This is a genomic window from Comamonas sp. CMM02, from assembly GCF_014851485.1.
Classification (GTDB): domain Bacteria; phylum Pseudomonadota; class Gammaproteobacteria; order Burkholderiales; family Burkholderiaceae_C; genus Comamonas; species Comamonas avium.
This window is the reverse complement of sequence record NZ_JACUZW010000003.1, coordinates 228,573-343,915: the sequence shown is the minus strand read 5'-3', so window position 1 is coordinate 343,915 and position 115,343 is coordinate 228,573. Positions and strand designations below refer to the sequence as shown.

General features: G+C 55.8%; 103 protein-coding genes, 1 tRNA gene, 1 other RNA gene and 3 pseudogenes (2 of these 108 cut by a window edge). 54 read left to right on the top strand and 54 right to left on the bottom strand.

What is annotated here, in order from left to right; all coding sequences use genetic code 11:
• A protein-coding gene (locus IB213_RS11075) for an autotransporter domain-containing protein (RefSeq protein WP_225561076.1) crosses the window boundary here: on the top strand, positions 1–115 show its 3' portion. The gene continues 3,170 nt to the left of window position 1, outside the view; 115 of the gene's 3,285 nt are visible here — the last part of the coding sequence; the start codon falls outside the window, past its left edge; it ends in the stop codon at positions 113–115.
• Between the two features lie 154 nt (positions 116–269).
• Here the strand turns inward: IB213_RS11075 and IB213_RS11070 are convergent, their stop codons facing one another.
• Positions 270–446 (bottom strand): hypothetical protein, encoded by a 177-nt coding sequence (locus tag IB213_RS11070; RefSeq protein WP_192406517.1) that lies wholly within the window; start codon positions 444–446, stop codon positions 270–272.
• A 719-nt stretch (positions 447–1,165) separates the two neighbouring features.
• On the opposite strand from IB213_RS11070, the gene IB213_RS11065 reads away from it, so the two are divergent.
• From IB213_RS11065 to IB213_RS11050, 4 genes are all read left to right on the top strand, one after another.
• On the top strand, positions 1,166–1,342 hold the full coding sequence (locus IB213_RS11065; RefSeq protein ID WP_191724731.1) for a hypothetical protein: 177 nt from the start codon (positions 1,166–1,168) through the stop codon (positions 1,340–1,342).
• 50 nt (positions 1,343–1,392) lie between these two features.
• A complete protein-coding gene (locus IB213_RS11060; RefSeq protein WP_192406515.1) occupies positions 1,393–1,554 on the top strand; it encodes a hypothetical protein in 162 nt (53 codons plus the stop codon).
• A gap of 475 nt (positions 1,555–2,029) precedes the next feature.
• On the top strand, positions 2,030–2,422 hold the full coding sequence (locus IB213_RS11055; protein WP_225561075.1) for a hypothetical protein: 393 nt from the start codon (positions 2,030–2,032) through the stop codon (positions 2,420–2,422).
• A gap of 251 nt (positions 2,423–2,673) precedes the next feature.
• Positions 2,674–3,009 (top strand): hypothetical protein, encoded by a 336-nt coding sequence (locus tag IB213_RS11050; protein ID WP_191724733.1) that lies wholly within the window; start codon positions 2,674–2,676, stop codon positions 3,007–3,009.
• Positions 3,010–4,082: 1,073 nt separating this feature from the next.
• Here the strand turns inward: IB213_RS11050 and IB213_RS11045 are convergent.
• Complete coding sequence (locus IB213_RS11045) at positions 4,083–4,232, bottom strand: hypothetical protein (RefSeq protein ID WP_192406513.1); 150 nt, start codon at positions 4,230–4,232, stop codon at positions 4,083–4,085.
• Between the two features lie 122 nt (positions 4,233–4,354).
• On the opposite strand from IB213_RS11045, the gene IB213_RS11040 reads away from it, so the two are divergent.
• Positions 4,355–5,230: an SPFH domain-containing protein gene (locus IB213_RS11040; RefSeq protein WP_225561074.1), complete on the top strand. Its 876-nt coding sequence runs from the start codon at positions 4,355–4,357 to the stop codon at positions 5,228–5,230.
• Complete coding sequence (locus IB213_RS11035; protein WP_191724803.1) at positions 5,227–5,517, top strand: hypothetical protein; 291 nt, start codon at positions 5,227–5,229, stop codon at positions 5,515–5,517. The genes IB213_RS11040 and IB213_RS11035 overlap by 4 nt, the downstream gene beginning before the upstream one ends.
• A gap of 475 nt (positions 5,518–5,992) precedes the next feature.
• Here IB213_RS11035 and IB213_RS11030 read toward each other — a convergent pair whose 3' ends face one another.
• A complete protein-coding gene (locus tag IB213_RS11030) occupies positions 5,993–7,159 on the bottom strand; it encodes a diguanylate cyclase (protein WP_192406511.1) in 1,167 nt (388 codons plus the stop codon).
• A 272-nt stretch (positions 7,160–7,431) separates the two neighbouring features.
• On the opposite strand from IB213_RS11030, the gene IB213_RS11025 reads away from it, so the two are divergent.
• The 3 genes and pseudogenes from IB213_RS11025 to IB213_RS11020 all read left to right on the top strand — a co-directional run bounded on the left by IB213_RS11025 (position 7,432) and on the right by IB213_RS11020 (position 9,003).
• A complete protein-coding gene (locus IB213_RS11025) occupies positions 7,432–7,635 on the top strand; it encodes a hypothetical protein (RefSeq protein ID WP_192406508.1) in 204 nt (67 codons plus the stop codon).
• 10 nt (positions 7,636–7,645) lie between these two features.
• The gene (locus IB213_RS18245; RefSeq protein WP_255501871.1) at positions 7,646–7,780 is read left to right on the top strand and encodes a hypothetical protein; all 135 of its coding nucleotides are present in this window, start codon (positions 7,646–7,648) and stop codon (positions 7,778–7,780) included.
• A 219-nt stretch (positions 7,781–7,999) separates the two neighbouring features.
• Positions 8,000–9,003, top strand: a pseudogene (locus IB213_RS11020) (recombination-associated protein RdgC).
• Between the two features lie 83 nt (positions 9,004–9,086).
• On the opposite strand, the gene IB213_RS11015 reads toward IB213_RS11020, so the two are convergent.
• Entirely contained in the window at positions 9,087–9,296 is a 210-nt protein-coding gene (locus IB213_RS11015) for a hypothetical protein (RefSeq protein ID WP_191724806.1), read from the bottom strand.
• Between the two features lie 330 nt (positions 9,297–9,626).
• Positions 9,627–9,824: a 4-oxalocrotonate tautomerase family protein gene (locus IB213_RS11010; protein WP_191724807.1), complete on the bottom strand. Its 198-nt coding sequence runs from the start codon at positions 9,822–9,824 to the stop codon at positions 9,627–9,629.
• A gap of 138 nt (positions 9,825–9,962) precedes the next feature.
• On the opposite strand from IB213_RS11010, the gene IB213_RS11005 reads away from it, so the two are divergent.
• Both IB213_RS11005 and IB213_RS11000 read left to right on the top strand, forming a co-directional pair.
• On the top strand, positions 9,963–10,874 hold the full coding sequence (locus IB213_RS11005; RefSeq protein WP_192406506.1) for a LysR family transcriptional regulator: 912 nt from the start codon (positions 9,963–9,965) through the stop codon (positions 10,872–10,874).
• A gap of 94 nt (positions 10,875–10,968) precedes the next feature.
• Positions 10,969–11,106: a hypothetical protein gene (locus tag IB213_RS11000; protein ID WP_191724809.1), complete on the top strand. Its 138-nt coding sequence runs from the start codon at positions 10,969–10,971 to the stop codon at positions 11,104–11,106.
• 325 nt (positions 11,107–11,431) lie between these two features.
• On the opposite strand, the gene IB213_RS10995 is transcribed toward IB213_RS11000, so the two are convergent.
• Positions 11,432–11,950: a hypothetical protein gene (locus IB213_RS10995; RefSeq protein WP_191724810.1), complete on the bottom strand. Its 519-nt coding sequence runs from the start codon at positions 11,948–11,950 to the stop codon at positions 11,432–11,434.
• Positions 11,951–12,548: 598 nt separating this feature from the next.
• Here IB213_RS10995 and IB213_RS10990 point away from each other — a divergent pair.
• Together IB213_RS10990 and IB213_RS18100 are read left to right on the top strand one after the other, a co-directional pair.
• A pseudogene (locus tag IB213_RS10990) lies at positions 12,549–12,997 on the top strand (transposase); the annotation flags it as partial.
• A pseudogene (locus IB213_RS18100) lies at positions 12,996–13,195 on the top strand (tyrosine-type recombinase/integrase); the annotation flags it as partial. The pseudogenes IB213_RS10990 and IB213_RS18100, both read left to right, overlap by 2 nt.
• 134 nt (positions 13,196–13,329) lie before the next feature.
• Here IB213_RS18100 and ssrA read toward each other — a convergent pair.
• The 4 genes from ssrA to ompA all read right to left on the bottom strand — a co-directional run bounded on the left by ssrA (position 13,330) and on the right by ompA (position 15,815).
• Positions 13,330–13,708, bottom strand: a transfer-messenger RNA (tmRNA) gene (gene ssrA, locus IB213_RS10985).
• A 12-nt stretch (positions 13,709–13,720) separates the two neighbouring features.
• The gene (gene gph / locus IB213_RS10980; RefSeq protein ID WP_192406504.1) at positions 13,721–14,395 is read right to left on the bottom strand and encodes a phosphoglycolate phosphatase; all 675 of its coding nucleotides are present in this window, start codon (positions 14,393–14,395) and stop codon (positions 13,721–13,723) included.
• Positions 14,395–15,105 (bottom strand): bifunctional 2-polyprenyl-6-hydroxyphenol methylase/3-demethylubiquinol 3-O-methyltransferase UbiG, encoded by a 711-nt coding sequence (gene ubiG / locus IB213_RS10975; RefSeq protein ID WP_191724514.1) that lies wholly within the window; start codon positions 15,103–15,105, stop codon positions 14,395–14,397. Before ubiG ends, gph begins: the two co-directional genes overlap by 1 nt.
• Before the next feature lie 77 nt (positions 15,106–15,182).
• Positions 15,183–15,815 (bottom strand): outer membrane protein OmpA, encoded by a 633-nt coding sequence (gene ompA, locus IB213_RS10970; protein WP_192406502.1) that lies wholly within the window; start codon positions 15,813–15,815, stop codon positions 15,183–15,185.
• A 236-nt stretch (positions 15,816–16,051) separates the two neighbouring features.
• Here ompA and gyrA point away from each other — a divergent pair, with 236 nt between their 5' ends.
• From gyrA to IB213_RS10920, 10 genes are all read left to right on the top strand, one after another.
• A complete protein-coding gene (gene gyrA, locus IB213_RS10965; protein ID WP_192406500.1) occupies positions 16,052–18,733 on the top strand; it encodes a DNA gyrase subunit A in 2,682 nt (893 codons plus the stop codon).
• Positions 18,734–18,968: 235 nt separating this feature from the next.
• A complete protein-coding gene (serC, locus tag IB213_RS10960) occupies positions 18,969–20,075 on the top strand; it encodes a 3-phosphoserine/phosphohydroxythreonine transaminase (RefSeq protein ID WP_191724511.1) in 1,107 nt (368 codons plus the stop codon).
• A 123-nt stretch (positions 20,076–20,198) separates the two neighbouring features.
• Positions 20,199–21,299, top strand: coding sequence for a prephenate dehydratase (pheA, locus tag IB213_RS10955; RefSeq protein WP_191724510.1), 1,101 nt, complete (start codon positions 20,199–20,201; stop codon positions 21,297–21,299).
• Positions 21,300–21,311: 12 nt separating this feature from the next.
• Positions 21,312–22,196, top strand: a complete 885-nt coding sequence (locus tag IB213_RS10950) for a prephenate dehydrogenase/arogenate dehydrogenase family protein (protein ID WP_192406498.1) — start codon at positions 21,312–21,314, stop codon at positions 22,194–22,196.
• A gap of 36 nt (positions 22,197–22,232) precedes the next feature.
• A complete protein-coding gene (locus tag IB213_RS10945; RefSeq protein ID WP_192406496.1) occupies positions 22,233–24,266 on the top strand; it encodes a bifunctional 3-phosphoshikimate 1-carboxyvinyltransferase/cytidylate kinase in 2,034 nt (677 codons plus the stop codon).
• 161 nt (positions 24,267–24,427) lie between these two features.
• The gene (rpsA, locus tag IB213_RS10940; protein ID WP_191724507.1) at positions 24,428–26,110 is read left to right on the top strand and encodes a 30S ribosomal protein S1; all 1,683 of its coding nucleotides are present in this window, start codon (positions 24,428–24,430) and stop codon (positions 26,108–26,110) included.
• Positions 26,111–26,212: 102 nt separating this feature from the next.
• Positions 26,213–26,533 (top strand): integration host factor subunit beta, encoded by a 321-nt coding sequence (locus IB213_RS10935; RefSeq protein WP_191724506.1) that lies wholly within the window; start codon positions 26,213–26,215, stop codon positions 26,531–26,533.
• A gap of 79 nt (positions 26,534–26,612) precedes the next feature.
• Entirely contained in the window at positions 26,613–26,921 is a 309-nt protein-coding gene (locus IB213_RS10930; protein WP_192406494.1) for a lipopolysaccharide assembly LapA domain-containing protein, read from the top strand.
• Complete coding sequence (gene lapB, locus IB213_RS10925) at positions 26,911–28,071, top strand: lipopolysaccharide assembly protein LapB (RefSeq protein ID WP_191724504.1); 1,161 nt, start codon at positions 26,911–26,913, stop codon at positions 28,069–28,071. The genes IB213_RS10930 and lapB overlap by 11 nt, the downstream gene beginning before the upstream one ends.
• Before the next feature lie 132 nt (positions 28,072–28,203).
• Entirely contained in the window at positions 28,204–28,704 is a 501-nt protein-coding gene (locus tag IB213_RS10920; protein WP_191724503.1) for a flavodoxin family protein, read from the top strand.
• Between the two features lie 53 nt (positions 28,705–28,757).
• On the opposite strand, the gene IB213_RS10915 is transcribed toward IB213_RS10920, so the two are convergent.
• Entirely contained in the window at positions 28,758–29,969 is a 1,212-nt protein-coding gene (locus tag IB213_RS10915; RefSeq protein WP_192406492.1) for an MFS transporter, read from the bottom strand.
• A gap of 208 nt (positions 29,970–30,177) precedes the next feature.
• Between IB213_RS10915 and IB213_RS10910 the strand changes: the two genes are divergently transcribed.
• The 3 genes from IB213_RS10910 to IB213_RS10900 all read left to right on the top strand — a co-directional run bounded on the left by IB213_RS10910 (position 30,178) and on the right by IB213_RS10900 (position 33,313).
• Positions 30,178–31,098 carry a DMT family transporter gene (locus IB213_RS10910; RefSeq protein ID WP_225214279.1) on the top strand — a complete coding sequence of 307 codons (921 nt, stop codon included), beginning with the start codon at positions 30,178–30,180 and terminating at the stop codon, positions 31,096–31,098.
• Positions 31,099–31,224: 126 nt separating this feature from the next.
• The gene (locus IB213_RS10905) at positions 31,225–31,614 is read left to right on the top strand and encodes a GntR family transcriptional regulator (protein WP_192406490.1); all 390 of its coding nucleotides are present in this window, start codon (positions 31,225–31,227) and stop codon (positions 31,612–31,614) included.
• A gap of 235 nt (positions 31,615–31,849) precedes the next feature.
• A complete protein-coding gene (locus IB213_RS10900) occupies positions 31,850–33,313 on the top strand; it encodes a methyl-accepting chemotaxis protein (RefSeq protein WP_192406488.1) in 1,464 nt (487 codons plus the stop codon).
• A 78-nt stretch (positions 33,314–33,391) separates the two neighbouring features.
• On the opposite strand, the gene IB213_RS10895 is transcribed toward IB213_RS10900, so the two are convergent.
• Both IB213_RS10895 and IB213_RS10890 read right to left on the bottom strand, forming a co-directional pair.
• The gene (locus tag IB213_RS10895) at positions 33,392–34,246 is read right to left on the bottom strand and encodes a GNAT family N-acetyltransferase (RefSeq protein ID WP_191724499.1); all 855 of its coding nucleotides are present in this window, start codon (positions 34,244–34,246) and stop codon (positions 33,392–33,394) included.
• Between the two features lie 22 nt (positions 34,247–34,268).
• Positions 34,269–35,198 carry an alpha/beta hydrolase gene (locus IB213_RS10890; protein ID WP_192407145.1) on the bottom strand — a complete coding sequence of 310 codons (930 nt, stop codon included), beginning with the start codon at positions 35,196–35,198 and terminating at the stop codon, positions 34,269–34,271.
• Between the two features lie 226 nt (positions 35,199–35,424).
• Here IB213_RS10890 and IB213_RS10885 point away from each other — a divergent pair, with 226 nt between their 5' ends.
• Positions 35,425–36,561, top strand: coding sequence for an iron-containing alcohol dehydrogenase (locus IB213_RS10885; RefSeq protein WP_192406486.1), 1,137 nt, complete (start codon positions 35,425–35,427; stop codon positions 36,559–36,561).
• Positions 36,562–36,593: 32 nt separating this feature from the next.
• Here IB213_RS10885 and IB213_RS10880 read toward each other — a convergent pair whose 3' ends face one another.
• The 4 genes from IB213_RS10880 to IB213_RS10865 all read right to left on the bottom strand — a co-directional run bounded on the left by IB213_RS10880 (position 36,594) and on the right by IB213_RS10865 (position 41,643).
• Positions 36,594–39,083, bottom strand: coding sequence for an AI-2E family transporter (locus tag IB213_RS10880; protein WP_192406484.1), 2,490 nt, complete (start codon positions 39,081–39,083; stop codon positions 36,594–36,596).
• A gap of 137 nt (positions 39,084–39,220) precedes the next feature.
• Complete coding sequence (locus IB213_RS10875; protein ID WP_192406482.1) at positions 39,221–40,018, bottom strand: HDOD domain-containing protein; 798 nt, start codon at positions 40,016–40,018, stop codon at positions 39,221–39,223.
• A gap of 99 nt (positions 40,019–40,117) precedes the next feature.
• Positions 40,118–40,924, bottom strand: coding sequence for a sensor histidine kinase (locus IB213_RS10870; protein ID WP_192406480.1), 807 nt, complete (start codon positions 40,922–40,924; stop codon positions 40,118–40,120).
• Between the two features lie 38 nt (positions 40,925–40,962).
• Entirely contained in the window at positions 40,963–41,643 is a 681-nt protein-coding gene (locus IB213_RS10865) for a response regulator transcription factor (protein WP_225561073.1), read from the bottom strand.
• A gap of 354 nt (positions 41,644–41,997) precedes the next feature.
• On the opposite strand from IB213_RS10865, the gene IB213_RS10860 reads away from it, so the two are divergent.
• The 4 genes from IB213_RS10860 to IB213_RS10845 all read left to right on the top strand — a co-directional run bounded on the left by IB213_RS10860 (position 41,998) and on the right by IB213_RS10845 (position 45,773).
• Positions 41,998–42,480 carry a hypothetical protein gene (locus IB213_RS10860; protein ID WP_192406476.1) on the top strand — a complete coding sequence of 161 codons (483 nt, stop codon included), beginning with the start codon at positions 41,998–42,000 and terminating at the stop codon, positions 42,478–42,480.
• 90 nt (positions 42,481–42,570) lie between these two features.
• Entirely contained in the window at positions 42,571–42,972 is a 402-nt protein-coding gene (locus tag IB213_RS10855) for a hypothetical protein (RefSeq protein ID WP_192406474.1), read from the top strand.
• 43 nt (positions 42,973–43,015) lie between these two features.
• Positions 43,016–44,659 (top strand): DUF4384 domain-containing protein, encoded by a 1,644-nt coding sequence (locus IB213_RS10850; protein WP_192406472.1) that lies wholly within the window; start codon positions 43,016–43,018, stop codon positions 44,657–44,659.
• A 10-nt stretch (positions 44,660–44,669) separates the two neighbouring features.
• Complete coding sequence (locus IB213_RS10845) at positions 44,670–45,773, top strand: SEL1-like repeat protein (protein WP_192406470.1); 1,104 nt, start codon at positions 44,670–44,672, stop codon at positions 45,771–45,773.
• Positions 45,774–45,862: 89 nt separating this feature from the next.
• On the opposite strand, the gene IB213_RS10840 is transcribed toward IB213_RS10845, so the two are convergent.
• Complete coding sequence (locus IB213_RS10840; protein WP_192406468.1) at positions 45,863–48,238, bottom strand: Tex family protein; 2,376 nt, start codon at positions 48,236–48,238, stop codon at positions 45,863–45,865.
• 168 nt (positions 48,239–48,406) lie between these two features.
• Here IB213_RS10840 and IB213_RS10835 point away from each other — a divergent pair, with 168 nt between their 5' ends.
• The 6 genes from IB213_RS10835 (at position 48,407) to IB213_RS10810 (ending at position 57,129) form a co-directional block, all read left to right on the top strand.
• Positions 48,407–49,435 carry a DUF72 domain-containing protein gene (locus IB213_RS10835; RefSeq protein ID WP_192406466.1) on the top strand — a complete coding sequence of 343 codons (1,029 nt, stop codon included), beginning with the start codon at positions 48,407–48,409 and terminating at the stop codon, positions 49,433–49,435.
• Positions 49,436–49,664: 229 nt separating this feature from the next.
• The gene (locus IB213_RS10830) at positions 49,665–51,827 is read left to right on the top strand and encodes a FimV family protein (protein ID WP_192406464.1); all 2,163 of its coding nucleotides are present in this window, start codon (positions 49,665–49,667) and stop codon (positions 51,825–51,827) included.
• A 285-nt stretch (positions 51,828–52,112) separates the two neighbouring features.
• Positions 52,113–53,217 (top strand): peptide chain release factor 2 gene (prfB, locus tag IB213_RS10825; RefSeq protein WP_191724486.1). Its coding sequence is split into 2 segments (ribosomal slippage): positions 52,113–52,193 and positions 52,195–53,217, totalling 1,104 coding nucleotides; the frame shifts between segments, so codons are not numbered across the junction.
• An 11-nt stretch (positions 53,218–53,228) separates the two neighbouring features.
• Positions 53,229–55,925: an aminopeptidase N gene (gene pepN, locus IB213_RS10820; RefSeq protein ID WP_192406462.1), complete on the top strand. Its 2,697-nt coding sequence runs from the start codon at positions 53,229–53,231 to the stop codon at positions 55,923–55,925.
• A gap of 93 nt (positions 55,926–56,018) precedes the next feature.
• Positions 56,019–57,035, top strand: coding sequence for a class 1 fructose-bisphosphatase (locus tag IB213_RS10815; RefSeq protein ID WP_191724484.1), 1,017 nt, complete (start codon positions 56,019–56,021; stop codon positions 57,033–57,035).
• Positions 57,036–57,053: 18 nt separating this feature from the next.
• Positions 57,054–57,129: transfer RNA gene (locus IB213_RS10810), tRNA-Thr, on the top strand.
• A 449-nt stretch (positions 57,130–57,578) separates the two neighbouring features.
• On the opposite strand, the gene IB213_RS10805 is transcribed toward IB213_RS10810, so the two are convergent.
• The 10 genes from IB213_RS10805 to IB213_RS10760 all read right to left on the bottom strand — a co-directional run bounded on the left by IB213_RS10805 (position 57,579) and on the right by IB213_RS10760 (position 73,145).
• Positions 57,579–59,651 carry a DUF262 domain-containing protein gene (locus IB213_RS10805; protein ID WP_192406460.1) on the bottom strand — a complete coding sequence of 691 codons (2,073 nt, stop codon included), beginning with the start codon at positions 59,649–59,651 and terminating at the stop codon, positions 57,579–57,581.
• Positions 59,648–61,198 (bottom strand): DUF262 domain-containing protein, encoded by a 1,551-nt coding sequence (locus IB213_RS10800; RefSeq protein WP_192406457.1) that lies wholly within the window; start codon positions 61,196–61,198, stop codon positions 59,648–59,650. The genes IB213_RS10805 and IB213_RS10800 overlap by 4 nt, the downstream gene beginning before the upstream one ends.
• Before the next feature lie 178 nt (positions 61,199–61,376).
• Entirely contained in the window at positions 61,377–63,119 is a 1,743-nt protein-coding gene (locus IB213_RS10795; protein WP_192406455.1) for a restriction endonuclease subunit S, read from the bottom strand.
• Positions 63,120–63,161: 42 nt separating this feature from the next.
• Positions 63,162–64,652, bottom strand: a complete 1,491-nt coding sequence (locus tag IB213_RS10790; protein ID WP_192406453.1) for a class I SAM-dependent DNA methyltransferase — start codon at positions 64,650–64,652, stop codon at positions 63,162–63,164.
• An 80-nt stretch (positions 64,653–64,732) separates the two neighbouring features.
• Positions 64,733–67,327, bottom strand: coding sequence for an EcoAI/FtnUII family type I restriction enzme subunit R (gene hsdR, locus IB213_RS10785; RefSeq protein ID WP_192406451.1), 2,595 nt, complete (start codon positions 67,325–67,327; stop codon positions 64,733–64,735).
• Between the two features lie 127 nt (positions 67,328–67,454).
• Positions 67,455–69,542 (bottom strand): acetate--CoA ligase family protein, encoded by a 2,088-nt coding sequence (locus IB213_RS10780; RefSeq protein WP_192406449.1) that lies wholly within the window; start codon positions 69,540–69,542, stop codon positions 67,455–67,457.
• Between the two features lie 194 nt (positions 69,543–69,736).
• Positions 69,737–70,732 carry a tripartite tricarboxylate transporter substrate binding protein gene (locus tag IB213_RS10775; protein ID WP_192406447.1) on the bottom strand — a complete coding sequence of 332 codons (996 nt, stop codon included), beginning with the start codon at positions 70,730–70,732 and terminating at the stop codon, positions 69,737–69,739.
• A 36-nt stretch (positions 70,733–70,768) separates the two neighbouring features.
• Complete coding sequence (locus IB213_RS10770; RefSeq protein ID WP_191724479.1) at positions 70,769–71,134, bottom strand: Zn-ribbon domain-containing OB-fold protein; 366 nt, start codon at positions 71,132–71,134, stop codon at positions 70,769–70,771.
• Between the two features lie 5 nt (positions 71,135–71,139).
• Positions 71,140–72,291, bottom strand: a complete 1,152-nt coding sequence (locus IB213_RS10765; RefSeq protein ID WP_192406445.1) for a thiolase family protein — start codon at positions 72,289–72,291, stop codon at positions 71,140–71,142.
• Positions 72,288–73,145, bottom strand: a complete 858-nt coding sequence (locus IB213_RS10760) for an IclR family transcriptional regulator (RefSeq protein ID WP_191724477.1) — start codon at positions 73,143–73,145, stop codon at positions 72,288–72,290. Before IB213_RS10760 ends, IB213_RS10765 begins: the two co-directional genes overlap by 4 nt.
• Before the next feature lie 906 nt (positions 73,146–74,051).
• Here IB213_RS10760 and IB213_RS10755 point away from each other — a divergent pair.
• From IB213_RS10755 to IB213_RS10715, 9 genes are all read left to right on the top strand, one after another.
• Positions 74,052–75,140, top strand: coding sequence for a cyclase family protein (locus IB213_RS10755; RefSeq protein ID WP_192406443.1), 1,089 nt, complete (start codon positions 74,052–74,054; stop codon positions 75,138–75,140).
• A 33-nt stretch (positions 75,141–75,173) separates the two neighbouring features.
• The gene (locus IB213_RS10750) at positions 75,174–76,418 is read left to right on the top strand and encodes an ABC transporter substrate-binding protein (protein WP_191724475.1); all 1,245 of its coding nucleotides are present in this window, start codon (positions 75,174–75,176) and stop codon (positions 76,416–76,418) included.
• A complete protein-coding gene (locus tag IB213_RS10745) occupies positions 76,415–77,536 on the top strand; it encodes an SDR family oxidoreductase (protein WP_192406441.1) in 1,122 nt (373 codons plus the stop codon). The genes IB213_RS10750 and IB213_RS10745 overlap by 4 nt, the downstream gene beginning before the upstream one ends.
• Positions 77,537–77,864: 328 nt before the next feature.
• Positions 77,865–78,341, top strand: a complete 477-nt coding sequence (locus tag IB213_RS10740) for an NUDIX domain-containing protein (RefSeq protein ID WP_225214277.1) — start codon at positions 77,865–77,867, stop codon at positions 78,339–78,341.
• 230 nt (positions 78,342–78,571) lie between these two features.
• Entirely contained in the window at positions 78,572–79,099 is a 528-nt protein-coding gene (locus IB213_RS10735) for a hypothetical protein (protein ID WP_192406439.1), read from the top strand.
• A 39-nt stretch (positions 79,100–79,138) separates the two neighbouring features.
• A complete protein-coding gene (locus tag IB213_RS10730; protein WP_370551210.1) occupies positions 79,139–79,537 on the top strand; it encodes a DUF6678 family protein in 399 nt (132 codons plus the stop codon).
• Between the two features lie 414 nt (positions 79,538–79,951).
• Entirely contained in the window at positions 79,952–80,230 is a 279-nt protein-coding gene (locus tag IB213_RS10725) for a hypothetical protein (RefSeq protein WP_192406435.1), read from the top strand.
• Positions 80,231–80,754: 524 nt separating this feature from the next.
• On the top strand, positions 80,755–82,128 hold the full coding sequence (locus IB213_RS10720) for a diaminobutyrate--2-oxoglutarate transaminase (protein WP_192406434.1): 1,374 nt from the start codon (positions 80,755–80,757) through the stop codon (positions 82,126–82,128).
• Positions 82,129–82,131: 3 nt separating this feature from the next.
• Positions 82,132–83,664: an aspartate aminotransferase family protein gene (locus IB213_RS10715; protein ID WP_192406432.1), complete on the top strand. Its 1,533-nt coding sequence runs from the start codon at positions 82,132–82,134 to the stop codon at positions 83,662–83,664.
• Between the two features lie 121 nt (positions 83,665–83,785).
• Here IB213_RS10715 and IB213_RS10710 read toward each other — a convergent pair whose 3' ends face one another.
• The 5 genes from IB213_RS10710 to IB213_RS10690 all read right to left on the bottom strand — a co-directional run bounded on the left by IB213_RS10710 (position 83,786) and on the right by IB213_RS10690 (position 89,915).
• Positions 83,786–84,556, bottom strand: coding sequence for a hypothetical protein (locus tag IB213_RS10710; protein ID WP_192406430.1), 771 nt, complete (start codon positions 84,554–84,556; stop codon positions 83,786–83,788).
• A gap of 483 nt (positions 84,557–85,039) precedes the next feature.
• Entirely contained in the window at positions 85,040–86,449 is a 1,410-nt protein-coding gene (locus IB213_RS10705) for a hypothetical protein (RefSeq protein ID WP_225561072.1), read from the bottom strand.
• 343 nt (positions 86,450–86,792) lie between these two features.
• Positions 86,793–87,692 carry a hypothetical protein gene (locus IB213_RS10700; RefSeq protein ID WP_192406428.1) on the bottom strand — a complete coding sequence of 300 codons (900 nt, stop codon included), beginning with the start codon at positions 87,690–87,692 and terminating at the stop codon, positions 86,793–86,795.
• A gap of 250 nt (positions 87,693–87,942) precedes the next feature.
• A complete protein-coding gene (locus tag IB213_RS18415; RefSeq protein WP_225561111.1) occupies positions 87,943–88,326 on the bottom strand; it encodes an HNH endonuclease in 384 nt (127 codons plus the stop codon).
• Between the two features lie 932 nt (positions 88,327–89,258).
• Entirely contained in the window at positions 89,259–89,915 is a 657-nt protein-coding gene (locus IB213_RS10690; protein WP_192406424.1) for a hypothetical protein, read from the bottom strand.
• 376 nt (positions 89,916–90,291) lie between these two features.
• Here IB213_RS10690 and IB213_RS10685 point away from each other — a divergent pair, with 376 nt between their 5' ends.
• From IB213_RS10685 to IB213_RS10660, 6 genes are all read left to right on the top strand, one after another.
• On the top strand, positions 90,292–90,738 hold the full coding sequence (locus IB213_RS10685) for a LexA family transcriptional regulator (protein ID WP_225561071.1): 447 nt from the start codon (positions 90,292–90,294) through the stop codon (positions 90,736–90,738).
• Between the two features lie 8 nt (positions 90,739–90,746).
• Positions 90,747–91,598, top strand: a complete 852-nt coding sequence (cho, locus tag IB213_RS10680; RefSeq protein ID WP_225561070.1) for an excinuclease Cho — start codon at positions 90,747–90,749, stop codon at positions 91,596–91,598.
• Between the two features lie 290 nt (positions 91,599–91,888).
• Complete coding sequence (locus tag IB213_RS10675; protein ID WP_192407141.1) at positions 91,889–92,527, top strand: LysE family translocator; 639 nt, start codon at positions 91,889–91,891, stop codon at positions 92,525–92,527.
• A 178-nt stretch (positions 92,528–92,705) separates the two neighbouring features.
• Positions 92,706–93,242 (top strand): 50S ribosome-binding GTPase, encoded by a 537-nt coding sequence (locus tag IB213_RS10670; RefSeq protein ID WP_192406419.1) that lies wholly within the window; start codon positions 92,706–92,708, stop codon positions 93,240–93,242.
• Positions 93,243–93,445: 203 nt separating this feature from the next.
• Positions 93,446–93,832 (top strand): VOC family protein, encoded by a 387-nt coding sequence (locus IB213_RS10665; protein ID WP_192406412.1) that lies wholly within the window; start codon positions 93,446–93,448, stop codon positions 93,830–93,832.
• 116 nt (positions 93,833–93,948) lie between these two features.
• Complete coding sequence (locus IB213_RS10660) at positions 93,949–94,311, top strand: VOC family protein (protein WP_191724461.1); 363 nt, start codon at positions 93,949–93,951, stop codon at positions 94,309–94,311.
• 159 nt (positions 94,312–94,470) lie between these two features.
• On the opposite strand, the gene IB213_RS10655 is transcribed toward IB213_RS10660, so the two are convergent.
• The 18 genes from IB213_RS10655 to IB213_RS10570 form a co-directional block, all read right to left on the bottom strand.
• Positions 94,471–94,827 carry a hypothetical protein gene (locus IB213_RS10655; RefSeq protein WP_192406410.1) on the bottom strand — a complete coding sequence of 119 codons (357 nt, stop codon included), beginning with the start codon at positions 94,825–94,827 and terminating at the stop codon, positions 94,471–94,473.
• Positions 94,828–94,979: 152 nt separating this feature from the next.
• Entirely contained in the window at positions 94,980–95,351 is a 372-nt protein-coding gene (locus IB213_RS10650; protein ID WP_191724459.1) for a hypothetical protein, read from the bottom strand.
• A 374-nt stretch (positions 95,352–95,725) separates the two neighbouring features.
• On the bottom strand, positions 95,726–96,208 hold the full coding sequence (locus IB213_RS10645) for a hypothetical protein (RefSeq protein WP_192406408.1): 483 nt from the start codon (positions 96,206–96,208) through the stop codon (positions 95,726–95,728).
• Between the two features lie 337 nt (positions 96,209–96,545).
• Positions 96,546–96,917 (bottom strand): hypothetical protein, encoded by a 372-nt coding sequence (locus IB213_RS10640; RefSeq protein ID WP_192406406.1) that lies wholly within the window; start codon positions 96,915–96,917, stop codon positions 96,546–96,548.
• Positions 96,918–96,990: 73 nt separating this feature from the next.
• Positions 96,991–97,308, bottom strand: a complete 318-nt coding sequence (locus tag IB213_RS10635) for a hypothetical protein (RefSeq protein ID WP_191724451.1) — start codon at positions 97,306–97,308, stop codon at positions 96,991–96,993.
• Between the two features lie 74 nt (positions 97,309–97,382).
• Entirely contained in the window at positions 97,383–97,703 is a 321-nt protein-coding gene (locus IB213_RS10630; protein ID WP_192406404.1) for a hypothetical protein, read from the bottom strand.
• Positions 97,704–98,152: 449 nt separating this feature from the next.
• Entirely contained in the window at positions 98,153–98,509 is a 357-nt protein-coding gene (locus tag IB213_RS10625) for a hypothetical protein (RefSeq protein ID WP_192406402.1), read from the bottom strand.
• Positions 98,510–98,536: 27 nt separating this feature from the next.
• Positions 98,537–98,848, bottom strand: coding sequence for a hypothetical protein (locus IB213_RS10620; RefSeq protein WP_192406400.1), 312 nt, complete (start codon positions 98,846–98,848; stop codon positions 98,537–98,539).
• A gap of 73 nt (positions 98,849–98,921) precedes the next feature.
• Positions 98,922–99,236 (bottom strand): hypothetical protein, encoded by a 315-nt coding sequence (locus IB213_RS10615; RefSeq protein ID WP_192406398.1) that lies wholly within the window; start codon positions 99,234–99,236, stop codon positions 98,922–98,924.
• 187 nt (positions 99,237–99,423) lie between these two features.
• Positions 99,424–99,783 carry a hypothetical protein gene (locus IB213_RS10610; protein ID WP_192406396.1) on the bottom strand — a complete coding sequence of 120 codons (360 nt, stop codon included), beginning with the start codon at positions 99,781–99,783 and terminating at the stop codon, positions 99,424–99,426.
• Between the two features lie 391 nt (positions 99,784–100,174).
• The gene (locus IB213_RS10605; RefSeq protein WP_192406394.1) at positions 100,175–100,804 is read right to left on the bottom strand and encodes a hypothetical protein; all 630 of its coding nucleotides are present in this window, start codon (positions 100,802–100,804) and stop codon (positions 100,175–100,177) included.
• A gap of 343 nt (positions 100,805–101,147) precedes the next feature.
• A complete protein-coding gene (locus IB213_RS10600; RefSeq protein ID WP_192406393.1) occupies positions 101,148–101,510 on the bottom strand; it encodes a hypothetical protein in 363 nt (120 codons plus the stop codon).
• 73 nt (positions 101,511–101,583) lie between these two features.
• A complete protein-coding gene (locus tag IB213_RS10595; RefSeq protein ID WP_192406392.1) occupies positions 101,584–101,904 on the bottom strand; it encodes a hypothetical protein in 321 nt (106 codons plus the stop codon).
• A gap of 495 nt (positions 101,905–102,399) precedes the next feature.
• Positions 102,400–102,771, bottom strand: a complete 372-nt coding sequence (locus tag IB213_RS10590) for a hypothetical protein (RefSeq protein ID WP_192406391.1) — start codon at positions 102,769–102,771, stop codon at positions 102,400–102,402.
• 75 nt (positions 102,772–102,846) lie between these two features.
• A complete protein-coding gene (locus tag IB213_RS10585) occupies positions 102,847–103,209 on the bottom strand; it encodes a hypothetical protein (protein ID WP_192406390.1) in 363 nt (120 codons plus the stop codon).
• A gap of 187 nt (positions 103,210–103,396) precedes the next feature.
• On the bottom strand, positions 103,397–103,768 hold the full coding sequence (locus IB213_RS10580) for a hypothetical protein (protein WP_192406389.1): 372 nt from the start codon (positions 103,766–103,768) through the stop codon (positions 103,397–103,399).
• A complete protein-coding gene (locus IB213_RS10575; RefSeq protein WP_192406387.1) occupies positions 103,765–110,640 on the bottom strand; it encodes a hemagglutinin repeat-containing protein in 6,876 nt (2,291 codons plus the stop codon). The genes IB213_RS10580 and IB213_RS10575 overlap by 4 nt, the downstream gene beginning before the upstream one ends.
• A gap of 106 nt (positions 110,641–110,746) precedes the next feature.
• Complete coding sequence (locus IB213_RS10570; protein WP_225561069.1) at positions 110,747–112,279, bottom strand: ShlB/FhaC/HecB family hemolysin secretion/activation protein; 1,533 nt, start codon at positions 112,277–112,279, stop codon at positions 110,747–110,749.
• Between the two features lie 767 nt (positions 112,280–113,046).
• Between IB213_RS10570 and IB213_RS10565 the strand changes: the two genes are divergently transcribed.
• Positions 113,047–113,247 carry a hypothetical protein gene (locus tag IB213_RS10565; protein WP_192406385.1) on the top strand — a complete coding sequence of 67 codons (201 nt, stop codon included), beginning with the start codon at positions 113,047–113,049 and terminating at the stop codon, positions 113,245–113,247.
• A gap of 61 nt (positions 113,248–113,308) precedes the next feature.
• Here IB213_RS10565 and IB213_RS10560 read toward each other — a convergent pair whose 3' ends face one another.
• The 3 genes in view from IB213_RS10560 to cobN are tightly spaced (at most 35 nt apart) and all read right to left on the bottom strand, a layout consistent with a single transcriptional unit that may run on beyond the window.
• Positions 113,309–113,941: a VWA domain-containing protein gene (locus tag IB213_RS10560; RefSeq protein ID WP_192406383.1), complete on the bottom strand. Its 633-nt coding sequence runs from the start codon at positions 113,939–113,941 to the stop codon at positions 113,309–113,311.
• A 35-nt stretch (positions 113,942–113,976) separates the two neighbouring features.
• Positions 113,977–115,065: an AAA family ATPase gene (locus tag IB213_RS10555; RefSeq protein ID WP_192406381.1), complete on the bottom strand. Its 1,089-nt coding sequence runs from the start codon at positions 115,063–115,065 to the stop codon at positions 113,977–113,979.
• A protein-coding gene (cobN, locus tag IB213_RS10550; protein WP_192406379.1) for a cobaltochelatase subunit CobN crosses the window boundary here: on the bottom strand, positions 115,062–115,343 show its 3' portion. 3,528 nt of this gene lie beyond the right edge of the window; only the last 282 of its 3,810 coding nucleotides appear in the window; its start codon lies off the right edge, out of view; the stop codon is at positions 115,062–115,064. Before cobN ends, IB213_RS10555 begins: the two co-directional genes overlap by 4 nt.

Here is a 115,343-nt window from a genome sequence, read left to right as displayed (position 1 = left end):
GTTTGGTAGCAGACTGCAGTCACGGGTTGGTACGTTTGCGGCAGAAATGCAGTTCACACGCAGCAGCCACAGCTTTCAGCGTGGGCTGCGCCTGATGTACACCACACGCTGGTAACCGGGCTTAAGCCACCGCAATAGCTCTGCAAGCTAAACACAAAGCCCCTGCCAGCCAACGCCAGCAGGGGCTTTTTAACGCTTACAAAATTCAAGCAAAATTTTCCTCAACCGCTTACACAGCAAGCGGTAGGAGCTGTCAAATCAATCAATCTTCATTGCCTGTAGAGATTGATCTGTCCACCACCGTTTGAAGCGTCTGCCTTGGTTTTGATTTCGCGAAACAGGGCACGCTTGGTCAGTGACTGGGTGCAGGCGGTTGCAAGGGCGGCCAGTTGCGCATCGCAGGCGGCTACGTCGTGGTTGGTGATGTACTGGGTCAACTCGGCCAAGCATTGACAAGTCGGAAAGCTGCGACCACAAACCAAAGTTTTGTTACAGAAGGCTGCGGTTTGAACGCATGTGGGGCCTATCAGTTACGTACCTTCACCAATTTCATGTAACGCTGGCAGTCTTTGCCCAATAAAAGCGTACTGTGGTATTGGGAAGCCTAGAGTTACTGAAGACAGACCAGAATTGGAGGTCTATATGTCATGGTTAAAAAACTGCTGTCTAGCCTTGAGGGGACGCGCGAATGGATGCGGCGCCCAATCAAGCACAGCACCACCATCGCAGCCTGATAAGGCTCCCAGTGAAAAAGACAAAAACAACGACCAGCAACAGCAACAGTAGCAGCCGCAAAAAAAGCGAGGCCCACTGAGTGCTCTGCAGCAAGATTATTGATTGCAAGGGTCAAAGGTTTATGCCCGCTCACCGCGGGTTTTTTTCTGTCCCCGCTTCAGCACAGCCATCTGATGAAGGGCACCGCCGATGCAACAGTACCCGCAAGGGGAAACCACCCAAACTGCGCACAGATAGGTGCTGCCCTCTGAGCGCCATCAGAGGGGAACAGAGCCTTGTGACAGAGGGCTGCGGTTTGTAATTGAACGCAAGAGTTGCCCAGCTCTACAGGGGTGTGGTCCCGAGCCCCCCAAACATAGGGGCCGGACTCCTACACCTCCGATGAACGGCATGCATCACCCTGAAAGCTCAACCGTAAAGGAGTGCATACATGACAGCTGATCATCAAAAACCGACACCCACCGCATTCGACCCCAAGGATGCAAAGCCAGGCGCCAATCCCAACGTCCCCTCTGATCTCAATGATCCACGCAACCCTAAAAGCCCACACCCAGCTGAGCCAACGGAACAACAAAACCGCGTGATCAAACAGCCACGCAAGGAGTGAATGCAATGATTCAACCCAAAAAGCCCAGATCACTACCGGAGGATGAGGAAATGGATCCCGTGGGTCTGCCATACCCTGAGCAGCAAGACCCGACGTTGCCCAATGACGGTGACGATCCGCCCCACCCACCATTTTCTCCAGACAGAGAGCCTGACATCCCGGAGGATCCAGAATTCGAGAGAGTGGTTCAGCCCGAGCCGCCCAATGTCTAAGACACCAACCCCACCCGCCTAGAGCGGGTTTTTTATTACCCAAACCCAAGCAGCTTCCAACCGTGGACTGTTTTTGTTTGTCTAGGCAGAGCATCGTGTAAGTAGGCCAGCTGTAGGCCAGCCGCATAAGCACAAAACACCGCCGCCTGGCGTGTCTCCAGGGCTATCTGGTGAGTTGTTTGAAGCCCAAACATCTGACCTGATGGCAATCGTGACAGGGTTTTCGCGCACCACCTCAAGCTAGCTGATGCAGCTTCTTGCACTTACGAATGCGGGCCCGTGCGTTCGCGTTGGCCGGCGAGGTGTTGTGAACTGAATCATTCTCCCCAGTGCAATGCAGTAGCCGCACCACATCAAGCCAGTTTGCAACTTCGGTCGCGGCTAGCGCTTGCTGCATCTGCATTTCTAACTATATTTAGCAAATACACCAACCCTCAAGGTCTGCGCCTTGCGGGCTTTTTCTTTTGGAGAGTGAATGAGCACACCCATACCAAACATGCAAGCAGAGCCATTTCAACAGCGAGTGAACCGTTGGGTGGTCGAGTGCTTTGGCGAAACCATTGCCAACGACACGACCGAACGCAACCACCGTTTTCTGGAGGAAGCTTTAGAGCTGGTGCAGTCCTTGGGCTGCACACGCAGCGAAGTCATGCAACTGGTGGACTATGTTTTTGCACGCTCCGCTGGTGAGCCCAGTCAGGAAGTGGGTGGCGTGACAGTCACTCTGGCCTCGCTTTGTTCTGCCTCCAACCTTGATATGCAAAACGCCGCAGAAGTAGAGCTACACCGCATCAGTGATCCGGTCATCACCAACAAGATCAGGGCCAAGCATGCAGCCAAGCCCAAGTACGCTCCCCATGCAACCTAACAAGACTGCATACAGGGTCTGTTGCCGCTAGCCAGCCACCAGTGAAGGCTAAGCCCACCCCAAGCCCGCTCGGCACCAGTCGTGCGGGCTTTTTCTATGAAGCTAACCCCATGAGCACCACCAGCCCACCCGGAACATGACGCGCAGGTTTTTTCAGCTGCGATAAGCACACAACAAGATAAAACAAGCCCTTATCGGCATTGCAGAAATGGACATTTGCAATCATTGTCTCTCTCGGTTACACATTAACCATGAATTACCAAGCGACTTTCGAGCGCCGTTTCTACGCGCTGCTAAAAGCTGTTGATCCACAGCCTCGTTGTACAAGCCGCCAAGAAGCACATGATCTGCTCTTGAAACATTGGGTTCTGATTTGCGAAATGAACGGGCTGTCCAAAATACAGGTCGAACGGATGAAGTCACGCAGTTTGAGTACTGCGCATGGGTGGCACAACCTTGACCAGAACCCCTGCCACTGGGATTCCAAAACGTCACCCGGGGTGCGTATTTATCTGCATGACGATGGACTGATAGTGATGCAGCGCATCAATGATGGAGAGAAGCATGAGATTCTTTTCCTCAAATAAAAAGTTGCGCAAAAAAGAATCTGGCTGCCAAGGCCAAGAACCACTTCCCAGGTTGCAAAGCGCTCTAAGGCGGCGTCTGGCTAATTACCAAGGAACAAAAGCAATCAAAAGAATGACCACGATGAGCGCAACCGCAATCTGCACTGTGCGGTTAGTTGCATAACGGTTTTGGGAAGATGAGGTCGGAACCTGACCTTCTGAGTTTGGAGGTGGTGTAGTCATGAACCAACCATAAGCCCGCGCTTTTCCCCAGCATGTCGGACAACCTGCCGCTTGTCGCAGCCGCTTGTCTCTATCCAGCTGCCTTGAGCAGGTTTTTTGTTTTCAAGCACTCCATGAACACCCCGCCAGCTGCGCAGGAACAAAGCCCCAAGCTACACAAACGCTGCTATAGCTGCAGCGCGACGTCGCGCTAGATTTGAGTGGCAGAGGGACTTGGAGTCCAATGCCAACCGCCAAATAATCTGTGTCAATCTTGTGTGAATCCGGTGTGAATCCGGTGTGAATTTAACGACACCGCTGGACACTTCAAGGCAAAAGAAAACCGCCACACTCTGAGTGTTTTCAGTGTGTGGCGGTGTCGTGGATGGTGGAGCTGGCGAGAATTGAACCCGCGTCAAACCCAATAAACATGCGGCTTCCAAGGCGTCTGTGCTAAATCGGTGCTATCACCTAAATTTCACGACAGACCATCACAGACCCAGCGATTCAATTCAGCACTTCTCAATTGAACCAACGTCCGCAGTTAGCTACATAAGGCTGGCTTTATGCAACAAATTGCAACGAGAAAATCATTTTTTCTTCTGAATAAAGTTGTGCCTCTTGATGACTAAAGTTGAGCAATGATCGCCGCCGCCCTTCTCTGCCATGTCGTCGGCATCTCAGACGGCGACACCCTCCAATAAAAGCCCCCTGCCAGCATGCACCGGCAGGGGGTTTCTTTCAGTTCAGCAGTGGCGGTTAGAAAGCCCAGCGCACTGGCGTGCTGCACAAGGTCTTGGTAGAGCATGTCCTGGCACTGCTGGCGCGTGAACGTCTGCCCCATGCGCAGCTCTGGCCCGGTGTGGCCCGTGCTAGGCGGTGATGATGCCAATCGGGTCACGGTAGGTGCGCAGCACCGGGCCTTCGTACTTGGCAACCAAGGGCACCACAGGCGCGGCAGCACTGGCACCAATCGCAGCAATCAGTTTGGTTTGCCAAAAACAGCAAAGCCCGTCGCGCAAGCGATGGCAGGTCGGAAAGCTACGACCGCAAAACAGAGCTTTGTGACAGTGGGCTGCGGTTTGAAACATGTTCAAATCAACGAGCAACACCGCAAAGGAGGCGGTTAAAAAACATGCAACCAATGAAGTACAAAAATATTCTGGCAGCCATAACCACCGTTCTGGTGTTGGCAGCATGCGGACAAAAAGTCGAAGTTCCACCTGCACATGTCGGCAAAATAATGACCAAGGATGGCTACCAGGACAACCTGATCCCGACCTCCAAGTTCCGTCTTGGCAAGTGCTGGGCGTACTGTGATCGACTGGTTTTACTTGACGTATCCGATAAGGCCTATCAAGAGGCTATGACCATTTTCATTCCTGAAGACAAGTTGAACTTGGATGTGACCATCCGTGCAACGTTAAGCATCAACCCCAAGAAAACAGCCGAACTGTTCAATGCAATTGCTCCGACAGAAGTCTCTGGAGATATTTCGACCATTGCCAATGAGCAGGTGTACCGCACCTATGCAAGCCAGATCATTCAAGCCCAAGTGCGTGAGTATTTGAGCAAGCTTTCGATCAGTGAAATTGCTTCTAGCAACGAAAAAATCAACTCTGACTTGCGCATCCAGCTAGGCAATGCGATTGAGGCCTTGACCCCCTTCTCGGTGCGCTTTGTTGGCATTACCAATCTGAAGTACCCCAAGATCATTACTGACGCACAAGAGTCAGCCGCTGAGCGTCGCGAAGCCATTCAGAAAGAGGAAGCCCAGCTGGCCATCTCCAAAGCTCAGTTAGAGCGTGAGCTGCAAGAAGCCCGCCTGCAGCGCGCTATTGACAAGGAAAAGGCAGAGACTGAAGCCATGTCTCAAGCAGTGCTAGCCCAATCCGTGGACTCCCGAGTGCTGCAGCTACGCAAGCTGGAAAACGAGCGTGCTTGGATTGAGAAGTGGAATGGACAGCTGCCCACAACAACTCTGAGCGATGCGGTCCCCATGGTGAGCATCGGCAAATGATTCTTCTGATCAACCTCATACCGTTTTTGATTGCGGCCATTGGCTTTGGCTTGAGTTGGAAATTCAAGAAACTATGGATTGCGGCAGCAACCGTTGCTGCGCTGTTTCTGTACTTTCAAGCCCAACCCTCCTACATGCCAAAGGGTGAAATTGCCCGATCAGCGCCTCCTGTATTCGTTGAATCGGAAGCCGGCATCGAAGATCGCATCAGCAAGCCAGTTCCAGGCAATGTGCGTGATCAGCGTATGCAGGATGCGGTCAAGCAAGGCTTAGACTTCAAGCAGTAACAATCTCTGCACCAACCAAAAACGCCTCTCAGGGCGTTTTACTTTTCTTGTAGCCACCCCTGCACACGCTCGGCTGGCTTTATTGCTGGGGGAAACCAAAGCCTTGTGACAGAGGGCTGCAGTTTGAGACTCAAGCCTGTGTTACTTACGCATTGATACAACGTGGGTATTTCTTCAGGAGCATCGTGCAGACGTGAAGGCCCGTTTGGCTTTCTCTAACTTAAGGAGTTAGTCCAATGCAACACACATCCACTCTGGCCTGAACATCCTTGGTCAGAGACAAAGGTAAGAGCGACAAGCTGAGCGATCTTCGCCTGGTCTAAAGCAGCCAGGACAAACTCAGAACAAAAAGCAGTAAGACGATGCTTTCAAGCAGAGTGTGTTTATTTTCTGCATGTCGCTCTTCCGTCCACCAAGCCATCAGCCCGCATCGAGCGGGCTTTTTCATGCCCAAACTCTTAGGCTGTAGCTGAATTTAGCCAGTCACAGATTCAGCAACAGGATCGGTACAGATGCGATCGCGTCCAGCGCCTTTAGCTTGATATAAAAGCTTATCCGCCTGATCGATGGCTGCGGACAAGCTGCCACCAAGCGGCACAGCAGTAATCCCAAAGCTAATTGTCAGCGGCTTATCTTCTTGCATTGCATCGTTCGCCGATCTAACCTGCTCCCGGATGCGAGCAACAATTTCCCCAGCTCTTTTAATATCGGTATTCACCAGCAAGAGAACGAATTCTTCGCCACCGTAACGAGCCACCAGGTCTTGATCGCGCACTTGGCTGCGCATGGTGAGCGACACCTTTTTCAGCACCTGGTCACCACGTTCATGCCCCCAGCGGTCGTTGATGTATTTGAAGTGGTCAATATCTCCAACAGCCAGAGAGATAGGCTGCAGTCGACGGTCATTAATCAATGACTCAGCGGCCTCAAGGAATGCTCTTCGATTGAGTAGTTCGGTTAAGGGATCATGGTCGCGCTCATCACTTAATTTACTCACGGTCCTCTGGACGGCGCATGCAAGAAACAGGAATGTAAAAAGCATGCAGAAAGTCATTGAGCCAATCGTCGTGACCACCCAAAACTTAGACAGGACGAAGTTGTTTAGCTCTGCAGAGCCCATCGCGAGAACTATGGCTGGTCTGAGCATTGTGTAAATGCAGAACATTACATAGATCCAGTAAAGGACAACCTCAAGACGTTCACGTTTGCGCGGCAATTTGAAAATTGCAGGGGCTGGTAGTACTTGCATCAATCCCAACGCGATACCCAGCGCGTGGATCCGAAGCAGAAGATCCTCTTCAACCAAGCTGAAGAACGCAAGAATCGCCAGCGTTGTTAAGCCAATTGCGAGGCTAAGGCGTGGGTGTGATGGAACTCCATACTTGTCAGCCAGTGCACGGGCACCAAACCACGCTCCTAATAAATAGCCCAGCCCTGATACCGTACTCCAGGTGGCAATCTGGCTTCGATCAAGAAGCGTTTGGAATCCCAGTGAGACCCCTGTAAATGCCAGCGAACACCCTAATAACAGCAGGTACCGATGATCGCGCTTTAAATACCAAACCGTAAAAAGCGCAAGGCTCAGCATCACAATGGCCGACGGTGCCACCAGCAAATAGGCTTGGGCGTTGTTTATGGGCATGGTGAGCCTTTCGCAAGCAAAAGTGCTCACTAACAAAACGTGTTGAGATAAAACTAAACATGAGCAAGAGGTAAACCCACCTCTTCTTACTCAAAATTAATACTATCAAACCAATGCGTGTGTAAACACTTTTTTCGCTTATCCCGAGGCACTGAACTAGACTCGTTTTTGCCTGACTGAAGCTTCCTAAAGTTGGCAAGCATTAATCCACGCCCTTTATCAGCTACCCGCCCTGCACACGCTCGGCGGGTTTTTCATTTCTGGAGCCCGTTATGTCTCGCTACACCGCCTTACTCAATAAAGCGCGAAGGCGCGCTCACCCAGCTTTTAGCGCCCCCGCCGAAACGCTGGAGCAGCGCGAGACAAAGCGCCGCCTCAAAGCCGAAGACGAAGGCAGTCTTTACCTGCCATCCAAAGCGTGGCTGCTGGAGCCAGCCGCGCGCCAAACCAGCCCTCAACCACCAGTTGCCGAATAAGGAGAACCCGATGCGATTCATCTTCAAAGCCAACGGTCGCGCCAGTGCCGACACCTTCGCCAGCAGAGACGCTGCATACGCCGCCGGCCTGCTTTGCTCGGGTGGTGTGATTGCCGGGTCATCACTGCAGCAGCAGGAAATTTAGCATGACACCGCACCCCCAATTGCAGCGAATGCCCCGCTCTAAACCCCGCTTCAAGCCCACCACCAAGTGGGCTTTGTTGCTTCTGGTCGCCCTGTTTTTCTCAATCGCCTGGAGTGCTCTGTGCGCCTGATGTTCCACGCTTTCTTGCGGCTCTTCGTTTCATCCATTGCAGCAACTGCTGCGGCAGTGGTCACCCATATCTAAAGAGTTAATGAATTTATGTTCTCGAACCTGATCATCTATCGCACTGCCCAGCAATGGCAGGGCTCGCTGGAGCAAGTGGAAGAGGCTCTGCAAAAGACACCTTTCATGGCCTGCGGAGCAACCCAAGAGCATGCAGAGGGCTGGATTCCTCCGCGCGGCCACGAGCACGGCCTGCTGGCTGAAAGCGTTGGCGGCCAGTGGATCCTGCGCTTCATGAGTGAATCCAAAATGCTGCCCGCCAGCGTGCTCAATCGCAAGGTGCAAGAGAAGGCTGACGCGTGTGAAAAAGAGTTTGGCCGCAAGCCCGGCAAGAAAAAAAAGCGCGACCTGAAAGACGAGGCCAAGCTCTATTTGCTGCCCATGGCATTCACCAAGCAAAGCAGCATGTGGGTGTGGATCGATCCGCAATCGAAGTTTCTGGTGTTGGATACCGGCGCGCAAAGCAAGGCTGACGAAGTGGTCACGTTGCTGGTAGAAGGCCTCAAAGGATTTGGCTGTCCCTGCTGGACACACAAACCAGTGCCCAGGCGGCCATGGCCCATTGGCTGTTGACGCAGAAAGCACCCGTGGGCTTCAGCATTGACCGCGAGTGCGAACTGAAAGCAGCCGATGAATCCAAGTCCTTGGTGCGCTATGGCCGCCACCCTCTGGATATTGACGAGGTAAAGCAGCACGTAGAGCACGGAAAGCTGCCCACCAAGCTTGCTCTGACCTGGGATGACCGTGTGAGCTTCTTACTCACGGACAACCTTCAACTCAAGAAGCTGAACTTCACCGACACGGTGCTGGACCGGGCAGGTGATGAAGGCGGCTTTGACACAGAAGTGGCCATTGCTACGGGCGAGCTTGCAAAGCTGATCCCTGACTTGATTGAAGCCTTGGGTGGCGAAGGCCGTACAGAAATTGGCCTGCCATCACCCAGCGCCACCACCTTGGCAGTTCGCGTGTCTCGCGCAAGCGAAGTGACTGGGCCAGCCAGCGCGCCAGACGACACAGCAACGCGGGACGCTCCGTTCTAAACAAAAAACCCGCGTAATGCGGGTTTTGTTTTTGCCAGGTCAGGACTGAAATTCAGCAGAATGCCTGAATCAATTCTCAGAGCTTACTCGGGAAGCGCGACGCCAAGTTTTGCAAGCTTAGCGGCAGCTACATCGCGACGATGAGCTGCTTTCGATGCGGTTTCGCTCACCGACTTGAGTACGCCAGGGCCTTTAGATGACGAGGTCAGCACTACTGCTGCTTTTTTAGCGGCATCAGCAGCCAATTTTTTGTAGCTGGCGATGAGTTCGGCGTGTGCAATTGGTTGATTCACAAAGATTTCCGTATTTAAGATAAGTCCGATTGTTGCTCAAAACGCTCACAACATCTTCCCCTTCTGTTTTCACCTGTTTTTTTGCCTGGCAGAAGCACCAATCTGAATTGACTAGCATTTCGTGGTTTGAGAAGACAACCTCTAAACAGGCTGGGTGAAGCTGCACTGCGCGGCTGCCCTGACCACCACACCGACTAAGCACCAGAGGTATGAGCACGCGCCCTATTAGTCCTGTCCTGATTTCTCTGCATTCCAGGGCTGCAAGCGGCTAGGAGCAATCTTAAAAATGGCCTGCAAACAAAGAACCTCAGGTCTGCTTGCTCTTCATCTTCAGCTGGTTGCGTTGCTTCCTCCGAATAATTTGCCAGCACCGGCCCAATCGGATGCCTTGACGTCTTCAAAGATGATGTAGATGTAATTGGGATCGGTTCCGGTATGTTCGACGATGCTTTTAGTGATATCTGCCGCTACAGCAGCCTTTTGTTTGTGATCTTTTCCTTCGAACCAGCTCACACGGACAACGGGCATAAAAGTCTCTCCTGATAGTTGATGACAGCGCTGATAGCAATTACTTTGTTTTTGCTCTCAGCGTCACAGCAATCCTATAGTTGAAACTTAAATCTATATTCGAATACATTTCTCATATAAGAATCCCCGGAGGAAACATTGAACGAGCAAGATGTATTCGCAGATATCCCACTGTTCGTAACCGTCGCTCGAGCAGGAACTTTCACGAAGACTGCAGAGCAACTGGGTATAACTAAGTCAGCTGTTACCAAGGCAGTCACTCGTCTAGAGAATCGACTTGGCTTCAAGCTTTTTCACAGAACCACCCGGTTGATCCGATTAACTTCGGATGGAGAGGCCTATCTCAATGCTTGTCGGCATGCCCTGGATGAGGTGACCGCTGCACAAACTGCTCTTTCATCTAACAGCCAAGTTCTGTCTGGGCGTATCCATATCGACATGCCTGTTGCATTTGGACGAAAGGTTCTGCTACCAGCCTTAATGAACATCGTCCGACCACACCCTGGCATAAGCCTAACTTTGACTTTCACAGACGCGGTCAGCGATCTTTTGCGCGAGGATGTTGATCTCGCCATCCGATTCGGAGCTCTTGCAGATAGCAGCCACCTCATCGCACGTCGACTTACACAGCAAAGGCGTGTGATCTGTGCATCACCGGGCTACATCAAAGACTACGGTTTGCCGACCACCATCATTGAAGTTGCTGAGCACCGTTGTCTAGTGGGTACTCCAAATGGTCCACCAAGCTCCTGGGCTGTGATGGAGGCAGCCAACCAGCCGGCCACCTACGAGCCACCTAAGACTCATCAGTTCAGCGACGGTGACGCCATGGTTGATGCAGCAGTCGCTGGAATGGGGCTGCTGCAATTGCCTGAAACTATGGTGCGCGACAAAATCGCTAGCGGCCTTTTGCGTGAAATCCTCCCTGGTTTGTCTGGGCCAGATGTTGAGGTTCATGCAGTTTGGCCAAAGCGGGGACAACTCAGTCCACGACTTAGATACATTGTGGATAGGCTCTTAGAGCTTGGAGCCAAGGGTGAGTTGAACTGAATCTCTTGTCTCTCGTGACCTACCGAGCCAAGCTACCTTATTGAATTGCAGAGCCCGCCACTGAGCGAGCTTTTCTCATTCTGGAGATACCAGCATGCGATTCCTGATCAAAGTGGCCGGCACAAAGTTTGACCGCATCCCAAGCAACGATGCAGCACAGGCTGATGCCTTTGCCCGTTTTCCACTTGCCATGGCTGTAGTGATGTTGCGCATGGACGCTAACGGAGCATGAGTGAGCTGCCATCACCCAGCGCCACCGCCTTGGCAGTTCGCGTGTCTCGCGCGGGCGAAGTGACTGGGCCAGCCAGCGCACCAGACGGCACGGCAACGCAGGACGCTCCGTTCAGATGCACAAACTCACCTTCCCTAGGTTGAAAGATTACGCAATCGGCCTGCTATAGGACGAAAGGATTGAGTGCTCCATCATCGATGGCATACGCATATTTGCGGAGCAGCACGACTGGCCTGGTGCGGACCCGCATGCGAGGCAGAAAGGCTGGGGCAACTAACTGCTGCCCCTACCAATCAAAAAACAGCGGAAGTTACGGTGTTACGCCTTATTTTTTGCAGGAATCTTCTGGGTGTGAAAATTCAACCTTGGTGTTGGGTTCACTGAGAGAGACAACATTAGCGACACAGACTTTACGATCCATGCCAAAGAAGACCTCATAGTCTTTGTTTTTCTCGGGCACAAACGTGGCAGATACAGAGCAAGACAACCTGCTGTCAGGGCCTGTAAGCATGGCAAAAACAATGGGCTTATTGGCCGCAACATACATTTCTGCGGACGTGTGTTGCTTGCTCAGCGCCGACACTGGCATATCAATTTTGCGGTCTTTGTAGCCACTGGCTCCAACCATCCCGCCTATCACCGTGCCTGCCCCTGGTGCTGACCAGTCTAGGCAGTCTTGGCCAGGAATAGCTCGAACAAAAGCAGTTGCTGCGCGCACAACACGAACTCGTGCTTTGTCTCCTGAATCGGGTTCGGCAACTGTCGTGAATTGAGTACCTAAGCTACTGCACCCTACGACGGTTAGAGTGGTCATAAAAGCTGCCATGAGCTGGGTTATGCGCATTGAGTTTCCCTCTTCTTCGTTGATATTTAATGCGTGGTGGATTTTCGGATAACTGAGGACTGAACCAAGCCTCAGTTTTAAATGCCTGCGACATCAAAGCCTGCGAATTACAGCTTAGATGCACAACCACTCCGACGATTCGTGGACACTGCGCTGGTTTAATCTGGCCAGCTCACCATCTACGGTGGTCAAACCTGCCTGAGACTCCTGCTATCGGCCATGAGTCGCCATCGTGTCATTGGTCTTCTGTAATCACAAAAGACCTAGATCAAAAACTTTAGGCTTGTCTAAACACTGCAACATCTAATTTACCTACGTAGCCGCAGGCCAGTCAGAAGCCATCACGGACTAAGCCGATTGAATCCAAAGCGTTGACCAGAGCCGTCAGCCATCAGAGCAGATCTAAATCCTCTTCATAAATCGCATAGATTTCTATACAGATCAGTCTCATTTTTCTGGTGATCTACCCAAAAACCTACCTTAATAGATTTCACAGCCCGCCACGGAGCGGGCTTTTTTACGTCTGGAGCACCCGACGTCCCCCCGCTTTCAGTAGCAGTTGAGCTTGGAGTCCAATCCCAACGACAGGAGATTGGACATGAAGAAGCGATTCACGGAAGAACAGATCATTGGCTTCCTTCGGGAAGCTGAATCGGGCTTGCCGGTAGCTGAGCTTTGCCGACAGCACGGATTCTCCGAGGCCAGCTACTACCTATGGCGCAGCAAGTTTGGCGGCATGAGCGTGTCCGATGCCAAGCGCCTCAAGGAGCTGGAAACTGAGAACGGGCGCCTTAAACGGCTGCTGGCCGATGCACTGCTTGAGAACGAGGTGACGAAAGAAGCCTTGAGAAAAAAGTGGTGAGCGCACCGGCAAGGCGGGAGTTGGTGCGCCATATGAACTGCCAAGGGATAAGCGAGAAACGAGCACTGCGTGTCATTGGCATGAGTCCCAGTGCTTACCGTTATCAACCAGCAGCAGATCGCAATTGCGCCCTCAGACACAAGATCATCGCTTTGGCGCAGCGCCATCGACGTTACGGCGCCGGAGCGAGCGGGGATCAAGTATCGGAACCCGTATCAAATCCGGCACACCTACGCCTCAACCCTACCGACCGCAGGCGCCAATCCTTGGTCGTGGCTAGCCAGCTTGGGCATGAAGATGTAGAGATAGTCTTCAGAACCTATGACAAATTCATCCGTGAAGACTTCCAAAAACCCAAGCCAACTCTGCAATCCGCAAAGTGATCGGTGCGATTCACGTGCGAATTTCGATGTGATCCCTGTGTGAAATCGGTGTGAATACAACACCATAAAGCACAAGGAAACGGGCAAAAAATAACGCCACACGGTGATTTCTCACTGTGTGGCGTTGTCGTGGATGGTGGAGCTGGCGGGAATTGAACCCGCGTCCGCAAGCCTTCGTCAGGCAGATCTACATGTTTAGTGCTCTGATTTAAATCTCACCTCATCAACCGCGCAGGCACACGCTGCAGATAAGGCCAGCACCCTATGATCTTGCTTCATACCAAGGTGCACGGTACAAAGCCAGCTGATGAAAATTCCCTTGCAGCCTGGAGGTATTACTACCCCCTTGCCCAGCCCATCAGCGTGCTGTTGCAAGGCTCACCGGATTTAAGCGGCGAGTGCGAAACGTTCGTCGTTTGCAGTTAGTTTTTTTGAATCGAGATTTACGAGCGTAACTCAAGCTCGACATGCACCACGCTGATCCCGAACCCACGTCGAAACCAGGACAGCCCCATACACGCAATTCTAATCCAATCTGAGTAAGTGCGTGAGATCTATTGGAGATTTGATCACGGCACCGGGCTTCCACTCCTCAACCGACTCAGTTCCACCCAAATATCCATACGCAGCAGCTACGGACTGCATCCCGGCAGCATGAGCTGCCTGCATGTCTCGCTCATCATCGCCGACATAAATACAGCGCCCGGGCTCGACATTCATCTGTTTAGCTGCGTGCAGCAAAGGCAAAGGATGGGGCTTGGAGTGCTCCGTTGTGTCACCACAAATAACAGCGCCCGCAGTAGAAAACTCATCAATAGTGCGCGCAATCGGCAGGGCAAAACGCTCCGCCTTATTGGTCACAATCCCCCAGCGCAAGCCGTTGTGTTGAAGCTGCTGCAGCAACCTAGCTACGCCCTCAAACAATTGAGAATGCTGGCCCATGCAGCGCGCATAAGCTGCAAAGAACTCTTCCCTCAGAGCTTCAAAAGCCGAAGATTCCTGGGTCACTTCCAGCGCAATTCGAAGCATACCTCTCGCACCGGTGCCAACAAATGGTCGGTAATGGCTTAACGGCAAAGGCGCCAGACCCCGAACAAGGCGCAACTCATTGGCTGCAAAAGCAAGGTCCGGAGCGCTGTCGAGCAATGTTCCATCCAAATCAAAAAGGACGGCATCTATGTTTTTTCTACTCAGACTCATCACAAAGGGCGCTTTGCTGCCAGCATATAGTTCACGCTGCAGTCTTCATTGAGCCAGTAACGGCCTGTCAATGGATTGTGCTGCAAACCTTTGGCATCCGTTACAGCAAGCCCTGCCTGGCGGCAAAAGAGTGCAATTTCGCTGGGCTTCAGAAATTTCTCAAATTCATGCGTCCCTTTGGGCAACATATTGAGCACATATTCTGCCGCCACAATCGCTAAGCCATAGGCTTTTATGTTGCGGTTGATTGTGGAGAAAAACACCCATCCACCCGGTTTTACCAGTTCTCCGCATGCACGCACAATGGATGCGGGGTCCGGCACGTGCTCGAGCATCTCCATGCAAGTCACAACATCAAAGCTTGCCGGTCGTTCTGCCGCCAGCACTTCCACAGGAACTTCGCGGTATTGAATGTTGGGTGTCCCAGCTTCTAAAGCATGCAACTGCGCCACCCGTAAAGACTTGGTGGCCAGATCAATACCCATGACTGTGGCCCCCTTGCGAGCCATTGCATCGGCCAAAATACCGCCGCCGCAACCTACATCCAGTACGGTTTTTCCTTCAATCCCTACATGCTCATCAATCCAACCCAAACGAAGAGGGTTGATCATATGCAGTGGCTTGAACTCACTGTCCATATCCCACCAATGGTGAGCAAGATTAGAGAATTTTTCCAGCTCTGCTGGATCCACATTGATCGAGTCGGTCATGTTGATGATTGTGCAACGAGTTGAATGCTTAAAAAAAAAGCCCCGTCTCCGGGGCTTTTTTAGCAATCTACGAGAGATTACTTACGTGTACCGACCACTTCGATTTCGACGCGACGGTTTTGTGCGCGGCCAGCCTTGGTCTTGTTGTCAGCAACAGGCTGAGCTTCGCCCTTGCCTTCTGTGTACACACGGCTCTTGTCAATGCCCTTGGATTCCAAGTAAGCCTTCACAGCTTGAGCACGACGCTCGGACAGCTTCTGGTTGTAAGCAGCGGAGCCAACGGAGTCAGTGTGACCCACAGCAACAATTACTTCCAGGTTGATGCCCTGAACCTTAGAGGCCAGATCATCCAGCTTGGCCTTGCCTTCTGGCTTCAATACAGACTTGTCAAAGTCGAAGAAAGCATCAGCAGCAAAAGTCACCTTGGAAGCAGTAGCTGCAGGAACAGGAGCCACTGGTGCTGGAGCAACTGCAGCAGGAGCAGCAGCCTTCACCAGAGCACCGTCGCAGCCTTCAGCGGCAGTTGCAGGTGTCCAGTTGGCATCGCGCCAGCACAGTTCGTTGGTACCGTTCTTCCACACCAGCTCGCTGGTGCCGTTCTTCCAGTTATCGATAACCTGACCGCCATCGGCAGCCTTCACTTGAGCGCCGGCAGCAGTTGCCATAGCTGCGGTTGCAAACAGGATTGCTACTTTGTTCAGTTTCTTCATGGTTCTCCTCTTGGGGATTAGCCGCAGTCAAGCTGCGAAATTCATGGACGTCATTAGTGACCATCACCAAGAACGCTGGAAATGATTGTGCCATACGTAATATTCGAATGGATGGCTGGCACTACAGCTTGAGGTAGGACAAAAGCCTAATGGCTATGAGATGTTGCCAGCCAACAACATTGCATTACCTCTAAAATGATTCACTTCGTCGTCATTGCATAACTCAGCACAACTACATGACCCAGTTTGCCAAAGAAACTTTGCCTATCAGCCTAGAAGAGGAAATGCGCCGCAGCTACCTTGATTACGCTATGAGCGTGATTGTGGGCCGCGCCCTCCCTGATGCGCGCGATGGCTTAAAGCCAGTGCATCGTCGCGTGTTGTTTGCAATGCACGAACTCAACAACGATTGGAACCGCCCCTACAAAAAGTCGGCACGTATCGTTGGTGACGTGATCGGTAAATACCACCCTCACGGTGACAGCGCGGTGTACGACACCATTGTGCGCATGGCACAGGATTTTTCGCTGCGCCACATGCTGGTTGACGGGCAAGGCAACTTCGGCTCGGTGGACGGCGATAGCGCCGCCGCGATGCGTTACACGGAAATTCGCCTGTCCAAGATTGCCCACGAGATGCTGGGCGATATCGACAAAGAAACCGTTGATTTCGGCCCCAACTACGACGGCTCCGAGCAAGAGCCGCTGACGCTGCCAGCGCGCATTCCTAATTTGCTGGTGAACGGCTCTGCAGGTATTGCCGTAGGTATGGCAACCAACATCCCTCCACACAACTTGAATGAAGTGGTGGATGCCTGCCTGCATTTGCTGCGCAACCCAGACGCCAGCGTAGACGACCTGATGGAAATCGTGCCTGCGCCCGACTTCCCAACTGCCGGCATTATTTACGGCATCAATGGCGTCAAGGAAGGCTACCGCACAGGCCGTGGTCGCATCGTGATGCGTGCCAAGGTGCACTTTGAGGACATTGACCGTGGTCAGCGCCAGTCCATCATCGTGGATGAGTTGCCATACCAGGTGAATAAAAAGACGCTGCAAGAGCGCATGGCTGAACTGGTCCACGAAAAGAAGATCGAGGGCATCAGCCATATCCAGGACGAGTCGGACAAGTCCGGCATGCGCTTGGTGATTGAACTCAAGCGTGGCGAAGTGCCTGAAGTCGTACTCAACAATCTGTACAAGCAGACCCAGTTGCAGGACACCTTTGGCGTCAACATGGTGGCGCTGGTGGACGGCCAGCCCAAGCTGTGCAACCTGCTGGATCTGGTGAAGGTCTTCTTGCAGCACCGCCGCGAAGTGGTGACGCGCCGCACAGTGTTCGAGTTGCGCAAGGCGCGCGATCGTGGCCATGTGCTGGAAGGTCTGGCCGTGGCATTGGCCAATATTGATGACTTCATCGCCATCATCCGCAACGCCCCCACACCCCCCGTAGCCAAGGCTGCGTTGATGGAAAAGTCGTGGGACAGCAAGCTGGTGCGCGAGATGCTCACCCGCACCCGCGAAGATGGTGGCGTGATCAATGCCGATGACTACCGCCCCGAATCGCTAGAGCGCGAATTCGGTCTGGGCCAGGACGGCATGTACCACCTGTCGGACACGCAAGCGCAGGAAATTTTGCAGATGCGTCTGCAGCGCCTGACAGGGCTGGAGCAAGACAAGATCGTGGCCGAATACCGCGACATCATGTCTACCATCGAAGACCTGCTGGACATTCTGGCCAAGCCCGAGCGTGTATCCACCATCATTGGCGATGAGCTGATCGCCGTGAAGGCCGAGTTTGGCCAGTCCAAACTGGGCGCTCGCCGCTCCACCATCGAGTACAGCGCGCAAGACCTGTCGACCGAAGACCTGATCACGCCCACCGACATGGTGGTCACGCTCAGCCACACCGGCTACATCAAGAGCCAGCCTCTGTCCGAGTACCGCGCACAAAAACGTGGTGGCCGTGGCAAGCAGGCAACAGCAACGAAAGAAGATGACTGGATTGACCAGCTCTTTATTGCCAACACGCACGACTACCTGCTGTGCTTTTCCAACCGTGGGCGCATGTACTGGCTCAAGGTCTGGGAGGTGCCATCGGGCTCGCGCAACTCGCGTGGCCGCCCTATCGTGAACATGTTCCCGCTGCAAGAAGGCGAGAAAATCAACGTGGTGCTGCCTCTGACGGGCGACAACCGCACCTTCCCTGAAGATCATTACGTCTTCATGGCCACCAGCATGGGCACCGTTAAAAAGACGGCGCTGACCGAGTTCAGCAACCCGCGCAAGGCGGGCATCATTGCCGTGGGCCTGGACGAAGGTGACTTCCTGATTGGCGCAGCACTGACTGACGGCAAGCACGACGTCATGCTGTTTTCTGACGGTGGCAAGGCCGTGCGCTTTGATGAAAACGATGTGCGCCCCATGGGCCGCAATGCACGCGGTGTGCGCGGCATGAACATTGACGACACGCAAAGTGTGATCGCCATGCTGGTGGCCGAAGCCGATGACGGCACAGGCAACGTGGTCGAAGGCTCACAAAGTGTGCTCACCGCCACCGAAAACGGTTACGGCAAGCGCACGGCCATCAGCGAATACACCCGCCACGGCCGCGGCACCAAGGGCATGATTGCCATCCAGCAGTCCGAGCGCAACGGCAAGGTGGTGGCTGCCACCTTGGTGGCTGCAGAAGACGAGATCATGCTGATCACTGACAAGGGCGTACTGGTGCGCACCCGTGTGGCGGAAATCCGCGAAATGGGCCGCGCAACGCAAGGCGTCACTCTGATGGCGCTGGACGAAGGCGCCAAGCTGATTGGCCTGCAACGTATTGCCGAAAACGATGCCGCAGGTGCTGAAGCTGAGGAAGACACAGAAGCTGACAGTGGCCAAGCACCGGATACATCCACCGAGCAATAAAAGAACGACACCCCACTGCGCAAACTGTGGGGTGTTTTTTCACCTAAGATCATTTTTTTGATAGCTGCCAGCATCCACCGCAGCTAATTCAGGCCAGCAAGTTAAACATTGCACCGAATACGAGGGGCTCGATGTGGCGCAGTGCCCACAGCACTGCGCGAGATTGAGCAAGCGACGTATCAAGGATTGAGTTAGCCGCACTTGGTTGCACTGGCACGTGATTTGACTGCACACCATGAGCCGCCCTTTCAATTTTTCTGCTGGTCCCGCCGCAATCCCCGAAGAAGTCCTGCACCAAGCTGCCAATGAAATGCTCAACTGGGGCGGCTCGGGCATGGGCGTGATGGAGATGAGCCATCGCGGCAAAGAGTTCATCAGCATCTACGAAACCGCAGAAGCCGATTTGCGTGAACTGCTGGCTGTGCCCAGCAACTTTCACATCCTGTTCATGCAAGGCGGCGGCCTGGCCGAGAACGCCATCGTGCCGCTGAACCTGTCCAGGGGCGGGGCGGTCGATTTCGTCGTGACGGGCAGCTGGAGCCAAAAATCGCACAAAGAAGCGGGCAAGTACGCCAGCAACCGCCTGGCTGCCAGCGGTGCAGCATCCAACTTCACCAGCGTGCCTGATGCTGCCAGCTGGGAGCTGGGCAAGGATGCACAGTACGTGCACCTGTGCAGCAACGAAACCATCCACGGCGTGGAGTTTCAACAGCTGCCCGACCTGAAGGCGCTGGGCTGCGATGCTCCGCTGGTGATCGATTTTTCGTCCAACGTCGCCTCCCGTGCGCTGGACTGGAGCCGCGTGGGTCTGGCCTTTGGCGGGGCGCAAAAGAACATTGGCCCTGCGGGCCTGACCATTGTCATCGTGCGTGATGACTTGCTGGGGCATGCGCTGGACATCTGCCCTTCGGCCTTCAACTACAAGACCGTGGCCGATAACCAGTCCATGTTCAACACCCCCCCCACCTGGGGCATCTACATGGCGGGCCTGACCTTTCAATGGCTCAAGCGCCAGACCGAAGGTGCCTTAAGTGGTGTGGCCGCAATGGAAGTGCGCAACAAAGCCAAGGCCGAGCTTTTCTACCAGTACCTGGACAACTCGCAGCTGTACGTGAACAAGGTAGATGTGGCTTACCGCTCGCGCATGAACATTCCATTCTTTCTGCGCGATGAAAGCCGCAACGATGCCTTCCTGGCAGGTGCCAAGGCACGCGGGCTGCTGCAGCTCAAGGGCCACAAGTCGGTGGGCGGCATGCGTGCCAGCCTGTACAACGCCATGCCCCTGCAAGGCGTGCAGGCCCTGGTGGCCTACATGCAAGATTTCGAACGCACCAGCGCTTAAACTGCATTTGCATTGATTTAAAAAATAAGAGCTTCCAGCGCTTACCAGATAAGGTTTTCAGATAGTTTTATATCTAAAAGCCTTTATACATAAGCGCTAGCTGCTCTGCTTTTCGAGGAAACCATGAGCACTCAACCCCAAGCCACACCGGAGCTGCTGCAGCTGCGCAACCAGATCGACAGTCTGGACAACCAACTGCTGGAGCTGGTGAACCAGCGTGCACGCGTGGCCGAGCAGGTGGGTGAGCTGAAGAAAAAAGAAGGCACCACGTTCTTTCGCCCTGATCGCGTGGCGCAGGTCATCGAAAAAATCAAGAACAACAACCCCGGCCCGCTCAAGGGCGCGCACGTGGCCGCCATCTGGCGCGAGATCATGTCGGCCTGCCTGGCGCTGGAATCGCCCCAGCGCGTGGCGGTGCTCGGGCCTGCAGGGACCTTCTGCGAAGAAGCGGCCGTGCAATATTTTGGCGGCGCTGCAGACTTTTTGTACTGCAACACGTTTGAAGAAGTGTTCCACGCCACTGCTGCAGGCAGCGCGCAATATGGCGTAGTGGGGGTTGAAAACTCCACCGAAGGCGTGGTCAACCGCACGCTGGACATGTTCCGCAACACGCCTTGCCACATCGTGGGCGAGGTGAGCATGCTCATTCGTCACCACCTGCTGTGCAGCAACAATTCGCTGGAAGGCATCACCGTGGTGGCAGCGCACCCGCAGGCACTGGCCCAGTGCCACGCCTGGCTGTCCAAACACCTGCCGCACGCAGAGCGCCGCCCCGTCGAGAGCAATGCCGAAGGCGCGCGCCTGGCAGCCCTGAACCCCACGTGGGCGGGCATCTCCAGCGAACGTGCGGCGCAGCAGTTTGGCCTGCACATCGTCAGCCACGCCATTCAGGACGACGCCTACAACCGCACGCGTTTTGCCGTCATCTGCCTGCCGCACACACTGTCCACACCGGCACCCACTGCCAAAGATTGCACCAGCCTGGTCATCTCGGTGCCCAACCAGCCTGGTGCGGTGCACGATCTGCTGGTTCCCCTCAAGACGCACGGTGTATCGATGACGCGCTTTGAATCACGCCCTGCCCGCACCGGCCAGTGGGAGTATTACTTCTACATCGATCTGGAAGGCCACCCCGCGCAGCCCAACGTTGCGCGGGCACTGCAAGAGCTGCAGTCACTGTCGGCCTTCTACAAAGTACTGGGCACCTACCCCGTGACAGCGTAAGGAAACGCAGGAATGTTTGAACAGTTAGGACTGATTGGCTGCGGCTTGATGGGCGGCTCGTTCGCCTTGGCGCTGAAAAAAGCGGGCCTGGTCAAGCGCGTGGTGGGCTACAGCAAATCCCCCACAACCACAGCGCGCGCATTGCAGATGGGTGTGATTGACGTGGAAGCCCCCTCGGCCTTGCTGGCTGCAGCCGGGGCCGACATTGTGCTGCTGGCCGTGCCCGTGGGAGCCACCGAAGCCACCCTCAAATCCATCAAGCACCTGGTGACACCACAGATGCTGATCATGGATGTGGGCTCTACCAAAACTGATGTCGTGCAGGCCGCACGCGATGCGCTGGGCAGCCGCATTTGCAGCTTTGTCCCGGCCCACCCCAACACCGGCAAAGAAGTGGCCGGCGTAGCCCACGCAGACGAGCATCTGTACCGGGGTGCCAAGGTCATCCTCACCCCCACCGAGCGCACACTGACATCGCACCTGCACAAGGCCGAGGCCCTGTGGAAGGCACTGGGGTGCGATGTGCGCATCATGTCTCCCGAGACCCATGACGCCGCTTTTGCCGCCATCAGCCACCTGCCGCACATGCTGGCATTTGCCATGATGCAAAGCGTCATGCGCCAGGATCAAGCCGATGCCTTCCTCGCACTGGCGGGTCCTGGCTTTCGCGACTTCACCCGCATTGCAGCCAGCGAACCCAAGATGTGGCGCGATATTTTGCTGGCCAACAAAACAGAAGTGCTGGCACAAACGCAGCACTTCAAACAAGCCATGCAAGCGTTTGAGCAAGTGCTGCTAACGGATGACGCCCAGGCTCTGGAAGACATGATCACACTGGCCAGCGCTGCCCGCACGCAATGCCGCTTTAACCCGCCGACCACTGCCAGCGCCGCGTAACCCCCGGCCTGCGCTTAACTTTTTTCGTTTTTACGCATGTACCACACCGCCTTTCTTGACCTGCCTCACCTGGCCACGGCCAGCGGCAGCGTACAACTGCCCGGCTCCAAGAGCATCTCTAACCGCGTGCTGCTGCTGGCCGCTTTGAGCCAGGGCACCACGGTTGTGCATGACGTGCTCGACTCTGATGACACCCGCGTCATGCTGCAGGCCTTGCAGCAAATTGGCTGCGTGGTGGAACCTGCAGCCGTGTTCGCTGGTCAGCCCCTGCGCATCACCGGCATCGACGGCTTCTTGCCCAACAATGCGCGCGGCCAGCTGTTTCTGGGCAATGCCGGCACCGCCATGCGTCCGCTGACGGCGGCATTGGCCGTGCTGGGTGGCAATTTTGAGATGACAGGTGTGCCCCGCATGTACGAGCGACCTATCGGCGACTTGGTGGATGCGCTGCGCCAGCTGGGATGCAAGATCGACTATCTGAAGGATGAAGGCTTTCCGCCCCTGAAGATCGGCCAGCCCGACTTCAGCCAGCTGGGCAGCGAATCCATCAAGGTGCGCGGGGATGTCTCCAGCCAGTTCCTGACCTCGCTGCTCATGGCCCTGCCTTTGCTGGCTACCGAGCAGGACATCACCATCGAGGTGATCGGCGAGCTGATCTCCAAGCCCTACATCCACATCACGCTGCAGTTGCTGGCGCGCTTTGGCATTGCCGTAAAAAACGACAACTGGCAGCGCTTCACCATTGCCGCTGGCAGCCGCTACCAGTCGCCCGGCGACATCCATGTGGAGGCCGACGCCTCTTCCGCCAGCTATTTCATAGCGCTGGGCGCATTAACTACGGGCGCTAATGGTCAAAATGGCATCAAGGTGCTGGGCGTAGGCAAAGACTCCATTCAGGGAGATATCCGCTTTGTCGAAGCGGCACAGGCCATGGGCGCTGTGGTGCAAAGCGGCCCCAACTGGCTGCACATCTCACGCGGCGCCTGGCCTTTGAAGGCCATCGACATGGATTGCAATCACATTCCAGATGCCGCCATGACGCTGGGTGCCATGGCCTTGTTTGCCGACGGCACCACCACGCTGCGCAACATCGCCAGCTGGCGCGTCAAAGAGACCGACCGCATTGCTGCCATGGCCAATGAGCTGCGCAAACTGGGCGCCACTGTGCAAGAAGGTGCGGACTACATCCGCATTACTCCACCCGCCTCACGCAGCGACTGGACAGCCGCCAGCATCCACACCTATGACGATCACCGCATCGCCATGTGTTTTTCGCTGGCCGCATTCAACCCCGCAGGCCTGCCCGTGCGCATCCAAGACCCCCAGTGCGTGGGCAAGACCTTCCCGGACTATTTCGAAGCCTTCTTCAGTGTGACCCAGCCCTCTGAGTCCGCGCCCGTCATCTGCATTGACGGACCCACCGCATCCGGCAAAGGCACCATTGCCGCCATCGTTGCCAAGCGCCTGGGTTACCACCTGCTGGACTCTGGCTCGCTCTATCGCATCACCGGCTTGGCGGCCTCTCGCGCAGGCATTGAGCTGACCGAAGCCAATGCCCAGGCCATTGCAGACCTTGTCAGCAGCAAGGTCATCACCTTCTTGCCCGATCAGCAAGTCTTGCTCGATGGCGATGATATTTCGCTGGACATCCGCACCGAACAGGCGGGCATGAATGCCTCGCAAGTGGCCACATTTCCTGCCGTGCGCCAAGCGCTGCTGCAGGTGCAGCGCAACTTTTGCCGGCTGCCAGGACTGGTCGGTGATGGCCGCGACATGGGCACCACCATATTCCCCGACGCCCCTTTGAAAGTGTACTTAACGGCCAGCGTGCAATGCCGCGCAGAACGCCGCTACAAGCAATTGATTTCCAAGGGACTTTCTGCTAACATGGCAGACCTGATTGCGGACCTTGAAGCCCGCGACGCGCGCGACATCAATCGCGCGGCATCGCCCCTCAAGCCCGCACAAGACGCCCTTCACTGGGACAACTCCGACAGCACGATTGATGAGGCCGTGCAGCAAGTGTTGACCTGGTGGGAGCAACGTCAGCCTTTTGCGCCCATCGCTTGAAGCTGGCACCCATGGCCCGCAGACCACATCCGCGCTACATGCGCACTGGCTCTGCGGTTATCAACCATTTAACCCGCAGGTTTTGCCTGCACCTTCGCTTACAGCCATAAAAACGTGCCGCAATAGTGCAGCCGGAAACCTGTAAGTGGACAAGGAAATACATGTCTGAATCTTTTGCCGCCCTATTCGAAGAATCGTTGCAACGCACTGAAATGCGTCCCGGCGAAGTTATCACTGCTGAGGTCGTGCGCGTTGAGCACAACTTCGTGGTGGTGAACGCTGGCCTGAAGTCGGAAGCCTATGTGCCAATCGACGAATTCAAGAACGACCAGGGCGAAATTGAAGTTCAAGTTGGTGACTTCGTGTCCGTGGCGATCGGTTCGATCGAAAACGGCTACGGCGACACCATCCTGTCCCGTGACACAGCGAAGCGTCTGGCTTCCTGGCTGTCGCTGGAAAAGGCGCTGGAATCTGGCGAATTCGTGACCGGTACAACTTCCGGCAAGGTCAAGGGCGGCCTGACCGTTCTGGTCAACGGCATCCGTGCATTCCTGCCCGGTTCGCTGATCGACACACGTCCCGTCAAGGATCTGACTCCTTACGAAAACAAGACCCTGGAATTCAAGGTCATCAAGCTGGATCGCAAGCGCAACAACGTGGTGCTGTCGCGCCGCGCTGTGGTGGAAGCTTCCATGGGCGAAGAACGCGCCAAGCTGATGGAAACCCTGAAGGAAGGCGCCATTGTTCAAGGCGTGGTCAAAAACATCACCGAATACGGTGCGTTCGTGGACCTGGGCGGTATCGACGGCCTGCTGCACATCACTGACATGGCATGGCGTCGCGTACGTCACCCATCCGAAGTGGTGACAGCTGGTCAGGAAATCACAGCCAAGATCCTGAAGTTTGACACCGAAAAGAACCGCGTGTCTCTGGGTCTGAAGCAAATGGGTGATGACCCATGGATGGGCGTTGCTCGCCGCTATCCTTCGGCTACTCGCCTGTTCGGCAAGGTCACCAACATTGCTGACTACGGCGCATTCGTGGAACTGGAACCCGGCATCGAAGGCCTGGTGCACGTTTCCGAAATGGACTGGACCAACAAGAACATCGCTCCTTCCAAGCTCGTGTCTTTGGGCGACGAAGTGGAAGTCATGGTTCTGGAAATCGACGAAGACAAGCGTCGCATCTCCCTGGGCATGAAGCAATGCAAGGCCAATCCTTGGCAAGAATTTGCTCAGAACACCAAGCGCGGCGACCGCGTGAAGGGCCCTATCAAGTCCATCACCGACTTCGGCGTGTTCGTGGGTCTGGCTGCTGGTATCGACGGCCTGGTGCACCTGTCTGACCTGTCTTGGAACGAAACTGGCGAAGCCGCTGTTCGTAACTACAAGAAGGGCCAAGAAGTTGAAGCCATCGTGTTGGGCGTTGACGTCGAGCGCGAGCGCATCTCCCTGGGCATCAAGCAGCTGGACAGCGATCCTTTCACCACATTCGCAACTGTGAATGACAAGGGCCAGATCGTGACCGGTAAGGTCAAGACTGTGGACGCTAAGGGCGCTGAAATCGACCTGGGCGAAGACATTCTGGGTTACCTGCGTGTCTCCGAGCTGTCGCGTGACCGCGTGGAAGATGCTCGCTCCATCCTCAAGGAAGGCGACGAAGTGACTGCCGTGGTGATCAGCGTGGATCGCAAGACCCGCAACATCCAGCTGTCCATCAAGCAAAAGGACATGGTTGAGCAGCAAGAAGCCATGGCTTCCCTGTCGGCTCAGTCCTCCAAGGAAAATGCCGGTACAACTAGTCTGGGCGCTTTGCTGCGCGCCAAGCTGGACGCCGACAAGTAAAAAGTCTTTAAAACTGCTCACCTGAGCAGTGGCTAAGACCCTCGACGGGCGCTGTCAAGGCGCCCGTCGTTTTTTCCAAGTACCGCTTGGGATGATTGCTCCATGACTCGATCCGATTTAGTTGAAGAACTGGCAGCCCGTTTTGCCCAGCTCACCCAGCGTGACGCAGAACACGCCGTTAAAACCATTCAAGATGCCGTCAGCGATGCCTTGGTGCAAGGCCAGCGCATTGAGATTCGTGGTTTTGGCAGCTTCTCCGTTTCGCGCCGTCCTGCCCGCATTGGTCGCAACCCTCGCAGCGGCGAATCTGTCAGCATTCCGGAAAAACGCGTTCCTCACTTCAAGCCCGGCAAGGCCTTGCGTGAGTCCGTCGATTTCCAGACATCGCCTGCGACGCCTGTCGCAGCACCTGCTGCAGACTGAAGACCACAGTCTTACACGCACTGTTTGCTCGCCAGCCCCCCTGTGCGCCTAAAATTCAGGCCAACAAGGAAGGGCTCGCATGAAATACCTGCTGTGGCTGCTCAAAGCAGCCATTTTTTTCACCCTGTTTGCCTTCGCGCTCAACAACCAGCAAAACGCGACTGTGCATTTTTTCTTTGGCACACAGTGGCAAGCACCATTGGTGCTGGTGGTACTGACGGCCTTCGTGGGCGGCCTGATCGCGGGCGTGCTCGTGATGGTTCCCCGATGGTGGAAACAGCGCAGCACCGCCGTCAAGCTGAGCCAGCCTGCTGCTGCGGCTGACACACCTGCCACCGCCAACAGCACACTCCCTGAACCCATCCCACCGACACTCCATGGACTTTGATCTCAGCTGGATTCTTCTGGGCCTGCCTCTGGCTTTTGTACTGGGCTGGCTGGCCTCGCGCATGGACTTGCGTCAGGTGCGTCAGGACAACCGCCAAGCGCCCAAGGCGTACTTCAAGGGTCTGAACTTCTTGCTCAATGAGCAACAAGACAAAGCGATTGATGCGTTCATTGAGGCTGTGCAAAACGACCCCGAGACCGCCGATCTGCACTTTGCACTGGGCAACCTGTTTCGCCGCCGCGGTGAGTACCACCGCGCCGTGCGCGTGCATGAGCACCTGCTGTCTCGGGCAGATTTAAGCCGCGAAGACCGGGACCGTGCCCAGCATGGGCTGGCCCAGGACTTTTTAAAGGCAGGCCTGCTCGACCGTGCAGAAGAAGCCCTGCGTCGCCTGGAAGGCTCTGCCTACGAAGCTGAAGCACGCCTGGCGTTGCTGGCAATTTATGAACGTTCGCGCGACTGGGCGCAGGCTGCAGAAATTGCCCGGCGCATGCAAACCGCCAATCAGGGCGATTTCAGTGGCCGCTTGGCGCACTATCTTTGCGAACAAGCCAACGAGCAGGCCAGCCATGCGCAGCTCGATGTGGCCAGCCAGTTGCTGCATGAAGCTGTACGCATTGCGCCGCAAACACCACGCCCCCGGATTGAGCTGGCTCGCATTCAGCACCGGCTGAACCAATCGCAAGACGCCTGGAACACCTTGCAGGACCTGGCACAGACCACGCCCCAGGGCCTGCCACTGGCCGCTCCACTGATGCTGGAAGTGGCTGCTGCCACAGGCCAGCAGGCAGCTGCAGAGCAACTGCTGCGCAGCCGTTATGCGCAGATGCCGTCGCTGGATTTGCTCGATGCCTTGGTCACGCTGAACACTGCGCCAGCTGCTTCTGCCAGTGGCGACAGCCGCGACTGGTATGTGCAGCACCTGTCCAAAGAACCATCACTGGTGGCCGCCACCAAATGGCTGGCAGGCGAGACACTGGAGCACGAAGAGCACCACCCTGCCATTCAAAAAGCGCTGGAGCACGCAAGCAAGCCCCTGAGCCGCTACCGCTGCGCCGCCTGCGGCTTTGAGGCACGCCAGCACTTTTGGCACTGCCCGGGCTGCCAAAGCTGGGACAGCTACCCGGCACGCCGCGTCGAAGAGCTGTAAATCGATCCTTAAAAGAGAGCTGCTATCGCCTTGTGTGAAACGTTTTCAGAACTAAAACACTCTGAAAACAAGCATACATAAGCGATAGCAGCTCTCTTTTTTATTAAGCACAGTTTGCGTATGCTGCTAGGCATGAACCGCGCCAAAACCCTGCTCATCATCTACCACAGCCACACCGGCGGCACGCGCCAGATGGTGCATGCGCTGCGTGAAGGCGCATTGACGGAAGGCAGCGTGCAAGTGCACCTGCTGCATGCCAGCGAGGCTGGGCCTGACGACGTACTGCAGGCCGATGGCTATGTGTTTGCCACACCTGAAAATCTGGCTGCCATGAGCGGCTTGCTGAAAGACTTTTTCGACCGCAGCTACTACGGCGCACTAGAGCGCATCAATGGCCGCCCTTATGCCACGCTGGTGTGCGCGGGCAGTGATGGCAGCAACGCAGCACGGCAAATTGCACGCATTGCCACTGGCTGGCGCTTGAACGCCGTGGCCGAGCCACTGATTATCTGCACCCACGCCCAAACGCCAGAGGCGATCGCAGCTGCCAAGCACATCAGCGATACCGACCTGGCGCAATGCCACGCGCTGGGCGCTGCCTTGGCCAGTGGTTTGCAGATGGGCATTTTCTGAATCCATAGCTCGCTGCGCCCGTGGTCCATAGGCGCTCCAAGCGATTTACAGCATTACCCTTTGGTGGCTATGGTGCGCAGCTTGAGCGGCTGCGGCTTGAAGTACCACGTCAGCACCAGGGCCGCACAGCACGCCACCAGCACAGGCAGCATGGCCAAGCGCAAACCCCACACCTCACCCACAAAGCCCAGCGCTGGTGGCCCCACCAAAATAGCCACATAACCCAGTGAGGCCACCGCGCCCACTCGCTGGGCACTGTTGCCCTCTCCTTCTGCCGCTGCGGACAAAGCCAGCGGAAAGCCCAGCGCAGCGCCCAGCCCCCACAGCACCACGGCGATGGCACCCAGCACGGGGCTTTGCGCAAACACGACCACCAGCAAACCCGAGCCTGCCAGCACGGCACTGGCACGCATCAGTGCCAGGCGTGTAAAGCGCTGCAGCAGCCACTGTCCGCCCAGGCGCGCCACCGTTACGCCCAGAGTAAACAGCATGTAGATCAACGTGCCCTGCGCATTGCTGAACTGGTAGCCATCGACCATCAGCAAAGGCAGCCAGTCGTGCGCAGCACCTTCAGTCAGCGCCAGGCCCAGCGCAAACAAGCCAATCAGCAGCACGCGGGGGTCTTTGAAAGCATTGAGCACAAAGCCGCCATGTCCGGCCTCCCCTGCATCCCCAGTTGCTGCCTTGACCGCGCTGAGGTTTTCCACCCGGCGCACCAACGGAGCCGTCAGCACGCCGCCCACCACGACCACACCCAGCAAATGGTGCATGACCGGCACCTGCAGCCAGGCCATGAGCGTGCCCAGCAGGGCACCGAGCATGGCCCCCAGACTGAAGCAGCCGTGCAACGTGGTCATCAGCGGGCGCTGCTGCAGCTTCTCGATGGCTCCTGCCTCCACATTGACCGCAATATCGGCCCAGCCCATGCCCACACCAAACAGCATGAAGCCCAGCACCACCACCGTCACGCTGGCCATGCCTGCGCCCACTGCCAGCAGTGCCAGACCCGCCAGGTTGGCGGCCATGCCCGCCACCATCGCCTGGCGTGCATGCAATCGCTCAACCAGCCAGTTGGACGACAAAATTCCCGCCATGGAGCCCAGTGAGAAACCGAACAAAATCATGCCCATCTGCTCGGTACTGGCCTGCAGCGCATCGCGCAAGGCCGGCGTGCGTGTCACCCAGGTAGATGTAGCCACGCCAATCACTACAAACAAACCAAACAGCGCAGCACGCAAAGTGCGTGCTTTTTTATCTTCAAGCATCCAAAAATTCCAGTTTCTCGCAGCCACGCATCCTAGTCGGCGTGGCCAAGGCTTGCTCATGCACGCATGCGCTCTTAGCGAAATATGAGCCTATAAAAACATAGCTGTCTGCGCTTTGCCGTAATGCGCTAAAGCGTCATTGCAGCGCAAGGCACCGTGCCTGAGCGACATGTTTTGCTGCGCCGCGCAGCTGCGCTGGTGCATAGTCATGCCTATGCAATCACATCCGCGTTTTGGCCCGCACCTGCGGCTTATCGGCATGGCCGTTTTATGGGGGGCATCATGGCCTGCAGGGCGCATCATTGCGCAATCCATGCCGCCACTGGCAGGCGCATGCCTGCGCTTTGTGCTGGCTGCCATGGTGCTGATTCCGTGGATGTACTGGGCAGGCGGCTTTAGCCAGCTCAGGAGCTGGAGCGCACAGCGCTGGCTGGGCATGGCCGCAGCGGGCGCCACAGGCGTGTTTGGCTATGCCGCATTCTTTTTGTCAGGCCTGCAGCACCTGCCAGCAGGAAAAGCCGCGCTTGTCATCACACTCAACCCCGTCATGACACTGTTGATGGCTGCATGGCTGTTTAAAGAGCGCCTGAACGCCATCATTGCCGCAGGCATGCTGCTGGCTGTGGTGGGGGCCGTGGTTGTCCTTTCGCACGGCAAACCACTTGAAATCTTGCAAGGTGCCATGGGTATTGGCGAGCTGCTGATTTTGGGCTGCGTGGTCTGCTGGGTGCTCTACACCTTGATTGGCCGCTGGATGCTCACGGGGGTAGATGCGCTATCGACCACCGCCGTCACCAGCACCATTGGCGCCCTGCTTTTGCTGGCAGGCAGCCTGATTGTGGAAGGCCCCAGCGGCCTGGCAAGCGCGGTTGACAGCGGCACCACAGCGTGGGTGGCCCTGCTCTTTCTGGCGTTTGGCGCCACTGCACTGGCCTACGCCTGGTATTTTGACGGGGTCAAAGCGCTGGGCGCCGGCGCTGCCTCAGGCTACATCACGCTGGTGCCGCTGTTTGGCGTAGTGATCTCTGCTTTTTTGCTGGGCGAGCGCATTGACACCCCCATGCTGCTGGGCGGGGCCATGGCCATTGCAGGCACTGCCGTCATGAGCTGGGGCCGCAGCCGCGCATAAGCCACAGGGCAAAACCGCTGCAGCGCTCCGCCCATTGCGCGGCGTTGCAGCACACACCCGGCACCTCACAGACAATCGCCGCCTTTATCTGTGAAAGTGGCGCGTGCAACGCGCGCCCGTGCGTGAATGACTGCCTGCCTGCCCCTCCAGCCCCAATCCCTGAGCACGGCCATTGCCGATCGCCTGCGCCAGCGCATCTTGCAGGGCGAATGGCTTCCCGGCACGGAATTGCTGGATGGAGAGATTGCCAGCAGCCTGGGAGTCAGCCGCACACCCGTGCGCGAAGCCATGAAGCTGCTGTGCCATGAGGGCCTGCTGACAGCACACCCACGCCCAGGCATGACCGTAGCCATCCTGAACACCGCCCAGGCACAAGAAGCACAGGCCCTGCTGCAGTTGCTGCGCAGCCATCTGGCCCTGCACCCCGCCATTGAAGGAGGCCTTGCGCAGCAGCTGCAGGCCCTGGCATTGCAGCGCCTGCAGCTGGCAAATCTGGCTGCATTAACTCAAAATTGAAACTTGTGCTTATTTGTCATTTATTAACAATCTGCCCCCACGATTAACTCCCCTTTGCCAGGGACTAAAAAACAAAATCTCGCGCACTGCTATGATTTAAGGCTGCAGACTTCCTTGAAATTAATATTTATATTATTCTAATAAATGTTAAATATTTAAATTCAGAGCCTCTGCATTCATTTACTACTTTACCCATTAAAGCTTCTATCCCAGATTGAAGCTTTCAGCATTTCTCATGAATTCATTTGCAATTCAAAAAGACTCGTCTTCGTTCAGCTATTCAAGCAAAAAAACCAATACGCAAGAAGCACTGACTGACGTCAGCCGCCAGGCAGACCGTTTGATGCTGATTTTGATCAGCATTTATGCGCTACTGGCCATTCCAATTGGCTGGCATTACTCCAGCGTTGATATAGCCTTGATTGCCGGCCCCAGCCTCATAGGTCTGGCTGCTGTGGTTTTCTTTACCAGCAGCGGTACGGCACTGGCGCGCTATGTGCTGCCGATACTGCTGTGCGCTGCCGTTGTCTTGCATATTCAGGTGTCGCTGGGCACCCTGGAATTTCACTTTGGTGTTTTTGTCACGCTGGCACTGGTCATGGTGTACCGCCAATGGCGGGTCATACTGGCCTGCGCTGTTTTTTTTGCCATTCACCATATTTTATTTGACCGCCTGCAAGCCTGGGGCTACGGCATTTACTGCACCACTGAAGCGGATTTTGCAAAAATTGTTCTGCACGCCGCATTTGTCATTGTGCAGACTGCTGTTGAAATATTAATCGTCAAGAAAATGTCTGAATCCTATTTGCAAGGCATTGAATTGCAAAGCCTTGTAGATGCCATTCACGACGGTGACAAATTCAACCTCAATATTCACCATCAATCTGTTCAAACGCCATTGGCGCAGGATTTAAAAGAATTTATTCTGAAACTCAATGCGATTGTGCGCACCGTCAGCCACAGTGCAACACAGGTACAGACGGCGAGCCAGGAAATTGAGGCGGGCAGCAGTGACCTGTCTTTGCGCACCGAAACCGCTTGCAGCGCTTTGGAAGAAACCGCCAATGCGGCTGGCCGCGTACTGGCCACTGTCGAGCAAGCCCGCGCTCTGGCCTCAGAGGCCGACACCATGACACGCAACGCCACGCAGGCCGCACAAAAAGGCCAGCACGTAGTGAACGAGCTGGCGCAGAGCATGGCTTCCATCAGCCAGCAGTCGGAGCAGATTTCCGACATTGTCTCCGTGGTGGACAGTCTGGCTTTTCAAACCAACCTGCTGGCGTTGAATGCTGCCGTTGAAGCCGCCCGTGCCGGGGAGCAAGGCCGTGGCTTTGCCGTGGTTGCAGAAGAAGTACGTCGTCTGGCGCTGCGCTCGGCCGAGTCTGCCAAGCAGATCCGCCAGCTGATTGAGACCTCGGAACAATCTATCGGCGTGGGAGCGGCGCAAAGCAAGGAGGCACTCAGCGCCATGCATCTGCTGCAGCAGGCGTCAGGCAACGTGACAGACCACATGCGTGAAATTGTCAGCTCGACCCACGCACAAAACGCGGCCATGGCAGACATCTCCCAGGCCATCAACCAGCTGGAGCACGCCATGTCCCAGAACTCGGCTCTGGCAGAAGAGTCCAGCGCTGCTGCCGCCAGCCTGCACGATCAAACCGTGCACATGGCGCACAGCGTGCAGGCTTTCAAAATTTAAGAGCAGCCATCGCTTATACGACAAAGGGTTTCAGATCAAAAGTATCTGAAACCCTTTGTTATTGAGCGTATGCAGCTATTAAAACTTCAGACGCATGGTGATGTGGTCAATGCCGGCTTCGTCGTACACCTGGCCTTCAGGCACAAAGCCAGCGCGAGCGTAGAAGTTTTTCGCATGCACTTGCGCATGCAGTACGGCTTCCTTGTCACCACGCTCGCGTGCAGCAGCCATCAATGCATCCAGCACCTGGCGACCCACGCGGCTGCCGCGCATTTCACGCGCCACGGCCATGCGCCCAATGCGCGCCACACCGGGGGCATCGGTGATCAGGCGGCCTGTGCCCACGGCATGGCCCAGCCCGTTTACCGCTACAACGTGGCGGCAGACAGGGTCAAACTCATCCATTTCGATCTCAGCTGGAACGCCCTGCTCTTTGACAAACACTTCCATGCGCAAGCGCTCAGCCAGACGACCCAGATCGTTCCAGCTGCCCGAACGCAGTTGCACCATCTCCTGACCTGCTTCAAACGCGGTCAGCATGTCACGCAATTGCTGCGGCACGGGTTGCGGCTGGCGCTGCGCATCGGCAAACACATACACCAGCTCTACTGTGTTGAGCAATTGCTGGCCCCGGAAGATGCCCGCCTCAAACTGCAGCGAGGTGTTGCCTTGCTTGACGCAGCGAATGCCAATGTCCAGCACATCGCCCATTTGTGCTGATGCAAAGTAAGTGACGGTGGCCTTCTTGACAAACAGCTCGCCGCCCAGATGGCCCCAGCTTTGGGCGTATGGCAAAGCCATCTGGCGCCAGTAGTCTGTGATCGCCACATCGGCGTACATCAGATAGTGGGCATTGAAGACAATTTTCTGGGCATCTACCTCCGCCCAGCGCACGGTCAGGCGATGGCGGCAGCGAAAGTCTTGAGGGAGCATGTGGTTCTCTTTCTGGTGCAGTTCAAACAGTGGGCGTTGTGCCCAGTGCCGCGCGCAATGCAGCGGCCATGTCGGCATGGGCCTGGCGCGCTTCAGGAATGGCGCGGCCCATCTTGATGAATTCGTGTGTCACGCCTTTGTAGATCTCCAGATCCACCGGCACCCCCGCCATGCGCAGCATATCGGCGTACTGCACACCCTCATCCACCAGGGGGTCCAGCTCAGCCAGGCATAAAAACGCCGGTGCCACGCCTTCAACATCAGGAGCCAGCAAAGGTGCAAAGCGCCAGTCTTCGCGGTCTGCGTCATTGCGCACATATTGGTCAAAAAACCAGAGAATGCCTTCGCGCTCCAGCACCAGTGCGTGGGCATAGCGAAAGTGCGAATCCGTATCCTGGTGGGCACAGGTGCCGGGGTAAATCAGCAATTGCAGCTGCAGGCTCAGGCCTGCATCACGCGCCAAAATCGCACAGGCGGCAGCCAGTGTCCCGCCTGCGCTGTCACCGCCTACGGCCATGCGCTGGGTGTCCAGCCCCAGCGTGTCTCCGTGAGCAGCCAGCCATTGCAGGGCATCCCACGCGTCGTTAATGGCCGTGGGGAACTGGTGCTCTGGCGCAAGCCGGTAGTCCAGCGACACCACTGCGCAACCCGCCAGATGCGCCAGCTGGCGGCAAAGCACATCGTGCGTAGCCACGCTGCCAATGGTGAAACCACCGCCATGCAGGTACAGCAGTACAGGCAAAGGCGCACAGGTGCTTGGCGCATACAGGCGTGCAGGCAATGCAGTGCCATCGCGTGCGGCAATACGTATGTCTTCTACACGGGGCAGTGCCTGCTTGGCAATTTCCAGCACACCCGCGCCCGCTTCATAAGCGACACGTGCCTGCTGCGCAGACAAGGTATGCAGATGCGGGCGGTTGGCACGTCGCATGCGGCGCAGCACATCGCGCATGGCAGGGGTCAGGGGATGGGGATTCAGATCGTTTTCGTCGTTCACAGCACGCAAGCAGCAATCACAAAGCTGCACATCATGCAGCAATCACAGGGCCGCTGCAGGCAAGTGGATTGTCCCTTGCGTGACCCAACGCAGCCTTGCCTGAGGGTTGCCAAGCTGGTCATCCACCCCCCACTTGTCCAAAATAAGGACTGTTTGAACACCACGGGGCTGGGGGCAGGATATGGCTTTTATCAATTACGTCACGCACATTCAGTTTGACTTTGGTGCCGTGCGCCTGCTGGCGCAGGAATGCCAGCGCGTAGGCATCACACGCCCGCTGGTCGTGACCGACCCTGGCGTCAAAGCCGCCGGAGTGCTGCAAAAGGCACTGGATGCACTGGGTGATCTGCCCGTCACCGTCTTTGACAGCACCCCCAGCAACCCCACAGAGGCAGCGGTTCACGCGGCCGCCGCCCTGTACAAGCAGCACCACTGCGATGGCTTGATTGCCGTTGGCGGAGGCAGCGCCATTGACTGCGCCAAGGGCGTGGCGATTGCCGCCACGCACGAAGGCCCACTCAAGATGTACGCCACCATTGAAGGCGGCTCTGCAAAAATCACCGAGGCCGTGGCCCCCATCATTGCCGTCCCCACCACCAGCGGCACTGGCAGCGAAGTAGCACGTGGCGCAATCATCATCGTCCAAGACCACCGCAAACTGGGCTTTCACTCGTGGCACCTGGTGCCCAAGGCGGCCATTTGCGATCCCGAACTGACCTATGGCCTGCCCCCCATGCTCACGGCGGCCACCGGCATGGACGCGGTGGCTCATTGCATGGAAACTTTCATGTCAGCAGCCTTTAACCCCCCCGCCGACGGAATTGCACTGGACGGCCTGACGCGTGGCTGGGCGCACATCGAACGCGCCACACGCAATGGGCAGGACGCCGAGGCGCGCCGCCAGCTCATGAGCGCCAGCATGCAAGGCGCCATGGCATTTCAAAAAGGCCTGGGCTGCGTCCACAGCCTGAGTCACAGCCTGGGCGGCATCTCGCCACGCCTGCACCATGGCACGCTCAACGCCATGTTTTTGCCCGCCGTGGTACGTTTTAACGCACAGGCAGATTCGGTGCAGCGCGAACAGCGGCTTGAAAAAATGGCACACGCCATGGGCCTGAGCCGTGCCAGCGACATACCCGCTGCCATCCGTGACATGAATGCACGGCTTGGGTTGCCCGCAGGCTTGGCCGCCATGGGTGTAGAGCCTGCATGGTTTGCCCAGGTGATAGACGGTGCGCTCAAAGACCACTGCCATGGCACCAATCCACGCACGGCCAGTGCGCACGACTACGAGGAGATGCTGCACAGCAGCCTGTAACCATACATCTACGGCGTACGGTTGCCCGGCAGTCATGACGCTGGCGGTGCGGGGGTACCGGGCTCTTGCGCGACACGTCCCTGTTCTCGCAAACGCTCCATCAAATCTTTAGCCATGTCGTGCAGGGCATCCATGTCCGAAGCATTCATGCGTCGCGGCATGTCATGCATGATGCACAGGCTGCCCAGCACCATGCCTTGCTGGTTCTTGAGCGGCACCCCGGCATAGAACTTCACGTGCGCTTCGGTCAGCACTGGGTTATCAGCAAAGCGCGGATCCCGCGCCACGTCTTCCACAACCACGTCTTCACCCTCGTGCACGACATAAGCGCAAATCGATAAGTCCCGGGGCAGGCCTGCCTGCCCGTCCGCCCCGTCACTGCTCGCCAGCAAGCTGCCCGGCGTATGCACCCAGTTGTGATCCACCAGCGACACTTGCGCGTACTTCACATCGAATGCATTCACCGCTTTCAAAGCCAGCTGCTTATACGCAGGCCAATGCACAGGCAATAGCGCACCACTGCGCTGCAAATGCTGCACACGTTCATCGTCATGCTCCGGCCATGGAGCCGGCACATACCCATGCGCCACTTGCTCAGGAGAGAGCAATTGCTGCATGCGCAGCACCAGCTCTTGCATGCTGGTGACCACTGCGTTCACCCCAGTGCGTTCCACAAAATCGGTGGTCAAAACCGCTGGCGTGGCATTCCACAGCGCCAAAATGACTGGCATGTTGGGGTGACGGCGACGCAACCTGCGCACAAGCTGGCGCACCATGGCCTGCGGCTGAACATGAAAAGCAGATACAACCAGCCACTGCACATCGGCCCAGTCTTGCGTCTCATCTGGACGGACAGTGGTCGTCAAGGCATGACCAGTGCAGCTAGCGTGAATACCGTGGAGATTCAGACTGTGCGAGACCATGCGTGCTGCCAGCGCATCCACCTCCCAGCTCGCCCCCACGCAATGCACACGCCCATTCAGGCCTGCACCTGCAGATGAAGGCTGCGCAGGAAACTCATCCTGCAACTCCTCCAGCACCTCCTCCATGCCATTGGACAAGCGCATACGGTGCCCTACTGTGGCCCTTTCCGAATGGTGTCTGTATGCCAGCTGCAAAGCCGGCAGCGCTACATCGCCATAAAACCGCACAAGCGCTTGCCCCTTGTCTGCGGCTGTGGGTTTGACTGGCATGCGCTGAGCAATGGCATCTTGCACGACGTCAATCGCACCGTGCACGTCATCTGCCAGCAAGCGCTGATACAAACGGTGCGGCGCGTCCAGTACTGGCTGGCTGCCCAGCAGCACTTCCATGAACTGCAACCCCGGCAAATAGCGGCCCAATACCAGACAGCACACCGTTAAAGGGGTCGACAAAATCAAGCCCACAGGGCCCCACAAGGCTGTCCAGAACGTAGCGGCCATGATGATGGCCAACGTCGACAGGCCAGTGCTGGCACCATACAGCCACGGCTCCACCACATTGTTGCTGATGAGCTCCAGCAGCAAAATCAGCCCCAGCGTCCACAGCAACATATCCCAGCCGGGAGCCACAGCAAAAGCCAGTGCTATCGGAAACACCGCAGAAATCATGGGCCCCACATAGGGTACAAAACGCATGATGGTGGCCAGCACCCCCCACAAAATGGCCCCGGGCACACCAATCAGCCACAAGCCCAGCGCCATGGGGATGCCATAAGTCACATTCACAATGAACTGCATGCGCAGGTACTTGCCAATGCGCTCCGACGCTTCATCCAAAGCATCGGTGGCCACATGCATGTTTCCTCCCATCAAGCGCAGCAGCCGGTCCCTCAGGTCATCCCTGTCCAGCAAGATCAAAATCACAAACAGCAGCACGATGCCCACCATGGCAACAGGCTCGCTCACTTTGCCCAGCCACTTCATCACAATCTCCAGTGGCTTGCCATCTTCGCGGATCACTTCCACTTTTTGCACGCGCGGCTGGCTGCGCTCGGCCTGCGCGCTGGCGGCAGAAATTTCGCCCTCCACCGCGTTATAGGTCTTGAGGGCACCATCCCACGCGCCGGGGCCACTGCTGAGCGTGCGCAGGTTCCTGAGCTTTTGCTTGATGGTGTTTTGGTAGGTGGGCAAGTCAGCACTGAGCGACTGCACCTGCTTGCCCAAATAAAACCCCATGCCAGTCAGAGCGCCCAGCGACAGGGCCACCACCAGCAACGTTGCTGCCATGCGCGGCAAGCCCCAGCGCTTTAGCAAACTGACCGCAGGGTCGAGTAAAAAACCCAGCAGCACCGCCAAGGCAAGGGGGATCAAGATATCGCGCCCAAAATACAGGGCCGCGATGATGACGGAAGCAATCAGCAGCCCCACCAGCCAGCGCAGGCCCGGAACCATCGCCGCCAGCGCCTGCAAGCCTCTGTCATCGAGCACAGAAGGCGGTATCTCGTTGTGGTGACTGGACTTTGGAGGGGGAGCAACCGGCTGGGTTGATGGCTCCTGCAGGCGGTGCTTCCCTGAGGAGGTTGGCGGATGCTCAGACATAGGACAGCTTCAGGTTTTAACTGCACAACAATGACAGCGCTTACCTGGGTGCCCTTGTCATCCTTTTACGCCAAGCTGCGCATGGCTTTTTGACTTTTCAGCGCTCTGGCCGTCATCTGCTTTACAGCTGCAAGCAATCAATACAAGGATTGACTCCAGTCTGCCGCGTCCTGCTGCAAGACCACGTCCACATCCACGCCCAGCGCTAACGCCACGTCAACGGGGAAAGCATCTGCCACGGTGCGCTCACTCCAGCCACAGTGTTTGACACGGCTGCACCACACCGCCAGATGCAAAACGCCCGCCATCGGATCAAACTGCGCCGTCTCCATCGGCGCCTCCATGGCCTTGACCGCGGCAATCACGTCGGCAGGCAGATTCCACTGCCGCAGCAAAGCTGCCGTTGTACTGTTGGCGCTATACCCCCAGTGACGCACCTCCAGACGAGGCCGGCGTGGATCCCAGACGCTGGTTTCCACATTCAGCGCAGCTACGCGCTCTGGCTGCGTTTGGTTCATAAAGACCTGGCCAATTCCATGCAGCAAAGCCGCCACATAGGCCGCACTGGCATCCAGCCCCGTTAAGCCAGCCAGACTGCGCGCCAATTTGGCACTGGCATGGCTGACACGTACAAATTGCACCATATCCAGGCCCGGCCTGGCCCGCAAGGTCATACCCGTCTGGGCTTTTTTCAACAATGCCCGCAACTGCCTGTCACCCAGCAACGTAATCGCCTGCGGAATGCCACGCACCAGGCCCTGCATTTGGTAAGCACTGGCGTTGGCGCATTCCATCAGTTGCGCAGCCAGAACTGGGTCACCACCAAAAAGCTGGTTCACCCGTCGCAAATTAGGCATATCACTGAGCAGCTCACGCATTAACAGCGCCAGGACACGAGGCTGGCAGGGCAGAGTAAGTTCTTCAGCAATGTGCATAGGAGGGCAAAGTCAGGGCGTGAGTTCGCCGGTTAGTGCTCAGCTAAGCATAGCGGCAGTCTGAGCATTGGTCACTTGGGCCGCATGCTCTTGTGGCACTTAGCGGACAGCACTCCATTGCACGCCAACGTGCGTACCGCGCCCAGCCTGCGCATCAATGGACAGCACAGCACATGCTTGTTGGGCACGGGTGCGCATGCTCTGCAGCCCTCGCCCGGCACACTCCTGTGAGCTGTCATCGTCAAGTGGTGGCTGATAGCCGCACCCGTCATCAGCAATCTCTAGCTGCCACGTAGCTTCATGGCATGTCAGCCTGATACGCAACACTTTGCATTGCGCGTGCCTGAGTGCATTGCTGATAGCCTCCTGGGCAAGCATGGCCAGCTGCAACCCTTGGTTGGCATGCGGGCTGAGGTCACTTTCGCCTGTTGGCATCTGCCAGTCCATCGACACCCCTCGCGCTTGCAGCAACGGCTGCAGACGCCAGCGCATCATGGCCAGACGCTCAATCAAACTCGCATCCACATCGTCCAAGCACTCCATCTCCACACGCAAACACCACATGGCATTTTCAATGCTGTGGCGAACGTCTTCGACAGAGGCATTCCGTGCATCCAGCAAAGCCAGTGCCTGAAACAGATGCGCCCCGACTCCGTCGTGTAAGTCCTGTGCGATGCGTGCGCGTTCCGCCTTGACCTCTGGTGAGGTGCGCTGACTTTTACGCTTTTTCCAGCGTATCGCTTTTCGTGACAGCAGAAAAAAAACCGCTGCACATAAACTCTGCAGCAGCAAGACTACCAGCCAATGCATCCAGCCCGTCTGCTCAAAATCAGGCGGAAGTATCCAGAGGCAAAACAGCAATACAGCCACATTGAAAAACCACAGGGCTGCAATCTCCCAGAGCATGTGCCACCCCCGCCAAGCAACTGGTTGCCACATAACAATCAAAGCAAACCATGCAGCAACGCAGCCCGCACGGCCTGCGCGCGACTTTTGACTTGCAGTTTCCGGTAAATATTACGCACGTGCGTGTTAACAGTCATAGAAGTAATCAGCAACTGAGCCGCGATTTCTTGGCTGGTATACCCACTGGCTACGTGACGCAAAATTTCGCGCTCTCGTCCAGATAATTGTTCGCTATCGGTGCACTTGGGCTCAGGCGTATTGCTTCGCATCCGTTGCAGCAAACGGCGCGCGACATGCGGGGTAATGGATGCACCGCCATTGGCGACCTGCAAAACTGCCTGAACATAGCTTCCAAACCAGCAGTGCTTCACCAGATACCCGGCAGCCCCTTGCTCTATGGCACGCAGCAACTGCGCATCACCCTCCATGACCGAAATAATGATGGTCTCTGCAGCAGGCCGAATAGAGCGTTGCAGGCTAATCAGCTCCAGACCGCAGCCATCCTCTAAATTCAAGTCGGCCAGGAGCACGTCAAATACTTCTTGCCGCATCGCACGCTTGGCTTCTCGCAAACCACCTGTCTGCCCCACCAGTTGCACGCGAGGGTCCGCCATCAGTTCGCGCTCCACCACATGACGCAGGTGCACATCGTCGTCCACCAGAAATACGCGGACAGGTTTGCTCTTTTGACCAACCATGAAGTCGGGCCACTGAGACATCGCTGGAGTACAGCCTCCTGCCGTCACTTCCCACTTATATGGCTGTGAGATGCCTTGCTGGCTCGGGGTCATGACTTTCCTTCAAACCATTGCACTGCTTACAAGCTGTCACTACCTAGTTTTTTACTCCCTCTTACTACCGCCCGTCAGTAGTCAAAAGCCTATAGCCATGGGCGTTACAACTTCAGCCCTGATCTCTGCCAACGAGTACTTACCTAATTTATGGGATTGGCTGTTCCTGGGTGCAAACAGACACTGACTCCAAGCCTCGTCAATACATCCGACCAGGCCCACTGGCAGACAAGCTCTCTGTCAGTTGCTTCATGCGACACGTCAACCACCTAGGAGCCAATCATGAAAAAGTCCATTGCAGTCTTCTCGCTCAGCCTGATTGCGGCCACAGCATTTGCTCAATCTTCTCGACCCACGCACCCCAACCCAACGCCTACGCCCACCCCGACACCTGCTGCGGCTCCATCGATTGAAATCAATGGCCCCACTTTGCAGCTGACTTCGCTGAGCTGGAGCCACGTGAGCAACAAGGCCGAGGATCAGGCCACGGCACGTCAGAACATCTCCTCCAACACTGCAGGGGTGAAAGTCGGTGCAGCTCTTACGCAGGCCACAGTGGGCAAAGGCGCGTACATCAGCAACTACGCTGAAGATCAGGCCTACGCTTCGCAGAACCTGGCCAGCAACGTTGGCAATGTTGACGTCAAGAAGGCTTTGACCCAGGTGGTTCTGCTCAAGAACACATCCGTGCGCAACTATGCCTCTGACCAGTCTTCCGCTGTGCAGAACATCTCCACAAACAACGCTTGCGTAACTTGCCAGTAAATATTGCGGCCTTCACAAGCCCCCCCCCCTTGAACACGAAGACGCTGACACCAGCATCTTCGTGTCATTGCTGGCACACAGGAGAGCATCATGCGTATCCAGATCACCCATTGGATCTTGGCAGCTGGCCTTAGCTTGATGGCCCCTGCCTCCTGGTCTGCGCCAGGCGAAGACACCATTCAGCTTAAAAATCCGGTTGAACACCTTCAGTTGCCGATTGGCGGCCCTGGCGTATCCAAAGGTCTGGATCAGGAAGGCGATGGCATTCCCACCAGCTTGAAGGCCAAGATTGTCCGGTATGAAGCGAAAACGTTCAGTGACCAAAAAGATGGAATTTATACCGACGGTGACGTGAACCGCATGGTCGAGACCCAAGCCAATCGTAAAACCTGCATCCAGGATGTTGGCAGTAATGTAGCGCCCCCCTCTGGCGTTGGCGGCAGAGATCAGATCGTGGTGTTGCGCGGGGATCTGGTCAATATTTGCCGTTGAAAAGCAGGTTTTCAGTAAAGCCCCACAACCCCTGAGAGCCACCATGCCCTACCTACCTACTTTCTCTTTGACGAGCCATCCCCGCTGGCAAGCCGCGATCGCTTTGCTAAGCGCTGTGGGCCTGCTCGCAGGCTGTGCACCGATGAGTCCCGCCAAAGATGCGCCCTATCATGCGCGCGCACCTGAAATCAACCGCCCCGCAGTACGCCCGACAAGGTCGCTGAGCAGTTTCTCAGACTCCTTGATGTGCATGGATCACCTGTTTAGAGAAAGCGGCATGGGAACGGTGCTGATTACCAGCAAATCCATTCCTGACTATTCAGGCCGCATTGCGGTAGCAACCAAAGAAATGATTGTGACGGCCCTGTCGCAAATGTCTCGCGTGAGCAATGCTTTTCGCTTCGTGGATTACGAAGTGAATATCGCCCAGCAAGATACCGTACAAAACCTCACCACCCTTTTGCTCAACAACAACCAAATTCGCTTGCAGCGACCTGCACTCTATGTTTCTGGGGCGGTGGCTTTCGTTGACCAGCAAGTGATCAGCAACAACGTCGAGGTAGGCACCTCTGCCTCGCGCCTGGAGACGGGGTACAGCCAAAACAAGCGCTCGACGGTGATTGGCCTTGAAATGCACCTGGGTGACTTTCGCAGCCGTACCTTTATTCCCGGCCTGGATTCAGCCAACGAAATTGTGATTGGCAGCGGAGGTCAGGGGCTGGATTTATCAGGGCGTATTGGCAATTACGGTGTGCAGTTCAACGTCGGCAGGGATTACGCGCAGGGCTCAGGCCCCGCCATCCGTACATTGGTAGAGCTGGCCATGATTGAGCTTTTGGGCAAGTGGGCCCGGGTGCCCTATTGGCAATGCCTGACGCTTGAGCAAACCCACCCTGAATTTATTCGACAAATGCGTGAATGGTTTGAAGATGCAGGGCCTGCCAACCGCAGCCTGCTCGTGCGTCGCTCGCTGGTTCGCCGTGGCTACCTGGAGACTGAAACCCCCGATGACAGCGCACTGCGCCAGGCTCTGACCCAATTCCAGGCAGATGAACGTCTCGTGGTGACAGGGGTTTTAGATTTCCCGACCTATGAACGGGCCATGCGCAACTTTGTCAGCCTGACACCCCAAGGTCATTTGCAGCGCGTTGGCTGGGTCAATAACGCTGGCATCAGCATGGCCGCAGACACCAGCCAGCAAGGGCAGCCTGCGCACATTGATATGCAGATAGAAAATCTGATGGTCGGGCGTGAGCACTTTCTTCCAGGTGAGCAAATCTTCTTGTCAGCGACCGTCTCACGCACCTCCTACCTGTACTGCTACATGGAGAACGCTGAAAAACAGGTTATCCGCCTGTTACCCAACGCAACCAACAGCTCTGGCTGGATTGCCGCCAATCAGGCCATTCGCATCCCGGACTGGATGAGTCCTACACCAGGTTTTGTGCTTGATGCCGGCATACCAGGGCAAGAGCGGGTAGCCTGTTTTGCCAGTGCCAATGACCTGACAGGCAAGCTGCCTGCCAACTTGCAGCAACCAGCATTTCGCCCATTGCAGGGGGCCGCCTCTCTGGAAGACATTGGAGTGCAGCTGCGCCAGGCAGCGGGTGGTGACAGCCTCGTTGGTCAAAGCAGCCTCAAGTGGCAGGTCACAGCACCCAAAGCTTCCGCAGCTGCCCCGCAATAAGAGCACCATCATGAGCCACACCTATATACGTACAGTGGTCGCTTTGCTGGCGGGCATAGCAATGGGCGCAGCAAGTGCCCAGCCACGTGCAGTCATTAGCGTGCAAGAAGCGCAAACACCACCGCGCATTGACTCTGAGCAGTTGCAAAAGCCAAGTGCCGGCATGGATGCCAGCACCCCTGCAGTGTCTCCAGCCCTGGCAGAGCTGCAAAGCCTTGCCAATGCACCTGCCCCGCGCTCTGGCCAGGCCCGAAAACAGCAGGCACAAGCGATCTGGCAGCTCGGTCTGCTACAGCTGCATGGATTGCATGTGCCGCTGGATCCTGCGCAGGCAAACATCATGTTCGAGCGTGCCCATGCACTCGGCCATCCGCTGGCGAGTGCAGGCCTGGCCTGGTGTGCTATTGATGGCTGTGGCCAGCGCCCCCAGCCCAGTAAAGCTCCAAAGTGGCTGCAGGAGCTGCGCCAGCAGGACCCAGGCCGCGCTGCATACCTTGACTGGCTGCTTCTGGAGGACGTAGCCCCGATGGATGCAGATGTGGCATCGACCTCACCGCAAGTCAACAACGCCATGCAGCAACGCAAACAGCAGGCCCTGCAACGTGCAGTGAAAGCCAATGACCCCCATGCGCGCGTGGAATGGGGTCTGGAGCTGGCTGCAGAAAACCAGACCAGCCAAGCGCTTGCACAGTTTCGCGCGGCCTCAGCCACCTCTGAAGCTGCACGCCGCAATATGCAGGTCCTGGCAGAGCAGAGCAGCCAGCGCATGCATGCCAGTGGCAATATCGGCCAGGCTGGCAGCGCCTGGCAAACCTTTCGCCAAGCGCGCATCTATCACCGGGGAGAAGGCGTACCGGCCAATTACACAGAAGCAATAAGGCTCTACAAACGCGCCTCAGACATGGGCAACATCCAAGCCAAGCGCATGCTGGCCCTGATCTACTCGCGTCCGCTAGCAGATGGCAGTCTGGATACTGCCTGGATGCAGCAATTAGCCTATGCCGACGTCAGTAAAAACAGCAATACGCCGATTCATTCACCCAGCGCCCCCACCAGCTTGCAGCGTGATCCCACGCCGCTGTACGACTACATTGACGCACGCTGGCGCAAGTAGCAAACCTGAAGCAAAAAAGCAAAACACAAAACCGCAAAAACAAAAAAGGCAGCAACTGCTGCCTTTTTCGTTTTGTACACACCCAGTGCTTACTTCTTGAGGCTCTGCAATTTGGCGAACGCCGAAGCCATGGCATTTTGTGCCTGCGGCGCATCCCGGCGCTGTGGCTGTCCGGAGCCACCACTGCGCGCACTGCTGTGACCACGGCCCGCACTCTCAAAGCGATTGTCCCGAGGGCCATCGCGGCGGGCAGGTGCAGAGTCAAGCTTCATGGTCAAACTGATGCGTTTGCGCGCCGCATCCACCTCCAGCACCCTCACTTTGACAATCTGGCCCGTCTTGACCACTTCGCGCGCATCCTCAATGAACTTGTGGCTCATCTGGCTGACATGTACCAGACCGTCCTGGTGCACGCCCAGATCCACAAACGCGCCAAACTGCGCCACGTTGCTCACCGTACCCTCCAGCGTCATGCCCTCTTTCAGGTCCTTGATGTCTTCCACACCATCATTAAAGCGGGCAACCACAAAGTCAGGACGCGGGTCGCGACCGGGTTTTTCCAACTCACCCAAAATATCTTTGACGGTGATGGCGCCGAACTGCTCGCTGGCAAACTGCTCAGGCTTCAAGGTCTTGATAACGTCACTTCTGCCCATCAGCTGATCGACCGGCTTGCCAGTGGTGGCAATAATTTGCTCCACCACCGAATAGGTCTCAGGGTGCACGCCAGTCATGTCCAGGGGGTTCACGCCATCACGAATGCGCAAGAAACCTGCCGCTTGCTCAAACGTCTTGGCGCCCAGTCCAGACACTTCCATCAGTTGCTTGCGACTTTTGAAAGAGCCATTGGCATCGCGCCAGCGCACCACCGACTTGGCAACCGAACCACTTAATCCCGAAACACGGCTCAGCAGCGGTGCCGAAGCCGTATTCAAATCCACGCCCACAGAGTTCACACAGTCTTCCACCACAGCGTCGAGCTGGCGCGCCAGCTCGCTCTGGTTCACGTCATGCTGGTACTGGCCTACACCAATGCTCTTGGGGTCAATCTTCACCAGTTCAGCCAGAGGGTCCTGCAGCCGGCGAGCAATGCTGGCTGCACCACGCAGGCTGACATCCACATCTGGCAACTCCTGCGAGGCAAATTCACTGGCCGAATACACCGAAGCACCCGCCTCACTGACCACAACCTTTTCGATCGATTTTTCAGCCTTACCAGCCAGCTTGATCAGGTCAGCGGCCAGCTTATCGGTCTCGCGACTGGCCGTTCCATTGCCAATAGCAATCAGATTTACACCGTGTTTTTCTACCAGCTTGGCCAAGGTATGCAGAGAACCTTCCCAGTCCTTGCGTGGTTCGTGCGGGTACACCGTTGCGGTATCCACCAGCTTGCCATTGCTATCCACAACAGCCACCTTCACGCCCGTGCGGATACCCGGGTCAAGACCCATGACCGTACGTGAACCTGCGGGGGCTGCCAGCAACAAGTCACGCAAATTGTCACCAAACACCTTGATAGCCACTTTTTCAGCATCTTCACGCAGACGGCTGAACAAATCTCTCTCAGTGGACAGGCTCAGCTTGACGCGCCACGTCCAGGCCACGCACTTGCGCAGCAAATCATCCGAGGCACGCTTGGCATGGCTCCATCCCAGGTGCAAGGCAATGTGGCCTTCAGCCAGGCTTGGCTGCCCAACTTCAGGCTCGACCGGCTGCACCAGCTTGGCTTCGAGAATCTCCAGTGCACGCCCACGAAACACCGCCAAAGCACGGTGCGAAGGCACACGGCCAATGGGCTCGTCGTAATCAAAGTAATCGCGGAATTTAGCGACCTCTGCGTCAGCCTCGTTCTTGCTTTCCACCTTCTTGGAGCGCAGCAGGCCTTCGGCCCACAACCACTCGCGCAACTTTTGCACCAAAGCCGGGTCTTCGGCCCAGCGCTCCGACAAAATGTCGCGCACACCATCGAGCACAGCAAAGGTAGTCGAAAAATCGGGGCCCGGCTTGCCGTCATCCAGCACCGTGGCGGGCTTGCAAAAAGCCTCAGCCTCTTTGTGCGGATCAAGGCTCGGGTCCGCAAACAGCATGTCAGCCAGCGGCTCCAGACCAAACTCCTTGGCAATCTGCCCTTTGGTGCGACGCTTTTGCTTGAAAGGCAGGTAAATGTCCTCCAGCTCTTGCTTGGTCGGCGCGCTGGCAATAGCCAGACGCAGTGCATCTGTCAGCTTGCCTTGCTCATCAATCGCTTTGAGCACCGTGCCACGACGGTCTTCCAGCTCGCGCAAGTAAGACAGCCGTGCCTCCAGCTCTCGCAACTGCACATCGTCCAGACCGCCTGTAACTTCCTTTCGGTAGCGGGCAATAAATGGAACGGTGGCACCACCATCCAGCAACTCCACTGCAGCATTCACTTGCTGCACACTGACTTTGATCTCTGTGGCAATCTGCCCAATGATTTTTTGCATGCGTTACACGCCCCGCGGCGCTTGTTCTCCGGAAGCGGGCAAGTGTGCCATAGACACAAGTGCTTGCTACCTTCTTTAAGTTACCGATTGCATACATACTTAATTGATAGCAAGAAGCGGTAGCCATACCTGCATTGAACTGCAAAATCGTTCAAATTATTCTTTGATATGCAAGACGATCTGTTTGGCACAGATGCTGCGTTACCGCAGCCATCTTCTGCGCCGCCCCGAAAGGCCAAGGGCGTACTCCCGGCTCCAGCAACCGAGACGCTACGTGTTTTGGCCCAATCTCTACCCCTGCCACTGCGCATGGGTGTTTCCACCTGGTCTTATCCCGGCTGGGAAGGCCTGGTCTGGGATGGCGCCTACGACGCTTCCGTCCTATCGCGCACAGGCTTGACCGCACTGAGCCAGCACCCGCTCATGCGCACCGTATGTGTAGACCGCTCTTTCTGGCGCCCGTTGAGCGTGGAGCAGTACGCAAAAATGGCGGCCCAAGTTCCGCCAGACTTTCGCTTTGTTGTGAAGTGCCCCAACGTAGTCACCGATGCCATGGTTCGCTCCGAAGAGGGCAAAGGCCAGCAACGCAATCGCGCTTTTTTAAATGCCTCTTTGGCAGTCGAGCAATTTGTCACCCCCGCCTTGCAAGGCTTAGGTGACAAACTGGGCGTCCTTGTATACCAGCTCAGCCCCTTGCCCTGGGATTTGCTGTGCAAGAGCCAGCAGCTTTTTGACCAGTTGGGTCTGGTTCTGGCCGCCACACGCCAGGCTTTGCAACATGCGCCCCATGTGATCGTGGCGGTGGAGGTGCGAGACCCCCTCTTGCTTGAAGATGGCTTTGCCCAAGTGCTCAAAGCACACAACGCCACCATGTGCCTGGGGTTGCACGGAAAAATGCCCCCCATTGAGCAACAACTGCCAATCCTGCGCAAACTGTGGCCCTCACCTTTCGTTTGTCGCTGGAACCTCAACCACTGTTTTGGTCCTTTTGGCTACGCAGCTGCACAGGAAAAACACCAGCCATTCAATGAGCTTCGTACACCTGACCCGCATACGCGATCGGTATTAGCGTCCACTATCCGCGGGATAACCCAAGCAGGTCAGACTGCGTTTGTCACGATCAGCAATGATGCCGAGGGCTGTGCACCACAGTCGATCCAATCACTGGCCGAGCAGCTTCAGCGTTTGAATAGCTAGATTTCCATGCACTCCATATACCGTCTTGCGTGGTTATGAATGGTTGACATTTAGTCCCTCTACGACAACAGACATGTTTTTTGCCATGTGCTTGCAAGAAAACAAAGACACAAGTCTGACAATTCGGCACATTCTCCGCAGTGTGAAAAAGGTTCACCCACAGTTGAACCAGAACTATTTGAGCTAAACAGTGCCTTGGCCCAAACACTTTGGCAGTAAAGAAATTATTGTGAAAATTCGCGACTTTCTCATCCTCGCTGGCAGCGTCGCTGCCGCATCGCATGTGAGCGCCCTGTCTTTAGGTAATACACAAGGGCAAGTGCAGCTTGGCTCACCGATTGACTTGGTGTTCCCGATTCAACCAGATGCCGGGCAAACTGCCGACAGCAGTTGCATCACCGCCGAAATCTGGATGGGAAATGCGGCATTGACCGGTAGTCAAGTCTTGGTGACCGCCCAAGACAAGTCTGTGCGTGTACGCTCCACCGCACCGGTGTACGAACCTTTGATCACGCTGAAACTGCGCGCCGGCTGCGTGAACGCTGTTTCTCGCAGCTACACCTTCTTTGCAGATCCCCCAAAATCTCTAGCAGCCTCTGTCGAGCCTATTGACCTGAGCACCATTCAAGTCAGCCCTCCAGCGGCAACTGCAGTTACAGCCGTACGCCCTGCTGCGGTCAAAAACACAGCGGCAGCAAACAAAGCACCTCGTGTGGCAAAAAAAGCCGTCAATCCCACAGCAGCTCTGGCGCAGCCATTGGCCCCAGCCGCCGCTGCCGCTGCTCAAACAGTGATTGCCGAGCCAGTGGCTCCCAAAGAAAGTACCCAAGAGCCTGCTACCGCGCCTGCAAGCGCAGAAAAATCACGCCTGCGCATTGAGCCACTGGACGGATTGGACACTCCGCCAGAAAGCACGCCACCGAACCAGGGTGAAGCGCAGTCTTTCACCAGCGCAGAGATCGACACGCAAACGCAGGCCATTCTGGATGCCAACCAAACACGCCTAGAAGCACTGGAAAAGCAGCTGCTCTCCATGCAATCGCAACTGACCAGCAACCGTGCAGCAACTGCCAACCTGCAAAGCCAGCTAGTCCAGGCGCAAAACCCGGATCTACCCTTGTGGGTCCATATCCTGCTGGGGCTGCTGGCACTTGCGCTTGCCACCATCGCGTGGTTACTGCAACGCATTAAAAAAGAGCGTCAAACGGCACAAAGCAGTTGGGCCAACACCGTATTGGCGGTCGAAGACTCCTTGCACGCTGCCTCCGTTGACACACGCCCTACCGCGTCCGTACCGGCATTGCACGAGGCCGAGCGCCAGAGCACCCCACCGGCAAGTGCCTTTTCTGCCGTAGAAGCCGGCCCCGCAGACACTCGCACTTCTGGCACAGATACGCAGCCTGCACCAGCACTGCCAGACCTTGAAGAGGCAGATTTTTATGCCGCGTTTGAGCAACCCGCTTCGCCCCCTCCTGCCACCGAGCAAGCACCACCGTTACCCTCCATCGCCGAAGTTCTGACAGCACAGGCATTGTTTGATGTTCAAGAACAGGCTGAGTTTTACGCCTCGATCGGAGAAAACGACCAGGCCATTCAGATACTGCAAGCACACATTGCCGAACATGCGGCCTCAGCCCCCCTGGCTTACATAGAGCTGCTGCAATTGCTCTACCGCCTCAGCCGCACAGAGGCTTTTGAAGAGGTACGCGAAAAATTCGAAGCACACTTCAATGTCCAGGTGCCTAACTTCTTGGGCTTTTCGCGCAAAGGACGAGATCTCAGCGCTTACCCCGAAGTTCTCGGCCAGATTGAAGCCTTGTGGCCCACCGATGAAGTGCAAGGTTTGATGCGCGACCTGATTGTTCGCCGCCCAGCGGCAAACCATACAGAAACCAATACTCGCTTCGACCTTGCTGCGTTTGATGATTTGCTCATGCTTTACAACGTGGCGCAGACAACGCCTGCATCAAGCCGGGGTCAACTGCCGGGGCGTGTTCGCATGACGCCGCTGGAAGTTCCATTGCCAGAACTTGCCTTTGACAGCCCCCCAGCGCCAGCCATGCAATCTTCGAACAGCCCTGGGCCCACAGTAACGCTGGCAAGCGCGCCGCTGCCCCTGCACGAGGCGCACCTGGACATGCTGACTGCAACGCCAATGCATGCCCCGCTGCCCGCATCCAGCCTGCAAAACGACTCCCCCTTCCAGAGCCCGGCGCATTTTGCGCCCAGCGAAGTGCTGGTGGATGATCTCTCCTTGGATTGGGACACCTCAAAAACTGAGGCTCCCCCAACGCCTGCCACTGACTCTTCATCGATTGATGAAGAAATAGACTTCTTCACCATGGATGAGCGAGATCTGCCTGCTTCTCCGCCACGGGACAAAGGGCAATAAGCACCAACAAGCTCGACAGGAGCCTCGCCAACGCCACTACCTGCTACAGGTGTGGCGTTTTTTTGTAGCACTGCGATCACAAAAAAATTGCCTGTTCGCCACGTCAGACATTCAGCATTACTGGCTTTGCAGGTGCACAGGGCAGTGCTGGAGGCTGCCTACATCTGCCTTATTGGGGCATAGCCTCCCTGTACATGCGAAAATCACCGTTTACCGCAGTTTTTGTGCAGGCTCCATTTGAGACTTCGCAACACTGTCAGGCACAACGACAAACAAGGAATACACATGGAAGCCGAACGCGTTAATCAAATCGAAGCCACCCTCGCTGATCTGTCCACCCGGACCGAAGAGCTACGGAGGTATCTTTGACTACGATGCAAAGTTTGAACGCCTGCGCACAGTCAACGCATCGCTAGAAGACCCTGCGGTTTGGAATGACCCTAAAAAAGCCCAAGAACTGGGCAAAGAACAAAAGTCACTCAACAGCGTTGTACTGACACTGCAAAAGCTCACCACCGAACTGGCAGACAACACCGAACTCTTTGAAATGAGCAAAGAAGAAGGTGATGATGCGGGCCTGGAGACCATTGAAGGCGAAACCGCCAAACTTCGGCCACTGATCGAAGAGCTGGAATTCCGCCGCATGTTCAGCCATGAGGCTGACCCACTGAACTGCTTTATTGATATTCAGGCGGGCGCTGGTGGCACTGAAGCGTGCGACTGGGCCAGCATGCTGCTGCGCCAGTACCTCAAGTATGCAGAGCGCAAAGGCTTCAAGGCAACGGTAGAAGAAGAAACGCCAGGCGATGTCGCTGGCATCAAAAGCGCGACCATCAGGGTTGAAGGCGAATACGCATTTGGTTTGCTGCGCACTGAAACTGGTGTCCACCGCTTGGTACGCAAGTCACCTTTCGACTCTTCGGGCGGGCGCCACACCAGCTTCTCGTCACTGTTTGTCTACCCAGAAATTGATGACTCGATCGAGATCAACATCAACCCTGCTGATGTACGCACCGACACTTACCGCGCTTCAGGTGCGGGTGGTCAGCACATCAACAAGACAGACTCCGCCGTGCGGCTGACCCACATGCCTACAGGCATTGTGGTGCAGTGCCAGGATGGCCGCTCGCAACACAGCAACCGCGACGTTGCCTGGCAGCGCCTGCGTTCGCGCCTGTATGACTACGAAATGCGCAAGCGCCAGGAAGAGCAGCAAAAACTGGAAGACACCAAGACCGATGTGGGCTGGGGTCATCAAATTCGCTCCTATGTGCTGGATAACAGCCGCATCAAGGACCTGCGCACCAACGTTGAAGTCTCGGCCACCCAAAAGGTGCTGGACGGCGATCTGGACGTGTTCATCGAAGCCTCGCTCAAGCAAGGCGTTTAAGGGAAGCACTCATGCTGCGTGAAGGACAAGCCACAGCCATTCAACGGGCTGACTATCAAGCCCCCGCTTGGTGGATTGAAACTGTCGACCTGGCATTCGACCTCGACCCGGCCAAAACCCGCGTTCTCAACAAGATGCGCATCCGTCGCAACCCTGACGTACCTGCGCAAGCACTGCGTCTGGATGGCGATGAGCTCAATCTGGCCCGCGTGATGGTCAACGGCGGTGGCAGCTCGTTCAAGATGGATGGCAACCAGCTGGTTTTGGAAAACCTCCCCGAGGGGCATGAACCCCTTGATCTGGAAATTTTCACCACCTGCTCTCCCATCCAGAACACCAAGCTCATGGGCTTGTATGTGAGCGAAGGTACGTTCTTTACACAGTGTGAAGCGGAAGGCTTCCGCCGTATTACCTACTTCCTGGACCGCCCCGATGTCATGGCCATGTACACCGTGACATTGCGTGCCAGTAAAAATGACTACCCGGTGCTGCTGTCCAACGGCAATCTGGTGGACGAAGGCGATCTGGATGATGGCCGACACTTTGCCAAGTGGGTTGACCCTCATAAAAAGCCTTGCTACCTGTTTGCACTGGTTGCAGGCAAGCTCGTTGCTCGTGAGCAAAAAATCAAGAGTCGCGCTGGCCGCGATCACTTGCTGCAGGTGTATGTACGCCCCGGCGATCTGGAAAAAACCGAACATGCGATGAACTCGCTCATGCACTCTGTCGCATGGGATGAGGCACGCTTTGGCCTCAGCCTGGATCTGGACCGTTTCATGATCGTCGCCACCAGCGACTTCAACATGGGCGCGATGGAAAACAAGGGCCTCAATATCTTCAATACCAAGTACGTCTTGGCCAGTCAGTCCACCGCAACCGATGTTGACTTTGCCAATGTCGAAAGCGTGGTGGGCCACGAGTATTTCCACAACTGGACAGGTAACCGCATTACCTGCCGCGACTGGTTCCAGCTAAGCTTGAAAGAAGGCCTGACTGTTTTCCGTGACCAGGAATTCAGCATGGACATGGCCGGCACACCTTCGGCCCGTGCGGTCAAGCGCATTGAAGATGTACGCGTACTGCGCACGGTGCAGTTCCCGGAAGATGCAGGCCCCATGGCGCACCCCGTACGCCCGGACAGCTATATCGAAATCAATAACTTCTACACCGTTACGATTTACGAAAAAGGCTCTGAGGTTGTGCGCATGCAGCACAACCTGGTCGGCCGTGACGGTTTTGCCGAAGGCATGAAACTGTACTTTGACCGCCACGATGGCAGTGCAGTGACATGTGATGATTTCGTGCAGGCCATGGCAGACGCCAACCCTGCCAGCCCACTGACGCAGCACCTGCAACAATTCAAGCGCTGGTACAGCCAATCTGGCACCCCTTTGGTCAAGGCCAGCGGCCAGTACGATCCCACGGCGCGCACATACACACTGACACTCTCGCAAAGCTGCGCTGCAACGGCAGACCAGCCCGAGAAGCTGCCTTTTGTGATTCCGGTTGAAATGGGTTTGCTGGGGCAAGATGGCGCTGCTCTGCCCCTGCAGTTGCAAGGAGAGGCCAGCACCTCATCGAGCCACACCTTGGTGCTGACACAAGCAGAACAAACCTGGGTGTTTACCAATGTGGCACAAGCGCCTGTGCCTTCGCTGCTGCGCGGCTTCAGTGCACCTGCGGTGCTGGAATATGACTTTAGTGATGCAGAGTTGCTCACGCAGCTGGCTCACGACACCGACGCCTTCAACCGCTGGGAAGCAGGCCAGCGTCTGGCACTGCGCTATGCACTCCAAGCCATCCGCACGCAAGGTGAAGTCGCATCTGATGTCATGCCCGCAGCCTTCATCAGCGCCTTGCGCGATGTGCTGCGCCACCCGACTCTGGATGCCGCCTACAAAGATCTGGTTCTGACACTGCCATCTGAAAGCTACATGGCCGAGCAGCTCGAGGTGGTAGACCCTCAGCGCATTCACGCTGTGCGCGAATCCATGCGCCAGCAACTGGCTGTGGCACTGCAGGCGGACTGGGCGTGGGCATTTGATGCACACAGCGACACCGGCGCATACCGCCCAGACCCCGTATCTGCAGGGCGTCGCTCGCTCACTGGCAGCGCGCTGCTCATGCTGTGTCTGGCTGCACGTGATTCTTCTGACACACTCTGGCCCGGCAAGACATACCAGCGCTTTAAAGATGCAGGCAACATGACGGACCGCTTCAACGCCCTGTCAGCCTTGGTCTACAGCGGAGCCACTTTGGCCCAACCCGCGCTGGAGCGCTTTCACGCACTGTTCAGGAATGAGCCCCTGGTCATCGACAAATGGTTCAGCCTGCAAGCTGGCGCTTGTGACTGTGGCGGCAATGTGCTGCCTGCGGTCAAGCAACTGCTCAAGCACCCAGACTTCAGCCTGAAGAACCCCAACCGTGCCCGCAGCCTGATCTTCAGCTACTGCAGCGCCAATCCCGGAGCATTCCACCGCGCAGACGCTGCAGGCTATGTCTTTTGGAGTGACCGCGTACTGGAGCTCGATGCCATCAACCCGCAGGTCGCTGCCCGCCTGGCCCGTGGGCTGGACCGCTGGCGCAAGCTGGCTGAGCCCTATCGCACGGCAGCCCGCGAAGCCATTGCCCGCGTTGCAGCCAAACCCGATTTGAGCAACGACGTGCGCGAAGTGGTGACACGTGCGCTGGGTAAAGATTTAGCATAAATCCACTGCTATCGCTTGGAAAAAAAGCGATAGCAGCTATCAATTTCAAATATCAGGCAGCCTCCTAATTGCTGCCCCACAAGGAGAATCCTTATGACACGTCGTGTCAGCCTCACCCGCTATCTGGTTGAACAGCAACGCGTTGATGGGCGCATACCTCCACAGCTTCGCTTGCTGCTGGAAGTCGTTGCCCGTGCCTGCAAACGCATCAGCTTTGCCGTCAACAAAGGCGAACTGGGCGAAGTCATGGGCACTGCCGGCAGTGAAAATGTGCAAGGCGAAGTTCAGAAAAAACTGGACATCATTGCCAACGAAACGCTGATTGAAGCCAACGAATGGGGTGGCCACCTGGCCGCCATGGCATCAGAAGAAATGGAAGGCATCTACGTGGTGCCCAACCGCTACCCCCAAGGTGAATACCTGCTGATGTTCGACCCTCTGGACGGCTCGTCCAACATCGACATCAACATGTCAATTGGCACCATCTTCAGCGTTCTGAAAAAGCACGACAGCCACCCCGGTGTGCACGACAGCGACTTCATGCAGCCTGGCACCCAGCAAGTTGCTGCGGGTTATTGCATCTACGGCCCCCAGACCACGCTGGTACTCACCGTGGGTGATGGCGTGGCCATGTTCACGCTCGACCGTGAGCAAGGCTCTTTCATCTTGATCGAAGAAAACGTCAAGATCCCAGAAGACACCAAAGAGTTCGCCATCAACATGTCCAACATGCGCCATTGGGACGAGCCGATGAAGCGCTATATCGATGAATGCCTGGCAGGCGAAGACGGCCCGCGTGGCAAAAACTTCAACATGCGCTGGGTGGCTGCCATGGTGGCTGACGTACACCGCATTTTGTGCCGTGGTGGCGTCTTTATGTACCCATGGGACAAGCGCGAACCCCACAAATCCGGCAAGCTGCGCCTGATGTATGAAGCCAACCCCATGAGCTGGCTGATTGAACAAGCTGGCGGCGCTGCTACCAATTGCCGCGAACGCATCCTTGACATTCAGCCCACCGAACTGCACCAGCGTGTCAGCGTAGTGCTTGGCTCCAAAAATGAAGTGGAACGCGTTACCCGTTACCACCTCGAAGCTGATCAAAAGTAACTATAATTTTTGCAGGTTGCCGGTGTAGCTCAGTCGGTAGAGCAGCTCATTCGTAATGAGAAGGTCGCGTGTTCGATTCATGTCTCCGGCACCATTGAAATAAAGAAGCCTCGCTATGAAAAACATATCGAGGCTTTGTTTTTTCCGACGACGTAAGGGCGAATGTAAGACGATTTTTTAGACGGCTGGCTCTGGTCTGCACCAGTCACACAGCCCAAACAGCGCACGGACACTGGATCCGTGCCACCGATTGACAAGCCACGTACTGCCACCTCAATCCAGCATTTGCCGATCAAGTGTGCCCCGCACACGGATCTCAAACTCAGGGAGCAGCAAGCGTCATCTGCGGCGCGTGTCCTGGCTGCACATAGGCAAACTCTTTTGAGCCATCTGTCGTTTCGCGATACACAAGCATGACCAGAACCGCGTCCAGTGCTTCATCGCGCAAACTGCAGGCTTTGGGCAGTCGCCGCTGTATCCAGCTCACACAGAGCGCCCCAGGCTCCTCTTAGAAAAGCTGCATCAACTGCTCCAAGTGTTGCGTCACAGCACACTTTCCTGATGCTTGGTCTGAGCGATGCACAGGTCGATCAAGTCATCAGACTCAAAAACGCGCTGCATCAGCACGAGCATTTTCTCTGCGTGCTGATGCATAGCCACCTCGGCGGCCCACTTCCCTTGTTGCACAAACGCAGAGTGCATGGCAAGCACCTTCAGGCTCTGACTCTTCTTTTCGCTCATCAACTGCTTGAACTTGTCTTCCGGCCCGGAATTGCTCAAGCGTGAGTTCATCGCATGGCTGACAAGGCACAAGTTGCCGAAAGCGTGCAGATCCTCGTCTGCCCATGCATTGCCGGAAAACAGCTCAGTCTGCGGGTGCAAGTGCTCGACAGAGCGGCGGGTACTCGTGAATTCAAATTCACGCCATTCCGTTGCATTGGTTTCGTTCTTACCGTTGGCCTGCAACCACAGCAAGTAATCCAGAAAATTGAAGTCGATCAGGCGCGCTTGCCCATACACCAGTTTTTTAGGCAAAGTCTTCATCAAGCCAGCGTCAGGCTGTGGCGGAACAAAAAAACCATCCTCACGGCGCACTATTTCCTCATAAGTCGCACTGCTCCCCTCCTCCAACACAAAGGCCTTAGTCAACTCCTCCAGCGCCAGCAAAAATGCTTGCGCTTCAATCGCCTGGGTCACATCCTGCCGAAACAGCCAGCGCAGCACGCCTTGCAGCCAGTGCTTGCGCGTGGGCAGCATGTACGACACATGCAGTGCGGCCTGCAACATGCGCAGGCGCTCTCCGTAGTCCTGCTCAGTGACTTCAAAGGCATTGACCCACTGCAACACAGCTTTGTCGTTTCTGAACTTGCAGCGCTGCAGTTGCCAATGCTCGTCATCGCTCTGGCTCTCCACACTGCTCTTGATGACATGCTGGTCCAGCAAAAACCGGCAGCGCAGCAGCCTGTACGCAAACTCCTGAATCTGCTCTACATCGCCGCGCAGCAATGGTTCAAACGCCGTCAGCAGATGCTTGTCGTCCAAGGGGGTATTGGCCAACGCATCCCCCGGCATCATGGCTAATACCTGCAGCAAGAAGTTCGGGAAGTTAATCACCGCTCCAAACTGAGCCTTGCTTTCGTCATCTTCCTCCTCTGCCGCTAAAAGCTTGTCGGTTTGATGCCTTACACCCGCTGCAGAAGAACCTGCCGCTATCAGCTGCGATAACGACTTGGGCACTACGGCCTTGTCATCACTCCCCTCAAAGCACCTCAGCAACTCCTGCGGGGTTTTCACAAGCAGCAGCCTGCCATCTGCAGCAAACAAACTCTTGCGCATAGCTGGCACAAACCCAGACTGCACCGACCTATCCATCACTGCGCTGGCATCCCACACCGCATGCAACACCTTCATCGCGGCCTGATGGCCTTGCCGCTGCAGCGTCCCCAGCAAGCGCGCTTTCAGCACCTCGTGCTTAGCCAGTTGCTCCCCCCGGTTATTCATTACCTCAAAGTAATGGTTCAAATCGGTACGGGGCGGCAGCTCCACCCGCAACAGTCGCACTTGCTCCATCAAGAAAGTGGCGAACGCCTTACGTTCAGCTCTTGGTATTTCGCGCAGCAAGCTTTCGATGATTGCACGCCCCTGCCAGATGCTGCTGGCGCCGCTGGCGTCATCGGGACTGTCTTTTGTCGCATCCTCCCACACCAAAGCAGCAGCGTGCAAAGGCTGAGAAAACACCGCCTGCAGCGCGTGACTGGAAGCCGCACGCGACTCAAACTGCAATGGCATACGCTGCATCGAGACAGCCAGCTCCGGGTGCAATGCGCGCAGTACGGACACCAGCAAACTCAGCGTCGTCAGCCGCTGCTGGCCATCCACCACCTCCCAATAGGCCTTCTGCTCTGTGTATCGCTCATACACCACCAAAGTGCCTATGTAGTAGTCATGCGCCTGACTCTGTGCATTGCGCTGGGCATAGTCACGTACATCGGCAATCAGCTGGCCAATTTCTCTCACGCCCCAAGCGTAATTGCGCTGGTACACCGGGATGGAATAAATCCCATCACTCAACACCCGCTGCACCGTCAGCAGCTGTGGCTTCTGCTTGTCGCTCATGCACTCTCTCCCGCGCCCTGCTTCTGGGCATCTTGTTGGGTGATCTGCTGCCAGTAACCCAGCTTGCGCATCCAGCCTTCCAATGTCGCCAGGCCCTTGGGGCGCGACTGCTCGCCGCCCTGGTAGCTATTGCCGTAAAAAGCAGCCGGCAACGCCATGCCTAAAAAGTCCTGCGACGTCACTGCATCGCGTAGTACCGCAAACGGGTTGACCCCGCTTTCGTTCACAAACTTGTCCATGCTGCCCACCATCACCCGCCGGTTCAGCAAGCGCGCATAAGCCCAGACAAAGGCCAGTTCCACGGCCTGCGACAAGCCTTGCTCGCCAAACTTGTCCAGGTAATACATCAGCAAGGCATCAAACACCGCCCGCACATGCGAGTCGCCCTTGCGCTCGCGCCCCGCATAGCGACCCAGCGTCAGCAAAATTTCATGGGCTTCCCCAGCCAGCGGCTGCTGGAGCTTTTGCGCCCACGGCGGCAACTGGTCCTTTTCCTGCTTGAGGTGAAAGCCCATGCCCCAGTAATGCTGCACCCAGTCAAAAAAGCGCAAGCCATTGACCACTGGTGCGTCCAGCTGACAAGGCCAGACCCGACCGCGCGTGCCCGTATGGCTCTCCAGCAAATGCACAGCATCGTCCAGCATGCGCCAGGTACGGCTCATGGGCGCAGCGGCATGGCTCTCCAGACTGATGCCTTTGAACACGCCCACATGCCGCTTGCCAAAAAACTCCGCGTCCCGCCCCCGGCTGCGCTGGCGGGTCTGAAACAAAAAGCGCGCAAACAGCCGCTCAAGATCGTCTTGCGAACACTTCTCCCAAGCCTGCACAGCCTGCCCCTGCAGCGCCAGTTCGGCCGGGCGCAACGCCCGCAGGTGAAAAGCTTTGAGCAAGTCATGCACACACAGCGCCTTGCCACGACCATTCTGTGCGTCGAAAAACTGAAATGCCTCCGTCAGGCTGTGCAACTGCACGCGCACCACCTCGCAGCGCTCCAGCAAGAACGAAGCCTGCATCTGCCCCCACTGCGCCTGCCGAATATGGCGAGCAACCGCTTGGTAGTTGGCCTGCACCAACTGGTGCGACAAGGGGCTGGGAAACTGGGGCTCAAACAGCTTCAGCGTCAGCAGTTCCTGCTGCCAGGATGGGCGCTGCCCCTCTGGCACCAACTTGGCCTCTGCACGCAAAGCATGCAGCACCAGCAGCAAGGTCACCGTGCGCTGCTGCCCGTCCACGATATGGTGCAGCACACGCTGCGGTTGCGCCTCGCGGTCCTCAGCCTGCTCCACATGCACTACCACTGTGCCCATGCGATAGCTGCTGGCCCCTTGGTCCTGTGCGGTCGTCTGAGCCTGCAGCTCAATATCACGCAGCAACTGCTGCACCTGCGCCAAGCCCCATTTGTAGGGTCGCTGGTAATGCGGAATATTCAGCGACAGGTCGCCCAGCCAATTTCGCAGCGTGCAGACCGCGGCGCTAGCCGGTGACGATTTTTCCTCAGGCAATGGCTGCATCGCTGCCATGCCTGCTCCCTCATTCATGCTTCCCATCGTGGCTCTTTCTTCTAAATTGCGAAAACGCAGGTGCTCCTCCAGCCTGCGCAGGCTCTACCACTTCAACAGACAAAGACATCAGATCTTTTACACACAAGCAGCCCAAGCCAGCACCGGCCTGCGCTTAAACGCATTCACGATGGGCTCCCCACCCGCCGTGCCCCCTAGACCGCGTTCAGGCCGCAGCCTGCTCTACCCATGTCTGCGCCAACTGGGTTTGGGTACTGCGCGCTTGGGTCAGCTTGTCGCGCAACTGCTGGCACAAGGCACGCAATTCAGTGACGCGGGCGACGATGCGAGATTGTTCGGCGAGAGGGGGGAAGGGTATAGCAAATGAGCGAATAAATGAAAGATTTAAATTACCCGCAGATACCCCTCGCCCAAGCGTTTTCTCAATCGAATTTGAAGTGCCATAAGGGGAATTTAGCCACATCACCAAAAATTTTGAAAAAACAAAAGATTTAGGCAGCTTAAGCAAGGAAAGACTGACATAGAAAGCGAATTCAATATCAATATCTATCTCAGCCGCTTCACCAATCATTGCCCCTACGCGTGTCATTAAAATATCTCCAAATTCAGGAACTCGCCCCTTACGCAAAGCATGGAAATGCTCCTCTGAAACAGTTCGATGGGGATAAGGACTGAATCTAAATGGCTTAATGTTTTTAGCAGATAAGAATGGTCGACCTAATTCCGTATATGCAGGAGTTTGATGCGTCCCATCGGTTATTTGAGTGCAAATATCCTGCAAATGAACCCATTTCCAGCTACTGGGCACGCAAAAAGGTTTTTTCTCATCGCTGATAGAAGGCAACGGCTTCTCTCTCTTGATTTCCCCCTCTGCAATCAACCGATCCTTTTCCGAGCGAATTTTTTTCAACAACTCACTCGCAGGTTCATCATTCGCATCCTGCGCCACCAGCAAGCCTCGCACCGCCAGTTGGAGGATGGTTTGCTCCAGCGCGTCCACGGCTTCGGGGCGGTCGATGAGCAGGTCAAAGTGCTGCGCCAGGCGCTGCCAGTGGCGTGCCAGTTCTTGCGCGCTTTGGGTTTTGGTGAGGCTATCCAGCATGGCTTGCAGTAGCTGCTGGTGCTGCGCGTGTTCCAGCCGGCCCTTTTCCTCCAGCGCATCACACAGGCCCATCAGTTCTTCGACGCGGGTGACGATGCGGGATTGTTCGGCGAGGGGGGGAAGGCCAAATAGTATTTTTTCCAAAGTCCCCTGACTTAATGCAGGAACGGAAGTTCCAACCTGATATTTCGTAAAGTCTATTGAGCAAAGAAATAAATAAAGATACTCAGATTCAAATGATGAATTTGGAGTAATGCCAAGACAATTATTATCAATTGCTGTTTTATTTGAAAGAATTCTTCTCTTATTGGTTGCTATTGCCCCTCCAATTTTCGGGAAAATAACTGTACCTGGCTTGTGTATGTTTATTTTAAAATTCTTAATATCTTCATCAGAAACATAATTATTTGCATTAATTATGAATTTTTCATTTCCTTCCAAATTCATATCGCTAACTTTTATAAATGGATAAGGGAGATTATTGTTCCCTTGAATATTTTTAGGAAATCCAGAACCTATTGCCCAATCACCAATATCTCTGAAACCTACCCATTCCCACCCCGCAGGCAAGTCAAACGGCTTTTCCTCATCACCAAGCACAGTCAGTGGCTTGTCTTTCTTGATTTTCCCCTCTGCAATTAACCGATCCTTTTCCGCCCGAATCTTTTTCAGCAACTCACTCGCAGGTTCATCATTCGCATCCTGCGGCACCAGCTTGCCTTGCACCGCCAGTGTCAAGATCAGCTCTCGCAGGCGGGCCACGCCGCCGGGGGCCCGGGCAGTAGAGGTAAAGAGTTGATCAAAATTTGGTAGCAGCTTGCGCTGGTCATTACTGGTGTTCAGCATGGTTTGACCTTGTAATCCTTATCTATCAAGCGTTAGCAGCTATTAATTCTTAGATCCGGCAGTAGCCACACTACCGCCCAAAGACTGAGCCAGCATGGCTCGCAACTGGTTGCGCAGTGCCTGCGCATCGGCCTGCAACTGGGTGTATTGCGCCAGCAGTTCGTCCGGGTCATGGCTGACTTGTTCGCCCACATGGGGGTTTTTCTGGTCCAGGTTCCAGTTGGCGGCGCGCAAGGTGTCGATGCTCACCTTCCATGCCTGCTCGTTGCCTTCGCGGCTGGCGTAGCCGTCTGCAGCGCTGCCCCACCAGGCTTTCTCGGCATCAAACTCTTGGATGCGGATGGGCTTGGTTTTGTTGTAGTTTTTCACGCCCACGGGGTATGGGTGCTCGTAGTACCAGACGTCTTGGGTGGGCTGGCCCTTGGTGAAAAACAGGATATTGGTCTTGATGCCGGTGTAGGGGTTGAACACGCCATTGGGCAGCCGCACGATGGTGTGCAGATTGCACTCGGTGAGCAGCTTTTCCTTGATACGGCTTTTGCTGCCTTCGCCAAACAAAAAGCCGTCGGGCAGCACCACGGCGGCGCGGCCACCGTCTTTGAGCAGCTTCATGATGAGAATCATGAACAAATCAGCCGTTTCGCGGCTGCGCAGGTCGGCGGGAAAGCCGTCTTCAATGCCCGGCTCCTCGGTGCCGCCAAAGGGCGGGTTGGTGAGGATGACGTCCACCTGATCGGCCCGGCCGTAGTCGCGCAGCGGGCGGCTCAAGGTGTTGTCATTCTTGATCTGGCTGGGCACTTCAATGCCGTGCAACATCAGGTTGGTGACGCACAGGCTGTGGGGCAGCGGCTTTTTTTCGACGCCGCGCACGGCTGTTTGCAGCAGGGCTTGCTGCTCGGGTGTCTGGGCTTGCTGGCGCAAATGCTCGATGGCGCAGACCAGAAAGCCGCCGGTGCCGGTGGCGGGGTCCATGACGGTTTCGCCCAGCTGGGGGTTGACGATATCGGTCATGAACTGGGTGACGGCGCGGGGCGTGTAGAACTCGCCCGCGTTGCCTGCGGCCTGCAGGTCTTTGAGCAGCTTTTCGTACAGGTCGTTGAACTGGTGGCGCTCGGCCTGGCGGTTGAAGTCGATGACGGCCAGCTTGTTGATGACCTGGCGCAGCAGGTGGCCGCTTTTCATGTAGTTGTAGGTGTCATCGAACACGCTGCGCAGCACATAGGCACGCGGGTTTTGTTCGATGCTGCCGGGCAGACTGGCGAGCGTGGGGATGAGCTGGTTGTCCACAAAGTCCAGCAAGGCCTCGCCCGTCATGCCTTCTTCGTCAGCCGCCCAGTTGCGCCAGCGCAGTGCTTCGGGGATGGGGCTGTGGTAGTTGTCTTTGGTGAACTCCAGCTCTTCTTCCAGGGCATCAAACACCTTCAAGAACAGCAGCCAGGTCAGTTGGGACAGCCGCTGGGCATCTCCATCCACCCCGCTGTCCTGGCGCATGGTGTCTTGGATGGATTTGATGATGGATGACAGATTGGACATGCTGCGAACTCTGGATATCTGAATAAAAAATACTGCCCACGCTTTTCAGAAAAGCGTGGGCAGCTATACATTTTGCAAGCTTATGGATGGCCTGGCTGGTAGATGGCTTGGCCCAGGCGGGCGATGGCAGCCTGGTAATTGAGCTTGGAGCCGCCAAAGCTCTTGATCAACTCAACTGGCGAGCCCATCTGGCTCAAGGGCTGGACCTTGAGCACATCGGTATTTTCAATGGCAGCAATGCCCTCGTCTGCGTACTTGTCGATCAAAGCGTCCAGCACCTTGCGGGCGGTCTCACTGTACTTGGCGTAGATGCCATCGTCCTGCAGCTTCTTCCTGGCCCGTCTGGCCCGTTCACTGCGGGTGAGTATGGGCTGGTCATAGGCAACGTGCAGCAGCACGTCGAACGGGTCAGCCCCTTGCAGGCTGCTGCCGTCGCCTTTTTCCTGTGACAGCTCTTCGGTCAGCACATCGAGCAGCACGCCGTGGTGCTGCAGCTCCTCGATCAAAGCCTGCTTGCGGTCGGCGCTGCTCCAGGCCTGCATGAAGGCGTCCAGCGATTCGTATTTTTTGGCCAGGTTGATGCGGGTGAAGTCACGCAGGCTTTCTGTGACCAGCTTGCCGTTGGCGTCCAGGTATTGCACGCGCTCACGGGCAATGGCCACGGTGACGCGGCCGCCGATCTGGTATTTGCGGGGCTTGTCCGTGCCGCCTGCCGCACCAGCGCTGCCACCAGTCCCGTCGCCATAGACGCCTGCCGGGTCCTTGGTGTTGCCGCCCGGCACGGAGCTGCCGTCACCCTGGCCATCGCCATCCGCGTCTGGCAACCAGCTGTCGCCGTCGATCATGGTGCTTTCATCGTCCGCGGGCGGCGGTGGCACCACATCGTCATCGCCCGTAGGCTGGTAGATCTGCACAGGCTCACCGTCAAAGTCCTTGTCGGCAAACAGCTCCGTGGCACGCTTGAAATCCAAAATCGTGAAGAACTGCTTGCCATGCTCTTCGTTCAACCGCGTGCCACGCCCAATGATTTGCTTGAACAGCGTCATGGACTTGATGTTCTGATCCAGAACCACGAGCTTGCAGGTCTGGGCATCCACACCAGTGCTCATCAGCTTGCTGGTGACGGCAATCACGGGGTCTGGGCTGTCAGGGTCGATGAAGTTGTCCAGCTCGCGCTTGCCCACTTCGTTGTCGCCCGTGATCTGCATCACATATTTGTGGCGGGTCGCGCAGATGTCTTTGTTGGCCTGCGCCAACGCGGCCGTCATGCGCTGGGCATGGTCCACGTCTTCGCAGAAGACAATGGTTTTGGCGTTGCGGTCTGTGCCCTTGAGGTATTCGGTAATTTTTCCAGCCACCACGCGGTCGCGCAGGCCCAGCACCAGGTTGCGGTTCATGTCGGCCGCGTTGTAGATGCGGTCTTCAATGGGGTGTCCGTTGTCGTCCAGCATGCCCTTGGGGGGCCGCCAGCCAAAGGTGTCACGATCCAGATCGACGCGCACGACTTTGTACGGGGCCAGAAAGCCGTCTTCTATGCCTTCCTTGAGGGTGTAGGTGTAGACGGGCTCGCCAAAGTAGTGGATGTTGGAGGCATCCTCGGTTTCTTTGGGCGTAGCCGTCAACCCCACCTGCGTAGCACTGCTGAAGTAGTCCAGAATCTCGCGCCATGCCGAATCTTCGTTGGCGCTGCCACGGTGGCATTCGTCAATGATGATGAGGTCAAAAAAGTCCGCACTGAACTGTTTGTACACATCATCCGCACCGCTCTTGCCGGTGACGGCCTGGTACAGGCCCAGATACACCTCATAGGCTTTGTTGACTTGCTTGCCACCTGTGCTTTTCTTGCCTTTGGTGACAGCCAGCTCCAGCTCATCCACTGTGGTGACTCCATTGGCATCCACACGCTCAATGCCCTTGGCGTTGGGACTGAGCTTGGCCATGCCGCCCTTGAAGGGCTTGAAGTCGCCCACCATGGTCTGATCCACCAGGATGTTTCGGTCGGCAAGGAACAACACCCGCTTTTTGGCCCCGCTTTTGAGCAGGCGCCAGATGATCTGGAAGGCGGTATAAGTTTTACCGGTGCCTGTGGCCATGACTAGCAAGACACGGTTTTGCCCCGCAGCTACCGCCTCTAGTGTGCGGTTGATGGCGTGCAACTGGTAGTAGCGCGGCACACGGCCGTTGTCGCCTTGGTGGTAGGCGAAGCCGTTGACGCGGGTTTGCTCAGGTGTCCAGCCCTTCCACTGCTGATATAGCTCCCACAGTCGGGCAGGGGAAGGAAGCTCATCAATTGCCAGCTCTGTGAGTAGCTGGCCGTTAAACAGCAAGCTGGCATCGCGGAACACAAAGCCGTCCCCATTGCTGGCCAACGCAAAGGGTACGCCCATGCGCTCGGCATATTCCGTGGCCTGCTGCATGCCAGCGCCCACGTTGTGATTGTTGTCCTTGGCCTCCACCACTGCCAAGGGTTGGCCATATTGCCAACACAGCAGGTAATCAGCGCGCAAAGCCGACTGCGTATTACGCTGCGCCTTCTGGCCACGCACCACAATCCGCCCCGGAGCAATCAAGTATTCACGATAGATCTGTGTCGCTTCACTCCAGCCAGCTTGGTGCATGGCTGGGTCAATGAATTTTGAACGGATGTCTGCTTCGCTGAGCTGCTTCTTGTCCATGCCATCCCCGAGTTTTTGACCGAAGCATTATGGCTGAAGCCGAAATAATTCCTTACATCGCCAGGTGGGCCGAACACTTCCGTGAATCAACCCAGCCTGGCTGGACACCCCTAGACCGCTGAGCAGACTATCCTTTTGACAATTCCACCAGCGCATCCACGACTACGGCCCCCTGACTCGTGCCCCCAACCATCACGGGGTTGAGATCTAGCGAGGCGATGGCGCCGCTGGCGCCCACAATCACTTGCCCCACTGCCACAGTGATGCGCGAGAGGGCCTGCACGTCTAGCGGCGGCTCGCCGCGTACGCCGTCCAGCAGCGGGGCGATGCGCAGCGTGCGTAGCGCAGCCTGCACGTCGGCCTCGGAGAACGGGGGCAGCAGCACGGCGCAGTCCTTGAGCGCCTCCACATACTTGCCGCCGTCGCCCACCACCACCACAGGGCCAAAGATCGGGTCCATACGCGCGCCCACCATGAACTCGTGTTGAGCCTTGCGCGTTGCCGCCACGATCACGCCGTCGCGCTGCACCCCCATGTCGTCCATTTTGGTCCAGAACTGCTCGAACAACTCGGCAGCCTGTTCGCGTGTCTGCACATTCAAGGCCACCAACCCGTGCTCGGATTTGTGCGGTACCTCGGCCGAGCAGGCCTTGACCACAGCGGGTGCACCGATCGCGTCGAATGCAGTGCGCGCCTCGTCTGCCGAACGGCACAGGTGCATGGGGACCGTGGGCACACCATGGCGTGCCAGCAGTCCCAAGCTGTCCACTTCATTGAGAAAACCTTGCGTGCCAGCAGGTACCTGTACATGCGGCAGCGCGTCCCACTGCGCGCGTGAACGGCGCATGAGCTCGGTGTGCTTGGCCACCTGGGCTAGCACAGCGATGGCCTCACCTTCGTTGGGGAAGGTGGCAATGCCATGCTGGCGGAAGGGCTCGGCCACGGTTTCCTGCCAAGCGGCCACGGCTACGGGCTTGGCAGTAGCAGCCTCGAATGCGGCGGCGTCACGGGCGAAACGGTCCACGTCGTAGCCCGCACCGGCCACAGGAATGTTCAGGAAAAAGAGGTCCGCCGCCGGATCCTGCGCCACGGCAGGCAGGACGTCGCCGAACAAGCCACTGTTGGACAGCAGCGCGGCCGTCACATCAATCGGATTGCTTGCAGTGGCAAACCCTGGCAGCTTGGAGGCCACATCGGCCTGCGTGACAGGACTCAGCTCGGCCAAGGACAGGCCCATGTCTTCGGCTGCGTCAGCGCCCATCACGCAGCTAGCGCCGGAGTTGCTGATCACCACCAGACGCCGCCCCTCGGGGCGCCAGCCCTTCAGGTAGGCATGGGCAGCACGCGCCTGCTCATGCGGGTCACGCACACGCCAGATGCCATGGTGCTTGAAAAATGCGTCCACCGTGCGGTCCTCATTGGCCAGCGCGCCCGTGTGCGACGACGCAGCCTTCTGCCCGCTGACCGATCGACCGGCCTTCACCGCGACGATGGGCAGGTCACGTTCGCGCGCATAGGCGGCAGTGGCGGCCAGCATCTCTGGGTTGGCGATGTTCTCCAGGTACAGCAGCAACAGTTTGACGTCGGGGTCATGCGCCACGGCCCAAGCCATCTCTGATGCGGTCACATCGGCCTCGTTGCCCGTGGCGTGTACATGGCGCACGCCGAGGCCGCGCCCGCGCAGCAGACCATAGGCCATGGCACTCATGCCGCCGCTCTGGCTGACGATGCCCACCGGGCCGTCCATGGGCGGCACCTCAATGAACATGGTAGAAAATCCCGCGATGGCACCCGTTCCGAAGTTAGCCAGCCCCTGCGTATTGGGCCCGTACAGGCGCATGCCTGAGGCGCGCGCGGTAGCCACCATGTGATCCTGCAGCTCGCGCCCTGCAGGGCCCGTCTCGCCAAAGCCCGAGGCGATCACCACAGCGGACTTCACGCCGCGTGCGGCGCATTCCTCCACGGCGGCAACGGTCTTGTCGCCGCCCACGGCGATCAGCGCCAGATCGGGCACCTCGGGCAGCGCGCTCACGCCGGCGTAGCTCTTGTAGCCCTGAACTTCCTCGCGCGCCGGGTTGATGGGATAGATCGTGCCCTGGTAGCCGTGGCGCTGCATATAGTAGATAGGTCGGCCACCGATCTTGTGGATGTTCTCGGAGGCGCCAACGATGGCGACCGAGCGGGGGTTGAGTGCAGAGGTGAGAAGGTCAGACATGATGGGTTGTGAGACGTTGTGCGCTCCGTCGCCCCGCCGCTGGCAGGGCCGTGGAATGCAATGGCAGTTACAGGGACACAGCGCAGTCAGCTGGCACATGCCAGCTTGGCGGTAAACCGTCAGGGGCCTGAAGCCAGCCGCACAGCGCCCGGCACAGCGAGCGCGTGGAGCGCGGCGTAGTCATTCAGCGGGAATCAGTCAATCCGGGCACCAGAGGCCTTGACCACCTTGCCCCACTTGTCCACCTCGGCCTGCAGGAAACCGGCGTAGGCGGTGGGCGTGCTCCAGGCGGCGGCGAAGCCCTGCGCCTCGAAGCGCTGCGCCACCTCGGGGTTGTCCAGCACTTTTTTCAGCTCGGCACTCAAGCGGTCCACCACCTCCTTGGGCGTACCGGCGGGCGCCAGCAGGCCGTTCCAGGCGATGGCCTCGTAGCCGGGCAGCCCAGACTCGGCCACAGTGGGAATGCCCGGCGCGCTGGGCGAGCGCTGGCTGCTGGTCACGGCCAGCGCCTTGAGCTTGCCGGCCTTCACATGCGGCATGGACGAAAGCATGGTGTCGAACATCAGGTCCGCCTGCCCCCCCATCACATCGGTGAGCGCAGGGGCGCTGCCCTTATAGGGCACGTGGGCCATCTTCACGCCGCCCATGGCGTTGAACAGCTCGGCCGACAGGTGTGTGGACTGCCCGTTACCGGAAGACGCGTAGTTGAGCCCACCCTGCTTGGACTTGGCCAGCGCGATCAGCTCCTTGACGTTGTTCGCTGGCGTTGCCGGGTTGGTCACGATGACCAGCGGCCCGCTGGTGAGCTGCGAGATGGAGGCAAAGTCCTTGGTGATGGAATAGCTGAGCTTCGCGAAAAGCGAAGGGTTGATGGCATGCGCCGTGGTCGCCACCACCAGCGTATAGCCGTCAGCGGGGCTGCGCGCCACAGCCTCGGCACCGATGTTGGCGCCAGCGCCGGGGCGATTCTCGATGAAAAAGGACTGCCCCATCTGCTCCTGGAGTTTTTGTGCCACCACGCGTGCAACGATGTCGGTAGGGCCGCCCGGAGGGTAGGGAACGACCAGCTTCACGGGCTTGTTCGGATAATCGTTGGCCCAGGCAAGGGGCGAGGCTGCAGCAGCGCACAGCGCGGCGCAAACAACGCCAATGACATGGCGACGCGGAGTGTTGGTGGTGGTCTTGGGCATGTCTTTGTCTCCTTACTAGTTGTGGTGAAAAAACGATCAGGCGGCTGGCACGAAGCGCAACAGGGGCCGACCCAGGTGCTCGAAGAATTCCGCGCGCACGCGCTCGCCGATCTGCACGCCCGCCGCCGCGTGACCCATGAGGCGTGGCCCCTCGTCGAGTTGCACGATCACTAACGTGTAGGGCGCCAAGGCGCGAAAGTCCTCCGAGGGAGCACGCGCCACCACCGTGGTAGCACGCACAGTTGCGGTACCGACAGCGTCGCGCCAGTCCAGCCTCTCGTGGCCACAGCGTTGGCACGCATAGCGCGCTAGGGTCTGGGCATGGCCGCAGGCGCAGCAGCTTTGAAATAGCACCACGCCTGCGCGCAGGCCGTCATTGAAAGGGGTTGCCAGCGAAGTCATGACGCTCAGCCCTCCGTTGAAAGAATAAGGCTCACGTGGGACGACATTACGCCCCCGTCGGCATGTATGAAGGCGCGCTGCGGCGCACGTATCTGGCGCTCCCCAGACTGGCCCGTCATCTGTCGCCAGGCCTCTGCTATATGCGCCATGCCGCCAGCCACGCCGCAGTGGCCGAACGACAGCAAGCCGCCGTGCGTATTCAGCGGCAGCGCGCCTGTAGGCGCGAAGTCGCCTGCGCGCACCCGGGCGGCGGCACCGCCCCTCGGTGCGAAGCCGATCTCCTCGAGCAGCATCACCAGCGTGATCGTGAACGAGTCATAGATGCCCAGGTAGTCGATGTCCGCCACAGTCAGACCAGCCTCAGCAAAGGCCAGGCCGGCGGCGTCTGCCGCTCCACACTGCATCACATCCACCATGGCAGTCAGATGCTGATGGCGATGTTCCTGACCCGCGCCCACTACGCGCACCGTAGTGTGCGGGCCCCGCTCGGCAGAGACGACGAATGCCATAGCACCGTCGGAAATAGGACAGCAGTCCAGAAGCGACAGCGGTGCGGCGATGGACTTGGCTGCACGCACCTCGGCATGGGTGATAGGCGTGCGCAGGTGTGCCCCAGGGTGACATGCGGCATTGGCACGCATCAGCACGGCAAACTCGGCCAAATCGGCGCTGGTGATGCCAGTGCGGTGCATGTACTCCGAAGCCATCAGTGCGTAGTACGCGGGTACGCTGGCACCATTTGGCACCTCGTAATCAGCGTCACCCACCTGGGCTAGGGTCTGAATGGAGCAGTCGCGCGACTGGCCCGTGAGTCGGTTCTCGCCCGCCACCACCAGCACGTTGCGGCAACGGCCCGAACGCACCAGTTCGCGAGCAGCCATCACCATAGCAGCGCCCGTGGCTCCGCCTGCTTGCATACTGTGCGCGTAGCGCGGTGCCAGCGCAAAGCGCTCACAGAACAGCGTGGACAGCATCAGGTGAGGCAGCGTAGTGGCATAGCCGCACAACACACCATCGATGTCGGTGCGCGCCACATCAGCACTGACCACCGCCTGCCGGGCTGCGTCGGCCATCAGGTCAAGTGCGCCCCACCCTTCGTGGCGGCCAAAGGAGGTGCTGCCCGCGCCGCGCAGGTAGGCGGTGGGTAGTGGGTTCATCGCAAAGTCTCCGGAGTAGTTTTTGAAGGAGTGCGTGCACCGGCCAGGCGGCTGGTGCGCACCGCCTCGGCCCATCGCACCTGGCATACCGTGGACTCGCGCACCAGCGCCTGGGCCATGGCGGCTTGACGCGCAAGGATGCGGTCGTTCAGCGCGGCAATGCTCAGTGCTGCTACGGGGCGCCCCTCGGGGTCGAGCACGGGCACGGCAATACCCCCCATGCGCTCGACCACAACGTCCAGCAGTACCACGTGGCCACGTTCACGCGCATCGGAGATACGCTCGCGCAGCAACGCAGGGGTGATGCGCGGGTAACGGCTCATCTGGCTTGCGAGAATCTCCAGTGCTGCCTCGCGCTCGGCCTCAGGCATCCAGGCCAGTAACGCAAGGCTGCCGGCCCCTGCTCCCAGCGGGCGACGGCTGCCCACGCGCAGGTAGTTGGCGCGAATGGGGTATGTTCCCTCCTCCACGTCGATACACAGCGACTCCACACCACTGGGTATGGACAGCACCACGCTATCCTCGAACTGCCCCACCAGCCGCAGCAAACTGGGGCGCGCCAGCGGCCGCGGGTCAAATCTCCTCAGCGCGGCTGCGCCCAATACCATGAGTTCGGGCCCCAGCGAGAACTGCTTACTCTGCACATCACGCGCCACAAAACCGTCGCGCACCATCACCTCCAGCAGGCGCAGCGTGGTGGCCTTGTCCAGCTCGGCCGCCGCTGCGATATCGGTCAACCGTGCGTTGCCCCCCTCTGACATCACCCGCAACACACGCATGGCGCGCTCCACGGTGGAGGTACTGCTTCCAGGGGGGTGATTGACCATGGCTTTCGGGCGGGCAGCGGTGGACATTTGGTTTATTTCTTTCAATGAAATATTGAATGGCATGAAATTTAGGTTCTATTGGTTATTAACGTCAAAAACCGAGAATGAAATTTCAATCAATAAAACATCTTTAGTTCAATCCCAGTGAATACCCGCAGTAAATGCACCCGAACTGCTAGCTGTTCGAGCTGGTTCACAGCCACTGCATGTGCGTGCAGCGCCCACTGCTGGCGACGTGCACAGACCTGCGTCTGGTAAATGCACGACGCCAAAACGCTGTACCCCAGCAACACCAGCTGACTGATCGCTTCCCATGCTGGGTCACACCTTGAGCATTGAAAGAACGCACCCTGAGTTCAGGGTCTGGAGTGACTGAGTGAGAGATACATGGAGTGGCGCAACAACCTGCTTGCGAGAACCAAAGAGATACGCCGCCAGCATCCTGGTCGCTGCTGCAGCGTTGGACGCCCTACCTGGCCCAAGGCACGCAAGCTGCCCCGCAAGGTCCTTATTTGGATCGCTTTCCCGTACTACGCTTGAAAAGCAACGGTGCTGTGCGCCACCGACAGCAGCACCGCCGCTGGCTTGGCCTGCAGCGACACAATTTATGTGGCTCAACACGCGCTCTGGCACTGGTTAACTACAGCGCCAAAGATAGTGACAGCTTGGCTGTGCCCTCCCTGCGGCCAGACTTGGAGGGTCTAGCGCGTGTGAGCGCTGATGCCCAGCCACATCACTCAGTCCATACATCCAGGCACGACCCGGTTTTTGCTCGGTAAAACCACCTTGAGCGTCATGAAAATCGAACAACAGGGTTTCCCCGAGCGATGATTTCACTCAGCAAAACTTTTTAAATCTTGATTGACGTGCTGCCATCTGCGCCAACACCATTGCCTCCAAGCCGCCCCCACCCGCGGCGCTGGAGACACCAATATGCGATGGAGACAACGCCCCGCCGGCTCCAACTGGGGTGATTTCGGGCCCGATGACCAGTTGGGGCGCGCCAACCTGATCGGACCTGTGCAGGTACGCAAAGGCGCTCTGGAAGTACGCGAGGGGATCAGCCTGTGCCTGTCGCTACCGCTGGATTACCCCGGCGGCAATGCCCTGAACGCGCGGCGACTACCACCGCAGTTGCGCCCGACACGGCGCGAAGGCGTTCCGTACGTCAACTATCCGCTGGGCCATGTGTACCCTGGCGCCACCGACGTCGTCAGCGACGATCAGGTGCTGCTGTCGCTGCAGTACTCCACGCAATGGGACTCGCTGGCGCATGTGGGGGCACTGTTCGACTCCGACGGCGACGGCCAGTTGCGCACCACGTACTACAACGGCTACCGCGGTCACGAGCACATCCTGGGCCCGCAGGATCATGGCATTCCTGCACGCAATAGTGATGGTGCGGCGGCGCGCTACCAGCCCGTATGTTGCACTGGCCGCGCGCCAGACGAAAGCGTAGCAAGCGCACTGGGCGTGGAGCACCTGGCCGTGAAGGGCATGCAGGGGCGCGGAGTGCTGGTTGACCTGGAACGTATCTACGGCACCGACTTTCGCGACATCGGCTACGTCGAACTCATGCATGCCATGGAGTGCAGCGGTGCCAGCGTAGAGCCCGGCGACATGCTTCTGCTGCGCACCGGCTTTGCCGAGCTGGTGCTGTCCATGCAGCGCCAGCCCGATGCGCACCGTCTGCACCACAGCTGCGCAGCACTGGACGGAGGCGACGACAAGCTGCTGCAGTGGATCACCGACAGCGGTATCGCAGCGCTCATTGCCGACAACTATGCCGTGGAGCGCCACCCGCCTCGGCGCGTACCCGAGGACGGTGCCCTCTACCCCGTACTGCCGCTGCACGAGCACTGTCTGTTCAAGCTGGGCCTACCTTTGGGCGAGCTGTGGTACCTGAAGGAGTTGGCCGACCACCTGCACGCCCTCGGACGTACCCGCTTTCTGCTCACCGCGCCACCTCTACGTCTGCCGGGCGCCTTGGGCTCGCCGGTGACACCCATTGCCACCCTTTGATTCCCAGTAGACACACCAACGAAGGAGACAACCATGAACCGCCACACTCCCCTGAGTCGCGCCTGCCGCGCGCTGTGCACTAGTCTCGCACTGCTGGCTGCCACGGCCGCCGCTACCGCCCAGGATATGAAAATTTCTGACGACCTGGTGCGCCTGGGCATCCTGACCGACCTGAATGGCCCCTTTGCCGACATCACCGGGCCTGGCAGCGCCGCAGCTATCCAGATGGCCATTGACGACTTCGGCGGCCAGGTACTGGGCAAGAAAATCGAACTGGTGGTGGCAGATCACCAAAACAAGGCCGACATCGCCTCCAGCAAGGCGCGCGAATGGTTCGACACTGGCAAGGTAGACGCCATCATGGATGTAGCCGTCTCCGCCCCCGCGCTCGCGGTGCTCGAAATTGCCAAACAAAAACAGAAGGTAATCATCTTCAATGGACCCGGCCTTGACCGCCTGACCAACGACCTGTGCATGCCCAGCACCGTGCACTATGTCTACGACACCTATGCGCTGGCCAACGTGACGGCCAGCGCCATCACGCAACGTGGCGGCAAGGACTGGTTTTTTGTCACGGCTGACTACGCCTTCGGCCACAGCCTGCAGGAGCAGGCCAGCGCCGTGGTGACGGCCCAGGGTGGCAAAGTGCTGGGGGCCGCCAAACACCCCATTGGCGCGACGGACTTCGCCTCATTCCTGCTGAGTGCTCAGAGCAGCAAGGCCCAGGTCGTTGGGCTGGCCAACGCGGGTAGTGACACTGTGAACACCATCAAGGCAGCGCGCGAGTTCGGCCTGACCACGGGCAAGAACAAGCAGACATTGGCAGGTCTGCTCATGTACATCAACGATATTCATGCCATAGGCCTGCGCACGGCTGGCGGTCTGATGCTCACCGAAGGCTTTTACTGGGACATGAACGATGAGACGCGTGCCTGGTCCAAGCGCTACTTCGAAAAAATGAAAAAAATGCCCAACATGAGTCAGGCGGGCGCCTATTCCTCAACCATGCACTACCTGAAGGCCGTGCAGGCCAGCAAGACCGACGAAACGGCGCAGGTCATGGCCAAGATGAAGTCCACCCCCATCAACGACTTCTTCGCCAAGAATGGCCGCATCCGCGAAGACGGTCGCATGGTGCATGACATGTACCTGTTCGAGGTCAAGTCGCAGGATGAGTCCAAATACCCCTGGGACTACTACAAGCTCATGGCCACAGTGCCCGGCGACAAGGCGTTCCTGCCGCTGTCGCAGTCTAAGTGCTCCATGGTGAAAAAATGACGAACACAGTACTCATTGTGGGCGCCACAGGCGTCGTAGGCCAAGCCTGCCTCCGTCACTTCGCAGCCCTGCCCGGCTGGCGCGCCGTGGGCGTGGCACGCCGTGCCATCGACCTGCCAGTGGGCGCATCCGCGCTACAGCTAGACTTGCAAGACTCGGCAGCCTGCCAGGCTGTGCTGGGTGCGCGGGACGACATCACCCATGTGGTCTATGCCGCCGTGTACGAACAGCCCGGCGGGCTGGTCGGCGGTTGGCGTGACCAGGAGCAGATGGGCATCAACCTCCAAATGCTGCGCAATGTGGTCGAGCCGCTGGACCGCCACGGCGGCCCGCTGCGCCACGTAACCATCATGCAGGGCGGCAAGGCCTACGGCGTGCATATCCACCCACAGCTAGCTGTGCCCGCACGCGAACGCTGGCCGCGCGACCCACACGAGAACTTCTACTGGCTGCAGGAAGACTTCCTGCGCGAGCGCCAAGCCAAGCGCCAATGGCACTTCACCATCATGCGCCCGCGCATCGTGTTCGGCGACGCGGCGGGTAGCAACATGAATCCCATCCCAGCCATCGGCGTATATGCATGGCTGCGTCACGAGCAGGGCCTGCCGCTGGCCTATCCCGGAGGCCCGGCGCGCGTGAACCAGGCTGTCGACGCTGATCTGATCGCCCAGGCCTGCGCCTGGGCCGCCGAGTCGCCCAACGCACGCAACGAGACCTTCAACCTAGAAAACGGCGACGTGTTCGTATGGCAAAACGTCTGGCCCACCATCGCAGACGCACTGGGCATCCCTATGGGTGAGCCTGAGCCCCACTCGGTGGCTACCGCGCTGGCCAATCAGCAGCCCGCTTGGGAGCGCTTGGTGGACAAGTACCGGCTGGCAGTGCCACGTGATCTGACCGCCTTTATCGGCCAGGGCGCGGCATATGCCGACTTTCAGATGAACCATGGAAAAACCGGCTCTCTGCCACCGGTGATCATGAGCTCGGTAAAGATCCGTCAGGCGGGCTTTCATGCCTGCATGGACAGCGAGGATATGTTCCGCAAATGGTTCGGCCAATTGCAGCAGCGCCGCCTACTGCCCACGGTAGCGCAGGCGCGTGGAGCACAGCATGCTTAGCAGTGATGGCAGCTCTGGTCGAGCATGAACTCGTTGCAGGTGATTCAAGGATAGCCGGGGGATGTCTACCCGACTGAGGCAGTCCATTGCGGGAATCCTGCAATCAAGTTTGCTCAAATCAAGCCACCCCCTTTGTGGCAAACCTGCAAACTGCAATCAAGCCACGAGCGCTACACCTCATCAGTCAGGTACAGCCAAAAAGCGGCGTGCTTGCGCACGTGCTCCGTCGTAGATTTGCTTCGCCATAGTCGGTGACAAACTAGCATGCAGGTCATGCATCGACTCACTTAATCGCGGGGCCCATCGGCAGAAATTTGCGTGTTCGGTGATGGCCTTCTTACTGCCAGAAGCAGCCATCGGCGCAGATGAAAATAGTGCCATGAAACCGGAAACTCCATTACACCCAGGCAAGGCCTGTCCAGTGGTCATTCGAGGCCAAGGCGCTATCGAAATATTAGCTTTTGAGCACCCACTTGCAGGTCTGCAACTTGTCAAGGGAACGATTGAGTCTGGCGAAAGTTCCAGAGATGCTGCACTGCGTGAATTACGCGAAGAAAGTGGACTGATTGCGTCAAATGTCTCCGCAGACTTGGGAATTTGGACTTCTGGCTACGCGAACCAAATATGGGCATTTCATCTATGTGAAGTAGATTGCCCACCTCAATCTTGGAGTCATCGCACTAGCGACGATGGTGGGCATGACTTCAAGTTCTTTTGGTATCCATTGTCACAACAGCCAAATGATCAATGGCACTGGCTGTTCCAGGGTGCTCTGAAATATATCGCCGCCAAATTACTCGTGTGACGCAGCCAGTGGGCATCCATCGACCAGAGTCAGCCTCACCCGCCCAGAACACGACAGCCGACCATTGCTTACCTGAGCACATCACAAACTGCGATCTTGAATTTTTCAGGCTGGTCTAAAAAGACAGTGCCGCCCTGTTCACTATCATTGCCGCAATCAAATTTTTACTCGAACGACAAGCCTGCGTGGAGTGTCGTCTCCACCTAGTTAGCCCTCAGGAGAAATCTGCCTTGTTCGGCCTATTCAACAAGAAACAGCCGCCGCCCGAGCGACCCAGGCAATTGCCGCCGGTTCCGGACTGGCGCCCGCAAATCATTCAACCGCTGGAGCGCATCGTTGAGCGCTTGCGCTTTTACACAAACGGGGCGCGCGACTTCGCAGTCTTTGAACACGGAACAGCTGCAATACTTCCAGAAGGCCTTTCTGATGGCGAAGCCACTAAGCATGCCGAACTGGCCCTGCACAGCGTCTTTCATGCCCACCCCGACATGAACCCGATGAATATGAAGGACGGCAATATCCTCATCCAGTACAACCATGACGTGGCCAGCCTCGTGCTGTCAGATGTTGTCGAGCAGAACTGGGCCGAGATTGACAAGCAGCATCAACGCGCCCTTGCCACTTCGGAAGTCTTGATCAGCTCGCTTGGGCACAACGTGTTTGACGACTTCGGAAAGAAGGCATTGTTTGGGCGGTGCTTCATGTTCATGGATGCTCAATCTCCAAGAGTCACCCATATTGAGCGCCATGAGGGCTAACCAGTCGCTCGCGGCTCAGCTTCAGCGTTAGGCCTTCCCATGTATGACTCAGACAAACACAGGCTTGATGTTCGAGAGGCCCTGACAAACCGGGGGCTGGGCTCGTATATGAATGACACCAAATGGCGAAAACTCATTGCCGAAATTGCAAGACTTCCATTTCCTCCGCCTTACCAGCGAAAGGATGTGCTTCAGTTAGTGCCCGAGCCAGAAACCTTTGATTCTGACGTTAGCTATCTTGGTGATTGGACCGAAGGAATTCATCCATTGTTTTCGATTGAATGGATTCGAATCCGCCCAAGATATGTTCGACATGCTGCCCAGCTGCTCCCTAAAGTCGTTATCGATTGCCAGACCGATCTGGAGTTTGCATTGCAATCGCTTCGGCAGCCCTACGAAAAGTCTAATGGCTCAATTTGGATTTATGGCTACCGGTAGACAACGCCGTTATCAGCAGCCCCGTTCGGAAGCGAAAACCATGGCTGAACCGAGAAAATTTCTGGGCTTGGTATTCAACAAAAAATCCCTCGAAAGATGGCTTTTTGTTGCTGCACACGGCACCTACTGATGCCGCGATGCCAGGCACCTCTGTTGTAGCCTCTCGATGGCATCCGGCGGCATCGGCGCGGTTATCATGGATCGGTACTGCATGCACTCGGGTGTCTCGACTGACGGCTGGGGCGCGCTGGGGCTGCTCGTGCAGCCAGTAATTGCCAGACAGGTGACCGCGATGGCCGTTTGAAAGATATTCATATGGAAGTCTTTTGAAACAATGCCCTGCGAGTGGGTTGATAGCTGAAACATTGTTCTGCTAGGATTTATTATCCACAACCTTGCATCTAAGGAGCCGTCATGAGCAATGGGCAACTGGAAGAGCAGATGGACCGTGAAAACGATCAGAAAGTGGCCCGCTTTCTGGGCATCACTTATGAAGAATACATCTCTCTGGAGCCCAGCGTGGAAGAGATGGCTGGTGATGACGATCTGATTTATGGCTATCTAGTTTCCTTTGATGCTCCCATTCCTGCAGACATTGCCGCAAGAATTCGAGGCCTCGATGGTGATGAAGTCACGCTGCCTCCTGCCTTCTTTGATGAAGAAGAAGGCGAACAACAGTGGCCCCAAGGGTGACCCAGTTCGAGAAATAGCATCGAGAAATAGCAAAGCCCTCGAAAGAAGGCTTTTTACTGATTTGCTGCGGCTTCAGTAGTCACTGACAAACCCGTTGCTGCCGTTCATGCTGTGCCAGCAGGTGTAGCCATCCTGCCTTGAACAAAAAATCATGTTCACCAGGCAAGCTGCCACCTCAAGCCAGACAGCACTCATCCCAGGCACCACGTCAGTAGATCCCCGGGCCTGCGTTCCGCTGAACAGCAGTCAGCGCAGTCTGCGGCCCGCGAACTATCTACAAACCGCTGCTCGATTCATCGCTACGACGCCGCTTCAGGGCATTACGTGTGCTGGTCTTGCGCTCCATCTACCGTACGAAACCGCTGGTCTATGGCCCAGACCGAGGGTTTGTGAGGTGTCATTAGGTATCATCGCGCACCTAGTTATGACCAACAAGACAGTCTGACTAGATATAAAGCACCGAGTCAAAGATCACAAGCTCCCCGACTTATTTCTTCTACCCATATCAGAGATGGTAATTCGATATGAGCGTTATTCCAGTAAATCCAGTTTCCACCCCCACTAACAAATACTATTTGACTCGCCAAAGTCAGATGGAATCTAACGTACGTAGTTATCCGCGCAAACTACCGTTAGCAATCGCCAAAGCGCAAGGATGTTGGGTTACCGATGTTGAAGGCACAGATTACCTTGATTGTTTAGCTGGAGCAGGTACCTTAGCGTTGGGGCATAACCATCCTGCTGTTATTCAGAGTATTCAAGATACGGTTGCAAGTGGTCTGCCATTACATACTTTAGACATAACGACACCTTTAAAAGATGCGTTTACTGAAGCATTGCTTGAGCAGTTGCCCGGTGGGAAAGAAGAGTATTGCCTGCAGTTCTGCGGCCCATCTGGTGCAGACGGTACAGAAGCTGCAATTAAGCTTGCAAAGACATATACAGGTCGCAGCACAGTGATCAGCTTCTCGGGTGGCTACCATGGCATGACGCATGGCTCACTGGCAATGACAGGTAACCTGTCGGCTAAAAATGCAGTGAACGGTTTAATGCCAGGCGTGCAGTTCATGCCCTACCCGCACGAATACCGCTGCCCACTGGGTCTTGGCGGTGAAGCGGGTGTTAATGCTTTGACTTACTTCTTCGAAAACTTCATTGAAGACGTAGAAAGTGGTGTAACAAAGCCAGCTGCTGTCATCCTGGAAGCCATTCAAGGTGAAGGCGGCGTGGTGACTGCGCCTGCGAAATGGTTGAAGAAAATTCGCGAGGTCACTGAAAAGCACGACATTGTGCTGATTCTTGACGAAGTTCAAGCAGGCTTTGCGCGTTCGGGAAAAATGTTTGCATTCGAACATGCGGGCATCGAGCCAGATATTGTGGTGATGTCTAAAGCCGTAGGCGGTAGCCTGCCACTTGCAGTGCTCGGTATCAAGCGCAAGTTTGATGTCTGGCAGCCAGCAGGTCACACAGGCACTTTCCGTGGCAACCAATTGGCAATGGGTACTGGTCTTGCAACGCTCAAAACCATCAAAGAAGAAAATCTTGCGAAAAATTCACAAGAGCGTGGCGACTTCTTGCAAGCTGAAATTAAAAAAATGGCGGCTGAGTTCCCATGTATTGGTAACGTGCGTGGCCGTGGCTTAATGATTGGCGTGGAAATTGTAGATGAGCGCCAAGCAGCAGACCATATGGGTTCACTGCCTGCAGATTCTCGACTTGCAGCAGCCATTCAGACGGCATGTTTTAACAACAAATTGTTGTTAGAAAAAGGTGGCCGTAACGGTACAGTAATCCGTTTACTGTGCCCACTGATTATCACGCAAGCAGAATGTGAAGAAGTCATCGCACGCTTTAAGAAATCGGTTGCTCAAGCACTTGTTGCAGTTCGAGGCGCATAACTCATGGTTGATTTTGCAGAACACCGTAGAGCGTTGCTCTGTAATGATGCTGCATCCATTGCTGACTACACGTCGGCAATGGATCAAGCAACGAAAGCCGTTGCAGCATGGTTACAAAACGACAAGATGTACACGGGTGGCAGCATCAAGGAGCTGCGCAGTGCAATTGCTTTTAATCCTTCCAAAGAAGGTCTGGGCGTTGAAAAATCTTTAGAGCGCATGGTTGAGTTGTTCCTCAACAAGAGCTTGAAAGTACATCACCCGCACTCACTCGCGCATTTGCACTGCCCAACAATGGTCACAAGCCAGATTGCAGAAGTGCTGATTAACGCCACCAACCAATCTATGGACTCATGGGATCAAAGCCCTGCTGGTTCATTGATGGAAGTGCAGCTGATTGACTGGTTACGTCAAAAAGTGGGCTATGCAGCAGGTCAAGCCGGTGTCTTCACTTCTGGTGGAACACAGTCGAACCTGATGGGTGTACTTCTTGCTCGTGATGCATGTATTGCTAAAAACTGGAAAGACGAAAACGGCAACCCGTGGTCAGTTCAGCGTGACGGCGTGCCTGCGGACGCAATGCGCAACGTAAAAGTCATCTGTTCTGAAAATGCACACTTCTCTGTGCAAAAGAACATGGCCATGATGGGTATGGGCTTCCAATCCGTCGTGACTGTTCCTGTTGATGCCAACGCACGCATGGACATGCAAGCACTAGACAGCACCATGGCTCGCCTTCAGGCTGAAGGCAAGATTGTTGCGTGTGTGGTTGCAACTGCGGGCACAACCGATGCGGGCGCCATTGATCCACTGCGTCAAGTACGTGATATCAGCAACAAATATGGCGCGTGGATGCATATTGATGCGGCATGGGGTGGTGCTTTAATTCTTTCGAATCATCACCGTGATATGTTGGCTGGCATTGAGCTTTCCGACTCCATCACGCTTGATTTCCACAAGCATTACTTCCAGAGCATCTCTTGTGGCGCCTTCTTGTTAAAAGATGAAGCGAACTATCGTTTCATGCACTACGAAGCAGAGTATTTAAACTCCGCTTATGACGAAGAGCATGGCGTGCCCAATCTGGTATCGAAGTCATTACAAACCACGCGCCGTTTTGATGCGCTGAAACTTTGGATGACTATTGAAGCATTGGGTGAAGATCTGTATGGCTCGATGATTGACCACGGTGTTACTTTAACTCGTGAAGTTGCTGACTACATTGCAGCAACTGACGGTTTAGAAATGCTGGTTGATCCTCAGTTTGCATCGGTATTGTTCCGTGTCATCCCTGAAGGCTACCCAGCAGAACTTCTAGATACGCTGAACCAAAACGTAGCCGATGAACTATTTGCACGTGGTGAAGCAAATATTGGAGTGACAAAAGTTGGTCAAGTTCAATCCCTGAAAATGACCACCCTAAGCCCGGTTGCGACCTTAGACAACGTAAAGAACTTGCTTACCCTTGTGTTAAGCGAAGCGAATCGTATTAAAGAAGCAATCGCGCAAGGTACTTATACGCCTGCAATTGATTAATTGCTGGTGTCGTAAAAAAGGAGCTCAACCGAGCTCCTTTTTTTATGATTAATTATTGGATATTGGCCCATAAAAAGAGCGATGTAGCTCAAACCATACTTGAATCCGTGGGGACTGATGGTCAGAACCGGTGGCCGCTGTCAGCCCAGTTGCCTTCATCGCATTCGCCCTTGAAGTGCTCGATGCCGTCAATGTGAATTCGCCCACTGCGCCTGTCGATATCGACCTTGGGCTTGTTGAGCCCGTTCATGGCATACCTTGCAGTTATGCGATCACTGTTCACCTGGAGTTCGTCCAGGTTCCACCAGTTGTTGTTGCCACCGGAATGAATGGGGGCAATGAGCTTTCCCGTGAGATGAATGCGTCCGCGCTGACCAGTGATTTCAACCTGAACTTCCGAATCGAAGCCCTGTACTCCGTTGGTGATCTCATTGATGGGTTCATAGCGGTCTCGCCTTGAATTCCACCGATAGCCCGAGTGAGCCTCCACGGAAGGCTTGCTGCCCTCACCGTAGCAAATGAGCGTCAGGGTGGTGCTTTGCTCATTGCGCGCTTCGTCCTGCCGACCAAATGCAGTCACAGGCCCTTGCTCACCAGCCTGACCACAGTTCGCTGCGGGAACAGCCTGGATGGCGCTATAGCGTCCGTCCAAAGTTGCGACCTGCACGCACTGACGCTGCTCACCACTCCACCAGAAGGTCCACTTCTCGCCTCGCACAGTATTGCCTTTGATGAACTGATACCCCCTGGCTTCCAGTTGTGTTTCACCAGAGCTTGCGCGCGCGCCGACTAAGTCAGCAATAGCGGAAGGTGCTTGAGCAGATGCCCCACTGGAGATCGTCAAAAGGGCCCCGAGTACAGCAAAAACCAGAACTCCGTTAGAGACATTCATTGCTGTATTTCCTCATGAATAACGACCGGCTAACTTTACGTCAACCTGGCTTGACTACCAGGTAGGTATTTGGATTTATCAGAAGTGGGAGCGGCGCTGAACACGCGAATTGACGCAAATTGCTCCACTGACAAACATCGCATCTAACCTCTGCATGACTGCTTATGGCCGGACTGCGGCACTCGCCGATCGCCCCCTTGCAGCCTTTGAGACTTTGCCGACCTATGACTGCTGCGCAGCGATTGCAGACAGTAATACCAGCAAGTCGAAGTTCCGGCTCCAGCCGACAGATAGCAGTCATTCCGAGTGCCATTACTGCCTGCCCTCAACGGCTGGTTTCTGGTGAGAAGCGGACAGTGGGCTAGAGGCCAGTTCAGCTGGCTCTGAATGGCCGCTATTACGGGATACGTAGTGGTGCTATCGACCCAAAGCGGACGGTGTACTTGATGAATAAATCTGACCAATTTCTCACAGGCCCCGAATTTAAGTGTCAAACCGGGCGCCATAGTCCACTTGCAGATCTTCAACGCGCATTCCAGAGGATAGAAACAGTGCTCCAAACGTACACCCTTCAATGTTCTCAGCGGGTTCATGTGACAGAGGTATTGGTAAGCCCTCCCTAGGATCAAACCGTCCAATGCATTCTCCGCTCACCTGGAAAGGACATCCGTTGAAAACGTTAAATTTCGAAAAACCACATTCGATGCTATTGGTGTGGCGTGCGGACGCAGAAGGGCTACCGAGCAACTGATCATTAAACGCTTGGTAGTGCAGCTCTCCAATCAACTCTGTGGCCATGTCGGCATTTACCGATGATTGAGCCTGATAACGTCCCTCAATTAGCACTGCCGGAATGCGGAATTCCTCAAAGAGCTTCATGAGTTCAACTTCGGTGCCGGTGGGGTAGACCGAAATCCATGGTTGGTCGATCCTGAGTTCCAAGGCTTTCTTCATGATGCGCTGCATAGGCGATATACCAGGAAGGCGCTCAAGTTCGATGAGTGCTTGCAATCGTTCAGAAAGAATCTGATTTAGCCCTTTAAATTGGCAGCTTTCTAGTAGCTGATCGCAGAATGCCGCATAGCGTTCTTGCCAGGCCCCTTCCATATCTATGTTGATCTCTGGTGCAGCTGCGAGCGCATCGGTTAGCAAATAGAACCGCCATGAAGGGTTCGATGCCCGCCATTCCTCTTCTGTAGAGGGTGCCAGTGGCTTCCAACTTATCTGCAAAGAAAGATCGCACAGAATGGGGAACAGCTCGCGTGCGGACTCTCCGCATCGCTCCACAAACCAATCGTATGCCATGGTGTAAACATCAGGAACCCCTGATCTGTCCCATGCAACATCGTGCGACATTCCAAGGATCTGATTTCCGAAAGAGCGTTCAAGGAAAAAGGCGTGACCTTCCAGTATGTCCTTGGTACACAGCTCTCGTGGCCCCTGGGCTGTTGTGATCTCAGGGTTGATTCGCCAAGATTGAGTGATAAGCGTCAGCTTCAAAGCGTCAACTGTCTTAGCGCTGGGGATAGTGACGAACCGAGCTTGGTTCATCTTGTTCTGCTCCTCGAACACTTTGTAGAGGAAATGTGCGTTCTGGTGTACGTCCAAACTCGTATTGCAGTTGGCTAGAGGAATCCTTGGCCCGCCCATAACCGGCCACATCTCTTTCCATTTACGGTGAATGAAGCCTGAAGCTTGCCTGAAACTACTCCATTGAATATGGCCGTAACCTGTGAACAGTGTCTGAAAATAGTGAACGTGCTCGTGGAAATATGTGAGCACGTTCTCATTTGTTGCGGCTTCCGCTGTAAATTTCTCCGCCTTATCGAAAAGGCGCATTTCCATCCGATGGGTAAAAAACGTGCCCAGGGTTGCATTAAGAAAGGAGTCCATTGCATTCCTACAGTTTTTTTCGATGAGCTGGGCGATGAAGCTGACGCCGAGTTTATTTGGTCGCTGCGCTCAGTTGCATGACTGAGTTTGCCTTGACTTACCAGAGACCTATCTACCAGTGAAGCGTCCGGTTTTGGCCGAAAGTACGCCATCGTCGTAATTCCCCAAAGCTGCCCATCAGGGCTGGCAGCAAACCAGCCGGTGACTGCTTTCGCGAGCATTAGTGAAATTGTGCTCCCGGCCAAAAGCGGACAAATGAGGGAGTGAGAAGCAGCCGTCAAAGACCCCCACAAAGCGGAACCCAAGCCGAAGTCATGGACTTTTACATCGTTTTTCCGTCTCGTTAGGCCACCATCCCAGCTAGTGGCGCTAGGTATGGAGCAACTACAGGTCCCAACACTTGCATATGGTCCGCAAGGATCCCCATAAAGCGATGGTACTTCTCCTTAAAAGCCGCAGTTCCACTTGTCGCACGGAGTTCTTCGACAACCCCGCCTAGCTCAGCTTCGAGCGGCTTTGGTAGCTTGGCGGCAACTATCGCGTCGAAGAGCTTAGCGAATAGTTCGGCGTCAGCGCACTTTTGCAGATTCGCGTGTTGAGCGACGTTGGTACTTCCTGAAGACAGGTTCTGTACGTCACCGGTTATGTAAGTATTAAATATGTGCTGAACGGTCTCTTGTGGAACGGGTTTCTCATTTGCCATAGCTTCTCCGGCGGCCGGATTCTGGGCCTCTATCTCAAGTACGAAGTTTAGAACGCGGGTTCGAACACTGTCCAAGGCCGCTACCAGTCCCGAGGCTGGGATGACTTTCCATGCCTGCATGCAGACCATGCGTTCATAGATTCTCTGACCAAAGTGAGCCACTACATCGGGGCTCCAAGGCTCGTGCAATGTTCCCGACTTGCAGTTTGCGACCAGTGATGCCATTGCCGCTATAGGCTGCGTCATGTAAGAGTGGCCAAAATCCTCACGTAAATCTTCGGGAAGACAAAGCAACGGGATATCCGCATTGCGCAGACCACTCCCGAATGCACCACTGAAATGGCCCTTTGAATTGACACTCAGTATTCTGTACTCAGGTAGGTCGTCAATGTTTTCATAGCCGGATAGCTCATTGTCTATCCAGCGCTTGAAGTCATCGTTGCCAAGGCGTGCCGCCAACACCTTGCATTTGCGAAGTAGCGTCGGCAAATCGATGGACGAATCGATAGCAGCATCTTGAATCTGGCGTAAGAGTGACATGGTGCGTGTTCTAGTGGCCTAAGTCCAGGTAAATGAAGCGCCAAAGGTGCGGACATAGGGCCCAGAGCATCATAGTCGGCTTTAGATTCGATGAATGAATATCTCTTTGGGCTCGATTTGCGACTGTCGCAGACCGGCCAGGAGCTGCCGCTGGGGGTAAGAAGAAGCGGGCACCCAACGTGGAGAAAAGGGGCGTGCCACCGGCAATCGGAGTGTCCCAGCAGCCTAAGGCCACACCTTGACCGCAGGGTTAAGTCTCGCTTCGCAGCACCTTTTTGAGTGCGTCGATGGTCATTGGCTGTGCAGCGCTACGATGAAGCATTGCGTGGCAGTTGGGGCAGACTGGCCTTAGATCTTCTTCTGGATTGAGCTGGTACTCTTGCCCAATGGAAGCGAGTGGAAGCAAATGGTGAACGTGAATGTACCCACGTCCCAGTTCGCCGTACCTTCGCTCAAAGTCGAACCCACATACGGCACAGCAGACTCCCCAGCGCTTGAGACAACGCGCTCGTGCCGAAGGGTCTCGCTCGTACGCGTTGATTGTGATCTGACGCTTCGCGCCTTCGCTGACAGTAGCGCCAGGAGCAATCTCTTCTGGAATGCTCTCGTCTGTTGCGAAGCCCCACCGAATCATTGCGGAAGCGCCTTCACGCCAGTCTAGCGCGTGTGCTGGCCCTCGATATGAGAAAGCATCTCTGTTTTTCTCTCGAAAAAATATGTGAACAGGACTCGTGTTGGAAATGAGCGCAGCGGGCACCTTATGAGTAAACTTCGCTCCCTTTCGGGTGTGCCACACAAGCTCGTCCCCTTCAAAGTGGTTGTCGTAGTTTGGGCCAGTACGTCCCGCTACCTGAATGTTGCAAAAAATGTAGTGCTCTCCGCTATGAGTGACGTGACCTGTGAACCAGGCACCACCGGTGTCAGTAACTCCCAGTGCACTCATGATGTCACCGCGTGTATAGGTTCGGTCTGTCTTGTAGTTTGCCATTCTCTCTTCCGGGCGTGGTCCATAGTTCAGGCGGGCATTTGCAAGCCCGTTTCGACACACACCTTGCGCCAGCACTTTGTTGCAGTCGAGGCAGGTGCGGGAGCGCTGCTAGGGTATTTGTGCATGAGTGCGGCCATGATATCTATACCGATGTCCTGAAAGTTGCTGCCGGCGGATCCTCCAGCCCATTGGATGCCTTGGCGTTGGACTTGCCATCATGCTGAATGACGGCTCTGGAGCTTCTATCTGGATGGCGGTTCAGGGTCGATAGCACCACTTCAACGCATGCAAAAGCTGTCGCTTGACCTGACGCGGGACGAGTGACAGCTTTGATGCGTGAAGCGGATCTGCAAGGAAGCTTCATTGCAATGACTGCTCTGGGTGGCAGCAGTCATTGACCATATTGAGTTGATCGACTGCAACCAGCCTGGAGCATTGCGCTAGGCAAAGTTGGTGACCGACTGCTTATGGACGGACTGCGGCAGGCGCAAATCAACCCACTACAGACATTCGCTAACGCGGAAGGCAAGGGTCACGCGGAAAGCCGGCCCCACTTTGCCAAAAGGTCAGCCCCATGGCTACCTCAGTTCAAAGTCTTTACCAAAGAAACTCGATTTGAACAATCTGAAGCTGGCTTTGCTGGTATCAAGCTCTGGCACTTTCTTCTTTTGATCTGCCAAATATTCATTGAAGCTCTCTCTATCCTTAAGATAGTAGCGCCACAAGCCTGGTTCTTCAGCGCAATCAATATAGAAGTGGCCAATGTAGACGACCTCTCCAGCGCCGACGTTAAATGTGCCCGCAAAGGCAGAGCCTTCTTTAAGCAGCACTTCTCGGCCAGCTTTGGCTATCCCGACATCTCTGACTGATCTAGCAACTTTGATGTGCAGCTTACTCAACGCGTATTGCCCAGGTTCGACCAAGAACGCATAGTCATCAAATCGAGGTTTGGTCAATAGCAATGGCGCATCGTCGAGCAAAAGATCAGCGCCTTCATCATCGACAGGCCGCGTGGACGGAAAGAGGTCGAAGCCCAGCAATCGAAGCTGGGCGTTCTCAAAACCGGCACATTTCCACTTTCTGTCCCAACGAACAGAAAGCAGAACAACCCCCTTCTTTGCTCCGTCCTGCATGTAGTTTTCACTCGTAAGTGGCAAGCTTTGTGCCATGGTGCCAATACTTGTCAGCGAAAAACTGATTGCAGAAATAAGCCTGAATAAATGTTTAAGCGACATAACTTGGGCTACCTAGATTTAAAGCGGCTAACACCACCTAGCAAATCGCAGATTTGCGACGGAGACGAGACGTGAAGCCGTAGGCAGTACAGGCGTACGACAAGGCGAAACAACGACGAATCAGAGGTGGTGTTAGCGGCTCTTAGAAGACAAGCGACAGGCATGTCTGGTTCGCCTGAAACTGTAGGAGCTTGCAACCTGGCAGGCAAATTAGATGTGGCAGTGTTTAGACAAACCTTTAAACCTTGATCCAGGTCTTTGATGGGTACACCAAATCAATGACTGCAAGGCCACTTCTGGCCGAAACCACCAACAAGATGCCCGGCATCAGGCTTGCGTTACAAGTCAAATATCAGCATCGCTGTACACTGTATGCATGTACAGCAATCGTCTTTTGGCCGGCATGCCCGTGCCCATCACCGCCTCCTCCATCACCTTGCCATTGCTGGACTGTGCGGTGCACCGGGGCATCACCCCCTCTACTGCACAAGACTTCAGCGGCAAGCAACTCGATATCTCTGCCCTGCTGGTTGAGCACCCGCAGAGCACCTGCCTTTTGCGCGTGGCTGGCCCCTCGATGCAGGAATACGGTATGGTTGATGGCGATCTGATCGTGGTGGATCGCGTCATTCAAGCGCGCCATGGCCACATCGTGGTGGCTATCGTGGACAGCGAGTTCACAGTGAAGTATCTGTACCAGGCGGACGGTGTCACCCACCTCAAGGCGGGCGACCCCAGCTGCCCTGACATCGTCCTCAAGGACGAGTACGCCATCGAAATCTGGGGCGTAGTCACCTCCTGCATCAAACGCTTCAGCAAGTAATCATGCACATGCCCGCACGCAGAAGGCCCGAGTTTGACGAGGCTCGCATCTACGAATACCCGGAGCACCTGCGCGCCTCGCTGCTGGACATGCCTGCCAAGCCCGGTGTGTACATTTTTCATGCCGCCGAAGGCACCCTGCCCCTGTACATAGGCAAGAGCGTCAATCTGCGCTCCCGGCTGCTTTCCCACATGCGCAATGCTGACGAAGCCCGCATGCTGCGCCAGGCTGCACGCATCAGCTACATCCGCACGGCTGGAGAAATTGGCGCGCTGCTGCTGGAAGCCCAGCTCATCAAACAGCTGCAACCCCTTTACAACCAAAAGCTTCGCCGCAATCGCCAGCTGTGCGCATTGCGCCTGAGCGAGGGCAAGCCCGAGGTCGTGTATTCACGCGACATGGACTTTGCGGTGGAGCCTGATCTTTATGGCCTGTTTGGCAGCCGCACCAGTGCGCTGCAGGGCTTGCGCGATCTGGCCGACATGCACAAGCTTTGCTACGCCGCTCTCGGTTTAGAAAAACTCCCCAAAGGCCGCGCCTGCTTCAGAGCCATGCTCAACCAGTGCAATGGCGTGTGCTGTGGCCGCGAAAGCGAAGCCGATCATGCCCAGCGCCTGGTCAGCGCGCTGGAGACATTGCGTGTAGCCACCTGGCCCTACCCTGGCGCCATTGGTCTTGAAGAAACCTGCGACGACATGCAGCAGATCCACGTGGTGCGCAACTGGTGCTATCTGGGCAGCGCAGACACCAGACAGGCAGCGCGCAAGCTGGCCAAGGTAGCAGCGGGGTTTGATGCCGATGGCTACAAAATCCTGTGCCGCCCCATCTTGACAGGACAAGCCCGGGTCATTGCCCTGTAGCCCCTGCCCTGCTCGCCCTCGTTAGCGGCAAAACTTCTAAGAGCGGCTAACACAACTGCGCAAACCGAAGGTTTGCGTTTGAGACGAGGCGCAAAGCCGCAGGCAGTACAGCAGTACAGCAGTACAGCAGTACTGCGCTACGACATTGCAACGACGCAGCAAGGGGGTGTGCGCGGCTTTGAGCCAAAACTGCCATCCAATCTCGGCAGGGTATTAGGGGCAAGCATTTTTTGAATGCCTTGACTGAACGAAAATATTTACTGTTTAAGGCAACTAAATTCGCCCCCATCATGACAATCACCCACTGGCTCCTTTTCTGCGGCGTCTCGTTGTTGATGTGTTTCACGCCTGGCCCTGCAGTGCTGCTGGCGATTTCAAACTCGGTGGACGTTGGGGCCAGGCGGACCGCATTCAGTTCGCTGGGCAGCTCGGCTGGTATTTTCGTCATCTCCGCACTGGCGATGATCGGCATGGGGACCATACTCAGCTTGTCCGCGAATGCGTTCCTTGTGATGAAGGTAGCCGGTGCGATGTATCTGATTTGGCTGGGCGTCAAACGCTGGCGCAGCAAGGACGGCCTGTTCAGCAGCGAAGAAGGCCTTGCGCCCTCAGAGCGTCGTGAGCGCAAAAACTGGCAACTGGCTGCGCAGGGGCTGACTGTTTCGCTGACCAATCCCAAGTCAATCCTTTTCTTCTCCGCCTTGTTTCCGCAGTTCATCGTGCCCGGCGCACCACTGTTCACGCAATACTTGCTGCTGACCACGACATTTGCCATTTGCGCGCTGATCTCGCATGCCTTCTATGTGGCACTCATCTCAGTGATCAAAGGCCATGTGGTCGCGCGCGCAAAGCTGTTCAACCGCATCGTAGGCGGCACTTTCATTGCGCTGGGCCTGAGCCTGCTCAAGACTCGGCATAAACTGAGTTGATGGGCGAGGCCAACTGCCGTTGGTAAGCACGACAGTGCTGCATACGCCAAGATGCATGCCGCATGCTTAATGCAGCAGCGGCCCGATGACTCGAAGCCCCCGCCAAGGCGGGCCTTGGCGCCGGTTGCAGACGGCAGCACGGCAGCACGGCCAAAAGCAGACATTGCCACCTGACTTGATGACAACTTTAGATGAGCTGGGCCCACGCATCTGCATTCTGGGGCCGTCAAACAGCGGAAAGTCCACGCTTGCTGAAGCGATCGCTGGTAAACGCGATTTACCCGCGATACATCTGGACCAGCTTTTTCACACGCCACATACAGACTGGATTCCCAGGCCTGCACAAGAGTTCGTTCACCTGCATGACGCGGCAATAGCGCAAGAGCAGTGGGTGATGGATGGCAACTACAGCCGAACGCTGCCGCAGCGCCTGGCCCGTGCAACCGGGCTCATCCTGCTGGATACCCCGACGACCACCAGCCTGTGGCGCTATTTGCGTCGTACATGGTTCGAGCAAGACAGGCCAGGTGCACTCGCTGGGGGACGCGATACGGTGAAGTGGAAAATGCTGCACCACATCGCCGTCGTCACACCGCCCAATCGCCGCCGCTTGCTTGCACTTTACGAGCGCACCGATCTACCCAAGCGCTGCTTGCTGACGACAAGTGCGCTCCATCACTTCTATCTGGCAGAACGACTCGGTGGTGACGCCTAGCCACAAGCAATCGGGGCAAGCAATGGGCGCCAGCAGCTCGGCCAGTTGCCAGCATGGACAAGATTTCACAGCCATGGCTTGGGGGTTATCTAACTGCTACGAAAAGCGCATCGAGATTGATCGGTGCGCGCAACCCATCAGCCAGCGGCAGGCAATCTGGACTACAGTGCCAGCTTGCTCGTTGCCATTGTTTCTGGAGTCCGATGCTGTTCAAGCAACTTGAATCTGTTGTTTTATTTGTCCCCGACATTGACATAGCGGCTTCCTGGTATGCCGACCTGTTTCAAACAGAGGTTCAGCGCGAAAACGCCCAATACGCATTCATTCAGGCGCCGGGATGCCTGCTCGGCTTTCACCCATTGGACAGCAAGTGTCCCGGTGGGCCCGGTGGTACAACGATCTACTGGGAGGTCGCAAATTTGCCAGCAACCATCAGGGAGCTTGAACTAAAAGGTGCCGTCTTATATCGTGGACCCATCACCACCAGCTTTGGCGCAAAGGCAGCAATGCTCCTGGACCCTTTTGGATGCACTCTCGGCTTGAACCAGTCAACGCCACAATCGCTCAATGCCCTCGCAAGGACTGTTTAAGGCCGTGTTGCTGCAATCGCAAACGGCGCATGGCGGCCAATGGTCACGTACGCACAGCCGCGCCACAAGCGACTTCAAAAAATAACTTCGTCTGCCAACCATACATCGTGGCCTCAATGAACATCCGGCTCAGCACCATCATCATCTATGCCAAGGACATGCACCGCAGCGCGCAGTTTTACAGCACCCATTTTGGTTACGAAACCAGCGGCGAGATTAACGAAGGATTGATCGAACTTCACCCGTCTTCCGGGGGCGCTGACATTTTGATCCACAAGGCCGCCAAGAGCCTGAAGCTTGGCTCAGCGGCCATCAAGCTGTCATTTTCAGTTTCTGATGTCCAGGCATTCGTTGATTCCGCCATGCTTGGTGGCCTAGCTTTTGGCGCTGTTCACCAAGCAAATGGCTACGCGTTTGCCAATACAAAAGACCCCGACGGAAACTCGATCAGCGTTTCGAGCCGAATATTTCGCCAGTGACTGCATTCGCTCGCTCCAGTCGCAGCCAGCAGCAAACCGTCATTGCTCAAGGCCCACGGCCTGCAAGCTCTTCTTCATCACCAATACTTTGGTGCCGTGCTTTGGCACCACAAACAGCGCCTCCCAGCCACTCTTGCTCACCGCATAAAAATCGCAAGCTTAGAAACAGCGGGCATCGCAATCGTTCAGATGTGTATAGCCAAGCTTTTTCATGCATGCGTTTATTTGTGTCACGTGAGCATTAAGACCTTCAAAAAATTCTTTGTGTGATTGGCCATTCTGAATTTCATAGCCATAGCGTCCACTTGCAGCACCTCCGCACTCGACCCAAGCTGCCTGCCTACCTTCTCTTGTCATCCCTTCCTTGACCCAGTCCGCACTAAAAGGTTTTTCATTCCTATTCACTGGCCCAACGCTTTCAAGAAGACAGCCAGAAAGCAATAAGGCCGCTGCTACCGTACAAACTATCCGACGCATCATCTCGCCCCCTTTAATAAAATTGAAATGGCCTGCCATACAGCCGGCGGCAACCCTTCAGCTGCGGCAAAAGGTGCCGCCAAAGGAATGGCCCCCACGGTGATGACGTTGCCGTAAATAGCGCGCTCTGGGTAGAAAAAAACAGAAACTATAATCTGACACGAGTTATTATAAATTTATGCGTGTCATCTTTATGGAGCACCGCATGCAGGGCGACTTTTTGCATAATCGCTACTGCAATCACCGTTATAGCGATACCCCTTGTTAATCATGCAGCGCTGCCACACAAGTCTTGCACGATCATAAGCCGCGTCATCATGTTTCGTGTCTTTTGAAATAAAAGTAATATCATCTTGATGCGGTGCACTGGGCAAGAGAGTAGAGCCACATTCCCGAGAGTCGCTCTGCCTGGCGCTTGAAGTTACACCTTCTTTCTCCCAATACTGCAAATAAGGTTTTATATTATGGTTTACCGCATACGGGAAAAGTCCCAGACCAATGCCGCAACCTGTCAATAAAATAGACATCCAGAGCACGGAATTTATTTTCAGGATTCGCTTCATTTAAAGCCCTTTAGAAAGATAGAAACTGCCTTCCATGCCTCTGGCGACAATAGCTCTGCCATTGCGAAGGGGGCGGAAGGAATTAACGCTACCTCTGACCACCGGTCCCGAATAAAGGTTTCTGTTTCGCTCATGCGTCTAACGGATTTCACCCTAGTTTTAAGACCACATCTTTCATGGCGCTGTTGTCAGAATCGTTGGCCTACTTATTCACTTACCGAATAATATCTCTGGTCTAAGCGGTTTTAGCAAAGCCGACAGTGCAGCGTTTAAGCATGCATTAATTACTGGTACTGGGCCTCATTGCTGGCAAGGCCGACCACAAGGCACGAACTGTGAATTCTAAAATTTGTTTGCACAACAGGCGATGCGCTTCAGATTCGCGACCGGCTCTCTATGATTTTTGATATTTCAAATATATCAATAAATTCCGCTGTAAAAACAGCATCTGCATATTCATCAAGATTATCGTCAATCCAGAATTCTCCTTCGCGGATGGAATGTATTTTCACCAAAGCCCCAGCATCATCTGCGACAACTATCGCTTTAATTTTATTTTTATCTGCAGGAAGTTTACAAAAAATTGAATTCACAAACAAAAGAGAATTAATAATATAATCTTTTTTTACGAAATCATCTATATGTATGGAGTTAATAAAACATTCGTACCCTGTTTTATCCTGAAAATTAGATTTACTAGCATTTGTCATTTTCTCAAACTGAGAAAAAATGAAAAAACACCCATCCTCCTCAACAAATCCTTGGTCAATCAAATCTTCTAACTCTTTAGGCAATTGACTGCCTGCATGGTTTGTTTTATTTATAAGATTAATCATTTTTTTATTCATTTTTATCATTTTTTTCTCCTAAATAGCTAAAAAACCCCTTATCTATTGCTTTTCTAAAACCACTATGGCGTTGTTGCATAAATCACTTTCAGGGCGAACTTCCCCAAACCCCAGCCGTGGCTATGCCGCAGCCACCGTACAAACTATTCGACGCATCATTTCACCCCCTTCAGAAAAATTGAAATGGCTTGCCACACCGCCGGAGACAACAGTTCCGCTGCCGCAAAAGGTGCCGCCAAAGGAATGGCCCCCACGGTGATGACGTTGTCGTAAATAGCGCGCTCTGCGGAGAAAAAACACAAACTATAATCTGACGCGAGTTATTAGAGATTTAGGCGTTTCATTTTTATGGCGCACCGCACGCAGGCCAACTTTTAGCATAATCGCTTTTGCAAACACCGGTATATTGATACCCTTTGTTAATCATGCAACGCTGCCACGCAGCCATCGCACGATCATAAGATGCTTCATCATGTTTCATGCCTTTTCGAACCATGGAAATACCATCTTGATGTGGTGCACTGGGTAAGAGTGTAGAGCCGCATTCGCGAGAGTCGCTCTGCCTGGCGCTTGAAGTAATGCCTTCTTTCTCCCAATACTGTAAATAAGGCTTTGTTGAATATGATGTAGCATTCGGAAAAAGCCCTAACCCAATGCCGCATCCTGTCAATAAAACGGATAACCAGAGCACGGCATTTAATTGCATAAATCGCTTCATTTAACCACCCTCAGTAAAACTGAAATGGTATTCAGCACGACCGGAAGCAGCCCCCACTGTAAGTAGCGCAACGTTATCTACAGCGGGCATCGCACTCGTTCAGATATTTATAGCCAAGATTTCGCATGCACACACCTAATTGATCCGTGTAAGCATTTAAACCTTCAAAAAATTCTTTGTGTGGTTGGCCTTTCTGAATTTCATAATCATAGTTTCCATTGGCAGCCCCCCCACACTGGACCCAATCTGCCAGCCATTTCTCCTTCGTCACTCCTTCTTGGGCCCATTGCGCACCGAAGGGCTTGGGATCTCTCAACGGCCCAGCGCCTTCAAGAAGACAGCCAGAAAGCAATAAGGCCGCTGCTACCGTACAAACTATCCGACGCTTCATCTCGATTCCTTCCGAAAAATAGAAATGGCATGCCATACCCACCAAGGGCAGCTCGCTTTTCCATTAATTCAACGTTATAAACAGCGGGCATCGCACTCCTGAAGACGGGTGTAACCAAGGTTGCGCATACACGCGCGCACCTGATTCGTGTAAGCATTGAAACCTTCAAAAAATTCTTTGTGTGATTGACCTTTCTGAATTTCATAACCATAGTTTCCATTGGTCCTCCCCCCACACTGAATCCAATCTGCTAACCGACTTTCTTTCGTTACCCCTTCTTTGATCCAGTAAGCACTGTCAGGTTTGGGATTCCTCTCCACCGGCGCAGCGCCTTCAAGAAGACAGCCAGAAAGCAATAAGGCCGCCGCCACCGTACAAACTATCCGACGCTTCATTTCGATTCCTTCCGAAAAATAGAAATGACATGCCATACCCACCAAAGGCAGCTCGTTTTGCTATTAAGGAAAGCGGGGATTCCGTTCGACGTAGCCCTTGCCCTTCATACACGTATCGACCCGATTCACGTAAGCATTAAAACCTTCAAAAATTTCCTTGTGAGATTGGCCTTTCTGAATTTCATAACCATAGTTTCCGTTGGCACCTCCCTCACACTGAATCCAATCTGCCAACCGACTCTCATTCGTTACCCCTTCTTGGATCCAGTAGACAATGTAGGGTTTGGGATTCCTCTCCACTGGCCTAACGCTTTCAAGAAGGCAGCCAGAAAGCAATAAGGCCGCTGCCACCGTACAAACTATCCGGCGCTTCATCTTGCCCCCTTCAGCCAAATAAAAATGGCATGCCATACTCACAAAAGGCAACTCGCTTTGTAACTAATGCAACGTTATAAGCAGCGGGCATCGCACTTATCCAGATGTGTATAGCCAAGCTTTTTCATGCATGCGTTTATTTGTGTCACGTGAGCATTAAGACCTTCAAAAAATTCTTTGTGTGATTGGCCATTCTGAATTTCATAGCCATAGCGTCCACTTGCAGCACCTCCGCACTCGACCCAAGCTGCCTGCCTGCCCTCCCTCGTCATCCCTTCCTTGACCCAGTCCGCACTAAAATGTTTTTCATTCCTATTCACTGGTCCAACGCTTTCAAGAAGGCAGCCTGAAAGCAACAAGGCCGCCGCCACCGTACAAACTATCCGACGCTTCATCTCGCCCCCTTCAACAGAATAGAAATGGCCTGCCATACCCACCAAAGGCAGCTCGCTTTACTATTAACGCGAGCGGGGATACAGATCGACGTAGCCCTTACCCTTCATACACGTATCGACCCGATTCATGTAAACAGTAAAGCCGTCAAAAAATTCTTTGTTTGATTGGCCTTTCTGAATTTCATAACCATAGTTCCCATTGGCACCACCCCCACACTGGATCCAATCTGCCAATACGCTTTCTTTCGTTACCCCTTCTTTGATCCAGTACGCACTGTAGGGTTTGGGATTCCTCTCTACTGGCGCAGCGCCTTCAAGAAGACAGCCAGAAAGCAATAAGGCAGCCGCCGCCGTACAAAAAATCCGACGCTTCATCTCGCCCCCTCAGTAAAATAGAAATGGCATGGCATACCCACCAAGGGCAGCTCGCTTTTCCATTAATGCAACGTTATAAACAGCGGGCATCGCACTGATTCAGATGTATATAACCAAGATTTCGCATGCACATATTCATTTGTGTCGTGTGAGCATTTAAACCTTCAAAATATTCTTTGTTTGATTGTCCTTGCCCCTCATACGCGAAGTTTCCATTGGCAGCCCCCCCACACTTGATCCAATCTGCCAGCCATTCCTCCTTCGTCACCCCTTCCTTGACCCATTGCGCACCGTAGGGCTTGTCATTTCTATTCACTCGCCCAACGCTTTCAAGAAGACAGCCTGAAAGCAATAAGACAGCCGCCGTACAAACAATTCGACGCATCATCTCGCCCCCTTTAGTAAAATTGAAATGGCCTGCCACACTGCCGGAGACAACAGTTCCGCTGCGGCAAAAGGTGCCGCCACAGGAATTGCCCCCACGGTGATGACGTTGTCGTAAATGGCGCGCTCTGCGTAGAAAAAATAGAAACGATAATCAAAATCTAATTATTATAAATTTATGCAAATCATCTTTATGGCGCACCGCACGCAGGCCGGCTTTTTGCAACTTCACTGCTGCAGTCACCGTTATAGCGATATCCTTTTTTAATCATGCAGCGCTGCCACGCAAGTTTTGCACGGTCATAAGCCGCTTCATCATATTTCATTTCTTTTGAAATAAATGTAATACCATCTTGATACGGCGCGCTTGGTAAAAGAGTAGAGCCACATTCTCGAGAGTCGCTCTGCCTGGCGCTTGAAGTTATGCCTTCTTTCTCCCAATATTGTAAATAAGGCTTTGGGTTATGTGATACCGCGTATGGAAAAAGACCCAGTCCAATACCGCAACCTGCCAAAAAAATGGACAACCAGAGCACGGTATTTAATTGCATAAATCGCTTCATTTAACCCCCTTTAGAAAGATAGAAACTGCCTTCCATGCCTCTGGCGACAATAGCTCTGCCATTGCGAAGGGGGCGGAAGGAATTAACGCTACCTCTGACCACCGGTCCCGAATAAAGGTTTCTGTTTCGCTCATGCCGCGCTTGGTATCACCCTGTGCGTCATAACTACCGACAAGCTGCCCGCCGATTACGTCATGCGTCCCGCCAAAGGATTCCATTAACTTGTCCTGCCAGCTCCCCGCTGCGTAGGGGCGCCCAAAAAGCGTACCTTACCAACCCTGAATGCCACCTGCCAGCCCTGCCAGCCCTGCCAGCCCTGCCAGCCCTGCCAGCCCTGCCAGCCCTGCCAGCCCTGCCAGCCCTGCCAGCCCTGCCACTATCAGCATTTCATTTTCTCTTCCCGTATCGCAGTTTTTCTATCCTTTCGTGGAATAAATTTTTGTAATTCGGAGAATCCATTCAAAGAGCTGTTGACATACCACTCCACTTTCGATCTTGAAGTAATATATTCCAGAAATTCACGAGGACCAGCTAGTGAGACGCCAACACCAAGTTCTCTGATGAAACAAAATTCTAATAAATCCGCATCAGGAAACATTACGAAAGTCTCTAAAGATGCTTGATGCAAAGAATCATAGAATGGATTATTATTCTTTACATCATGAATTCCCCACAAAGCTTGAGAAAAACCTCTCAAAGAAGCATTAAATATTCTAAAGTCATTTTTTTTATTCTCCTTTGAATTCATATATTCTGTGGGTATAGAGATTATTTTTCTTGCACCAATATTATTGCAATATCGAATTAGACTTATCACATCATACCAACTTGGATCTCCATTGAGTGAATGGCATGTTTCCCATTTCATTTTTTCAAGCCAAAATTTGTTAAATCCATTATTTGGCAATAGACTCCCATCCAGTTGATCTATTTTTTTATTTTCAATTTCCTTGAAGAATTTTATTTCCAGAGTTTTCCTTAGATTTTCTTTATTAAGGTAATTTTTCATTTTTCACCTTGTCCAAAACGAATTTCTTGAACTGTTCGTGGCTTTGGTCTATTAATATCTATGATTTGTATTTCGGGTGCTACATCACTACTACCGGGTCTAATTATTACTCGAGTTCCATTTGGCAGCAAGCCTTAATCTCCCCTAATACTAAAAATAAGGTTTTACATTATGGTTTAATGCGTACGGAAAAAGCCCCAGACCAATACCGCAACCTGTCAATAAATGGACAGCCAGAGCACGGCATTTACTTTTATAAATCGATTAATTTTCTCCTCAGCAAAATTGAAATGGCATGCCACACTAACGGAGGCAATCCCTCCGCTACCCCAAAGGAAATTTGTCACGGGTACATGCAGCGTTCATCGCAGCCGCCGAGGAATTTAATATCACCGATAGCTATGTAGCCTTTACCCTGCATGCATAAGCCAACTTGATCTCTGAGCCGAACATATGCAGCAATCTCATTCGGGTCGCTTGGTTTCTTTGCAGCACTGATTTGCTCAGGGTGAAATCTAATTTTTTCTTCGCCATTCAGAGCACCACAAGCTGCCAAGTCAGCCCTCCGAGCCTCCCTCGTCATCCCCTCTTTAAACCAATGCGCACCGTAGGGCCTAACACTATTATCTAATTGCCCAACGCTTTCAAGAAGACAGCCAGAAAGCAATAAGGCCGCTGCCACCGTACAAAAAATCCGACGCTTCATCTCGCCCCCTCAGCAAAATAGAAATGACATGCCATACTCACCAAAGGCAACTCGCTTTGTAACTAATGCAACGTTATAAGCAGCGGGCATCGCACTTATCCAGATGTGTATAGCCAAGCTTTTTCATGCATGCGTTTATTTGTGTCACGTGAGCATTAAGACCTTCAAAAAATTCTTTGTGTGATTGGCCATTCTGAATTTCATAGCCATAGCGTCCACTTGCAGCACCTCCGCACTCGACCCAAGCTGCCTGCCTGCCCTCCCTCGTCATCCCTTCCTTGACCCAGTCCGCACTAAAATGTTTTTCATTCCTATTCACTGGCCCCACGCTTTCAAGAAGACAGCCAGAAAGTAATAAGGCCGCCGCCACCGTACAAAAAATCCGACGCTTCATCTCGCCCCCTCAGTAAAATAGAAATGGCATGGCATACGGCAGCTCGCTTTTCCATTAATGCAACGTTATAAACAGCGGGCATCGCACTGATTCAGATGTATATAACCAAGATTTCGCATGCACATATTCATTTGTGTCGTGTGAGCATTTAAACCTTCAAAATATTCTTTGTTTGATTGTCCTTGCCCCTCATACGCGAAGTTTCCATTGGCAGCACCCCACACTGGACCCAATCTGCCAGCCATTCCTCCTTCGTCACTCCTTCCTTGACCCAATGTGCACCGTAAGGCTTGAGATTCCTCAACGGCCCAGCGCCTTCAAGAAGACAGCCAGAAAGCAATAAGGCCGCTGCCACCGTACAAACTATCCGACACTTCATTTCACCCCCTTCAGAAAAATTGAAATGGCTTGCCACACCGCCGGAGACAAGCGTTGTGCGTAAAAAACAGAAACGATAATCAGACGCGAGTTATTAAAAAATTATGTGCGTCATATTTATGGAGCGCCGCACGCAGGCTGTTCTTTTGCAGATTCGCTGTTGCAATTTCCTGCAAAGCGATACCATTTTTTAATCATGCAGCGCTGCCACTCATCCATAGCACGGTCATAAGATGCCTTATCGTGTTTCATACCTTCTCGAGCCATGGAAATATCATCTTGTCCCCGTGCGGTAGGTAAAAGAGTAGAGCCACATTCTCGAGAATCGCTCTGCCTAGCACTTGAAGTAATGCCTTCTTTCTCCCAATACTGTAAATAAGGTTTTATATTGTGGTTTACTGCGTACGGAAAAAGCCCCAGACCAATGCCGCAACCTGACAATATGGTGGACAACCAGAGCACGGCATTTACTTGTATAAATCTCTTCATTTTCCCCCTCAGCAAAATTGAAATGGCATGCCACACTAACGGAGGCAATCCCTCCGCTACCCCAAAGGAAATTTGTCACGGGTACATGCAGCGTTCATCGCAGCCGCCGAGGAATTTAATATCGCCGATAGCTATGTAGCCTTTACCCTGCATGCATAGACCGACTTGATCCCTGAGGCGTACATATGTAGCTCTATCAGTGGGTTCATTTGGCATTTTTGCAGCACTGATTTGTTCAGGAGGAAATCTAATATCCTCGTCTCCATCCAGAGCACCACAAGCGGCCAGGTCAGCTCTCCGCACCTCCCGCGTCATTCCTTCTTTGAACCAGTGCGCACCGTAGGGTTTGAGATTCCTATTCACTGGCCCAACGCTTTCAAGAAGACAGCCAGAAAGTAATAAGGCAGCCGCCGCCGTACAAAAAATCCGACGCTTCATCTCGCCCCCTTTAGAAAAATTGAAATGGCTTGCCACACCGCCGGAGACAACAGTTCCGCTGCCGCAAAAGGTGCCGCCACAGAAATTATCCCCACGGTGATGACGTTGTCGTAAATAGCGCGCTCTGCGTAGAAAAAACAGAAACTATAATCTGACGAGAGTTATTATAAATTTATGCGCTTCATCTTTATGGAGCACCGCACGCAGGCCGAGTTTTTGCATAGTCACTACTGCAATCACCGGCAAATTTATACCCTTTTTTGATCATGCAGCGCTGCCATGCGGCCATCGCTCGAGCATAAGATTCGTCATCCTGTTTCATTCCATTTTTAGCAAAGGAATAAAGATCTTGATTCGGTGCGCTGGGTAAAAGAGTCGAGCCACATTCTCGAGAGTCGCTCTGCCTTGCGCTTGAAGTGATGCCTTCTTTCTCCCAATACTGCAAATAAGGCTTTGGGTTATGTGATACCGCGCTTGGAAAAAGACCCAGTCCAATACCGCAACCTGTCAATAAAATTGACAACCAGAGCACGGCATTTAATTGCATAAATCGTTTCATTTAACCCCCTTTAGAAAGATAGAAACTGCCTTCCATACCTCTGGCGACAATAGCTCAGCCATTGCGAATGGGGCGGAAGGAATCAACGCCAGTTCTGACCCCCGATCTCGAATAAAGCGTTCTGTTTCGCTCATACCGCGCTTGGTATCACCCTGTGCGTCATAACCACCGACAAGCTGTCCGCCGATTAAGTCATGCGTCCCACCAAAAGATTCCATTAGTTTGTCCTGCCAGCTCCCTGCTGCGTAGGGGCGCCCGAAAAGCGTACCTTGCCAACCCTGTATTCCGCCGGTGAGCCCTGCTGCTTTCTGCCCCTCTTCAGAATTCAAATATTGGGCAAGCGTCATTTTGTTATTCTCCTTATCCCATTGCGCCTCCCCTTTTTCATTAAGGTCTAAAGTACCATCATCATTTCTTTTGCACCGAAAATTATCAGGCCCGCAGATATTGTCCAGATTCGTGCGTGTTCCTGCGGTTGCAGTGCCGTCATTTCGCAAACCTGCACTCTTTCCTTCCAGCAGGTTGGTCAGCGTTGTTTCACCATCGGTGATGCCTTTGGATTTTTGAGAGTTTGCGATGGTTATGTTGCGCATTTCCTCCGCCGCGGCAGAGAGCACTTCTTTGGTCAGTGCGCTGGTACCCATCCCGCCTACTGCGCCAATCAGCACGTTCATGACCCGTTCCTGCAGGTTGATGTCCTTGATGGCCTGCTGAAGTGCGGCCTTTTCTTCGCTGCTGAGGTTTTCTTTCTTGAGCTGCTCGTACAGTTCCTTGCGCTTTTCCTGTGCGTAGTCATCCACGGCCTTGCCAGCCTGCTTGCCAAACTCTGCGGTGATAGCAACCTGCGCGTTGATCTCTTTGAGCACTTTTTCTGAGTCAAATATGCGCTGTATGCCGGTCTCGGCGTCGGTACTTCTGACGGTTGTGTCGCCAGCTATGCCTGAAATGCCAGCGGTAGTGGTGCTGCTTGCGCTGCCGCTGTCCTGCCCCACCCCCGCCCCCGTGCCAGATACGCCAAACTTGCCGTTGTCGTTGCCCACGCTGGCGTTCACGCCTACGGCTTTACCTTCGTACCTGGCGCTGTTTTGCAGGTCACTGGTGGTCAGCTCGCCTTCGGTGCTGAAGTGGTTCCTGCCTTGCTCTACCGCCACCTGGTTGCTGGCAATGACAGCGCCCTTGAGGCTGGTGTCGCCCTGCACCTGCACATCAAAGCCGCCGTCGCCAGCCTTGATGCCGCTTTGCTCCACCACGCTGAGGTAGTCGCTGTTGACCTTGCTTTTGCTTGCGTTAAAGCTGCCGCCCGTGGGCACGCCTGCAGGGCCGATGGTGATGCTGCCGCCGATGGATTGACTGCGGCTGGCGTAGGTGCTGCTGTCTTGCAGGCTTTCTATGTGCAGATTGCCGCCCACCTGCGCTTTGACGGTTTCGCCCTTGACCACGGCGCCTTGCAGCGTGGTGTCTGCGCCGCTTTGCAAGCTGACGGTATTGCCCGCGGTGATATGGGTGTTGGCATGCACAAGGTCATCGCCCGCCTCATTGCCCCTGCCCTTGCTGGCACTGAGCGTGATGCCAGTGTCCTTTCCCACGCTCATACCTATGCTGCCCGAGCTGGAGCTGTTTTTGCCGCTCTGGCTGGCCAGGTTTTGCGCTGCCTGCAAGAGGATGTCGCCCTCGGCCTTCAAGGCCACGTCTTTGCCTGCGCTGATGTCGGAGCTGCGAACCAGAATGTCACTGCCCTGCCCCGCGCCTTGTGCCTGCAGGTTCACATTGCCACCGGCCAGCACTGTGCTGGCACGAGAGCTTTCACTGCTTTGCGTGCTGGTGCTCTGGCTTTTGCTGGTGCCCACGCTCACTGATACAGAGAATGCGTTGCTGACATCGCCACTGGCCAGCGCATCTGCGGCCCCTTGCAGATCTTTGCGTGTGTTGTACACATTGAGCGCCGTAGCCCCTGCAGCCAGCGCTTGCATGCGCCCACTGCTGGTATTGCTGGCTGCCTTGGCCATGCTGTCTGCCGTTTCCAGCGCACTGATGATGGGGCTGCCGATGCTGACGCTGAGCCCGCTTTGCTTAAAGCGCTGCTCCGTGCTGGATTGACTGCGCTGTCGCGCCTCGGTGATGGCAATGTCTTTTGCCACTACGTTGATATCACCTTGCGGGGCGATCACATCGCTGCCTGTCTGGCGGTACTGGTTGCCCGCCACAATGGTGACATTGCCCGCCACGCTGCCTACGGTCGAAGCCGCAGCGCTGGTTTGCCTGCCAGCCTGATCGGTGCTTTGCTGCTGCGTGCCAACGGTAAAGCCTATGCCGCCACCCGAGAAGACGCCGCTTTTTTTCTCTTCTCGAAATTGGCTTTCGCGGCTGGTTTCAAGGCCTGCGGTGATGGCTACATTGTCCTTGGCCACCAAGCTGGTGCCCTCGTCTGAGATGACTTGGCTGGCGGTGATGGCAATGTCTTTGCCCGCTTGCATTTCTACGGTTTTGCCGCCCAAGCTTGCGCCTACTGCGGTGGTGGATTCAGTGCTGTTTCTGACCGTGGTGCGGCTCTTGTTGAAGGTGCCACCGCTTTTGCGCACATAGCCCATGGCGTAGTTGTCTGTGGCCTCACCAGCCTCTACAGCAATGCTGTTGCCCGCTTGCACAGCCAAGGCATCGGCGGCCTGCACGCTGGCTGCACGCGCGGTGATGTCAGCGCCAGCCACCATGGTCACATTGCCGCCACCCCGGATCTGGCTGCCCACTTCCTGAGTATTGCCGCCCTTGAGGTAGTTTTTGGCGTTGTGCACATTGTTCTCTTGCAAGGCCGTGGTTACGGTGCCCAGATGCAGATTGCCTTGGGCTTGCAGGGCGGTGCTGCCCTTGCCTGCGTTGTCTATGATGCCCGCCACAATGCTCATGTCGTTGCCGGCGCTGGCTAGCAGTACACCCGCATCGCCCGTTACGTACAGGCCAGCCACACGGTCTAGCGCAGTGCGGCTGAAGCTGGAGGCACCGGCCTGGTTGTGGCCGCTTTGTGTGGTGCTTGAGATGTTCAGGTCATTGCCCGCCTGAACGAACAGCCCCTCCTGTGCCAGCATGCTACCGCCCACCAGATTGATGTCTTGGTCGGCCTTGGCCAGTACGGTTTTGGCGTTGATCAGCCCGCCAATGTTGTCGATATTGCGGGCATTGATGCTGACCACACTGCGCCCGGCAATGGTGCCTGCGTTGTTCAAGCTGCCCGAGAGATTGAGGTCTACGCTGTGGCCTGCCAGCAAGCTGCCTTCAGGCGTCAGGTCACCGGCACGCGGGCGCAGATAAATTTGCGGGGTCAGCACGCTCTGGCGGCTGCCGTCAGCCAGCGTGACTTCTTGGGCGACCAGCCAGACGATGTCGCTGGTGAGCGCCGCGATTTGCAGCGCAGACAGGGCAATACCCGGGACAAGGTTCCAGTTTTGTGCCACGGTGGCGCCTGCATCCATCAGGGCCTGGTACTGCGCTTCATCATTGGCAAAGCCGTCCAGAAAGCGGCGACCCGTAAGCTGGGCAACCTGTTCACGCACCAGGCGCTGCTCGTAAAAACCGTCGCCCAGCCGTTTTTGCACAGCGCCCGGGTCACTGCCCATGGCTTTGAGCATGTAGTCACTGCCCAGCCAGCTGCGATAGTCAGCAAACCGCGCATCGGTCTCAATCAGGTATAGCGCATTGGCACTGGGGTTTTGCTTGAACAGGCTGCTGCTGGGCAGGCTGCCCAGTGTGGGGCCACTGGACAGCGGTGCATCCACGCTGCCGGACTGGTTTTGCGTGGCAAGCTGGGTATTGCTGCCTGCAGGCCGGGTGTTCTGCAATTTTTCTGCAACGGGCAGCACGATGGACTGCACCTCATCGGCTGGCCGGTAGGCAACGGTGGCGCCCCAGCGGCGCTGGTGATAGCGCCTATAGCCTCCGCGCCATTTTGACCACGTGGACTGGCTGGTGCCCTCTTCATGAATCACATACTGGCCCATGGCCTCGATGTTGGCCACATTGGCCAGATTGCCGGTCAGGCTACCGCCGGCAATGATGCGGCTTTTGTCGTTGGCAAGGTCGCCACCGCTCAGGCGCATGCCACCACCCGAGAGGATCTGGCCCGGCGCTGAAGTTTTGACTTTGGTTTCGTACTCACTGCGCGTGACGTTGAATTCCGTCCAGTCACGAATCTTGCTGCTTGCAAATCTGCTGTTGTAGGCAGAAATTTTTGCGTCAAGCGCCTCGTAGAGTGGATCAGTCTCAGCTGCCCAGGCCGTAAAGGTGCTGGTGTAGTCAGCCCATGCCTGGTCATAGACGGCCAGGTTGGTGTTGTATTGCGCCAGCGCCGCCTGGTAGCTGGTGCAGAGATTCAAATCATAGCCAGCGCCTTCAGCACAACTGGCTGCGTTGCCCTCAGAAGGAGCGATTGGTTTTGCCATGCTGGGCGCTGCCGGCTCTGGCGTGGCGGGAGGCGTCACCCCGAAGTAAGCCCATGCGGGGTTATCTGCCAGATAGTCAGCACCCGGCTGGCGTGTGCAGACTTCGTTGGACTCATCGCCCACACAGGTTTCTTCGCCCACATTCGGAACAGGCGATTGCCCCAATACGCTGCTGTCATTCACAGGCGGAGAGTTTTTGTAGCGATACTGGCCCGCTTTGCTCCAGCGCTGCCAGACAAAGTTTTCGGCCAAGACCTTCACGCGGCTGCCCTCTGGCTGAATGTATTTCAGGCCTGTTGGGCCTTTGACCAGTTCAAGCTCTGTGGTGAAGTGTTCGTTGGTGTTTTTAAGCAGATCCGCCGCAATAGACAGCCCACCCAGAGATTCGATGGTGGCCGATGCGTTGTGCACCAGGCTGGCTTGTCCGGTGGCGTGCCCGTTGGCATCCAGTGCGCCACCGATGTTGAGCGCATCTTCGCCAACGCCGCCACTGAAGATGAGCGCGTTCTCGCGGTTAACCAGCGTATGAACGCCTATGTCCAACCGTTCACGGGCGGCAATCACCGCGTCTTTTCTTTCCGTGCCAAGCGTTTCGGTGTCGTTGGTCAGCGTGGCAGCCGCCACAGCAATGTGATCGCCATAGATACGGCCTGTTCCGATGTTGGTCAGCTGGTGGGCGTCAATACGAACCTGCGGGCCATCAATCAGGCCACGGTTATCAAGGCTGCTGGTGGCTTGCAGCGCAGTGCGTGTCTGGCCCGAGATTTCACCCGTTGCCGTGTTGTCTATGTTGCTGGCTGTGACGGTGGTGGCCTGCCCGGCTTGCAGCCTGGCCTGATTGGTGAAGGTGCCACCAATGCGCAGCTGTGCATTGCGGTTGGCGAACAGGTCGGATTGGCTGTCAAAGTCGCTTTGCAGATCAATGAGCAGATCGCCTGCAGACTGGACTTTGCCGTCACCCGAAAGGCTGAGGGCATGCAACGTGACGGTTTCGCCTGCTTCGGCCAGACCGTCTGTATTGGTGATAGCCAGTGCTCGCGCAGGGGCTGTGTCTTGCACCTTGAGGTGCTGCCCCGCACTGAGCATGCCATTGCTGTTGTTGACGGCGTTGCTGGCCGTGAAGGTGATGTCATTTCTTGCCAGGACCGAAGCGCCAGAGGTATTGACGATGCCGTCTGCAGTCACCTCGATACGGGCTGCGCTGACGATCTCGCCGCCTTGCTGGTTGGCCACAGTGTCTTGCGCGGTGACAGAGATGTTTCCGCCGGCGACGATGTAGCCCGCTTCGTTGTGAATGTTTTGCGCGGCCAGATGCATGGCTCCGTCAGCCGCGCTGATAACAGCCTCTTTGCCGGTGTTGCGGATGGCATCTGTTGTCTGCAGCGCAAGCCCGCTCTTGGCTTGTACGGTGCCGGTATTTACGATCTGGCCGTTGGCCAGCAAGGTGAGCGTGCCAGTTTGCGCAGACAGAGTGCCCTGGTTGTTGACGCCCAGTCCGGTGTCTGTGCCCACCATGTAAATTTTGCCCGCGTACATGCCGCCAATGCTTGCTACGTCCAAAGCAAAAGCGGGCATGGGCGCAGAGGCCGGGTCTGAGCTGGCAATTTTTGTAGCCGTTGCTGCACCACCAGAGACCAGTGCTTTGACCTGGTTGCTGCCCACTACGGCGGTGAGATCTTTGGCCCATATGCTTGCATTGACCTGCACGGCCCGCGCCAGAATGCGCGTGGCGTCGGCGGTGCTGGTATCCAGCCCCAGACCAGCGACGTTGATCTGCCCGCCGCGCACCAAAAATGAATCGAGACTGCCGCCCTGCATGACAGGGGTTCCGGTGGTGAGCGTGACGCCTGCGGCGTTGATAAATCCGCCACCGTTGACTTGAATGCCTGCAGGGTTGGCCAAGATCACTTCAGCACGCTGGCCCGCTACTTCTACATAGCCATTGAGATGGCTGGGATTGCTGCTGTTGACCTCGTTCAAGATCACGCGTGCAGAACCCGTTGCCAGCCAAGGGTTGGCAGCCACCCAGCCAGCTTGCTGTGTTTGCGCGTTGGTGCGGCTGTTGTTGAGCACGGCCCCCTGAGCGTGCACATCAAACTGGCTGTAGGTATTGCGGGAAACGCCCGCCGCAGAGGGGGTCTGAATGTTGACCACGGGCACGCCATTGGCTGCTGGCAGCACGGTGGGGCGCTGATTGCCCGGTGCTTTGGGGTCAGCAGTGATCTGGGCATGCACCGGCAGATACCAAGCACTGGCAGCCAGTGCACCAATAGCCAGAGCAATCGGCGACAGCCACAGTTTCAGGCGACCAAAAGCAGAGGTGGGGTACTGCGCTTGCCCTGTATCACCACCCCCACAGCCGTGGCTGGAGGCTACTTCAGAGACCACCATCCGCTGGCCACGCGCAGCATTAAAAATAATGCGGTAAAGATGCTTGTTCATACCCCGTTCCCCCCCCGAATGATTGAAATGATGTTGCCAAGCACGCTCTGGCTCAAAGAGCTGCTGGCTGTGGCGATACGCTGTTGTCGCTAAGCTTTGCTGGCCCTCAGAAAGACGCAAACAAGCTGAAGCCAGCCGTTGTCGATGCGGTATTGAAGTGCTGCGGCTTGCTGACAGGACGGGCTACAAAAAACTCATAAGAAATCTTGCCCAGACTGCCGCGCAGCCCCAGGGCAGCGCCTGCCAGCCGCGTGCCTTGCAGCCAGCGCGCGGAAGGCCCGCTCACCTGGCCGTAGTCCATACCCAGATAGATTTGCGCCCCCATGGCTGGCAGCGCCAGGCCCAGGTCATTGCGCAGCAGCCAGCCACGCTCGGCCACCAGGCTGGATTCACCATCAAAGCCGCGCACGGTGTAGCGCCCGCCGATGGCAAAACGGTCTTGCGGGGTCAGTGGTGTGCCATTCCACTGCACCCTCCAGTTGCTCTGGTAGCGCCACTGCTGCCCCGCCAATGCAAATGGCAGGTCCAGACTGGCATCGGCTGTGGTGACCTGCATGCGCGACGTTCCTTCACCGAACGCCTCTTCGGCAGCAGGCTTGGCACCAAATGCGGCGGTGCCCCGCTTGTGGGTCAAGTTAAGGTCCAGCGTTGCGCGGCCCAAAAACTCCTTGTGCGCAATGCCCAGCCCCCAGCCACCTGTGGCACGGCGCTGTGCGAGCACTTCGGTGTCGTCAATCGAGTTGGTAGAGCGGCGCAGCCAGCCTTTGAGGCTCAGGCTGGTTTTGCGGTGCGCATCACGGTAGATCAAGCGTGCAACGCTGAATTCGGCGTTCTGGCTGGTTCCGCTGTAGACGTAGTCCTGAGCAAACCCAGCTACGCTTTGGTAGTAACGGCTTTCAAAGGCCGTTACGCTGAAGGTGTTGTACCCCCACGGCAATGAGTAATGCACCGTTTGCCCGCGTGTGCCGCGCTCGCCCCTGTCGCCACCGCCCAGGTCATGGTTAAAGCTGACGTAAAACAGGTCGTTGAGGGTGAGCCAGTGGTCGTAGCTGACGGTGACACTGCCCTGGTATTTGCCAGTGGCCCGGGTGCCGCTGTCGTCCACCGAAGTGGTCAAGCGAAACGGGAAAGCCTGCGTCCACTGCACGAGCACATCGCTTTCACCGGGCAGCTCAGCGGGGACGATTTGAATATCGGCCTCAGCGGTGGGAACTCGCTTGAGATTTTCAAGCCCTTGCTCAATAGCGCGCAGATTCAAAATGTCGCCTGATTGCACTGGCAGGGCATTTGTGAAAGTAGCGCGTTGAGATACCCCATCTGCCAGACGCACTTGACGCACACGCCCCGGCACAAGGGTGAGCGTAAGCAGGCCTGCTGATAAATCCTGCGGCTGCAAAAGAACTCTGGATGTCACAAATCCTTTGCCAATCAACTTTTGCTGCACGCGCTGCACGGCAACATTAATGCCGTCAATTCCCAGACAGCGCCCCAATGCCGGGTCACTGCCCTGCAGCACATCCTGTAATGCCCATTGAAAATCAGCGCTGCTTGCACCGCTTAAGACAATGGAGTGAATTACAAAGCATGGCGTTTCTGCCTGCGGCCAGGGAAGGCTGGCGGCAGGCGCTGCTGGCTGCATGGCATCTGGCGTTTTCTGCAGAAGCTCTCTTTGAGCCTGTTCACGCTCCAAGGCCCGGCGCTGCTCCAGGTCGCTTCTGATTACCGGGCTCAAGTCAGACTGAGCACGGGCAGCACTTGTAATTAATGCAACAAAAATAATTATTACAAAACATTTGTTATAAAATGTTTTCTGAGAGCTAATAAAGATCAAAACCGCCACCCGTAACTATTTGTTTGGAAGCTCATTAACTTCACGAGCGAAAATTAATATCCAACCAATATATTCACCTTCACGACTGAGTGAGTTTGATCTAAAACAAAAATTACATACTAATAATATTAAATATTCTGTTGTTTATTGATATTCAACATGGCGCTTTTTAATGAAATAGAGTATTGCCAGCGAAAAAACAGGTAAAAATAATTTCTCAGGCCAGCATATAGAAAAAAACCTCTACTACATAAACAGCTCTGAGTGCCATACAGAAATTGTTAACAAATATATTGCGGGCTTGCTGTTTATCTGGCAGGACAGCCATATATTTTTATTTTCTGAAACGAACGCGGGGGCCGCGCTCAACATCAGTGATGGCGCGATTACGTTTTTTTGTTCATCAAAATCTGTCTGCTCTGCCCTAGAGACAGGCGACTGGCTGCAGGAATAGCAAGCCGTTTTGGTGCTTTCTGGTTTGAGGCTTGAGCACCTTGGGCACCTTGACCGCCTTTTGTGCCGTCAGGGCTGGCTCAACATTCCCAGTCAGATGGCAAGATTGTTTTGCTGATGCATTGAACCAGCGCTTGTTGCGCGGCGAAGGCGAATGGATGAGCCAAAGCAAGGCGGTGAACGTTACAGCCAGCGTTGCTGGCATTGATGCACAGGCAGCACTACAGATGCGGGCAACCGCCAAGGCTGGGTTGCCACCAAGGGGCAGTTGCGAGGTAGCGCTTGAAGCGGCTGGCCATGGCGGTGGTTTGCGCACCTTTTAGCTACTACGGGCACCCCGGCAGCAGCGCCGCTATTGCAGCGCAGGCATGGCCAGCATTGCCATCAATGCGCTGACCGGCAGCCGAACTGGGATGCGGGCAAAAGATGCCCCTGCCATTGCTGGGCAAGACGCCTGCAACGCTCAAGCGTCACTACATCTTCTTCAAAGTCGATGACGTAGCATTCTTCAATGTGCTCAGGGCGCGCAGGCAATGGGTCAAACCTGCCGTCGGTAAGCAGCCAGATGCAGGCGTGCCTGTCTGGCCCATGCCGCTTGAGTTCGGCGTTCACAGCGTCGATTGCCGACTGGATGGGCGTAGCGCCGCCCCCTCGCAATGGCGCAATCCAGTGCTCATTGAAAGCAGGCACCCGTGCAGGCTTTTGCAGCCACTGCGCCTGCTGACCCGCAAAGCCGATAACAGCCATGTGATCGCGGCTACGGTAGAACATTGCGGTTAAAGCCAGCAGACAGCCTTTGGCCCAGGCCAGTTTTTGGCCACGCAGCATGGATGCAGACAGATCCAGCAGCACAAAGTGGGTGGTCTGGGTGCCTGCGGGCTGGCGACGATAGCGCAAGTGCTGCACACCCAGCACGCCCTGCCCTTTGGAGGCCAGCGTGGCAGCCCAGTCAAGACTACGACTGATAGTGCCCTGCCGACGGCCTTTGCGAGTTGTATTGGTATCGCGCCCCACCATGGCCTGGCCCGCGTGGTTGGCTGGGGTAGAGCGCGTCAGGCTTTTTTTGACGAGAAAGGCCTCAGTGCTTTAACTGTCTGGATGGGCACTGCCTGTGGCGCAGACATCTCCCCCCAATCTTGTGCATTGGCCGACTGGGGCAAAGGTGGTGGCTGCCTGCCATCTGTACTTTGATGCGCAGTCTGACCAGAAAGCTGCGAAGTCTGCGCACCACCGGAGTCGGGCGCTGGTTCATCGCCTTCCTGAGAAACTGGCGCAGCCTGTGTCCGGCGGTGCGCCAGTGCCAGCTCGCCCACGGCCTGTACGTCTGCCCATGACACCTGAGCGCGGCCTTGCAGCGCTGCATGCGCCCGTGCCGCACGCAGCATGACCAGATCAGCGCGTACGCCCTCGACGCCTGCGTCCTGGCACAGCTGGGCGACCTGGTCATGAATAGCGTCTGGCCACTGTACGTCTGCCAGTGCCCTACGGGCGGCTGCCACTTGTGCTGCCAGCGCTGCCTGCGCATCTGCGTGTGCCGTAAAAAAGCCTTGCGGGTCTGCGTCAAAAGCCATGCGGGTCTTGACGATGGCTTTGCGCATGGCCGTGCTGGGCACATTCTCCAGCCGCACAAACAGGCCAAAGCGATCGAGCAGTTGCGGGCGCAACTGGCCTTCCTCGGGGTTCATGGTGCCAATCAAGGTGATGCGTGCATCGTGCTGGTGGGAGACGCCGTCGCGCTCGATGCGGTTGATGCCGCTGGCGCTGACATCGAGCAGCAAGTCCACCAGCCCATCGGCCAGCAAATTGACCTCATCGACATACAGGATGCCCTGGTGAGCCTGCGCCAGCAGACCGGCGCGAAACTGCACGGCGCTGCGCTGCAAAGCGGCCTCCAGATCGATGGACCCTACCAGTTGCTCTTCGGTTGCGCCTAGCGGCAAGTTTACAAAACGGCCCGCAGGCAGCAAGGCAGCGAGCGCACGTGCACTGGTGGACTTGGCTGTGCCGCGCGGCCCTTCAACCAGCACCCCGCCCAGTAACGGGTCAATGGCTGCCAGCAGCAATGCCATTTGCAGCTGCGGCTGGCCTTCAATGGCGGTAAATGGAAAGCCCACAGGCTCAGCGGATTCAGTGTGCATCATCGGCTCTCTAGTAATTGCTCAGTGGCCAGCAGATGCTGCTCCAGCAAGGGTTGGTAGTCACCGCTGTCCTCCCACAGGCCACGGCCAATGGCTTCCAGCAGGCGCTCGCAGATGTCGTGAAAAGCGGCGGGGTTGTGCTGCTGCAAAAAGTCTCGCATGCCGGTATCGGCCACAAAGGCGTCGGTTACGCGTGCGTACTGGTCGTCGCGCACCACACGGGCTGTGGCGTCAAAGGCGAACAGGTAGTCCACCGTGGCTGCCACTTCAAACGCGCCCTT

What these genes read in the sequence shown, in the direction of transcription:
- IB213_RS11065 (WP_191724731.1), top strand. Translation starts at nt 1,166, where the DNA reads ATGACAGCTGATCATCAAAAACCGACACCCACCGCATTCGACCCCAAG.
- IB213_RS11060 (WP_192406515.1), top strand. Translation starts at nt 1,393, where the DNA reads ATGGATCCCGTGGGTCTGCCATACCCTGAGCAGCAAGACCCGACGTTG.
- IB213_RS11055 (WP_225561075.1), top strand. Translation starts at nt 2,030, where the DNA reads ATGAGCACACCCATACCAAACATGCAAGCAGAGCCATTTCAACAGCGA.
- IB213_RS11050 (WP_191724733.1), top strand. Translation starts at nt 2,674, where the DNA reads ATGAATTACCAAGCGACTTTCGAGCGCCGTTTCTACGCGCTGCTAAAA.
- IB213_RS11040 (WP_225561074.1), top strand. Translation starts at nt 4,355, where the DNA reads ATGAAGTACAAAAATATTCTGGCAGCCATAACCACCGTTCTGGTGTTG.
- IB213_RS11035 (WP_191724803.1), top strand. Translation starts at nt 5,227, where the DNA reads ATGATTCTTCTGATCAACCTCATACCGTTTTTGATTGCGGCCATTGGC.
- IB213_RS11030 (WP_192406511.1), bottom strand. Translation starts at nt 7,159, where the DNA reads ATGCCCATAAACAACGCCCAAGCCTATTTGCTGGTGGCACCGTCGGCC.
- IB213_RS11025 (WP_192406508.1), top strand. Translation starts at nt 7,432, where the DNA reads ATGTCTCGCTACACCGCCTTACTCAATAAAGCGCGAAGGCGCGCTCAC.
- IB213_RS18245 (WP_255501871.1), top strand. Translation starts at nt 7,646, where the DNA reads ATGCGATTCATCTTCAAAGCCAACGGTCGCGCCAGTGCCGACACCTTC.
- IB213_RS11010 (WP_191724807.1), bottom strand. Translation starts at nt 9,824, where the DNA reads ATGCCCGTTGTCCGTGTGAGCTGGTTCGAAGGAAAAGATCACAAACAA.
- IB213_RS11000 (WP_191724809.1), top strand. Translation starts at nt 10,969, where the DNA reads ATGCGATTCCTGATCAAAGTGGCCGGCACAAAGTTTGACCGCATCCCA.
- IB213_RS10995 (WP_191724810.1), bottom strand. Translation starts at nt 11,950, where the DNA reads ATGCGCATAACCCAGCTCATGGCAGCTTTTATGACCACTCTAACCGTC.
- gph (WP_192406504.1), bottom strand. Translation starts at nt 14,395, where the DNA reads ATGAGTCTGAGTAGAAAAAACATAGATGCCGTCCTTTTTGATTTGGAT.
- ubiG (WP_191724514.1), bottom strand. Translation starts at nt 15,105, where the DNA reads ATGACCGACTCGATCAATGTGGATCCAGCAGAGCTGGAAAAATTCTCT.
- ompA (WP_192406502.1), bottom strand. Translation starts at nt 15,815, where the DNA reads ATGAAGAAACTGAACAAAGTAGCAATCCTGTTTGCAACCGCAGCTATG.
- gyrA (WP_192406500.1), top strand. Translation starts at nt 16,052, where the DNA reads ATGACCCAGTTTGCCAAAGAAACTTTGCCTATCAGCCTAGAAGAGGAA.
- serC (WP_191724511.1), top strand. Translation starts at nt 18,969, where the DNA reads ATGAGCCGCCCTTTCAATTTTTCTGCTGGTCCCGCCGCAATCCCCGAA.
- pheA (WP_191724510.1), top strand. Translation starts at nt 20,199, where the DNA reads ATGAGCACTCAACCCCAAGCCACACCGGAGCTGCTGCAGCTGCGCAAC.
- IB213_RS10950 (WP_192406498.1), top strand. Translation starts at nt 21,312, where the DNA reads ATGTTTGAACAGTTAGGACTGATTGGCTGCGGCTTGATGGGCGGCTCG.
- IB213_RS10945 (WP_192406496.1), top strand. Translation starts at nt 22,233, where the DNA reads ATGTACCACACCGCCTTTCTTGACCTGCCTCACCTGGCCACGGCCAGC.
- rpsA (WP_191724507.1), top strand. Translation starts at nt 24,428, where the DNA reads ATGTCTGAATCTTTTGCCGCCCTATTCGAAGAATCGTTGCAACGCACT.
- IB213_RS10935 (WP_191724506.1), top strand. Translation starts at nt 26,213, where the DNA reads ATGACTCGATCCGATTTAGTTGAAGAACTGGCAGCCCGTTTTGCCCAG.
- IB213_RS10930 (WP_192406494.1), top strand. Translation starts at nt 26,613, where the DNA reads ATGAAATACCTGCTGTGGCTGCTCAAAGCAGCCATTTTTTTCACCCTG.
- lapB (WP_191724504.1), top strand. Translation starts at nt 26,911, where the DNA reads ATGGACTTTGATCTCAGCTGGATTCTTCTGGGCCTGCCTCTGGCTTTT.
- IB213_RS10920 (WP_191724503.1), top strand. Translation starts at nt 28,204, where the DNA reads ATGAACCGCGCCAAAACCCTGCTCATCATCTACCACAGCCACACCGGC.
- IB213_RS10915 (WP_192406492.1), bottom strand. Translation starts at nt 29,969, where the DNA reads ATGCTTGAAGATAAAAAAGCACGCACTTTGCGTGCTGCGCTGTTTGGT.
- IB213_RS10910 (WP_225214279.1), top strand. Translation starts at nt 30,178, where the DNA reads ATGCCTATGCAATCACATCCGCGTTTTGGCCCGCACCTGCGGCTTATC.
- IB213_RS10905 (WP_192406490.1), top strand. Translation starts at nt 31,225, where the DNA reads ATGACTGCCTGCCTGCCCCTCCAGCCCCAATCCCTGAGCACGGCCATT.
- IB213_RS10900 (WP_192406488.1), top strand. Translation starts at nt 31,850, where the DNA reads ATGAATTCATTTGCAATTCAAAAAGACTCGTCTTCGTTCAGCTATTCA.
- IB213_RS10895 (WP_191724499.1), bottom strand. Translation starts at nt 34,246, where the DNA reads ATGCTCCCTCAAGACTTTCGCTGCCGCCATCGCCTGACCGTGCGCTGG.
- IB213_RS10890 (WP_192407145.1), bottom strand. Translation starts at nt 35,198, where the DNA reads ATGCGCGATGTGCTGCGCCGCATGCGACGTGCCAACCGCCCGCATCTG.
- IB213_RS10885 (WP_192406486.1), top strand. Translation starts at nt 35,425, where the DNA reads ATGGCTTTTATCAATTACGTCACGCACATTCAGTTTGACTTTGGTGCC.
- IB213_RS10880 (WP_192406484.1), bottom strand. Translation starts at nt 39,083, where the DNA reads ATGTCTGAGCATCCGCCAACCTCCTCAGGGAAGCACCGCCTGCAGGAG.
- IB213_RS10875 (WP_192406482.1), bottom strand. Translation starts at nt 40,018, where the DNA reads ATGCACATTGCTGAAGAACTTACTCTGCCCTGCCAGCCTCGTGTCCTG.
- IB213_RS10870 (WP_192406480.1), bottom strand. Translation starts at nt 40,924, where the DNA reads ATGCTCTGGGAGATTGCAGCCCTGTGGTTTTTCAATGTGGCTGTATTG.
- IB213_RS10865 (WP_225561073.1), bottom strand. Translation starts at nt 41,643, where the DNA reads ATGTCTCAGTGGCCCGACTTCATGGTTGGTCAAAAGAGCAAACCTGTC.
- IB213_RS10860 (WP_192406476.1), top strand. Translation starts at nt 41,998, where the DNA reads ATGAAAAAGTCCATTGCAGTCTTCTCGCTCAGCCTGATTGCGGCCACA.
- IB213_RS10855 (WP_192406474.1), top strand. Translation starts at nt 42,571, where the DNA reads ATGCGTATCCAGATCACCCATTGGATCTTGGCAGCTGGCCTTAGCTTG.
- IB213_RS10850 (WP_192406472.1), top strand. Translation starts at nt 43,016, where the DNA reads ATGCCCTACCTACCTACTTTCTCTTTGACGAGCCATCCCCGCTGGCAA.
- IB213_RS10845 (WP_192406470.1), top strand. Translation starts at nt 44,670, where the DNA reads ATGAGCCACACCTATATACGTACAGTGGTCGCTTTGCTGGCGGGCATA.
- IB213_RS10840 (WP_192406468.1), bottom strand. Translation starts at nt 48,238, where the DNA reads ATGCAAAAAATCATTGGGCAGATTGCCACAGAGATCAAAGTCAGTGTG.
- IB213_RS10835 (WP_192406466.1), top strand. Translation starts at nt 48,407, where the DNA reads ATGCAAGACGATCTGTTTGGCACAGATGCTGCGTTACCGCAGCCATCT.
- pepN (WP_192406462.1), top strand. Translation starts at nt 53,229, where the DNA reads ATGCTGCGTGAAGGACAAGCCACAGCCATTCAACGGGCTGACTATCAA.
- IB213_RS10815 (WP_191724484.1), top strand. Translation starts at nt 56,019, where the DNA reads ATGACACGTCGTGTCAGCCTCACCCGCTATCTGGTTGAACAGCAACGC.
- IB213_RS10805 (WP_192406460.1), bottom strand. Translation starts at nt 59,651, where the DNA reads ATGAGCGACAAGCAGAAGCCACAGCTGCTGACGGTGCAGCGGGTGTTG.
- IB213_RS10800 (WP_192406457.1), bottom strand. Translation starts at nt 61,198, where the DNA reads ATGGGAAGCATGAATGAGGGAGCAGGCATGGCAGCGATGCAGCCATTG.
- IB213_RS10795 (WP_192406455.1), bottom strand. Translation starts at nt 63,119, where the DNA reads ATGCTGAACACCAGTAATGACCAGCGCAAGCTGCTACCAAATTTTGAT.
- IB213_RS10790 (WP_192406453.1), bottom strand. Translation starts at nt 64,652, where the DNA reads ATGTCCAATCTGTCATCCATCATCAAATCCATCCAAGACACCATGCGC.
- hsdR (WP_192406451.1), bottom strand. Translation starts at nt 67,327, where the DNA reads ATGGACAAGAAGCAGCTCAGCGAAGCAGACATCCGTTCAAAATTCATT.
- IB213_RS10780 (WP_192406449.1), bottom strand. Translation starts at nt 69,542, where the DNA reads ATGTCTGACCTTCTCACCTCTGCACTCAACCCCCGCTCGGTCGCCATC.
- IB213_RS10775 (WP_192406447.1), bottom strand. Translation starts at nt 70,732, where the DNA reads ATGCCCAAGACCACCACCAACACTCCGCGTCGCCATGTCATTGGCGTT.
- IB213_RS10770 (WP_191724479.1), bottom strand. Translation starts at nt 71,134, where the DNA reads ATGACTTCGCTGGCAACCCCTTTCAATGACGGCCTGCGCGCAGGCGTG.
- IB213_RS10765 (WP_192406445.1), bottom strand. Translation starts at nt 72,291, where the DNA reads ATGAACCCACTACCCACCGCCTACCTGCGCGGCGCGGGCAGCACCTCC.
- IB213_RS10760 (WP_191724477.1), bottom strand. Translation starts at nt 73,145, where the DNA reads ATGTCCACCGCTGCCCGCCCGAAAGCCATGGTCAATCACCCCCCTGGA.
- IB213_RS10755 (WP_192406443.1), top strand. Translation starts at nt 74,052, where the DNA reads ATGCGATGGAGACAACGCCCCGCCGGCTCCAACTGGGGTGATTTCGGG.
- IB213_RS10750 (WP_191724475.1), top strand. Translation starts at nt 75,174, where the DNA reads ATGAACCGCCACACTCCCCTGAGTCGCGCCTGCCGCGCGCTGTGCACT.
- IB213_RS10745 (WP_192406441.1), top strand. Translation starts at nt 76,415, where the DNA reads ATGACGAACACAGTACTCATTGTGGGCGCCACAGGCGTCGTAGGCCAA.
- IB213_RS10740 (WP_225214277.1), top strand. Translation starts at nt 77,865, where the DNA reads ATGGCCTTCTTACTGCCAGAAGCAGCCATCGGCGCAGATGAAAATAGT.
- IB213_RS10730 (WP_370551210.1), top strand. Translation starts at nt 79,139, where the DNA reads ATGTATGACTCAGACAAACACAGGCTTGATGTTCGAGAGGCCCTGACA.
- IB213_RS10725 (WP_192406435.1), top strand. Translation starts at nt 79,952, where the DNA reads ATGAGCAATGGGCAACTGGAAGAGCAGATGGACCGTGAAAACGATCAG.
- IB213_RS10720 (WP_192406434.1), top strand. Translation starts at nt 80,755, where the DNA reads ATGAGCGTTATTCCAGTAAATCCAGTTTCCACCCCCACTAACAAATAC.
- IB213_RS10715 (WP_192406432.1), top strand. Translation starts at nt 82,132, where the DNA reads ATGGTTGATTTTGCAGAACACCGTAGAGCGTTGCTCTGTAATGATGCT.
- IB213_RS10710 (WP_192406430.1), bottom strand. Translation starts at nt 84,556, where the DNA reads ATGAATGTCTCTAACGGAGTTCTGGTTTTTGCTGTACTCGGGGCCCTT.
- IB213_RS10705 (WP_225561072.1), bottom strand. Translation starts at nt 86,449, where the DNA reads ATGGACTCCTTTCTTAATGCAACCCTGGGCACGTTTTTTACCCATCGG.
- IB213_RS10700 (WP_192406428.1), bottom strand. Translation starts at nt 87,692, where the DNA reads ATGTCACTCTTACGCCAGATTCAAGATGCTGCTATCGATTCGTCCATC.
- IB213_RS18415 (WP_225561111.1), bottom strand. Translation starts at nt 88,326, where the DNA reads ATGATTCGGTGGGGCTTCGCAACAGACGAGAGCATTCCAGAAGAGATT.
- IB213_RS10690 (WP_192406424.1), bottom strand. Translation starts at nt 89,915, where the DNA reads ATGTCGCTTAAACATTTATTCAGGCTTATTTCTGCAATCAGTTTTTCG.
- IB213_RS10685 (WP_225561071.1), top strand. Translation starts at nt 90,292, where the DNA reads ATGTACAGCAATCGTCTTTTGGCCGGCATGCCCGTGCCCATCACCGCC.
- cho (WP_225561070.1), top strand. Translation starts at nt 90,747, where the DNA reads ATGCCCGCACGCAGAAGGCCCGAGTTTGACGAGGCTCGCATCTACGAA.
- IB213_RS10675 (WP_192407141.1), top strand. Translation starts at nt 91,889, where the DNA reads ATGACAATCACCCACTGGCTCCTTTTCTGCGGCGTCTCGTTGTTGATG.
- IB213_RS10670 (WP_192406419.1), top strand. Translation starts at nt 92,706, where the DNA reads ATGACAACTTTAGATGAGCTGGGCCCACGCATCTGCATTCTGGGGCCG.
- IB213_RS10665 (WP_192406412.1), top strand. Translation starts at nt 93,446, where the DNA reads ATGCTGTTCAAGCAACTTGAATCTGTTGTTTTATTTGTCCCCGACATT.
- IB213_RS10660 (WP_191724461.1), top strand. Translation starts at nt 93,949, where the DNA reads ATGAACATCCGGCTCAGCACCATCATCATCTATGCCAAGGACATGCAC.
- IB213_RS10655 (WP_192406410.1), bottom strand. Translation starts at nt 94,827, where the DNA reads ATGGCAGGCCATTTCAATTTTATTAAAGGGGGCGAGATGATGCGTCGG.
- IB213_RS10650 (WP_191724459.1), bottom strand. Translation starts at nt 95,351, where the DNA reads ATGAAGCGAATCCTGAAAATAAATTCCGTGCTCTGGATGTCTATTTTA.
- IB213_RS10645 (WP_192406408.1), bottom strand. Translation starts at nt 96,208, where the DNA reads ATGATAAAAATGAATAAAAAAATGATTAATCTTATAAATAAAACAAAC.
- IB213_RS10640 (WP_192406406.1), bottom strand. Translation starts at nt 96,917, where the DNA reads ATGAAGCGATTTATGCAATTAAATGCCGTGCTCTGGTTATCCGTTTTA.
- IB213_RS10635 (WP_191724451.1), bottom strand. Translation starts at nt 97,308, where the DNA reads ATGAAGCGTCGGATAGTTTGTACGGTAGCAGCGGCCTTATTGCTTTCT.
- IB213_RS10630 (WP_192406404.1), bottom strand. Translation starts at nt 97,703, where the DNA reads ATGAAGCGTCGGATAGTTTGTACGGTGGCGGCGGCCTTATTGCTTTCT.
- IB213_RS10625 (WP_192406402.1), bottom strand. Translation starts at nt 98,509, where the DNA reads ATGGCAGGCCATTTCTATTCTGTTGAAGGGGGCGAGATGAAGCGTCGG.
- IB213_RS10620 (WP_192406400.1), bottom strand. Translation starts at nt 98,848, where the DNA reads ATGAAGCGTCGGATTTTTTGTACGGCGGCGGCTGCCTTATTGCTTTCT.
- IB213_RS10615 (WP_192406398.1), bottom strand. Translation starts at nt 99,236, where the DNA reads ATGATGCGTCGAATTGTTTGTACGGCGGCTGTCTTATTGCTTTCAGGC.
- IB213_RS10610 (WP_192406396.1), bottom strand. Translation starts at nt 99,783, where the DNA reads ATGCAATTAAATACCGTGCTCTGGTTGTCCATTTTTTTGGCAGGTTGC.
- IB213_RS10605 (WP_192406394.1), bottom strand. Translation starts at nt 100,804, where the DNA reads ATGAAAAATTACCTTAATAAAGAAAATCTAAGGAAAACTCTGGAAATA.
- IB213_RS10600 (WP_192406393.1), bottom strand. Translation starts at nt 101,510, where the DNA reads ATGAAGCGTCGGATTTTTTGTACGGTGGCAGCGGCCTTATTGCTTTCT.
- IB213_RS10595 (WP_192406392.1), bottom strand. Translation starts at nt 101,904, where the DNA reads ATGAAGCGTCGGATTTTTTGTACGGTGGCGGCGGCCTTATTACTTTCT.
- IB213_RS10590 (WP_192406391.1), bottom strand. Translation starts at nt 102,771, where the DNA reads ATGAAGAGATTTATACAAGTAAATGCCGTGCTCTGGTTGTCCACCATA.
- IB213_RS10585 (WP_192406390.1), bottom strand. Translation starts at nt 103,209, where the DNA reads ATGAAGCGTCGGATTTTTTGTACGGCGGCGGCTGCCTTATTACTTTCT.
- IB213_RS10580 (WP_192406389.1), bottom strand. Translation starts at nt 103,768, where the DNA reads ATGAAACGATTTATGCAATTAAATGCCGTGCTCTGGTTGTCAATTTTA.
- IB213_RS10575 (WP_192406387.1), bottom strand. Translation starts at nt 110,640, where the DNA reads ATGAACAAGCATCTTTACCGCATTATTTTTAATGCTGCGCGTGGCCAG.
- IB213_RS10570 (WP_225561069.1), bottom strand. Translation starts at nt 112,279, where the DNA reads ATGCAGCCAGCAGCGCCTGCCGCCAGCCTTCCCTGGCCGCAGGCAGAA.
- IB213_RS10560 (WP_192406383.1), bottom strand. Translation starts at nt 113,941, where the DNA reads ATGGTGGGGCGCGATACCAATACAACTCGCAAAGGCCGTCGGCAGGGC.
- IB213_RS10555 (WP_192406381.1), bottom strand. Translation starts at nt 115,065, where the DNA reads ATGATGCACACTGAATCCGCTGAGCCTGTGGGCTTTCCATTTACCGCC.